Source organism: Nocardia harenae NBRC 108248 (assembly GCF_001612885.1).
Classification (GTDB): Bacteria; Actinomycetota; Actinomycetes; order Mycobacteriales; family Mycobacteriaceae; genus Nocardia; species Nocardia harenae.
On record NZ_BDBH01000005.1, the window covers coordinates 507,588 to 622,930 of the forward strand.

Here is a 115,343-nt window from a genome sequence, read left to right on the forward strand (position 1 = left end):
CCAGGGCCCGCGCGAGATCGCCGGTGAGGATCCGCCAGGAGGCGGGGTCGACCGCGAGCCGGTGCGCGACCAGCAGCAGGACATCGGCGCCGCCGTCGGCGGCGAACCGCACCGCGCGGAGCACGACTCCCGCGGCGGGGTCGAGCGCCGCCACCTCGGTGGCCAGTGCTCGCTCGAGCGCGGCGTCCAGGTCGGCGTCCCGCGCAGCCCCGGTCACGGCGTCCCGCGCGCCCGCTGACACGGCGCCCAGTTCGGCCGCTTGCGCGCCCGCCGACGTGGCATCGAGCCCGGCCGCCCGCATGTCGAGCTCGGTGCGCAGCACAGCGTCGATGCCGATGGCGCCGCGTTCGCGCAGCTCCAGGACCGCGTCGGTGCGCCGCAGCCGCAGCGCCTCGTGCCGGTCGAGCACCGCCGCGAGCGCCGCCCGCAGCTCCCGGTCACCGGTACCGGCGGGCAACCGCAGCGCGACCGCGTCGGCGCCGTCCAGCGCAGCGAGCGCCGGCGGCAGCGCGACCTCGCCGATCCCGCCGCCGGCCAGCTCGGCCAGGCGCTGGCGCCCGGTCACCACGCCGGCGACCGCGGCCAGCCCGGCGACGCTGCGCTGGTCGAAGACGTCGCGCACGGAGAAGACCGCGCCGAGCGTCTTGGCCCTGGAGACCAGCTGGATGGAGAGGATGCTGTTGCCGCCGAGCGCGAAGAAGTCGTCGTCGGCGCCGATCTGCTCGGCTCCGAGCACGTCGGCGAAGACCCGCGCCACCAGCTTCTCGGCCGGGGTGGCGGGGGCGCGGAAGGCGGCCTTCTCGAACTCCGGCTCGGGCAGGGCATTGCGGTCCAGCTTGCCGTTGGCATTCAGCGGCAGCGCGGCCAGCTCGACGAAGGCGCTCGGCACCATGTACGAGGGCAGCTCGCCTGCGAGCGCGTGCGCCAGCTCGTGCTTGTCCAGCTCGGCGGCGGGCACCACGTACGCCACCAGCCGGTCGCCGAGGCCGGGATCGGTCCTGGCCAGCACCGCGGCGGCGGCGATGCCGGGCTGCCGGAGCAGCGCGGCCTCGATCTCGCCGAGCTCGATGCGGAAGCCGCGGATCTTCACCTGGAAGTCGGTGCGGCCCCGGTACTCCAGCTCACCATGCGCGTTCCACGCCACCAGGTCGCCGGTGCGGTACATGCGCGCGCCGGGCTCGAAGGGGCTGGCGACGAAGCGGTCCGCGGTCAGCTCGGGCCGCGCGAAGTAGCCGCGGGCCAGCTGCGCACCGGCGAGGTAGAGCTCGCCGGAGACCCCGACCGGGACCGGCCGCAGCCGGGAATCCAGCACGTAGACCCGGGAGTTCCACTCCGGCACGCCGATCGGCACCGAGACGACGTCGCCCGCGGTGACCTCGTGCGCGGTGATCGACACCGCCGCCTCGGTCGGCCCGTACAGATTGAACAGCCCGGCGGCGTTGCCGCGCCGGAACTTCTGCGCGGTCGCCGCGGGCAGCGCCTCGCCGATGGCGAGCACCCGGCGCAGCGAGCCGGGCAGCGTGCCCTCGGCCTCGGTGAGCAGCGCGTCCAGCATGGACGGCACCACGTGCAGCGTGGTCACCCCGGTCTCGGCCATGAGCGTGCGCAGGTAGGCCGGGTCGCGGTGGCCGTCGGCGGTGGCGATCACCAGCGTGCCGCCGCACGCCGCCGCGGACCAGAACTCCCAGACCGAGAGGTCGAAGGTGGCCGCGGTCTTGAGCAGCACCGCGTCGTCGGCGCCGAGGCCGTACTCGGCGACCTTCCACTGCAGCTGGTTGGCGATGGCGCCGTGCGGCACCGCGACGCCCTTGGGCTGGCCGGTGGAGCCGGAGGTGAAGATGACGTACGCGGTGTTCGCCGGGGTCAGCGCCGCGCGGCGCTCGGCCGGGCGCAGCGGCGCGCCGTCCAGTCCGGCCAGGTCCAGCTCGTCCAGCGCGACCACCTCGGCCGCTGTGGTCTCGAAGGCATCGCCGGTCGTGGTGAGCACGCAGGTCGGGGCCGCGGTGCCGAGGATGTACTCGACCCGCTCGGCCGGCTGGTCCGGGTCGACCGGCACGTAGGCCGCACCGGCCACCGAGACCGCGTACATGGCGATCACCAGGTCGGCGGAGCGCCGGATGGCGAGCGCCACCCGATCCTCCGGGCCGACCCCGCGCTCGATCAGGTACCGCGCCAGCCGGTTCACCCGGTTGCCGAGCTCGGCGTAGCTGAGCTCGCCGTCGGGGGCGATCAGGGCGGTGGCGGCCCGCTGCGCGGCGACGGTCGCCTCCAGCAGGGAGACCAGGGTGGCCCCGGTGTCCACCGGGTGCGCGGTGTCGTTCCAGGTGTCGAGGATGCGGCCGCGCTCGTCGGCGGCGAGCAGCTCGATCTCGCCCACCGGAACCGCCGGGTCGGCGATCACGGCGTCCAGCACCCGGAGGAACCGGTCGGCGAAGCGCTGCACCGTGGCCTCGTCGAAGAGGTCGGTGGCGTAGCCGAATTCGGTGATGATCTCGGCGGGGGTGCCGTCCTCGGCGTACCGGTCGTAGAGCGTGACGTGCAGGTCGGTCTTGGCCAGCTGGGAGTCGAAGTCGACCGCGCTCACCGTCAGCCCGGGCAGGGTGATGGTGGTCTCGGCCAGGTTCTGGAACGAGAGCCCGATCTGGAAGAGCGGGTTGCGGGCGGTGGAGCGCTCCGGGTTGAGCACCTCGACCAGCCGCTCGAACGGCACGTCGGCATTGGCGAAGGCCTCGAGGTCGCGCTCGCGCACCTCGGCGAGCACCTCGGCGAAGCCGGCCTCGGAGCGCACCCTGGTGCGGAACACGAGGGTGTTGACGAACATGCCGATGAGATCGTCCAGTTCGCGCTCGCCGCGGCCGGCGACCGGGGTGCCGACGGCGATGTCGTCGGTGCCGGAGAGCCGGGCCAGCAGCACCGCGAGCGCGGCGTGCACGACCATGAAGAGCGAGGACTGGTTGGCCCGCGCCAGCTCGGCCAGCGCCTGGTGCCGCCCGGGGGCGATCTCGAAGCGGATCGCCTTGCCGTGGAAGGACTGCGCGGGCGGCCGCGGGCGGTCCGCGGGCAGCTCGAGCTGGTCCGGGAGGCCGTCCAGCGCGGCCTTCCAGTAGGCGACCTGGCGGGCGGCGAGCGATTCCGGGTCGTCCTCGGCGCCGAGCACCTCGCGCTGCCAGAGCGCGTAGTCGGCGTACTGCACCGGGAGCGGGGTCCAGGAGGGCGCCTCGCCGCCGACCCTGGCGATGTAGGCGGCCATCAGGTCGCGAGCCAGCGGGCCCATGGAGGCGCCGTCCGCCGCGACGTGGTGCACCACGAACGCGACGACGTGCTCGGGCACGCCGGCGGACGATTCGCCGCCCGCGGGCACGGCGACAGCCCGATCGGCCGCGGCGCCGAGGGCGGCCCGGTCACCGGCCGCCGTTCCGACGGCGGGGTCGCTGATTCGGAAGAGTGCCACCTTCAACGGCACCTCGACGGTGACGTCGAAGGTGGTCATGGCGAAGCGGATCACGGTCGGCACCAGCTCGGCCTCGGTGACGTCGGTGATCGCCAGTGTCGGCGCGGTGCGGCCCGCGGGCAGGATCACCTGCCGCGGCCCGTCGTCGGCGCTCGGGTACGTGGTGCGCAGCACCTCGTGCCTGGCGAGGACGTCGCCGATGGCCTGCTCCAGCGCGCGGACATCGAGCGCGCCGGAGAGCCGCACCGCGAGCGGGATGTTGTCCACGGCGGAGGTGGTGGTGTCGAACTGGTTCAGGAACCAGTACCTGGCCTGCGCCGGGGAGAGCGGAATCAGCTCCGGCCGCTCCCCCGCCACCAGCACCGGGCGGGTGCGCCCCGACCCGGCCGCGCGCTCCACCCTGATGGCGAGCGCGGCCACGGTGGACGCCTCGAAGAGGTCGCGCACCGCGAGCTGGGTGTCCAGCGCGGCGCCGATCCGCGCCGTCACCTGGGTGGCGAGCAGCGAATTGCCGCCCAGCTCGAAGAAGTCGTCGTCCACGCCGACCCGGCCGACGCCGAGCACGTCGGCGAAGGTATTGGCGACGATCTCCTCGATCGGGGTGGCGGGCGCGCGGAAGACCTTGGCCTCGAAGACCGGCGCGGGCAGCGCCCTGCGGTCCAGCTTGCCGGACGGGTTCAGCGGGAACGCGTCGAGCAGCACGAAGGCGCTCGGCACCATGTAGCCGGGCAGTTCGCCGCCGAGCTCGGCGCGCACCGCGTCGATCTCGACCGTGGCGCCCGCCGCCGGGATCACGTAGGCGACCAGCTGGTCGCCGAGGCGGTCGTCGGAGCGGACCACGACCACCGACTGCGCGATGCTCGGCAGCGCGGTGAGCGCCGACTCGATCTCGCCCAGCTCGATCCGCAGGCCGCGCAGCTTGACCTGGAAGTCGGTGCGGCCCAGGTACTCCAGCTCGCCATCGGCCCGCCAGGTGACCAGGTCGCCGGTGCGGTACATGCGGGCGCCCGGCCCGCCGTACGGGCTCGCCACGAAGCGGTCCGCGGTCAGCTCCGGCCGCGCGACGTAGCCGCGGGCCAGCTGGGCGCCGGCCAGGTACAGCTCGCCCGGCACCCCGGCCGGCACCGGCCGCAGCCGCGAATCCAGCACGTAGACCCGGGTATTGAAGACCGGCGCGCCGATCGGCACCGAGACCGTGTCGGCCTCGGTGACCTCGTGGAAGGTCACATCCACGGCGGCCTCGGTCGGGCCGTACAGGTTGTGCAGCCCGGCACCGGTCAGCTCGACCAGCCGCTGCGCGGTCGCCGCGGGCAGCGCTTCGCCGGAGGCGAAGACCGCGCGCAGCGAGGTGCACTCGTCGGCCCGCTCCTCGGCCACGAAGACCGACATCATCGACGGCACGAAGTGCGCGACCGTGACCCGCTCCTCGGTGATGATCCGCACCAGGTACCCGGGGTCGCGGTGGCCGTCCGGCCGCGCGACCACCAGCCGGGCGCCGATCTGCAGCGGCCAGAAGAACTCCCACACCGACACGTCGAAGGTGGCGGGGGTCTTCTGCAGCACGGTGTCGTCGGCGGTGAGGCCGTACTCGGCCTGCATCCACACCAGCCGGTTGACGATCGCGGCGTGGGTGACCGCGACGCCCTTCGGGCGCCCGGTGGAGCCGGAGGTGAAGATGACGTACGCGGTATTCGACGGCCGCAGCGGCGCGCGGCGCTCCGCGTCCGCGATCGGCGCGCCGGAGAGTTCCGCGAGTTCGAGCGCGTCGATCTCGACGGTCCGGAAGCCGGTGGCCTCGAAGGCGTCCCGCTCGGTGGTGAGCACCGCGACCGGGCGCGCCGTCTCCAGCACGTAGGCGATGCGCTCGGCCGGGTGGTCCGGGTCGAGCGGCACGTAGGCGCCGCCCGCCGCGCTCACCGCGTACATGCCGACGACCAGCTCGAACGAGCGGCGCATGCCGAGCGCGACCAGGGAATCCGGCCCGACCCCGAGGTCGATGAGGTGCCTGGCCAGCCGGTGTACGCGGTCGGCGAAGGCGGCGTAGCTCAGCGTCTCGCCGTCGAAGGTGAGCGCCGGCACGTCCGGGGTGCGGGCGGCCTGCGCCTCGAACATCGAGACCAGGGTGGCGGCGGCGTCCACCGGGTGCGCGGTGGCGTTCCAGGTCTCCAGCACCTGGGTGCGCTCGGCGGCGTCGAGCAGCTCGATCTCGCCGACCGGGGTGGCGGGCGCGGCCACGGCCGCGGTCAGCAGCCGGACCAGCCGGAGCGCGAACCCGGTGATGGTGGCCGGGTCGAAGAGGTCGGTGGCGTAGGCGAACTCGGCCGCCATGCCCTCGTGCTCCCCGGCGCTGGTGAGGTTGAGGTGCAGGTCGAACTTGGCGGTCACCACGTCCAGCGGCACCCCGGTGACCTCCAGCCCGGGCAGCGCGAAGGAGGCGTCGCCGGTGTTCTGGAAGGAGAGCATCACCTGGAACAGCGGGTGCCGCGCCTGCGAGCGGGCCGGGTTCAGGATCTCGACCAGCCGCTCGAAGGGCAGGTCGGCGTGGCCGAAGGCGGCCAGGTCGGTCTCCCTGGTCCTGGCGAGCAGCTCGGCGAAGGGCTCGGCCGGGTCGACCGCGCTGCGCAGCACCAGGGTATTGACGAACATGCCGATGGCGTCGTCCAGCGCGGCCTCGCCGCGGCCCGCGACCGCGGTGCCGATGGCGATGTCATCGCTGTTCGAGAGCCGGGCCAGCAGCGCGGCGAGCGCGGTGTGCACCACCATGAAGAGGCTGGCGCCGTGCGCGCGGGCCATCGAGTTCAGCCCGTGCACCAGGTCGGCGTCGAGCCAGAAGGCGTGCACGCCGCCGCGGTTGGAGGCCACCGCGGGGCGCGAGCGGTCGGCGGGCAGGTCGAGCTGGTCCGGCAGCCCGGCCAGGTTCGCCGACCAGTACCGCACCTGCTGGGCGATGAGCGAGTCCGGCTCGTCCTCGGAGCCGAGCGTCTCGCGCTGCCACAGCGCGTAATCGGCGTACTGCACCGGCAGCGGCGCCCAGCCCGGCGCCTCGCCGCGCGAGCGCGCGGCGTAGGCGATCATGACGTCCTTGGCCAGCGGCTGCACCGACCAGCCGTCGCCGGAGATGTGATGCACCACGAAGACCAGCACGTGGGTGTCGGGCTGCGAGCCGTCCATCGAGCCCGCGACGCGCAGCAGCGCGGCGCGCACCGGGACGGCGGTGGTGACGTCGAAGCCGGTCAGCACGAGTTCGCTGATCCGCTCCTCGATCTCGGTCTCGGCGACGGTGACCGGGGTGAGGTCGATGCCGACCTGGCTCGCGGGCAGCACCACCTGCACGCCGTGGCCGTCCGCGGTCTCCGGGTAGACCGTGCGCAGCACCTCGTGCCGCTCGATCACGTCGGTGACCGCGCGGCGCAGCGCATCGGCGTCGAGCGCGCCGGTGAGCCGCACCGCCATCGGGATGTTGTTCACCGCGGTGGCGCTGTCGAAGCGGTTCAGGAACCACATGCGCTGCTGGGCCAGCGAGAGCGGGATGGTCGCCGGGCGTACCCCGGCCACCAGCTCGCGGCCGCGGCCGCTGCCCGCACCGGCCTCGACCCGAGCGGCCAGCGCGGCCACGGTCGGCGCCTCGAAGAGCGTGCGGACTCCGACCCTGGTGTTCAGCGCGGCGCCGAGCCGGGCCACCACCTGGGTCGCGATCAGCGAGTTGCCGCCGAGGTCGAAGAAGTCGTCGTCCTGGCCGATCGGCCGGTCGCCGCCCACCTCGATGCCGAGCACCTGCGCGAAGGTGTCCGCCACCAGCTCCTGCACCGGCGTCGAGGGGGCGCGGAATTCCTTGACCTCGAACTCCGGCTCCGGCAGTGCGCGCCGGTCCAGCTTGCCGTTGGGGTTCAGCGGCAGCTCGTCCAGCACCACCAGCGCGGCCGGGACCATGTACGAGGGCAGCCGCGCCGCGAGGTGCTCGCGCAGCGCCGCGACGTCGATCGGAGCCGAGCCGGGCACCACATAGCCCACCAGGCGATCGCCGAGGCGGTCGTCGGAGCGCACCACCGCGACGGCCTGCGCCACCGCCGGGTGCGCGGCCAGCGCGGTCTCGATCTCACCGAGCTCGATCCGCAGGCCGCGCAGCTTGACCTGGAAGTCGGTGCGGCCCAGGTACTCCAGCTCGCCGCGGTCGGTCCAGGTCACCAGGTCGCCGGTGCGGTACATGCGGGCGCCGCGCGGGCCGAAGGGATCGGCCACGAAGCGGTCGGCGGTCAGGTCCGGCCGCGCGACGTAGCCGCGGGCCAGCTGGACACCGGCCAGATAGAGCTCACCCGGCACCCCGGCCGGCACCGGCCGCAGCCGCGAATCCAGCACGTAGAGCTGGGTATTGAAGACCGGCGCGCCGATCGGAACGGTGACCGTGTCGGACTCGGTGACCTCGTGGTAGGTGACGTCGACCGCGGCCTCGGTCGGGCCGTACAGGTTGTGCAGCCAGGCGCCGGAGGCACTCAGCAGCCGCTGCGCCACCCCGCCGGGCAGCGCCTCGCCGGAGGCGAAGACATTGCGCAGCCCGCTGTAGGCGGCCGGGTCGGCCTCGTCCACGAAGACCGCGAGCATGGACGGCACGAAGTGCACCGTCGTCACCCGCTCGGCCGCGATCACCTCGGCCAGGTAGGCGGGGTCGCGGTGCCCGTCGGGCTTGGCGACCACGAGCCGCGCGCCGGTCTGCAGCGGCCAGAAGAACTCCCACACCGAGACGTCGAAGGTGGCCGGGGTCTTCTGCAGCACCACGTCGAAGCGGTCGAGGCCGTACTCCTCCTGCATCCACACCAGGCGGTTCACGATCGCCGCGTGCGAGACCGCGACACCCTTGGGGCGTCCGGTTGAGCCCGAGGTGAAGATGACGTAGGCGGTGTTCGCGGGGCGCAGCCCGGTGTCGGCCGGCGGCTCCGGCGCGAACGCGGCGAGGTCGAGCGCGTCGATGGCGACGGCGTCGCCCGCGGCGAACCCGTCGCGGGTGGTGGTGAGCGTGAGCACCGGCCGCGCCGTCTCCAGCACGTAGCCGATGCGCTCGGCGGGCTGGTCCGGGTCGAGCGGCACGTAGCCGCCGCCCGCGGCGAGCACCGCGTACATGCCGATCACCAGGTCGAGCGAGCGGCGCATGCCGAGCGCGACCAGGGTGTCCGGGCCGACGCCCGCGGCGGCCAGGTACCCGGCCAGCCGGTGCACCCGCGCCGCGAACTCGGCGTAGCTCAGGGTCTCGCCCTCGAAGGTGAGCGCGGGGGCGTCCGGGGTGGCCGCCGCCTGCTCGATGAACATCGAGACCAGCGTGGCCTCCTGATCCACCCGGTACTCGGTGTTGTTCCAGGTGCGCAGCACCTGCTCGGTCTCGCGGGCGTCGATGAGCGGCAGATCGCCCACCGGGCGCTCCGGCTCGGCGGTGAGCGCCTTCAGCAGCCGGGTGAAGCGGCGGCCGAGCGCGGCGACGGTGCGCCGGTCGAAGAGATCGGTGGCGTAGATCAGCTCGGCGGTGATGCCGGAGAGCGGCTCGGCCTTCTCGGTGAGCACCAGCTGCAGGTCGAACTTGGCGACGTCGAGCGCCATGTCCACGCCGCTGACGGTGAGGCCGGGCAGCTCCAGGCTGCTCTGCCCGACGTTCTGGAACGAGAGCATGACCTGGAAGAGCGGGTGCCGCGCCTGCGAGCGGGCCGGGTCGATGATCTCGACCAGCCGCTCGAAGGGCAGGTCGGCGTGGCCGAAGGCGGCGATATCGGTGCTGCGCACCGTGGCAAGCAGCTCGGTGAACGACGCGCCCGGATCCACCTGCGTGCGTAGCACGAGGGTATTGACGAACATGCCGATCAGGTCGTCGAGCGCGCGTTCGCCGCGGCCCGCGATCGGCGTGCCGATGGCGATGTCCTCCTCGCGGGCCAGCCGCGCGAGCAGCACCGCCAGCGCGGCGTGCGTGACCATGAAGAGCGTCGCGCCCCGGCCGCGGGCCAGCTCGGCCAGCCTGCCGTGGGTCTCGGCGTCGATCTCGAAGGCGTGCACCGCACCGCGGCCGGTCGCCACCGCGGGGCGGGGGCGGTCGGCGGGCAGGTCGAGCTGCTCCGGGAGGCCGCGCAGGGCCTCGGTCCAGTAGCCGATCTGGCCCGCGATCACCGAATCCGGGTCGTCCTCGCGGCCGAGCACGGCGCGCTGCCAGAGCGCGAAGTCGGCGTACTGCACCTCCAGCGGGCGCCAGGCGGGCTCGCCGCCGTCCACCCGGGCGCCGTAGGCGGTCATGACGTCGCGGGTGAGCGGGCCCATGGAGAAGCCGTCGGCGGAGATGTGGTGCACCACCAGCGCGAGCACGTGCTCGGTGGGGCTGACCTCGAAGAGCCGGGCCCGGAACGGCACCTCCACGGTGACGTCGAAGGCGGTGCGGACGAACTCGGCGATCCGCCGGGGCAGCTCGGCCTCGGTGACCTCGGCCGGCGAGAGGTCCGGGATGACCTGGCCGGTCGGGACCACCTGCTGGAAACCGGCGCCGTCCAGCTCCGGGTAGTAGGTGCGCAGCGATTCGTGCCTGGCCAGCACGTCGGCCACGGCGATCTGCAGCGCCTGCCGGTCGAGCAGCCCGGAGAGCCGGACCGCGGCCGGGATGTTGTCGACCGCGGACTCCGGGTCGAAGCGGTTCAGGAACCACATGCGCTGCTGGGCCAGCGAGAGCGGCACCCGCTCCGGCCGCGGCTGCGGCACCAGCGCGGCGCGCGACCCCGCACCCGCCCTGCTCTCGGCACGAGCGGCCAGCGCGGCCACCGTGGACGCCTCGAAGAGTTCGCGCACCCCGAGGTCGGTGTCGAGCGCGGCGGCCAGCCGGGCCGCCACCTGGGTGGCGCTCAGCGAGTTGCCGCCGAGCGCGAAGAAATCGTCGTCCAGCCCGACCCTGGCGACGCCGAGCACGTCGGCGAAGACATCGGCGACGATCTCCTCGACCGGCGTGGTCGGGGCGCGGAAGACCGCGGCCTCGAAGACCGGCGCGGGCAGTGCCCTGCGGTCCAGCTTGCCGGAGGCATTGAGCGGGAACTCGTCCAGCGCGATGAGCAGCGCCGGGACCATGTAGGCGGGCAGCCGCCTGCCCAGCTCCTCGCGCACCGCCTCGGTGTCGAGCCGCTGCTCGGCGGCCGGGATCACGTAGGCCACCAGCTGGTCGCCGGTGTGCTGGTCGCCGCGGACCACGACGACCGCCTGGGCGATCTCGTCCAGCCCGGCCAGCGCCTGCTCGATCTCGCCGAGCTCGATGCGCAGGCCGCGCAGCTTGACCTGGAAGTCGGTGCGGCCCAGGTACTCCAGCTCGCCGTCCGGCGTCCAGGCGACCAGGTCGCCGGTGCGGTACATGCGGGAGCCGTCGGCGCCGAGCGGGTTCGCCACGAAGCGGTCGGCGGTGAGGTCGGGCCGCGCGACGTAGCCGCGGGCCAGCTGGTCGCCTGCCAGGTAGAGCTCACCCGCGACGCCGACCGGGACCGGCCGCAGCCGCGAATCCAGCACGTAGACCTGGGTATTGAAGACGGGCGCGCCGATCGGGACGGTAACCGTGTCGGCCTCCACGACCTCGTGGTACGTCACGTCGACCGCGGCCTCGGTGGGGCCGTACAGGTTGTGCAGCGCGGCGCCGGTGAGTTCGCGCAGCCGGTGCGCGGGCTTCGGGCCGAGCGCCTCGCCGGAGGCGAAGACCAGCCGCAGCGAGGTGCTCGCCGCCGCTGCGGCGTGCGCGTCGGGCCCGGAGGAGGAAGCCCGCGTCACCACGGAGGGCCCCGGGAACGCCGCCATCGAACTCACGAAGACCGCGAGCATGGACGGCACGAAGTGCGCGACGGTGACCCGCTCGGCCTCGATGACCTCGGCCAGGTACTGCGGGTCGCGGTGGCCGTCCGGCCGCGCGACCACCAGCCGGGCGCCGATCTGCAGCGGCCAGAAGAACTCCCACACCGACACGTCGAAGGTGGCCGGGGTCTTCTGCAGCACGGTGTCGTCGGCGGTGAGGCCGTACTCGGCCTGCATCCACACCAGCCGGTTCACGATCGCCGCGTGGCTCACCGCGACGCCCTTCGGCCTGCCGGTCGAGCCGGAGGTGAAGATGACGTACGCGGTATTGCCGGGACGCAGCGGGGAGCGCCGGTCGATATCGGTGAGCGGGGTGTCGTCCAGGCCGTCCAGGTCGAGCAGGTCGATGCGCACCTGGGCGGTGTCGATCTCCAGGTCGTCGCCGGAGGTCAGCACGCAGACCGGGTCGGCGGTGGCCAGGATGTACTCGGTGCGCTCGGCCGGGTGGTCCGGGTCGAGCGGCACGTAGGCGCCGCCCGCGACGGTGACGGCGTACATCCCGACCACCAGGTCCAGCGAGCGCCGCATGCCGAGCGCCACGAAGGACTCCGGGCCGACGCCGCGCTCGACCAGCCAGCGGGCCAGCCGGAAGACCCGGCCCGCGAACTCGTCGTAGGACAGGGCTGTCCCCTCGAAGACCAGCGCGGGCGCGTCCGGTGTGGCCGCGAGCTGCGCCTGGAAGAGCGCGGGCAGGGTGTGTTCTGGTTCGGCGCCGTGATCATCCGACGCGGCGCCGTACTGCGCGGCCAGCGCGGTGGACACGTCGAAGGCGGTGTCGTTCCAGGTGCTGACGACCTCGGCGCGCTCGGCGGCGTCCAGCAGCGCGATATCGCCGACGGCCGAATCCGGCTCCGCGGTCATGGTTTCCAGCACCCGCACCAGCCGGTCGGCGATTCGCCGCACGGTGCCCTCGTCGAAGAGGTCGCGCAGGTACCCGGCCCGGACGCGGAGCTTGGCGTCCAGCTGCGCGATCAGGGTGAGCGGGTAGTGCGTGGCGTCCTCCGCCGCCAGCGCGGTGACCGCCATACCGTCGATATCGGCGGCCTGGGCCTGGATGCCCTCGGCGTCCACCGGGTAGGACTCGAAGACCACCAGGGTGTCGAAGAGCCCGCTCATCCCGGCGGCGGCCTGGATGTCGGCGAGCCCGACGTAGTGGTGGTCGAGCAGGTCGGCCTGCTCGCCCTGGGTGCGGGTGAGCAGCGCGCGCACCGGCTCGGCCGGGTCGAAGCGGACCCGCACCGGGACGGTGTTGATGAACAGCCCGACCATCGACTCCACGCCGGTGAGCTGCGCGGGGCGGCCGGAGACGGTGGTGCCGAAGAGCACGTCCTCGCGGCCGGTCATCCGGCCGACCAGCACCGCCCACGCCACCTGCAGCACGGTGTTCGGGGTGACGCCGAGCGTGGCCGCCAGCCCGGTGAGCCGCGCCGTGGCGGGCTCGTCCAGCTCGAAGAGGTACTCCCCGGCGAGCGCGGTGATCTCGCGCCCGGCGCCCGGCCTGGCCAGCAGCGTCGGCTCGGTGACGCCGCGCAGCGCGTCGGCCCAGACCGCCACCGAGGCGGCCCGGTCCTGCCTGCCGACCCACTCCAGGAAGTGCTTGTACGAGCGCACCGCGGGCAGCACGCCCCGGTCGGCGTGCACCGCGTAGAGCATGAGCAGGTCGCGCATGAGCAGCGGCATGGACCAGCCGTCGAGCAGGATGTGGTGGTTGGAGACCACGAACTGCCAGCGGTCCGCGGCCACCCGGATGAGGGTGAAGCGGATGAGCGGCGGGGCGGTCAGGTCGAAGGGGCGGGCCCGGTCCTCGGCGATGAGATCGGCGGCGTCGCCGACGGCGTCGATCGCGGCGGAACCGCCGACGGCGTCGATCGCGGCGGAACCGCCGACGGCGTCGATCGCGGCGGAACCGCCGACGGTTTCGATCGCGGCGGGGCTCCGGTCGTGCTCCGCCCACGGGACCCGGACGCTGTTCAGCACCACCTGCACCGGGTTGCCATCGGCGTCGGTGACGTAGGCGGTGCGCAGCGTGTCGTAGCGGTCCAGCAGCGCCTGGGCGGCGGCGCGCAGCCGGGTGGAGTCCACCCGGCCGGTCAGGGTGAGCGTGATCTGCGAGGTGTAGACGTCCACCGACCCGGCCGCGAGCCGGGCGTGGAAGAGCAGCCCGGCCTGCAGCGCGGAGAGCGGCCAGACGTCGGCGAGCGCCGGGAAGCGCCGCTCCCAGTTCTCGATGTCGGCCTGGGTGCTGCGCACCAGCCCGAAGTCGGCCGGGGTGTGCCCGCCCGCCTCGGCGGACTGCGCGTGCCGCGCGACGGCCTCCAGCGCGGTGACCCACAGCTCGGCGAACTCGCGCACCTCGGCGGCGTCGAGCAGGGTGCTCGGGTAGCCGATGGTGGTGAGCAGGGTGTCGCCGGTGACGATGGCATTCAGGTCGAGCGGGGCCATGGCGGGCATGTCGGCGTCGTAATCGGCGGCCAGCGCGGCGAGCTCGGGCGCGGGGATCCAGCCGAAGCCGCGCAGCGCCTCCGGCACATCGGTGTCCGAGACCCGGCCCAGGTAGTTGAAGCTGACCTGGCCGGGCAGCTGCTCCGGCAGGTCGGCGGCGGTGCTGCGGTTCAGGTAGCGCAGCATGCCGTAGCCGATGCCCTTGTCCGGCACCGCGAGCAGCCGCTCCTTGACCGCCTTGAGCGCCCTGCCGAGCGCGGGGCCGCCGGTGAGCGCGGCGTCCACGTCGATCCCGGCCAGGTCGAAGCGGACCGGGAAGATGGCGGTGAACCAGCCTGCCGTGCGGGAGAGGTCGGCGCCGGGCACGATCTCCTCCTCGCGGCCGTGGCCCTCCAGCCGGAGCAGCAGCGAATCGGCGCGCTCGGCGGTGCGGCGCGCCCGCCACTTGGCGGTGGCCAGGGTGAGCGCGGTGAGCAGGCCGTCGTTCACGCCGCCGTGGAACAGCGCGGGGACGGTGGTGAGCAGGGTGCGGGTGACCTCGGGCGAGACCCGGACCTGGATCTTCTCGATCACGCCCGACACGTCGACCGCGGGGTCCATGGGCCGGTCGGTGAGCAGCGGGTCGGGGCCGCCGACGACGCCGCGCCAGAAGTCCAGCTCGGCGACGCGTTCGGGGCTGTGCGCCTGCTGCTCCAGCGCGTGCGCCCAGGAGCGCATGGAGGTCGCGGGGGCGACGAGTTCCGGGGTGCCGCCTGCGGAGAGCTGCCCCCAGGCGGTGACCAGGTCCGGCACCAGGATGCGCCAGGTGACGCCGTCCACGACGAGGTGGTGCGCGACGACGACGAGCCTGCCGCCGCGGTTCGCCGCGGCGGGCTCCAGCCAGACGAAGCGGACCACGATGCCGGACTCCGGGTCGAGCCGGTCCAGCGCGCCGTCGACCGCCGTCGCGGCGATCGCCATCAGGTCGGCATCGCTTGCCACGGAGTCGAATTCGACGCGGTCGATGAGCGCGTCGATATCGACCGAGCCGGGGGCGGTGGTCTCCAGCACCCAGTCGGCGCCCTCGGCGCGGAGCCGGGCGCGCAGCATGTCGTGCCGGTCGACGACCGCGCCGACGGTGGCGGCGATCCCGGCCCGGTCGATGCCGACCGGCAGCTCCAGCGCCAGCATCTGGTGGAACCGGCCGAAGCCGCCGGGCCGCTCGGCCATGAACCGCACCACCGGGGTGAGCGGCATCCGGCCGACGCCGCCGCCGGGCAGCTCGTCCAGCGCGGGCTGCTGGGTGTTCTCGGCGTCCGCGGTCTCCGCGACCGCGGCCAGCCCGGCCACGGTGCGCTGCTCGAAGACGTGCCGCGGGCTGAACACCACGCCGCGCGCCTTGGCCCGGGAGACCAGCTGGATGGAGACGATGGAGTCGCCGCCGAGCGCGAAGAAGGAGTCGTCCACGCCGACCCGCTCCACGCCGAGCACCTCGGCGAAGACCTCGGCGATGGTGTGCTCGATCGGGGTGCGCGGCGCGCGGAAGGCGACCTCGGTGGCGAAGACCGGCTCGGGCAGCGCCTTGCGGTCCAGCTTGCCGACCGGGGTGAGTGGGATGTGGTCGAGCACCATGATCGAGGACGGCACCATGTAGGCGGGGAGGCTCTCCTCGACGTGCGCGGTCAGCTCCGCCACATCGATGGACTGCCGCTGCGCCGCGACAACGTACGCCACCAGCGTGGTGGCCCCGTTCTCCGCCTTGTGGCCGACGGTGACCGCGAAGTCGACGGTCGGGTGCGCGGCCAGCGCGGCGTCGATCTCGCCCAGCTCGATCCGGAAACCGCGCACCTTCACCTGGAAATCCGAACGGCCCACATACTCGACCTCACCGGAACGAGTCCACCGCACCACATCACCGGTGCGGTACATCCGCGCCCCGGCCACATACGGATTCGCCACGAAACGCTCGGCAGTCAAACCAGGACGCGCATGGTAACCACGCGCCAACTGGATACCCGACAGATACAGCTCACCCGCGACACCCACCGGGACCGGCCGCAACCGGGAATCCAGGATCAGCGACTGCATGCCCCTGGTCGGCCCACCGATCGTCACCGTCTCACCCGGCACCAGCGCATCACTGATATTCGTCATGATCGTGGTCTCGGTCGGCCCGTAACCATTGTGGAACGCACGAATCGTGCCGTCCGCCAACGGGACCGCCCACTTCGCCACCAACTCCGGCGGGCACGCCTCGCCACCGGCGACCAGCACACGCAGCGTGTCGAGCCCGCTCGGGTCGAAGGTGGCCAGCGCGGCCGGGGTGATGAAGGCATGGGTCACCCGCTTCGACCGGATGAGCTCGGAGAGCTCGTCACCGCCGTAGACACCGGGCGGAACCACGACCAGCGCACCACCGCGAGCCAGCGCGAGCAGCAGCTCCAGGATCGAGGCGTCGAAGGACGGCGAAGCGAAATGCAGGGCGCGGGAATCGGAATCGAGCGCGTACCGCTCGGCCTGCTCCTCCCCGAAGTTGGCGAGCCCGGAGTGCGTGACGACCACACCCTTGGGCACACCGGTCGAGCCCGAGGTGTAGATGACGTAGGCCGGGTGCTCCGGGCGCAGCGGCCGCAGCCGCTCGGCATCGGTGATCGGCGCGCCGTCGAACTCGCTCAGCTCGAGATCGTCGAGCACCAGCCAGCGCGCCGACTCCGGCAACCCCTCGCGCACTTCGCGCACGGTGAGCCCGAGCGGCGAGCCGGAGTCGGTCACCATGTGCGCGATGCGCTCGGCCGGGTAGTTCGGGTCCACCGGCACGAAGGCGGCACCGGTCTTGGCGACCGCCCACGCCGCGAGCACCGAGTCCGCGGAGCGCGGAATGCCGACGGCGACCAGGTCCTCGGTGCCGACACCGGCCGCGATGAGCAGCCGGGCCAGCCGGTTGGAGCGCTCGTCCAGCTCGCCGTAGGTCAGGGTCTCGCCGCGGAACACCACCGCGGGCGCCTCCGGCGCGCCGATGGTGAAGAGCTCCGGCAGCGGACGCGGCGCGACGGCGGGGGCTCCGGTGCGGGACACCAGGTCCGCGCGCTCCTCGGCGTCGAGCACGTCGATTCCGCCGACGGCGATCGACGGGTCGGCGGCGACCGCGGTGAGCACCCGCAGCCAGCGCCGGACGAACGCCGCCGCGGTGGCCTCGTCGAAGAGCTCGGTGGCGTAGGTGAGGCCGAGCGCGAGCCCGCCCGCGCTGTTCTGCGCGAGGGTGAACTGGAGGTCGAAGCGGGCGACGGCCTCGTCCAGGTCGAGCGCGGAGACCGAGAGCCCGGGCAGCTCCAGCGTGCCGCGATCCAGGTTCTGGAAGGCCAGCATGACCTGGAAGAGCGGGTTGCGGGCCTGCGAGCGCTCCGGCGCGAGCAGCTCCACCAGCCGCTCGAACGGCACGTCGGCATTGCCGAAGGCGTCCAGGTCGGTGCGGCGCACCTTGCCGACCAGCTCGGCGAAGGAATCGCCCGGCTCGATGGCGGTGCGCAGCACCAGGGTGTTGACGAACATGCCGACCAGGTCGTCCAGCGCGGCCTCGCCGCGGCCTGCGATCGGGGTGCCGATCGCGATGTCGTCGGTGCCGGAGAGCCGGGCCAGCAGCACCGCGAGCGCGCTGTGCACCACCATGAAGAGCGAGGCGCCCTTGGCGCGGGCGATCTCCTCCAGCGCGGCGACCAGCTCGGCCGGGATCTCGTCGTGCAGGGTGGCCCCGCGGAGGCTCGCCACGGCCGGGCGCGGGCGGTCCGCGGGCAGGGTGATCTCGTCCGGGATGTCCGAGAGCGCGCGCTGCCAGTACGCGACCTGCCGCGCCATCAGCGATTCCGCGTCTTCCTCGGTGCCGAGCACCTCGCGCTGCCAGAGCGCGAAGTCCGCGTACTGCACCGCGAGCGGGGCCCAGCCGGGATCGCCGCCCTGGGTGCGCGCGGTGTAGGCCACCATGACGTCCCTGGTCAGCGGCCCGACCGAGAAGCCGTCGGCGGCGATGTGGTGCACGACGACCACCAGCACGTGCTGGTCGCCGGACACCCGGTAGAGCCGGGTGCGCAGCGGAACCTGCTCGGCCACATCGAAACCGGTGCTCACGAAGGCGGTGACGGCCTCGACCAGCGAGGCCGCTGCGACATCGACCGGGGCGAGGTCGAGCGCGACCTCCTCGACCGGCACGATCACCTGGGTCGGGGTGCCGCCGTGCTCCGGGTACCTGGTGCGCAGCGATTCGTGCCTGCGCACCACGTCGGCCACGGCGAGCCGCAGCGCGTCGACGTCGAGCGCGCCGGTGAGCCGGATGGCGATCGGCAGGTTGTAGGCCGCCGAGGCGGTGTCGTACTTGTTCAGGAACCACATGCGCTGCTGCGCGAACGACAGCGGCACCAGGGCATCGCCGCGCGGGCGCGCGACCAGCGGGGCCCGCTCGGGGCCGCCGGTGTGCGACTCCACGCGGGCGGCGAGCGCCGCCACGGTGGACGCCTCGAACAGCGTGCGCACCGGCACGGTGGTGCCGAGCGCGGCGCCGATCCTGGCCGCCACCCTGGTGGCGATGAGCGAGTTGCCGCCCAGCTCGAAGAAGTCGTCGTCGACGCCGACCCGCTCCAGGTCGAGCACCTCGGCGAAGACCGCCGCGACGGCCTCCTGCACCGGGGTGACCGGTGCGCGGAAGGCACGGGCCTGCGCCGCCGGGGCGGGCAGCGCGCGGCGGTCCAGCTTGCCGTTCACGGTGAGCGGGATCCACTCCAGCCGCACCAGCGCGGCGGGCACCATGTACGCGGGCAGCCGCTCGGCGGCCCCGGCGCGCACGGCATCCAGATCCGGCGTGGCCCCCGGCTCGGCCACAATGTAGGCGACGATCCGCTGATCGCCCGGCTGATCCTCGCGGACGACGACGGCCGCCTGCGCGACGCCGTCCTGCGCCAGCACCGCGGACTCGATCTCGCCGAGCTCGATCCGGAAGCCGCGCACCTTGACCTGATCGTCGGCGCGGCCGAGGTACTCCAGCTCGCCACTGCGGTTCCAGCGCGCGAGGTCACCGGAGCGGTACAGCCTGGTGCCGTCCGGCCCGGCCACGAAGCGGGCCGCGGACAGGTCGGGGCGGCCCAGGTAGCCGCGGGCCAGCTGCTTGCCCGCCACGTACATCTCACCCGAGACCCCGACCGGCACCGGCCGCAGCCGCTCGTCCAGCACGTGGATACTCAGCCCCGGAATGGCCCGGCCCACCACCGAACCCGACGCGGACGCGATGGTCGCCGCGTCCAGCGGCCGGTAGGAGACGTGCACCGTGGTCTCGGTGATGCCGTACATGTTCACCAGCACCGGCGCGGTGTCGCCGTGCCTGGCGACCCAATCGCTCAACCGGCGCAGCTCCAGCGCCTCACCGCCGAACACCACCGCGCGCAGCGCGAGCGCCGCCGCACCCGGATCGGCGTTCCGGTCCGCCTCGGCCAGCTGGTAGAAGGCCGACGGGGTCTGGTTGAGCACGGTCACCCGCTCGTCGCGAAGCAACTCCAGGAACTGCTCGGGCGAGCGCGAGGTGTAGTAGTCGACCACGACCAGCCTGCCGCCGAAGGCCAGCGGACCCCACAGCTCCCAGACCGAGAAATCGAAGGCGAAGGAGTGGAACAGCGTCCACACGTCGTGCGGGCCGAAACCGAAGTCGGCATCGGTATTGGCCAGCAGCCGCACCACATTGCCGTGCTGCACCGGGACGCCCTTGGGGCGGCCGGTCGAACCCGACGTGTAGATGACGTAGGCGATATTGCCCGCGGTCAGCGGGGCGATCCGGTCGGCATCGGTGACCGGGCCGTCGTCGGCGTCCTCGATATCGCCCGCCTCGACGGCGTAACCGTCCAGCACCACCCGCGGCAGCCCGGCGGGCAGCTCCACCTGCACGGTGGAGTCCACGATCACGCTGGTGGGCTCGGCGTCCGCCAGCACGTAGGCGATGCGATCGGCCGGGTAGGCCGGGTCGACCGGCACATACCCCGCGCCCGCCTTGACCACCGCGAGCAGCGCCACCACCAGGTCCAGCGAGCGCGGCAGGATCACCGCGACCAGCCGCTCCGGCCCCGCGCCCTCCTCGATGAGCCGGCGCGCGAGCACGTTCGCGCGGCGGTCCAGCTCGGTGTAGGTGAGGGTGTCGGCGCCGAACGTCACCGCGGTGCGCGGGCCGTGCTCGGCCACGATGCCGTCGAAGAGGTCGACCAGGGTGGCGGATTCATCGGCGAAGCGGCCGGCGTAGGAGTCGGCCCCTGCCCGCACCCAGCGCTCCGAGAGGTCGAGCCGCTCGCGCTCGCCGAGCAGGTCGATATCGCCGACGATCACGTCCGGGTCGTCCGCGACGGTGCGCAGGATCCGGGTCAGCCGCTCCGCGAAGGAGGCGACGGTGGCGGGGTCGAAGAGTTCGGTGGCGTAGTTCCAGCTCAGCGCCAGCGAATCAGCGGGGGCCTCGGCTGATCGTCCAACGGTGAGCTGCAGGTCGAATTTGGCGGTGCCCGCGTCGAACTCGACCGCGCTCAGCTCCAGCCCGGGCAACTGGACGGTGCCCATCTCGGTGGCCGAGGCCGCCTCGAAGGTCAGCGCCACCTGGAAGAGCGGGTGGTGCGCCTGCGAGCGGGCCGGGCTGAGTACGTCGACCAGCCGCTCGAAGGGGACGTCGGCGTGCGCGAAGGCGGCCAGGTCGGTGCGGCGCACCTGCTCCAGCAGCTCGCCGAAGCGGGTGCCTGGCCGCACCTCGGTCCGCAGCACGAGGGTGTTGACGAACATGCCGACCACGTCGTCCAGCGCCCGCTCGCCGCGCCCGGCGATCGGGGTGCCGATGGCGATATCGGTGCCGGTGGAGAGCCGCGCCGCCCAGGTGGCGAGCGCCGCGTGCATGACCATGAAGAGCGTGGTGCCGCGGGCCCTCGCCAGCTCGGTCAGGCTGCGGTGCAGCTCCGGGTCGAGCGAGAAGCTGTGCAGCCCACCGGCGTTCGAGGCGATCTCGGGGCGGGGGCGGTCGGCGGGGAGCTCGATCTGGTCGGGGAGGTCGCGCAGCTGCTCGGTCCAGTAGCCGATCTGCTCGGCCGCCACCGACTGCGGGTCGGTTTCGCTGCCGAGGACGTCGCGCTGCCAGAGCGCGTAGTCGGCGTACTGCACCTCCAGCGGGGACCAGGTGGGCGCCTCGCCGCGGGTGCGCTCGGTGTAGGCGATCACCACGTCGCGCAGCAGCGGGCGCAGCGAGAAGCCGTCGCCGGAGATGTGGTGCATGACCAGCACCAGCACGTGGTTGCGCTCGTTCAGCGCGAGCAGGCTCGCCCGGAACGGCACCTCGGCGGTGACGTCGAAGTGCGTGCTCGCCAGCTCCACGATGCGCGCGGGCAGCGTCCCCGCCCGCACCGGCTCGGCCACCAGGGTGACCGCGACGTCCTCGGCGGGCAGCACCCGCTGGAAGCCGTCGCCGTCCACCTCGGGGTAGATCGTGCGCAGCGTCTCGTGCCTGGCCACCAGGTCGGCGACGGCGGCGTTCAGCGCGCCGACATCGAGGGTGCCGGAGAGCCGGACCGCGATCGGGATGTTGTTCACCGCGGTGCGGCTGTCGAAGCGGTTCAGGAACCACATGCGCTGCTGCGCCGGGGAGAGCGGCACCAGCTCCGGCCGCTCGCGCGCCACCAGCGGCGCCCGGCGCGTCCCATCGGCCGCGGACGCCGCGCCTTCCACCGCCGCGGCCAGCGCGGCCACCGTCGAGGTCTCGAAGAGCGCGCGCACCGGAATCCGCGTGTCGAGCGCCTCGCCGAGCCGGGCCGCCACCTGGGTGGCGACCAGCGAGTTGCCGCCGAGCTGGAAGAAGTCGTCGTCCAGCCCGACCCGCTCGGCGCCGAGCACCTCGGCGAAGACGCTCGCCACGATCTCCTGCACCGGGGTGGCCGGGGCGCGGAACACCCTGGCCTCGAAGACCGGCGCGGGCAGCGCCTTGCGGTCCAGCTTGCCGGAGGGGTTCAGCGGGAAGGCGTCCAGCACCACGTAGGCGGCCGGGACCATGTAGGCCGGGAGCCGGTGCGTCAGCTCGGCCTTCACGCCCTCGGTATCGATCACCCGATCCGGGTTCGCCACCAGGTAGGCGACGAGCTGGTCGCCGGTGTGCTCGTCCGAGCGGACCACCACGACGGCCTGTGACACCGCGTCCTGCGCGGTGAGCGCGCCCTCGATCTCGCCCAGCTCGATGCGCAGGCCGCGCAGCTTGACCTGGAAGTCGGTGCGGCCCAGGTACTCCAGCTCGCCGTCCGGGGTCCAGACCACCAGGTCGCCGGTGCGGTACATGCGGCGCCCGGCGTCGAAGGGGTTGGCCACGAAGCGGTCGCAGGTCAGGTCGGGGCGGCCGACGTAGCCGTAGGCGAGCTGCGCGCCAGCCAGGTGCAGCTCGCCCGGCACCCCGGGCGGCACCGGCCGCAGCCGCGAATCCAGCACGTACACCTGGGTGTTGAAGACCGGGGCGCCGATCGGCACGGTCTGCGTGTCGGCGTCGGTGACCTCGTGGAAGGTCACCTCGACCGCGGCCTCGGTCGGCCCGTAGAGGTTGTGCAGCCTGGCGCCGGTCAGCTGCCGCAGCTTCTGCGCGGCGCCCGCGGGCAGCGCCTCGCCGGAGGCGAAGGCATTGCGGATCACGGTGCAGTCCGCGGCCCGCTCCTCGTTCACGAAGAGCGAGAGCATGGACGGCACGAAGTGCACCGTGGTGATCTGCTCCTCGGTGATCAGCCGGGCCAGGTACACCGGGTCGCGGTGTCCGTCCGGCCGCGCCACCACCAGCCGCGCGCCGACCTGCAGCGGCCAGAAGAACTCCCACACCGACACGTCGAAGGTGGCCGGCGTCTTCTGCAGCACCACGTCGTCGGCGGCGAGGCCGTACTGCGCGTGCGCCCAGACCAGCCGGTTCACGATGGCCGCGTGGCTCACCGCGACCCCCTTGGGGCGGCCGGTGGAGCCCGAGGTGAAGATGACGTACGCGGTATTGCCGGGACGCAGCGGCCGGTGCCGGTCGGCATCGGTGAGCGGGGCGTCGGAGAAGCCGGAGAGGTTCAGCTCGTCGATCCGGACCTGCCTGGCCAGCGCGCTGTCCAGGTCGGAGCCGGAGGTGAGCACGCAGACCGGGCGCGCGGTGTCCAGGATGTGGTCGATCCGCTCGGCCGGGTGGTCCGGGTCGAGCGGCACGTAGGCGCCGCCGGCGGCGCCGATGGCGTACATGCCGATCACCAGGTCGAGCGAGCGGCGCATGCCGAGCGCCACGTAGGACTCCGGGCCGACGCCGTGCTGCTTGAGCCAGCGCGCCAGCCGGTGCACCCGGCTCGCGAACTCGGCGTAGGTGAGACTCGTCCCCTCGAAGGTGAGCGCGTAGGCGTCCGGGGTGCGGGCGGCCTGCGCCTCGAACATGGAGACCAGGGTCGCGGCGGCGGCATCGCCGACCGGCGAGGTGAGCGCGGCGTCCACGCCGAACTCGGTGTCGTTCCAGCGGCGCAGCACGGTGTGCCGCTCGGCGTCGTCCAGCAGGTCGATATCGCCGACCGCGACACCGGGGTCGGCGGCGATGCCGCGCAGCACCCGGACGAAGCGCTGGGCGAAGGCGTCGGCGAAGCCGGCGTCGAAGAGGTCGAGCGCGAAGACCAGTTCGGCGTCCATGGCGCCTGCGCCGCCGCCGCGGATCCCGGCCGGGCCGATGTGCGTGCCGACCGGGGTCTCGCCGAGGGTGAGCTGCAGGTCGAACTTGGCGGTCGGGGCGTCCAGCTCCAGCTCGGCCACGCGCAGCCCGGGCAGCTCCAGCGAGGTGCGGCCCATGTTCTGGAACGAGAGCATGACCTGGAAGAGCGGGTGCCGCGCCTGCGAGCGGGCCGGGTTCAGCACCTCGACCAGCCGCTCGAAGGGCAGGTCGGCGTGCGCGAAGGCCTGCAGGTCGCGCTCGCGCACCTGGCTCAGCAGCTCGGTGAACGGGGTCGCGGTGTCGACCGCGGTGCGCAGCACGAGGGTATTGACGAACATGCCGACCAGGTCGTCCAGCGCGGCCTCGCCGCGCCCGGCGACCGGGATGCCGACCGCGATGTCGTCGGACCCGCTGAGCCGGGAGAGCAGCGCGGCGAAGGCGCTGTGCACCACCATGAAGAGCGTGGTGCCATTGGCATGCGCCAGCTGGTTCAGCTCCTCGATCAGCTCGCCGGGCACGGTGAAGCGGTGCGTGCCCGCGCGGTAGGAGGCGACGGGCGGGCGCTGCCCCGGCGCGAGCCGCAGCTCCTCGGGGAGCCCGGCGAGCGCGGTCTTCCAGTAGTCCAGCTGGGCGGCGACCAGCGAGCCGGGATCGTCCTCGGTGCCGAGGGTTTCGCGCTGCCAGAGCGCGTAGTCCACGTACTGCACCGGCAGCGGCGCCCAGCTCGGCGCGGCTTCGCTGCTGCGTGCCACGTAGGCGGCCATGAGGTCGCGGACCAGCGGGCGCATGGAGACGCCGTCGGCGGCGATGTGGTGCACCACCACCGCCAGCACGTAGTCCTGCGTGGTGTCGCGCCAGCGGCTGTGGTCGATCCGCGGCTCCACCTGGAACACCCGGAGCCGGACCGGTGGCTGGCTGGTGACGTCGAAGCCGGTCAGCACGAATTCGTGCAGCGCGGGGGCGATCTCGGCCTCGTCCAGCGGCACCACGTCGAGCGCCGGGATGGCCTGCGCGGTGGGCAGCACCTGCTGGTAGGCGATGCCGTCGTGCGAGGGGTAGACGGTGCGCAGCGACTCGTGCCTGGTGATCACGTCGGCGACCGCGGCGCGCAGCGCCTCGATGTCGAGCGAGCCGTGCAGCCGCACCGCCGCCGGGATGTTGTAGGCGGCGGAGTCGGACTCGAAGCGGCTGAGGAACCACATCCGCTGCTGGGCCAGCGAGAGCGGCGGGAACTCCGGCCGCGGCCGCGGCGTCAGCACCGGGCGGCCGCCCGCACCGGCGGTGGTCTCCATGCGGGCCGCGAGCGCGGCGACGGTGGGCGCCTCGAAGAGCATCCGCACCGGCACCCTGGTGTCCAGCGCGGCGCCGAGCCGGGCCACCACCTGGGTGGCGACCAGCGAGTTGCCGCCCAGCTCGAAGAAGTCGTCGTCCAGCCCGACCGCGCGCTCGGCGGTGTGCACCCCGAGCACCTCGGCGAAGACGCCCGCGACGATCTCCTCGATCGGCGTCGAGGGCGCGCGGAAGGCGCGCGCCTCGAAGACCGGCACCGGCAGCGCGCGCCGGTCCAGCTTGCCGTTCGGGCTCAGCGGCATGGCGTCGAGCACCACGAAGGCGGCGGGCACCATGTACGAGGGCAGCACCGCGCCGAGGTGGGCGCGGAGCTCGTCCAGGTCCACGGCGGCGCCGGCGGCGGGCACCACGTACCCGACCAGCTGGTCACCGGTCCGGCCGTCGCTGCGCACCAGCGCGACGGCCCGCGCGACCGTCTCGTGCGCGGTGAGCGCGGTCTCGATCTCGCCGAGCTCGATGCGCAGGCCGCGCAGCTTCACCTGGAAGTCGGTGCGGCCCAGGTAGACGATGGCGCCGCTGTGATCGCGGGTCACCAGGTCGCCGGTGCGGTACATGCGCGCGCCCGGCCCGCCGAACGGGTTCGCCACGAAGCGGTCGGCGGTCAGGTCGGCGCGGCCGAAGTAGCCGCGGGCCAGCTGCGCGCCTGCGAGATAGAGCTCACCCGCGATACCGGGGGCGACGGGGTGCAGCCTGCCGTCGAGCACGTACGCCTCGGCGTTCCACACCGGGAGGCCGATCGGCACCGCGCCCGCCACCTCGGCGGGCACCGGGTGGTGCGTGGCGTGCACCGCGAACTCGGTGGGGCCGTACAGGTTGTGCAGCTCGGCGCCGGAGACCCGGCGCAGCGCCTGCACCTCGGCGGCGGTGAACGCCTCGCCCGCGACCAGCAGCGCGCGCAGTGAATCCAGCGCGCCGGAGCCGATTCCGGCGGCCTCGACCGTGCTCGCGAAGACGCTCAGCATGGACGGGACGAAGGAGGTCAGGGTGACCCGCTCGGCCGCGATGACCTCGGCCAGGTAGGCGGGGTCGCGGTGGCCGTCGGGGCTCGCCACCACCATCCGGCCGCCGACGCTGAGCGGACCGAACAGCTCCCACACCGAGACGTCGAAGGTGGCGGGGGTCTTGAACAGCACCACGTCGTCCGGGCCGATGCCGTACTCCGCGGTGATCCAGCGCACCTGGTTGAGGACGGCGGCGTGCGGCAGCGCGACGCCCTTGGGGCGGCCGGTGGAGCCGGAGGTGAAGATGACGTACGCCGGGTTCTCCGGGCGCAGCGGGGCATTCCGGTCGGCGTCGGTGAGCGGGGTGTCGGCGTACCCGGTGAGGTCGAGGTCGTCGAGCACGAGCACCGGGGCGCCGTCCGCGGTGAAGCCGGTATCCGCGCTGGTCAGGATGGCCGCGGGGCGCGCGGTCCGCAGCACGTGCGCGATCCGCTCGGCGGGCTGGTCCAGGTCGAGCGGGACGTAACCCGCACCCGCCGCCTGCACCGCGTACGCGGCGACGACGAGGTCGACCGAGCGGCGCAGCGCCAGCCCGATCAGCCGCTCCGGGCCTGCGCCCGCGGCGACCAGAGCCCTGGCCAGCCGATGCACCCTGGCGCCGAATTCGGCGTAGGTGAGGGCGGTTCCGGTCGCCGGGTCAACGACGGCGACGGCGTCCGGGGTGCGCCGCTGCTGCGCGACGAAGGCGGAGACCAGGGTCTGCGCGGGGTCGAGCGGGTAGGCGGTGTCGTTCCAGCCGCGCAGCGCCAGCTCGGTCTCGGCGGCGTCGAGCAGCGAGATGTCGCCGACCGGGAGGTCGGGGTCGGCGATGACGGCCGCGAGCACCCGGTCCAGCCGGTGCGCGAAGGTCGCGATGGTGGCCTCGTCGAAGAGGTCGGCGGCGTAGGAGAACTCGGCCGCCATGCCCGCGGCCTCGCCGCTGTCGTCCTGGGTCTCCTGCAGGGTGAGCTGCAGGTCGAACTTGGCGAGGTTGGCGTCGTAGTCGATGCCGGTGACCGAGAGCCCGGGCAGCTCGAGCCGCGCCTGCTTGGTGTTCTGGAACGCCAGCATGACCTGGAACAGCGGGTGCCGCGCCTGCGAGCGCGCCGGGTTCAGGATCTCGACCAGCCGCTCGAACGGCAGGTCGGCGTGGGCGAAGGCGTGCAGGTCGGTCTCGCGCGCCTGCGCCAGCAGCTCGGCGAAGGACTGCCCGGCGGCGACGCCGGTGCGCAGCACCAGGGTGTTGACGAACATGCCGACCAGGTCGTCCAGCGCGGCCTCGCCGCGCCCCGCGATCGGGGTGCCGATGGCGATGTCGTCGGTGCCGGAGAGCCGGGCCAGCAGCACCGCGAGCGCGCTGTGCATGACCATGAACGGCGAGGCGTTGTGCTTGCGGCCCAGCTCGACGAGGGCGTGCTGGGTGGCCGCCGAGATCACGAACGAGTAGGTGCCGCCGCGGTAGCTCGCCACCGCGGGGCGCGGGCGGTCGGCGGGCAGCACCAGCTCGTCCGGGAGGTCGGCGAGCTCGCGCGACCAGTAGTCGATCTGCGCCGCGATCAGCGAGTCCGGGTCGTCCTCCGACCCGAGCACCTCGCGCTGCCACAGCGCGTAGTCGGCGTACTGCACCGGCAGCTCGACCCAGGCGGGGGCCTCCCAGGTGGTGCGCGCCGCGTAGGCGACGATCACGTCCCTGGAGAGCGGCGCCATCGACCAGCCGTCGGCCGAGATGTGGTGCACGACCATGCAGAGCACGTACTCGGTCTCGCTGATCTCGAAGAGCCGCGCGTGCAGCGGCACCTCGCTGGTGACGTCGAACGCCATGGTCGCCAGGTCGATCAGGTGGTCGAAGAGGGTGTCCTCGCTGACCCGGTACGGCGTCAGGTCGGGGACGATCTGCGCGGCGTCGAGCACCACCTGGACCGGCCCGCCGACGGTCTCCGGGAAGACGGTGCGCAGCGACTCGTGCCTGTCGATGACGTCGATGACGGCGACCTGCAGCGCCGCGATGTCGAGTTCGCCGGAGAGCCGGATCGCGACCGGGATGTTGTTGACGGCGGAGGCGGTGTCGAAGCGGTTCAGGAACCACATGCGCTGCTGCGCCAGCGAGAGCGGCACCCGCTCCGGCCGCTCCCTGGCGACCAGCGCCTTGCGCGCGCCCTCGCCCGCCTGGGACTCCACCCGCGCGGCGAGCGCGGCGACGGTCGGCGCCTCGAAGACCGTGCGCACCGGCACCCTGGTGTCCAGCGCGATGCCGACCCGCGACGCCACCTGGGTGGCGATGAGCGAGTTGCCGCCCAGCTCGAAGAAATCGTCGTCGACGCCGACCCGCGGCAGGTCGAGCACCTCGGCGAAGACCTCGGCGACGATCTCCTCGATCGGCGTCGACGGCGCCCGGAACTCCTTGACCTCGAAGACCGGTGCGGGCAGCGCCTTGCGGTCCAGCTTGCCGACCGGGGTGAGCGGGACGTGGTCGAGCACCATGATCGAGGACGGCACCATGTAGCCGGGCAGCCTGGCCTCGACGTGCGCGGTCAGCTCCGCCACATCGATCGACTTCGCCTGCGCGGCGACGACATACGACACCAGCGAGGTGCCGCCGGCGGTGCCGCGGTGCCCGATGGTGACCGCGAAATCCACCGTGTCGTGTGCGGCCAGCGCGGCGTCGATCTCGCCCAGCTCGATCCGGAAACCGCGCACCTTCACCTGGAAATCCGAACGGCCCACATACTCGACCTCGCCGGAACGGGTCCACCGCACCACGTCACCGGTGCGGTACATCCGCGCCCCGGCCACATACGGATTCGCCACGAAACGCTCAGCGCTCAGCCCGGGACGGGCATGGTAACCACGCGCCAACTGAATGCCCGACAGGTACAGCTCACCCGCGACACCCACCGGGACCGGCCGCAACCGGGAATCCAGGATCAGCGACTGCATACCCCTGGTCGGCCCACCGATCGTCACCGTCTCACCCGGCACCAGCGCATCACTGATATTCGTCATGATGGTGGTCTCGGTCGGCCCGTAACCATTGTGGAACGCACGAATCGTGCCATCCGCCAACGGGACCGCCCACTTCGCCACCAGCTCCGGCGGGCACGCCTCGCCACCGGCTACCAGCACACGCAACGTGTCCAGCCCGGACGGATCGAACGTCGCCAAAGCCGCAGGCGTCACGAAGGCATGGGTCACCGCCTCATCACGAATGAGCTCGGAGAGCTCGTCACCGCCGTACACCCCGGGGGGGACAGCAACCAGCGCACCACCACGAGCCAGCGCGAGCAGCAACTCCAGAATCGAGGCGTCGAAGGACGGCGAAGCGAAATGCAAAGCCCGGGAATCGGAATCGAGCGCGTACCGCTCGGCCTGCTCCTCCCCGAAGTTGGCGAGCCCGGAGTGCGTGACGACCACACCCTTGGGCACACCGGTCGAACCCGAGGTGTAGATGACATAGGCCGGATGCTCCGGACGCAGCGGCCGCAGCCGCTCGGCATCGGTGATCGGCGAACCATCGAACTCGCTCAGCTCGAGATCGTCGAGCACCAGCCACCGCGCCGACTCCGGCAACCCGGCACGGACCCCGCGCACGGTCAACCCGAGCGGGGAACCCGAATCGGTCACCATGTGCGCGATCCGCTCGGCGGGGTAGGTCGGGTCCACCGGGACGAACGCGGCGCCGGTCTTGGCGACCGCCCACACCGCCAGCACCGAATCCGCGGAGCGCGGGACACCGACGGCGACCAGGTCCTCCGGCCCGATCCCCTCGGCGATGAGCAGCCGCGCCAGGCGGTTCGACTGCTCGTCGAGCTCGCCGTAGGAGGTCGTCACGCCGTCGAAGACCACCGCGGGCGCGGCCGGGTCGACCGCGGCGGCCGCGGCCATCAGCTCGGCGAGCGGGCGCGGCGGCGTCGCGGGGGCGCCATTCCTGGCGATCAGGTCGGCGCGCTCGGCGGCGTCGAGCACCTCCACCGCGCCGACCGGCACGGCCGGGTCGGCGACGACGGCCCGCAGCACCCGCACGAAACGCTCGGCGAACGAGGCCACCGTCGCGGCGTCGAAGAGGTCGGTCGCGAAGTTGACGACGCCCGCGATCCCGCCCGCCTGGCCCTGCGCCCCGCGGTGCTCGGTCAGCGTCCACTGCAGGTCGAACTTGGCGATGGCGACCTCGAGCTCCTCGGCGGAGACCGAGAGGCCGGGCAGCTCGACGGTGCCGTGGGAGAGCTCCTGGAAGGAGAGCATGACCTGGAACAGCGGGTGCCGCGCCTGCGAGCGAGCCGGGTTCAGCACCTCGACCAGCCGCTCGAAGGGAACGTCGGCGTGCGCGAAGGCGGCGAGGTCCGATTCCCGCGCCGCGGCGAGGAATTCGGCGAAGCTCTGCCCCGGCCGCACCTGCGAGCGCAGCACGAGGGTGTTGACGAACATGCCGATCAGGTCGTCCAGCGCCGCTTCGCCGCGGCCCGCGATCGGGGTGCCGACCGCGATGTCGGAGCTGCCGGAGAGCCGGGAGAGCAGCAGCGCCAGCGAGGCGTGCACGACCATGAAGAGGGTGACGCCCTCGGCGCGCGCGAGCGCGGCCAGCTGCGTGTGCAGCTCCGCGTCGATGTCGAAGCCGAGCTGCGCGCCGTGGAAGCTCTGCGCCTGCGGGCGCGGCCGGTCGAACGGCAGGTCCAGCTGGTCCGGCAGGTCGGCCAGGGTCTCCCGCCAGTAGGCGATCTGCCCGGCGGCCATGGACTCCGGGTCGGACTCGGTGCCGAGCAGCTCGCGCTGCCACAGCGTGTAGTCGCGATACTGCACCGGCAGCGGCGCCCAGCTCGGCTCCTGCCCCGCCGCCCGCGCCAGGTAGGCGGCGGCGAAGTCGCGGGCCAGCGGGCCGAAGGAGAAGCCGTCGGCGGCGATGTGGTGCACGACGAAGGCCACCGCGTAGTCGCCGGTGCCGTTGTGCGAACCGGCGAGGTGGAAGACCCGCATCCGGATCGGCAGGTCCTCGGAGACGTCGAACCCGCGGGAGGCGAAGTCGCGCAGCTCGCCGGGGAGCTCAGCGGCCTCGATGGTCTGCAGTGTGATGCCGAGGTCGACCGCCGCCATCGGCAGCACCTTCTGGAAGCCGCCGTCCACGTCCGGGAAGACGGTGCGCAGCGACTCCTGGCGCGCTATGACGTCGGTGAGCGCCAGTTGCAGCGCGGGGACGTCGACGTGGCCGCGCAGCCGCACCACGAAGGGCAGGTTGTAGGTCGGCACGGTGGGGTCGAACTGGTTGAGGAACCACATCCGCTGCTGAGCCAGCGAGAGCGGCACCAGCTCCGGGTGCTGCCGCGCGACCAGCGCGGGCCGGGCGACCTCGGCCGGGGCGCCGTGCTCGGCGCGGGCCGCGATTCCGGCCACGGTCGGCGTCTCGAAGAGCGCGCGCACGCCGAGCCGGATGCCGAAGGCGGCGCTGATCCGCGCCACCACCTGGGTGGCGACCAGCGAGTTGCCGCCCAGCTCGAAGAAGTTGTCGTCCGCGCCGACCCGCTCCTGGCTCAGCACGTCGGCGAAGATGCCCGCGACGATCTCCTCGGCCGCGGTGCGCGGGGCGCGGAAACCGGCGGCGTCGGCGCTGAAGACCGGCTCCGGCAGCGCCTTGCGGTCCAGCTTGCCGCTGGTGTTGAGCGGGAAGGCGTCCAGCACCACGAGCGCGGCGGGGACCATGTAGCTCGGCAGCCGCTCGGCGGCGGCCCTGGTCGCCACCGCGGGGTCGATGGTGGCGCCGGGTGCGGGCACCACGTAGGCCACCAGCTGCTGGCCGGTGGCGGTCTCCATGACCAGCACCGCGGCCTGGCTGATGACCGGGTTGGCGAGCAGCACCGTCTCGATCTCGCCGAGCTCGATGCGCTGGCCGCGGAACTTGACCTGGAAGTCGGTGCGGCCGATGTACTCCAGCACGCCGTCGCTGTTCCAGCGCACCAGGTCACCGGTGCGGTACATGCGCTCGCCCGCGGCGGCGAAGGGGTTGGCGACGAAGCGGTCCGCGGTCAGGTCGGGGCGGCCGCGATAGCCGCGGGCCAGCTGGCGGCCGCCAAGGTACAGCTCGCCCGGTGCGCCGATCGCGGCCGGGCGCAGGCGGGCGTCGAGAACGTAGACCTGCACGTTCCACTCGGGGATACCGATCGGAACGGTGACCGTGTCGGCGGCGGTGGCCTCCCAGTAGGTCACCGAGACCGCCGCCTCGGTGGGGCCGTAGAGGTTGTGCAGCCCGGCCGCGGAGATGGCACGCAGCCCGGCCGCGGTCTCCGGCGGCAGCGCCTCGCCGATCACGAACACCGCGCGCAGCGTCGCGAGCTGCTCGGCGGTGGCGTGCGCGACGAAGACCGTGAGCATCGAGGGGACGAAGTCGGTGACGGTGACCCGGTGCCGGGCGATGGCCTCGGCGACGTAGAGCGGGTCGCGGTGCCCGTCGGGGGCCGCGACGACCAGCTCGCCGCCGGACATCAGCGGCAGGAAGTAGCCCCACAGCGAGACGTCGAAGGTGGTGGCGGTCTTCTGCAGGTAGACGTCGTCTTCGGTGAGCCGGTACTCGTCGAGCATCCACAGCTGCTGGTTGACGATGGCGTGGTGGGTGACGGCCACGCCCTTGGGGCGGCCGGTGGAGCCGGAGGTGTAGATGACGTAGGCGGTGTTCTCCGGCACCAGCGGCGCCCACCGGTCGTCGTCGGTGAGCGGGCCCGCCGGGTAGGCGGAGACGTCGAGGGTGTCCAGCTCGACCCGCTGCACGCCGTCGGGCAGCTCCAGGCCGTCGGTGGCGAGCGTGAGCACCGAGACCGGGTTCGCGCTCTCCAGGATGTAGGCGGTGCGCTCGGCCGGGTGGTCGGGGTCGATCGGCACGTACGCGCCGCCGGCCCGCAGCACCGCGTGCATGCCGATCACCAGCTCCAGCGAGCGCCGCATGCCGAGCGCGACCAGCGACTCCGGGCCGACGCCCTGGTCCACCAGGTAGTGGGCCAGCTGATTCACCCTGGCGCCGAACTCGGCGTAGGACAGACTCGTCCCCTCGAAGTGCAGCGCGGTTCGCCCGGGGGTGCGCGCGATCTGCTCGTCCAGCAGCGCGACCAGCGTGGTGGTCGGCACGTCCTGGTCGGCGTCGTTCCACTCGACCAGCGTCCGGTCCCGCTCCTCGGCGGTGGTCGCGGGCAGGCTCCACACCGTCGTCTCCGCGTCGGCGGCCAGGAAGCGCTGGAAGAATTCCAGGAAGCGGGCGTGGTGCGTGGCGCCCTCGGCGGAGCTGTAGAGGTTGGGGTTGGTCTCGAAGTCGATGTGCGTGTGGCTGCCGGTGGTGGACTGGTAGAAGTTGACGCCCAGATCCTCGATGCTGCCGGTGGAGAGCACGTTCAACCGGCCGGTCATGGTGCCGAGCACGATCTCGCTGTGGAACAGCATGATGTTGACCCACGGCCCGAAGAACTCCGTGGTCACCACGCCGTCGCCGGCCGCGTCGCGGCGGATGTCCTCGTGCCGGTAGCGCTGGTGCCGCAGCGCGCCGGAGACCTCGACCTGCACCCGCTTGAGCAGCTCGGCCACCGTGGTCTCGTACCCGACGGCGAGCCGCAGCGGGACGATGTTCGAGGTCACGCCGCCGGCGCGGCGCATGGCGGCGGTGGTGCGGGCGGTGACCGGGAGGCTGAGGATGACGTCCTGGGCGCCGGTGAGCTGGGCCAGGTAGGCGCCGAAGGCGGCGATGAGCAGCCCGGCCGGGGTGTTGTCGTGCTTGGCGACGGCGGCGGCGAGCAGGTCGTCCTGCTCGTCGGTGAGCGCGGCGCTGGCGACATTGTTGAGCGCCGATGGCGGGGCGGAGCGGCCGGTGAGGCTGGTGCCCTCCTCCAGGCCGGCCACCCGCGCGGCCCAGTACTCGCGGTCGGAGTGGAAGCGGGAGCTGTCCCGGTAGGCGATCTCGGCGTCGTAGAGCGCGCGCAGCGGGGTCGCCTTGGCGGCGGGGGCCTCCTCGCCGCGCACCTCGGCGGTGTAGAGCTCGGCGATCCTGGCGACGTAGTTGGTGGCGGCGAGGCCGTCCAGCGCGATGTGGTGGATCCGGGTGTACCAGTACCAGCGATGCTCGCCGAGCTGCAGCGCGGCGGTCTTGATCAGCCGGTCCGCGACGATGTCGAGCGGGCGCGAGTACTCGGCGCGCATCCACTCGGCGGCGGCCGCCTCGGGGTCGTCGGCGCCGCGCAGGTCGACGTACTCCTGCTCGGAGGAGAGCGAGGGGTCGACGCCCTGCAGCGGCTCGCCGTCGCGCTCGATGATCCGCAGGTAGCCGGAGCCGGTCTCCAGCGAGGCGCGGATGCCGGCCCGCAGGAGCAGCTCGGGGTCGAGGTCGCCGTGCAGATCCACGTACTGCGCGATGGTGACGGGGACCTGCGGGTCCACGTGCTGCGCGTACCAAATGCCCAGCTGAGCAGGCGAAAGCGGGAAGTACTCGACGGCATCTCCCCGAGCGTCACCAGTTTCGTCGTTTCCGCCGAAATCCAGCCGGTCCAACCGTAACCTCGCTTCTGGAACACCGCGTGAGCGCTCCCCGACGACACCCGAAGAGGCGCCCACCCGTCACCGCGGGGCGCCTTCCGTCTCCGGATCCAGTTTCATCTCAATCAGGCAAAAATCTTCGTAGGCAATATCTGTCTGCCCCGGTACGCCCGTTACACGGGCGCGAACGCCTCCACCGCATCGATCTCGCTGCTGACCACCGATCCAATCTACCGTCGCGGCGGGGGCCCGACCAACCAATACCCGAACACCGCAGATAGCAATCACCTATCCGCCCCGGCCGGGCGGGTGCACGGCGTTCAGCCGCCGTCAGCGGCACGTCGCGGGTGTTATCCGGCTCACAGCGGGATCGATTGCCGGGCGGATGCCATCCGGCTCACCGCCGGGTGCGCGCCGGGTCGTAGAGGTGCGATTGCACGCACTCGACCGCCGGTGCCAGCGCCCGCCCGACCAGGATCACCGCCGCCTGCCGCAGCCCGGCCCGCTCGACCCTGGTGGCGATATCGGTCAGGGTGCCGCGCAGGATCAGCTGGTCCGGCTGGCTGGCGCGGTAGACCACCGCGGCCGGACAGTCCGGGCCGTACTCCTTCGCGAGCTCGGCCGCCAGTTCTTCCGTTCTGGTGATCGCGAGGTGCAGTGCCAGCGTCGCGCCGGTCGCGGCGAAGGCGCGCAGTCGCTCGCCCGCGGGCATGGCGGTGGAGCGGGCCTGCGCGCGGGTGAGCACCACCGACTGGGCCAGCTCCGGGACGGTGAGCTCGGCGCCGAGCACCGCCGCGGCGGCCGCGTACGCCGGGACGCCCGGGGTCACGTCCCACGGGATTCCCAGCTGGTCCAGCCTGCGCGCCTGCTCGGTGAGCGCGGAGTACAGCGAGGGGTCGCCCGAGCACAGCCGCGCCACATCCGCGCCTTCGTCGTGTGCCGCGCTGAGTCTCGCCACAATGGCGTCCAGATCGAGGCGCTGGGTGTCGACCAGCTCGGCTCCCGGTGCGCAGTGCGCGAGCACCGCCGGGTCCAGGTAGGTGCCCGGATACAGGCAGACCGGGCTGCTGCGCAGCAGCTCCACCGCCCGCACCGTCAGCAGATCCGCCGCTCCCGGGCCCGCGCCGATGAAGTGGACTGTCATGCGGGCGAGTGTAGAGAGCGAGGGCGCGCGGCTCCGCCCGCTGTCATACCGGCCGGGCCGGTCGTCGTCACACGGCGCTGCAACTGGCGCACCGGCCCAGGGCTACGCGGTGGCGTCGAAATGGGCGATGATCTTGACCGGCCGCACCCGCACGACCAACTCCCCCGGCACCCCGTTCCGCTTCCCGAACTCCTCCGCACGATCCGCCCCCATGTACCGCCCGCCGATCTCGGTGGCGGTGCGGAGCAACTCGGCGGGGTCCTCGGAGAGGGTGACGGTGCCCTGGATCTGGACGGAGGCGTACGGGGGCTCCTCCAGATCGACACAGAGCGCGATGCGGGGGTCGCGGGCGAAGGCCTTGCCCTTGGCGGTGGCCCGGCCGGTATTGAAGACCAGCTCGTCGCCGTCGAGGACGAACCAGATGGGCGAGACCACCGGACGCCCGTCGGCGGCGACGAAGGCGACCTTGCCGGTGCGGGTGCCGTGCGCCAGGAAGTCGCGGACCCGGGGTTCGCTGAGTGAGGTCATGCGGCCAGCCTAGGAAGGCGCCCCGGCATTTCCCAGCAACTCGTCGCGACAGCGCTCCACCCGGGCACGGATGGCGGCGACCACCTCGGCCACCTCCGGCCTGCGCAGCGTCTCGTGCCGCGCGACGAGCCAGTAGGAGAGCCGGACCACCACCTCGGCGGGGAGCACCCGCTCCAGGTCGGGGTGGCGGTCGGCCATGAAGCAGGGCAGCAGCCCGAGCCCGGCACCCGCCCTGGTCGCCTCGACGTGGACGAACACATTGGTGGAACTCACCGACTCACGCATGGAGGGGACGACGGCGGGCGCCAGGTCCAGGTCGTCCACCTGCAGCATGGAGTCGATGAAGTAGACGAGCGGGTAGCGCTCCAGATCGTCGACGGTGCCGGGGCGGCCGAACTCGGCCAGGTACCCGCGCGCGCCGTAGAGCCGCAGGCAGTACTCGCCGAGCCGCAGCGCCTCGGCACGGTGCACCTGCGGCTGCCCGACCACCACCTCCAGGTCGAGCCCGGAGCGCTGCCTGGACTCGCGGCGGGTGGCGGTCACCAGCTCCACCGAGATCCCGGGGTGGCTGCGCCGCACCTCGGCGACGGCGGGGGCGGCGAGGTAGCCGCTGAACCCGTCGGTCGAGGAGATCCGGACGACGCCCTCGAGCACCCGGTCGGCGCCGCCGCGGTTCAGCGTGCGCAGCGCCGCGTCCACCGCCTCGGCGGCGCCGAGCGCCTCCCGGCCCAGGTCGGTGAGTTCCCAGCCGCCCGCGACCCGGGTGAGCACCCGGCCGCCGAGGTCGTGCTCCAGGGCGGCGATCCGGCGCGAGACGGTGGTGTGGTTGAGCCCGAGTTCCTCGGCGGCCGTGACGAAGCGGCCGCTGCGGCCGACGGCGAGCAGCACCAGCAGATCGTCGGCGCTCGGCCGCCCCCGGCCCGGATTCATGTCTGCATTCTCGCAGATGGGAGCTGCGGTTCTGGGCATTGCGGTGCACGGTTTCGCGCACGAATACTCAGGAAACACTCAGTGTGTGCCCGGTCACAAAGCGAGCTGATCCGGGGTGAACGAAGGAGTTTCGATGAGCGTAGGCAGCGCGGCCGGCGATCCCGGCTACGCACCGAGCAACCTCCGGCGAGTGGTGGCGGCATCGATGGCGGGCACCGTCGTCGAGTGGTACGAGTTCTTCCTCTACGGCACCGCCGCGACGCTGGTCTTCAGCAAGGTGTTCTTCCCGGCGGGCACCAGCGACCTGGACGCCATCCTCGCCGCCTTCGTCACCTACGCCGTCGGCTTCGTGGCACGCCCGCTCGGCGGGCTGGTCTTCGGCCACTTCGGCGACAAGTACGGCCGCAAGAAGCTGCTGCAGTTCAGCCTGATCCTGGTCGGCGCGGCCACCTTCCTCATGGGCTGCCTGCCGACCTTCGGCCAGATCGGGTACTGGGCGCCTGCGCTGCTGGTGCTGCTCCGCTTCCTGCAGGGCTTCGCGGTCGGCGGCGAGTGGGGCGGCGCGGTGCTGCTGGTCGCGGAGCACAGCCCGAACAGGGATCGCGGGTTCTGGGCCAGCTGGCCACAGGCCGGTGTGCCCGCGGGCAATCTGCTGGCGACCGTGGTGCTGCTCACCCTGACCAGCACGCTCTCCGACGCCGCCTTCCTCTCCTGGGGCTGGCGCGTCGCCTTCTGGCTCTCCGCGGTGGTGGTGCTGGTCGGGTACTACATCCGCACCAAGGTCACCGACGCGCCGATCTTCCTGGAGGCGCAGCAGGAGGCCGAGGAGCTGAAGGAGAGCTCGTTCAGCGCGGTCGAGGTGCTCAAGCGCTACCCGCGCGGCGTCTTCACCGCCATGGGGCTGCGGTTCGGCGAGAACATCATGTACTACCTGGTTGTCACCTTCACGATCACCTACCTCAAGGTGCAGGTCGGCATGGACACCTCGGACATCCTGTGGTGGCTGCTGATCGCGCACGCGGTGCACTTCGTGGCGATTCCGCTGGTCGGGCGGGCCAGTGACCGGCTCGGCAGGCGGCCGGTGTACCTGGTTGGCGCGATCCTCGGCGGCACCTGGGGCTTCTTCGCCTTCCCCATGATGAACAGCGCGCACCACGTGGTGGTGCTGCTCGCCATCGTGATCGGGCTGGTCTTCCACGCGCTCATGTACTCGGCGCAGCCCGCCATCATGGCGGAGATGTTCCCGACCCGGATGCGGTACTCCGGCGTCTCGCTCGGCTACCAGGTGACCTCGATCGTGGCCGGTTCGCTGGCGCCGATCATCGCGGTGCGGCTGCTGGACACCTTCGACTCCTCGGTGCCGATCGCCTGGTACCTGGCCGGGGCCTGCGCGATCACCGCCATCGCGGTGCTGGTGGCGCGCGAGACCAAGGGCGCCGACCTGGCGCAGATCGACGCCGCCGACGCCGCACAGCTGGCGAGCGAGGCCAAGGCCGCGGTGACCGCCCGATGAGCGCGCTGGAGGGGAAGTCCGCGCTGGTCACCGGCGGGGCGAGCGGGATCGGCGCGGCCTGCGCCCGCGCCCTCGCCGAGCGCGGCGCGCAGGTGACGGTGGCGGACCGGGACGAGACCGGGGCCAAGGAGGTGGCCGCGGAGATCGGCGGCACCGCATGGGCGGTCGACCTGCTCGACGTCACCGCGCTGGAGACGCTGGAGCTGGAGACCGACATCCTGGTCAACAATGCCGGGGTGCAGCACGTCGCGGCCATCCCGGACTTCCCGCCGGAGCGCTTCCGGCAGTTGCTCACGCTCCTGGTGGAGGCGCCGTTCCTGCTGGTCCGGGCGGCGCTGCCGTACATGTACCGGAGCGGGGGCGGGCGGATCGTGAACATCTCCTCGGTGCACGGGCTGCGGGCCTCCGCCTACAAGTCGGCCTACGTCACGGCCAAGCACGCGCTGGAGGGGCTCTCCAAGGTCACGGCGCTGGAGGGCGGGCCGCACGGGGTCACCAGCAACTGCGTGAACCCCGGCTATGTGCGCACGCCGCTGGTGGACCGGCAGATCGCGGACCAGGCGGCGGCGCACGGGATCCCGGAGCGGGAGGTGGTGGAGAAGGTGCTGCTCACCGAGAGCGCCATCAAGCGGTTGGTGGAGCCTGCGGAGGTGGCCGCGCTGGTGTGCTGGCTCACCTCCGCCGACGCGGGCATGGTGACCGGGGCGAGCTACACCATGGACGGCGGCTGGAGCGCCAGGTAGTCCGGGCAGGTCAGCGGGGCCGGGCCGCGGGTGCGGGGCCGGACGCGGGCTCAGCCGCCGAGCGCCACCAGCGCCATCCGGCGGAGTACCGGGCGGGCGCGGGCGGCGGTGGCGCGGCCCGCGCTGTGCGGAGTCGAGTTCAGCAGGCCGAAGGCGGCGTGCGCCTGCATCCGCGCGGTCTCCTCGCCGAGCCCGGGGTGCAGGGCGCAGAGCACGCCGACCCAGACCTCGACGTAGCGCCGCTGGACCCGCCGGATCTCCCGGCGCGGCCCCGGCGGGACGGCATCCAGATCGCGATCCTGGATCCGGATGAGCTCCGGCTCGCCGAGCGCGAAGTCGAGGTGGAAGTCGACCAGCGCGGCCAGCGCGGCGCCGGGCTCGGCGCCACCGCCAGCCACCGCCCGCCCACCGGCGAGCAGCCGCTCGGAGACCTCGGTGAGCAGCTCGATCAGCAGCGCCTCCTTGGAGGCGAAGTGCCGGTACACCGCGGGCCCGCTGATCCCGACGGCCGCGCCGAGATCGTCCAGCCGGACCCCGGCGAAGCCGCGATCCGCGATCAGCCGCGCCCCCGCCCGCAGCAGATCGCTCCTGCGCTGCTGCTTGAGCTGCTCGCGACGGGTCGGCAGGACGGGCTCGACGCGCACCACACACCTCCGGTGGACAAATTCGGTTAATCAAGATTAACCTGAAACACAGTTAACAGCGATTAACCGACACGGAACGGAATGCGGCATGACCAGCACAGTGGAGCTCGACAACCGGGCGGCGCACCGCGCCCTCGTGGCCGAGCTGCGAGAGCGGCTGGCGGCGGCGGCGCGGGGTGGCCCGGAGCAGGCGAGGCAGCGGCACCTGGACCGGGGCAAGCTGCTCCCCCGCGACCGGGTGGACCGGCTGCTCGACCCGGGCAGCCCGTTCCTGGAGATCGGGGCGCTCGCCGCCGACGGCATGTACGGCGGCGCCTGCCCGGCCGCCGGGGTGCTCGCGGGGATCGGCCGGGTGTCGGGGCGGGAGTGCGTGATCGTCGCCAACGACGCGACGGTCAAGGGCGGCACCTACTACCCGATGACGGTGAAGAAGCACCTGCGCGCGCAAGAGATCGCGCTGCAGAACCAGCTGCCCTGCGTCTACCTGGTGGATTCCGGCGGCGCGCACCTGCCGCACCAGGACGACGTCTTCCCCGACCGCGAGCACTTCGGCCGGATCTTCTACAACCAGGCCACCATGAGCGCGGCAGGCATCCCGCAGATCGCCGCGGTGCTCGGCTCCTGCACCGCGGGCGGCGCCTACGTGCCTGCCATGAGCGACGAGGCGGTGATCGTCCGCGACCAGGGCACCATCTTCCTGGGCGGGCCGCCGCTGGTGAAGGCGGCCACCGGCGAGGTGGTCACCGCCGAGGAGCTGGGCGGCGGCGAGCTGCACGCCCGGGTTTCCGGCGTCACCGACCACCTGGCCGAGGACGACGAGGACGCGCTGCGCATCGTGCGCCGGATCGTCGGCACGCTCGGCCCTGCCCCCGCATCGCCCTGGCAGATCACCCGATCGGTGGCCCCCGCGGCGCCGGCGGACGAGCTCTACGACGTGGTGCCGGTGGAGCTGCGCACCCCCTACGACGTGCGCGAGGTGATCACCCGGCTGGTCGACGCCGAGCCGGACGACCACGGGCGCAGCAGCTTCCACGAGTTCAAGGCCGAGTACGGCAAGACCCTGGTCACCGGCTTCGCGCGGCTGCACGGCCACCCCGTCGGGATCGTGGCGAACAACGGCGTGCTCTTCGGCGAATCCGCCATGAAGGGCGCGCACTTCATCGAGCTCTGCGACAAGCGCACGATCCCGCTGCTCTTCCTGCAGAACATCACCGGCTTCATGGTCGGCCGCGACTACGAGGCGGGCGGCATCGCCAAGCACGGCGCCAAGATGGTCACCGCGGTTGCCTGTGCCAGGGTGCCCAAGCTGACCGTGGTGATCGGCGGCTCCTACGGCGCGGGCAATTACTCCATGTGCGGACGCGCCTACTCGCCGCGCTTCCTCTGGATGTGGCCGAACGCGCGAATCTCGGTGATGGGCGGCGAGCAGGCCGCCTCGGTGCTCGCCACGGTGCGCGGCGACCAGCTCGACGGCTCGGGCAACCCCTGGTCCGAGGCGGATCGGGAGGCGTTCAAGGCCCCGATCCGGGAACAGTACGAAACCCAGGGCAACCCCTACTACTCGACGGCCCGGCTCTGGGACGACGGGGTGATCGACCCGGCCGACACCCGCACGGTGCTCGGCCTGGCGCTCGCGGCCTGCGCGCAGGCGCCCCTCGCCCCGGTCTCCTACGGCGTCTTCCGGATGTGACGGCCATGACCTCGCTCTTCGATACCGCCGCCATCACGGCGTTCGACACCGTCCTCGTCGCGAACCGGGGCGAGATCGCGGTCCGGGTGATCCGCACGCTGCGCGCGCTCGGGCTGCGCTCGGTGGCGGTGTACAGCGATGCCGACGCGGACGCGGCGCACGTGCACGCGGCCGACGTCGCGGTCCGGCTCGGGCCCGCGCCCGCCCGCGAGAGCTACCTGGCGGTCGACCTGGTGGTCGCCGCGGCGGAGCGCACCGGGGCAGGCGCGGTGCACCCGGGGTACGGCTTTCTCTCGGAGAACGCGGCCTTCGCGGCGGCGCTGGACGCGGCGGGGATCGTCTTCCTCGGGCCACCGGCGCCTGCCATCGAGGTGATGGGCGACAAGATCACCGCCAAGAAGACGGTGACGGCGTTCGGCGTACCGGTGGTGCCCGGCATCGCCGAGCCGGGGCTCACCGACGCGCAACTGCTCGACGCCGCGCCGGGGATCGGGTTCCCGGTGCTGGTCAAGCCGTCCGCCGGGGGCGGCGGCAAGGGGATGCGGCGGGTGGCCGACCCGGCCGAGCTGCCTGCGGCGCTGGTGAGCGCGCGGCGCGAGGCCGCGGCGGCGTTCGGCGACGACACGCTCTTCCTGGAGCGCTTCGTCGGCAATCCGCGACACATCGAGGTGCAGGTGCTCGCCGACGCGCACGGCACCGTGCTGCACCTGGGCGAGCGCGAGTGCTCGCTGCAGCGCAGGCACCAGAAGGTGCTCGAGGAGGCGCCATCGCCGCTGCTCGACGCGGCGACCAGGGAGCGGATCGGCGCCGCCGCCTGCGCCACCGCGCGCAGCGTGGACTACCGGGGCGTGGGCACGGTGGAGTTCATCGTGTCGGCGGATCGGCCGGACGAGTTCTTCTTCATGGAGATGAACACCAGGCTGCAGGTGGAGCATCCGGTGACCGAGCTGGTGACCGGGGTGGATCTGGTGGAGTGCCAGGTGCGGGTCGCCGCCGGGCAGGAGCTCGTGGTGGCGCAGGGCGATATCGCGCTCACCGGGCACGCCGTCGAGGCGCGGGTGTACGCCGAGGATCCGGGGCGCGGCTTCCTGCCCACCGGCGGGCGGGTGCTCGCCGTGGCCGAGCCCGCCGGGGTGCGGGTGGATTCCGGGCTGCGCGCCGGGACCACGGTCGGCAGCGACTACGACCCCCTGCTCGCCAAGGTGATCGCCTTCGCCGACGACCGGCAGGCCGCGCTGGCCGGGCTGGATCGGGCGCTCGGCGAGACGGTCGTGCTCGGGCTGGGGACCAATGTGGAGTTCCTGCGATTCCTGCTCGCCGACCCGGAGGTGGTGGCCGGGCGGCTCGACACCGGGCTGCTCGACCGGCGGGTCGGGGATTTCGTGCCGGCGCGGGCGACGGACGACGAGTTCGTCGCCGCGGCGGTCGCGAACTGGTTGCGGTTGCAGCCGGAGCCGGGGGCCGGGTTGTGGGCGCAGCCCTCCGGGTGGCGGTTGGGCGCTCCCGCGCCGGTCCCGGGGCGACTCACCGCCGACGGGGTCACCCGCGAGGTGCGGATCACCGGGACGCCGGACGCTGCCGTGATCCGCGTGGACCATGGCCCCGAACTGGCGCTCACCGCGGCTGCGGCGCCGCTCGCGGGCACGCCCGGCGTCCGCGCCCTCACCCTGACCCTCGACGGCATCCGCCACGAGTACCTGGTCGCCGAGGACGGCGGGCAGTACTGGCTCGCCGGACCCGCGGGCACCAGAACCCTGCGCCGCGCGACCCCCGCGGCCCTGCGCGGGGCGGGCGCGCACCAGGGCGACGCCGAGATCCGCAGCCCCATGCCGGGTTCGGTGATCGCCGTCGGCACCGCGGCCGGTGCCGAGGTGGCCGCGGGCGACCCGGTGGTCGTGGTGGAGGCCATGAAGATGGAGCACACGCTCACGGCGCCGGTCGCAGGCACCGTCGAGCTCCTGGTGACGCCGGGCAGCCAGGTCCGGCTGGACCAGGTGCTCGCCCGCATCACCGCGTCGACGATCGAAGGACTACCCGCATGACCGACTTCCTCGCCACCGGTGCCCTACCGGACGACTACCGCGACCTGGCCATGTCGGTGCGCGAATTCGCCCGCGCGGTGGTCGCCCCGGTCTCCGCCGAGCACGATGCCACGTGCAGCTTCCCGTACGAGGTGGTGGCGGGGATGGCCGAGATGGGGCTGTTCGGGCTGCCCTTCCCGGAGGAGTACGGCGGCATGGGCGGCGACTACTTCGCGCTCTGCCTGGCCCTGGAGGAGCTGGCCAAGGTGGACCAGAGCGTGGCCATCACGCTGGAGGCCGGGGTCTCGCTCGGCGCCATGCCGATCTACCGCTTCGGCACCGAGGCGCAGAAGCGGCGGTGGCTGCCGCAGCTCACCGCGGGCCACGCGCTCGCCGCCTTCGGCCTCACCGAGCCCGGCGCGGGCAGCGACGCGGGCGGGACCAGGACCACCGCAACCCTGGACGGCGGCGAGTGGCTGATCAACGGAAGCAAGCAGTTCATCACCAACTCCGGCACCGACATCACCCGGCTGGTCACCGTCACCGCCGTCACCGGGACGACCGGCGGCAAGAAGGAGATCTCCACCATCCTGGTGCCGACCGACACCCCCGGCTTCGTCGCCGAACCCGCCTACTCCAAGGTCGGCTGGAACGCCTCGGACACGCACCCGCTGAGCTTCACCGACGTCCGGGTGCCCGCGGAGAACCTGCTCGGCGAGCGCGGCCGCGGCTACGCCAACTTCCTGCGCATCCTGGACGAGGGGCGGATCGCCATCGCCGCGCTCGCGGTCGGGGCGGCCCAGGGCTGCGTGGACGAGAGCGTGCGGTACGCGGGCGAGCGCGATGCCTTCGGCAAGCCGATCGGGCGCAACCAGGCCATTGCCTTCAAGATCGCCAGGATGGAGGCGCGGGCGCACACCGCGCGCACCGCCTACTACGACGCCGCCGCGCTCATGCTGGCCGGAAAGCCGTTCAAGAAGCAGGCGTCGATCGCGAAGATGGTGGCCGGCGAGGCCGCCATGGACAATGCCAGGGACGCCACCCAGATCTTCGGCGGCTACGGTTTCATGAACGAGTACACGGTGGCTCGGCATTACCGGGACAGCAAGATCCTGGAGGTCGGCGAGGGTACGACGGAGGTTCAGTTGCTGCTGATCGCCAGGGAGCTGGGGCTGTGAGCGCGCCGCGCCGAATCACCCAGCGCGGGCTCTGGTTCGAGGAGTTCGAGACCGGCGTGATCTACGAGCACCGGCCGGGCCGCACCGTCACCGAGGCGGACAATGTCCTGTTCACCACGCTCACCATGAACACCCAGGCGCTGCACCTGGACGCCGCCTTCGCCGAGCGGCAGCCGCCGTTCAACCAGCGGCTGGTGAACTCCATGTTCACCCTCTCCACGCTGATCGGGCTCTCGATCGCGCAGCTCACCCAGGGCACCCTGGTGGCCAACCTGGGCTTCTCCGAGATCGCCTTCCCGAAGCCGCTCTTCCACGGCGACACGCTCTACGCGGAGACCGTGGTGACCGACAAGCGGCTCTCGAAGAGCAGGCCGGGCGAGGGCATCGTGACCCTCGCGCACACCGGCTACAACCAGCACGGCGACGTGGTCGTCACGGCCGTGCGCAAGACCCTCGTGCGCACCCGGGACGCACGGTGAGCCACACTCGCGCACCGCTGACCGGGCTGCCCGGGTGCGGGTGCCCCGCACGAGCACAGGAGACGTTGTCATGAGCGATGTGACCGGCCCGGGGTGGCTCTTCTGCCCGGCCGACCGCCCCGACCGCTACGCCAAGGCGGCGGCCGCCGCGGACGTGGTGATCCTCGACCTGGAGGACGCCGTCGCCGCCGCGGACAAGGACGCCGCCAGGGAATCCGTGCTGAACACCCAGCTCGACCCGGCCACCACGGTGATCCGGATCAACGGCGCCGACACCGAGCAATACGTCACCGATATCGGCGCGCTGCACCGCACCGAGTACCGCACCGTCATGCTGCCGAAGGCCGAGACGGCCGAGCAGCTGCGCGCGCTCGACGGCTTCTCGGTGATCGCGCTCATCGAGTCGCCGCGCGGCGCACTCGCCTGCGAGCGGATCATGGCCGAGCCGAACGCCGTCGGCATCATGTGGGGCGCCGAGGATCTGGTGGCCGCGCTGGGCGGGCAGTCCACCCGGCGGCCGGACGGCAGCTACCGCGACCTGCCGAGGCACCTGCGCTCCAGCACGCTGCTCGCGGGCAAGGCGGCGGGCAAGTTCGCGCTGGACGGGGTGTACCTGAACATCCCCGACCTGGACGGGCTGCGCGAGGAGGCGCTGGACGCGGCGGCCGTCGGCTTCGACGCCAAGGTGGCCATCCACCCCAGCCAGATCCCGGTGATCAGGGGCGCCTACGCCCCCTCCGACGAGGAGCTGGACTGGGCGCGCCGGGTGCTGGCCGAGGTGCCGAACCACCGCGGCGTCTTCCAGTTCGAGGGGCGGATGGTGGACGGGCCGGTGCTCAGGCACGCCGAGCAGATCGTGCGCCGCGGCGCCGCGAGCGACTGAGGAGACAGCAGTGGAACCACAGTGGGTGCCGACCGAGCGCGATATCGCCACCGCGCGGATCACCGATTTCGCCCGGTTCGCCGGGGCGAGGGCCGGGCGCGAGTTCGACGGCTACCCGGCGCTCTGGCAGTGGTCGGTGGACGACCTGCCCGGTTTCTGGCACGCGCTGTGGGACTACTTCCGGCTCGGTGAGATCGGCGGCGAGGTGCTGGCGAGCCGGGAGATGCCGGGGGCGGAGTGGTTCCCCGGCACCGGGATCAACTACGTCGACCAGGTGGTGCGCGCGCTGAACCCGGAGCGCCCTGCCATCGTGGCGATCGCCGAGGAGCGCGAGCCGCGCGAGGTCTCCTGGGCCGAGCTCGTCGACGAGACCGCCGCCTTCGCGCGCACCCTGCGCGGGCTCGGCGTCGGCCCCGGCGACCGGGTGGCCGGGTACCTGCCGAACATTCCCGAGGCCATCGTCGCCTTCCTCGCCACCGCAAGCATCGGCGCGGTGTGGAGCGCGTGCGGCCAGGACTACTCGCCCAAGGCCGCGCTGGACCGGCTCGGCCAGCTGGAGCCGGTGCTGCTGGTGGCCGCCGACGGCTACGCCTACGGCGGCAGGACGCACGACAAGCGCGACGATCTGGCCGCGGTGCGCGCCGGGCTGCCGACGCTGCGCGGCACCGTGGTGGTGCCCCGGCTCGGGTTGCCGGTCGAGGACGTCATCCCGTGGGCCGAGGCCGTCGCCGTCACCGAGGCGCAGCCGCCGGTGATCACCACCGAGCCGGTCGATTTCGACCACCCGCTCTGGATCGTCTTCTCCTCCGGCACCACCGGGCTGCCGAAGGGCATCGTGCACGGCCATGGCGGCGTGCTGCTGGAGCACCTGAAAGCCGTTGCGCTGCACGCCGATATCGGCCCGGACGACACCTTCTTCTGGTACACCAGCCCGAGCTGGATGATGTGGAACTTCCAGGTCGCCGGATTGCTCACCGGCGCCACCGTGGTCACCTACGACGGCAGCCCCACGCACCCGGACCCGGGCGCGCTCTGGCGGATCTCCGCCGAGACCCGGACCACGGTGCTCGGCACCAGCCCCGGCTACGTGCTGGCCTGCATCAAGGACGGGCTGGTGCCGCGCACCGCCTTCGATCTCTCGGCGCTGCGCACGGTGGGCATCACCGGCTCCTCGCTGCCGCCCGCCTCCTCGGAGTGGATCGGCGCGAACGCCGGTGACCGCGTGCAGGTCTCGTCGATCAGCGGCGGCACCGACGTGGTGAGCGCCTTCGCCGGCGGCACCCGCACGGTTCCGGTGTGGCCGGGCGAGCTCTCCGCGCCGTACCTCGGGGTCGCGCTCGACGCCTTCGACCCGGACGGGAAATCGGTGCGCGACGAGGTCGGCGAGCTGGTGGTGACGGCGCCCATGCCGTCCATGCCGGTGCGGTTCTGGAACGACCCCGACGGCCGGCGCTACCACGACGCCTACTTCGACACCTTCCCCGGCGTCTGGCGGCACGGCGACTGGATCACGCTGACCGGGCGCGGCAGCGTGGTGGTGCACGGCCGCTCGGACTCCACGCTGAACCGGCACGGCATCCGGATGGGCAGCGCCGACATCTACCAATCGGTGGAGCGGCTGCCGGAGATCACCGAGGCGCTGGTGATCGGGGTCGAGCAACCGGACGGCGGCTACTGGATGCCGCTCTTCGTCACCTTGGCCCCCGGTGCCGACCTCACCGACGAGCTGCGCGCCAGGATCGCGAGCACCATCCGCACCGAGGTGTCGCCGCGGCACGTGCCGGACGAGGTGATCGTGGCGCCGGGCATCCCGCACACCCGCACCGGCAAGAAGCTGGAGGTGCCGATCAAGAAGCTGTTCCAGGGCGCGGAGGCGGGGCGGGTGGTCGAGCGCAGCGCGGTCGACGATCCCGAGCTGCTCGACTGGTACGCGGCGCAGCGGCCTGCCGCGACGTAGTGCGCGCGGCGGATCCGGTCGGCACATCGGCGGGGAACGGCGAGCCGTACCGATACCATGTCGGCATGAGCGTCGACAATCGCCGCAGCACGCGCAAGGCGGTCACCGGCGACCCGGCCCCTCGGGAGATCCGGCGGCGGCCGAAGAATCGGCGCGCCCAGATCGCGGCGACCTCCGCGGCCGCCTTCGGCTCGCTCGGCTACCACGGCGTCAGCATGGAGGACATCGCCACCGCGCTCGGCATCAGCTCCGCCGCGCTGTACCGGCACTACCCCAGCAAATACGCGCTCTTCCAGGAGGAGCTGCTGCGGGTGGGCAGCGCCATGACCGAGGCGGTGCGGCTGCCGGCGGATCTCGCCGACGCCCCGCCCCGGGCCCGGCTGGAGCACGTGCTCGAGGCGCTGATCAGCACCACCATCGAGAACCGCCCGACCGTCACCCTGGTGCGCTGGGAGGGCCGCTACCTGGCGCCGGACGACCTGGCGCTGCTGAACGGGCAGCAGATGACCGTGCTGCGCGCGCTCGGCACCCAGGTGGCCGCGCTGCGCCCGGAACTCGCCGAGACCGACGTCCGGGTGCTCTGCGTCGCCATCCTGAGCGCCGTCACCAGCATCGCCGATCACCACGCCGCGCTGCCGGTGAAGACCATCCAGAGGCTGCTGACCAGCGCGGCCACCGCGATCGCGGCCGTCGAGCTGCCCCCCGCGGTCGCCGCCGAGCTGCCCGCGCCGGTGGAGATCCCGGACTCGTTCAAGCACGAGCTGCTGCTGCGCAAGGCGGTCGAGCTCTTCCACGCGCGCGGCTACCCGAATGTCAGCGTCGAGGAGATCGCCACCGCGGCCGGGCTCTCCGCCGCCTCCGCGGTCTACCGCTTCTACCGGGGCAAGAGCGACCTGCTCGCCGCCGCCTTCCGGCGCGCGGCGGACCGGGTCTCCGGCGCCGTCGGCCCCGCGGTGGCGGCGAGCACCGACAGCGCGGACGCGCTGGAGACGCTGATCCGGCAGTACGTGGCGGGTTCGTTCGCCGAGCGCGCCCTCACCTTCGTCTACTACACCGAGTTCCAGCACGTGCCCGCCGAGGAGCGCACGGTGCTGCGCAATATCCAGCGGCTCAGCGTCGAGGAGTGGGCCCGGCTGGTGCGCGATGTGCGCCCCGAGCTCAGCTCGGCCGAGACCCGCTTCCTGGTGCACGCGGCCTTCGCCCAGGTGGTGGATCTGGGCCGGGCCTTCGACACCGACCCGGCGGGCTCGCCGGAGCGGGTCTGCCTGCTCATGCGGGCCATCCTCTTCGGCTCCTGACTCAGCTCTCCTGCGGGAACGAGTGGTGCTCGTGCGCGATCAGCCAGCGGCCGTTCTCGGCGCGTAGCCCGAGCGTGATGCGGAGCCTGCGGTCCGGATGCGCGCGCAGCTCGTCCGGCGTGGCGCAGTACAGCAGGGCGTGCGCGAAGGCGACCTCGGCGCCCGCGGTGACCTGGAGTTCCACGATCTCGAAGCGGGCGCCGCTCGCGATGAACTCGAAGAACGGCGGCCAGGTCGCGCGGTACTCGGCGGCGCCGCGGACGCCGTTCTGCGGCGGCGGGACGTCGAACATGACGATGTCGCCGGTGTGGTTCGCCAGGGTGGCCTCGAGATCGCGGGCCTGGATGGCGGCCACCCAGTCCTCGATCACGGTGCGGATCTCATTCTCGGACATGGTTCTCCCTTCCTCCCCCGTTCCGACCGGTCGGGCGGCGCGGATTCATCGCTCGCGGGCCGGGAACATCCGGAGCGCTCCCCCGGTTGCGCACCCGAGGGGTATCGATGACGAGAGGATCTGTGATGAGCACCGATGTGGAGTCCCGCCCTGCCGATGCGTCCGGCACCTTCGCGCTCGGCGGCGACCTGCCGGTCAACCGGCTCGGCTACGGCGCCATGCGGCTGACCGGCGCGGGCGTCTGGGGTGATCCGCGCGATCCCGACGAGGCGGTGCGGGTGCTGCGCCGCGCCGTCGAGCTCGGCGTGACCTTCATCGACACCGCCGATTCGTACGGCCCCTTCGTCAGCGAGCAGCTCATCCGCACGGCGCTGCACCCGTACGCCGACGACCTGGTGATCGCCACCAAGGGCGGGCTCACCCGCTCCGGGCCGGGCGAGTGGCGGCCGCTCGGCCGCCCCGAGTACCTGCGCCAGCAGACCGAGCTGAGCCTGCGCCATCTCGGCGTCGACCGGATCGACCTCTACCAGCTGCACCGGATCGACCCGCAGGTGCCGCTCACCGACCAGCTCGGCGAGCTGGCGCTGCTGCGCGAGGAGGGCAAGATCCGGCACATCGGGGTCTCCCAGGTGAGTGTGGCGCAGCTGAAGGAGGCGCGGGAGCTCGCGCCGATCGTCTCCGTGCAGAACCTGTACAACCTGGCGAACCGGGCCGACGAGGAGCTACTGGAGTACGCCGAGGCGGAGAACATCGCCTTCATCCCGTGGTTCCCGATCGCCACCGGGGAGCTGGCTCGCCCCGGCGGGCCGCTGGACGCCATCGCCGCCGAGCACGGGGCGACGCCCGCCCAGCTGGCGCTGGCCTGGCTGCTGCGGCGCTCGCCGGTGCTGCTGCCGATTCCGGGCACGTCGACGGTGGCGCACGTGGAGGAGAACATCGCGGCGGCGGGGATCACGCTCTCCGACAGCGAGTTCGAGACGCTCAGCGGGGCGGCGTAGGCGCGGAGGTGTCGTGCCGGGCGGGCGCCGCGCGTTCCGCGCGGTGTCGCGCTCCGGCGGTGCCGGGCCCGCACCCGGCGCCGCCCCTCATGCGGCGCCGGGTCTGCGCCGGGCGGGCGCGACATTGCGCCGGTCAGGCGCGGGCGGTGTCCCGGTAGGCACCGTAGGAGAAGGCGGCGGCGGCCAGGAACTGCCTGCATGCGGCCCCGTGCCCGGCGTGCACCGCCAGCACGAACCTGGCGCGGGCGGCATCCAACGGCGGCGGCTCGGCGGCACAGTCGCGGCTCTGCATCAACCACAGTTCGCGGGTATCCGGCGCGAGTACGTCCATGGTCCACCTCCGATGTTGCTCGATGTGTGCACCCGGCGCCGTGGTGGCGCGGAGGGAGCCGGGGGCGGCTGGATCGGACCGCGCGCGGGCTCCGGTCGAAAAGGGCGACCACCGTGAGGGTTCGGGCACAACCCCCGGCACCGGGTGCGACTTCAAGGGTGCACGCGGCGAGTACGCGCAAACCAGTCCCGAATACGGTAATAGCGAGTACTTTTCGCTTGTAAGGACCGGTTGGGGACGAGGCGGCACCTATGCTCGAAGTCGACTGGAGGGGTGAACACGTCCGAGCGCTGCGCGCGGCGATGCGACGCAGCCGATACGAGTTCGCCCGTCTGGTGGGAGTGACACCACGCACCGTGGGGTTGTGGGAGAACGGCCGCACCACGCGGATGCACGATGCGAGCAGGCGCTTGCTGGATCGAGTGCTGGCCGAGGCGGATGCCGAGGCGAGGACCCGGTTCACGCAGGCAATCGCCGAACCGGAACCCAAGCTCGAAAGCGGGCTCGACAAGGAAGTCGAGGACGACGTGAGAAGGCGTGAACTACTGACCTACGCCGGCATCGGAATCGCCGGCCAGGCCGCGGCGCTCGTCGCCGCGGAGCCCGAACGCATGCTCGCGGCGCTGGACGCGGGCTCGATCAGCGAGCGCAGGCTGCTCGTGCTCGAGGAGACCGCGACCCACCTCGGCACCCGCGCGGTGCAGGTGCCGCCGCGCGAGCTCCTGCCGGGCGCGCTGGAGCAGTTCCGCGCCGTGCGCGGCTGCCTCGCCGAGCGGCAGACCACGGCGGCGCAGGCCAGGCTGGTGCGCACCGCGGGCAGGCTGGCGACCGTCGTCGGCGAGATCCTCTTCAACGACGGGCATTTCGGCCAGGCCAAGATGTGGTACACCACCGCCGCGCACGCCGCGCAGGACATCGGTGACCGCTACACCGAGGACATCGCGCTGGCCGGCGCCGGCTACCTGCCCACCTACAGCGACCGCCCGCGCGACGTGCTCTCGCTGCTCGCGCCGCGGCTGGCGCAGAACCCCGACCGCGGGCCCGCCACCGCCTGGCTCTGGAGCCTGGCCGCCAGGGCGCACGCCGAGCTGGGCGAGGCGAACGACTTCGCCCGCTGTATCGACCGGGCCGCCGCCGCGCTCGCGGTGGCGAAGCCGGAGGAGATGCCGCTCGGCATCTTCTCGTTCCGGCCGGAGAAGCTCGCCTTCTACCGGGCCATCGGCTCGGCCCGGCTCGGGCTGGTCGACCAGACCGAGGAGGCCGCCTCCGAGGCGCTCGCCGCCTACGACCCCTCCGAGACCATGGAGCCCGCGCTGGTGCGCTTCGAGCACGCCACCGCACTGCTCGCCGGCGGCGAGGTGGACGAGGCGTGTGCCGTCGCGACCGCCGCCATCACCGGCCCGAACACCTACGTCGGGCTCACCGTCGCCAAGCGCGCCCGCCGCTTCGATGCCACCCTCGGCACCCGGCGCGGTGGGGCCGTCACCGAGTGGCGCGATCGTATGACCACCGCCACCGGCGATACCCGCGCGTAACTGTCTCCACCGGGTCGACCTCGGCGACGCGAAGCGGGGTCATGAGCAACGCGGCCGTCGGCTCGGCGTCCTGGTCAGCCCGTCGGACTCGGCAACCTCACGCGCGACCGCATGGCCGACCTCGACGATGCCCTGAGCCGCTACCTCGGAGTCGGTTAGCCCGGGTCGGGGCGCGCGGGCGGAAGGGGGATGTGGCCCGCGCGCCCCGCATTCGGGTGGATCAGGGGTTCGGCCCTCCTGCCGGGGGAACGGGGTGCCGGGTCCAGAGGTCGGCGAGGACATAGCCGATGCGGGAGAGCGCCGGTTCGGTGGTCATGTGCCAGTGCGTCGCGGGGACGGCGTGGTTGTGCACGGTGCCGTCGACGGTGCCCGCCCAGCCTGCTGCTCCGGTGGCGCCGGTGGGGTCGTCGAGGGCGGCGGTGAAGTAGACGAGATCGCCCTTGTAGGTGCGCGGGCGGTAGCCGGCGACCAGGTCGAGGGAGCGCACGCCCGCCGCCAGGACGCGGTGCAGGCGGTCGGCGCCGAAGGAGGCGAAGGGTTCGGGGAGGTCGCCGAGGCGGGTGGCGAGGTCGCCGAGGGTTCCGGCGGCCGGTTCGGCGGCGGGCAGGGCGAGGTCGGCGGCGGCCGAACCGCCGAGCAGCCCGCCGAGCAGATCACCGACGACCACGGAGTCGTCTCGCTCGGCGGGCACCTCGAGCGAGCTGTCCATCATGCCGAGCAGCTCGACCTGCTGGCCACGATCCTGCAGCTCGACGGCGACCGCGTGCGCGAGCACCCCGCCCAGCGACCAGCCGAGCAGATGGTACGGCCCCTCCGGCTGCACCGCGCGGATCTCCGCGACGCAGCGGACGGCCCACTCCGGCAGCGAGCCGGGCAGCTCCGGTTCGCCGGCGAGCACCGGCGACTGCAGGCCGTAGAGCGGCCGCTCCCGGTCGACGTGCGCGGCCAGCCCGGCGAACGACCAGGCGATGCCGCCCGCGGGGGCGAAGCAGAAGAGCGGCGCGGCGCTTCCGCCCGCGCGCAGCGGGAGCAGCACCTCGTAGGCGACCTCGCGATCCACCCGCCCGCGCCCGGCCCGGTGCGCGGCGATCCGCTCGGCCAGCCCGGCGGGGGTGGGCGCGGCGAAGAGCCAGACCACGGAGACGGCCTCGCCGAGCGCGGCTTCGAGCCGCCCGGCCAGGGTGGTGGCGAGCAGCGAGTTGCCGCCGCGCTCGAAGAAATTGTCGGTGGCGCCGATCCGCTCGGCACCGAGGATCTCGGCGAAGGCGGCGCACACGGTGTGCTCCAGCGCGGTGGCGGGGGCGGTGAATTCGGCGGCGCCGAGTTCGGGGGCGGGCAGCGCGGCCCGGTCCAGCTTGCCGTTGACGGTGAGCGGGAGCCGGTCCAGCGCGACGAGCACCGCGGGCACCATGTAGCCGGGCAGCCGCTCGGCCAGCGCGGCGCGCAGCGCGCCGGGGTCGACCGCGTCGGCGGCGTAGTACCCCACGAGCAGGGTGTGCTCGCCGGAGCCGTGCGCGAGCACCGCCGCCGCGCGCACCCCCGGCCGGGCGAGCAGCGCGTGCTCGATATCGGCGAGCTCGATGCGGTAACCGCGCACCTTGACCTGGAAGTCGCGGCGCTCCACGTACTCCAGGTGCCCGTCGGCATTCCAGCGCACCAGGTCGCCGGTGCGGTAGAGCCGCTCCCCCGGCCCGCCGAAGGGGTCGGCGACGAACCGCTCGGCGGTGAGGTCGGGGCGGGCGTGGTAGCCGCGGGCCAGCTGGGCGCCTGCCAGATACAGCTCGCCGGTGACGCCGATCGGCACCGGGTGCATACGGTCGTCCAGCACGTGCACCCGCGACCCCGCCTCCGGCGTGCCGATCGGCGTGACCGGGCCGGGCAGCCCGGACCCGGTGCGGTAGCGGGTGATCGAGACGGCGGCCTCGGTGGGGCCGTAGAGGTTGTCGATCCCGGCGGTCGTGCGCGCGGCGACCCTGCGCACGGTGGCGGCGGGGAGCGCCTCGCCGATCACCAGCAGGCGGCGCAGCGCGGCGGGGAGCGGTGTGGCGCCCGCGGTCTCGGCGAGCATGGCCAGCAGCGACGGCACCAGGGTGACGGTGGTGACGCCGGTGCGCTCGATCAGGTCGAGCAGGGCGCGCGGATCGCGCTCGGCGCCCCGCGGAGCGAGGACGAGGCGGGCGCCGGTGCGCGGGGCCAGCCAGAACTCCCAGACCGAGAGGTCGAAGGCGGCGGAGGTGGTGAGCAGGGCGGCGTCCGCGGCGCCGAGGCGGTACTCGGACTGCATCCACTCCAGCTGGTGCGCCACGGCGGCGTGCGGGAGCGCGACACCCTTGGGGGTGCCGGTGGAGCCGGAGGTGAAGATGACGTACGCCGGGTGCTCGGGGCGGAGCGGGGCGGTGCGCTCGTCGTCGCGCAGGGGTGCGCTGGACAGGGCCGCGGCGTCGGCGACCGCCACATTCAGCACCTCCCGCTCCCCGGAGCGGGGATGCGGCCACGCGGCGGAGCTCAGCACGAGCTGCGGATCGGCGGCCGCCAGGACGGCGGCGGTGCGCTCGGCGGGGTGCGCCGGGTCCAGCGGGACGTAGGCGGCGCCCGCGGTGACCACCGCGTACATGCCGACCACCAGATCGACCCCGCGTGGAAGGGCCAGCGCCACCAGCCTTTCCGGCCCGAGCCCACGCCCGGCGAGCAGCCGGGCCAGGCGATTGACCCGCGCCGCGAACTCCGCGTAGGTGACCGTGACCGCACCGTCGACCAGTGCGATCGCGTCGGGGGTTCGCCGAACCTGCGCCTCGAAGCCGCCGACCAGCGTGGCCGGGCCGGGCAGCGACCGATCCGGCCGGTTCCAGGTGTGCAGCAACCGCTCCCGCTCGGCGGCATCCAGCAGCGGGATATCGCCGACGGCGACCCGCGGCTCCGCGCAGACGGCGGCGAGCAGCCGGTGCAGCCGCCCGGCGAACCCGGCGACGGTGGCTTCGTCGAAGAGCGCCGTCGCGTAGGTGAGCGAGGCCGCGAGCCCGGCGGGCGAGCCGTCCGGGTGGTACCGGTCGGTGATCACGAGGTGCAGGTCGAACTGCGACACCTCGGAGGCGACATCCAGCGTCCCCACCCGCAGCCCGGGCAGCTCCAGCTCGGCCTCGGCCTGGTTGTGGAAGGAGAACCCGACCTGGAAGAGCGGGTGCCGCGCGGTGGAGCGCTCCGGGTTCAGCACCTCGACCAGCCGCTCGAACGGCACGTCGGCGTGCGCGAAGGCGGCGACATCGGCCTCCCGCACCCGGGTGAGCAGGTCGAGGAACGGATCGGCGCCGCGCACCTCGGCGCGCAGCACCAGGGTGTTCACGAACATGCCGACCACGGCGTCCAGCTCGGCGGCGCCGCGCCCGGCCACCGGCGTGCCGACGGCGATGTCGGCGGTGCCGGAGAGCCGGGCGAGCAGGGTGGCCCAGGCGGCGTGCAGCACCATGAAAAGCGTGGCCCCGCGCTCCCGGCCGAGCTCGGCGAGGCGGCCGTGCAGCCCGGCGTCGACGGCGAAGTCCAGGTGCCTGCCCCTGGTGGAGGCCACGGCGGGCCGCGGCCGGTCGGTGGGCAGGGTGAGCTGGGCGGGCAGCTCGGCCAGGGTCTCCCGCCAGAAGGTGAGCTGGCGAGTGACGAGCGAGCCGGGGTCGTCCTCGGCGCCGAGGGTTTCGCGCTGCCAGCGGCTGAAGTCGGCGTACTGCACCGGGAGCGGGGTCCACGCGGGTGCGGCGCCGGTGCGGCGGGCCGCGTAGGCGAGCACGAGGTCGCGGGCGAGCGGCGCCAGCGACGAGCCGTCGGCGGCGATGTGGTGCACGACCACGACGAGCACATGCTCGGGAGTGCCGCGTTCGGCCTCGGACGCCGCGATCTCCCCGGCGGCCACCGGCAGTGCTCCCGACGGTGGAACGGCTGCGGCGGCCACCGACGGCGCTCCCGGCGGCGGAACGGGTGCTGCGGTTACCGGCAGCGCGGCTCCCGTCGAATCCCCGCCGGTGACGGCGAAGAGGCGGGCGCGCACCGGCACCGCGGCGGTGACGTCGAACCCGGCGCCGATGAAATCGCGCGCGGCGGCGAGCAGGTCGTCGGCGGCGACCGGGATCGGGGTCAGCACCGGCCGCCCGGAATCGGCGGCGGGCAGCACCAGCTGCACCGGCCCGGCCTCGGTCTTCGGGTACACCGTGCGCAGCGTCTCGTGCCGCTCGACCACGTCGGCGACGGCGGCGTCCAGCGCGGCGATATCGAGCTCGCCGCCGAGCCGCACCGCGAGCGGGATGTTGTAGGCGATGGACTCCGGGTCGAGCCGGTTCAGCAGCCACATGCGCTGCTGCGCCAGCGAGAGCGGGATCGGCCCGGTGCGCTCCCGCCGGACCAGCGCGGGCGCGGCATCGACCTCGGCCCCGCCGAGTTCGGCGGCGAGCGCGGCGACCGTCGGGTGCTCGAACACCAGGCGCACCCCCACCGCGGCGCCGAGCCGGGCGCCGAGCCGCGCGGCCAGCTGGGTTGCGGTGAGCGAGTTGCCGCCGAGCGCGAAGAAGTCGTCGTCCAGCCCGGCCCGCTCCACCTCGAGCAGCTCGGCGAAGACCTCGGCCACCGCGATCTCGGCGGCGCTGCGCGGAGCCCGGAACTCGGCGCCGCGGAACTCGGGCTCGGGCAGCGCCTTCCGGTCCAGCTTGCCGACCGGGGTGAGCGGCAGCGCGTCGAGCACGGTGATCGAAGCGGGCACCATGTAGCCGGCCAGCGACCGCCCGGCGTGCGCGGTGAGCTCGGCGATATCCACGGTGTGGCCGGGCGCGGGCACCACGTAGGCGACCAGCGCGGTATTCCCGGACGGGTCGGGGTGCCCGACGGTGACCGCCGTGCCGACCGACCCGTGCGCGGCCAGCACCGCGTCGATCTCGCCCAGCTCGATGCGCAGCCCGCGCACCTTGACCTGCTGGTCGGCACGGGCGGCGTAGCGCAGCCCGCCCGCCGCGGTCCTGGCCACCAGGTCGCCGGTGCGGTAGAGCCGCCCGCCCGCGGCGCCGTAGGGGTCGGCGACGAAGCGGCAGGCCGAGAGCCCCGGCCGCCGGTGGTAGCCGCGCGCGAGCCCCGGCCCGCGCAGGTAGAGCTCGCCGACCACGCCGACCGGCACCGGCCGCAGCCTGGCATCGAGGACCAGCGCGGACATGCCTGCGATCGGCGCGCCCATGTCGAAGGGCTCGCCCGCGCGCAGCGGCGCGCTGATGCTGGTGATGATGGTGGTCTCGGTGGGGCCGTAGGTGTTGTGCATGGCCCGGCCCGGCGCCCAGCGATCGACCAGGTCGCGGCCGTACGCCTCGCCGCCGACGGTGAGGTGCGCGAGCCCGGGCAGCTGCTCCGGGTCCAGGGTGCGCAGCACCGCGGGGGTGAGGAAGGCGTGCGTGACCCCGGCGCGCCGGATGAGCGCGGTGAGCTCGGCCCCGCCGTACACCCCGGCGGGCGCGATCACCAGCCTGGCGCCCGCGGCCAGCGCGACGAGTAGCTCCAGCATCGAGGCGTCGAAGCTCGGCGAGGCCACGTGCAGCACGCGGGAGGCCGCGGTGGTCCGGTAGGCGGCGAGCTGGGCCGCCGCCACCCCGGCGAGCCCGCCGTGCGTGGCGACCACGCCCTTCGGCACCCCGGTGGAGCCGGAGGTGTAGATGATCCAGGCGGGGTGCTCGGGCCGGATGGGGCGCAGCGGCCGGACCGCGCCGGGCGGCAGGTTGCGCAGCCGGGCCGCGGTCTCGGCGGCGTCCACGGCGATCCACGCGATATCGCCGGGCAGCCCGGCGCGGACCGCGCCGACGGTGAGCCCGAGCGCCGCACCGGAATCGGTGAGCATGTGGCTGATCCGCTCGGCCGGGTAGGTGGGATCGACCGGGACGAAGGTGGCGCCGGTGCGGGCCACCGCCCAGAGCGCGAGCAGCGACTCCGCGGAGCGCGGCACCGCGACGGCCACCGTGTCCTCGGCGCCGACGCCGTGCTCGATCAGCAGCCGGGCCAGCCGGGCCGAGCGCTCGTCGAGGGCGCGGTAGTGCAGCTCGCGCACGCCGTCGACGAGCGCGGTGGCGTCCGGGTTCAGCGCGACGGCGGCGGCCATGAGCTCGGGCAGGGTGCGCGCAGGCACGGTGCCCGCCGGGGCCGTGAGCAGCGCGGCGCGCTCGGCCGGGGCGAGCAGCTCGGCATCGCCCGCGGGGCGGGCCGGGTCGGCGGTGAGCGCGCCGAGCAGCCTGCCGAAGCGGCGCAGCAGCCCGGCGGCGGTGCCCTCGTCGAAGAGGTCGGTGGCGTAGTCGAGCTCGACGCTCAGGTGGCCGTCGGTATCGGGGTCGCCCGCCACGGTGAACTGCAGGTCGAAGCGGGCCACCGCCTCGGTGAACTCCACCGGGCTCGGGTCGAGCCCCGGCACCGCGGTCGCGGCGGCGGCCGGTGAGCCGCCGGCCAGGTAGCTGAGCGCGACGGTGAAGAGCGGGTGCCTGGCGGGCGACGGCTCGGTGCCGAGCTCGTCCACCACCCGCTCGAAGGGGACGGTGGCATGGCCGAAGGCGGCCAGGTCGGCGCCGCGGACGGCGCCGAGCAGCTCGGCGAAGGGCGCCGCGGTGTCGATCTCGGTGCGCAGCACCAGGGTGTTCACGAACATGCCGACCAGGTCGTCCAGCGCGGCCGCGCCGCGCCCGGCCACCGGGGTGCCGACGACCACGTCGGAGCTGCCGGAGAGCCGGGCCAGCAGCACCGCGAGCGCGGTGTGCACGACCATGAACGGGGTCGCCCGGTGCGCGGCGGCCAGCGCCCGCACCCGGTCGCCCACCTCGGCGCCGATCCTGGCCCGCACGGTGCCGCCGCGATGGCTCGCCACGGCGGGGCGCGGGCGGTCGGTGGGGAGCGCGGGGTCGGGCAGGTCGCGCAGGGTTTCCCGCCAGAAGGCCAGCTCGGCATCGGCGCTCGCCGCGACGGCGGCGGCCTGCCAGAGCGCGTAGTCCGCGTACTGGGCGGTGAGCGGCGGCCAGGCCGGCTCGGTGCCGAGCACCCTGGCCAGGTAGGCGGCCATGAGGTCGCGCAGCAGCGGGGCCATGGAGTAGCCGTCGGCGGCCACGTGGTGCAGCACCGCGACCAGCACCTGGCTGGTCGGGTCCGCGCGCAGCAGCACCGCGCGCACCGGCACCTCGGCGGTGACGTCGAAGCCGCCCGCCAGCACCGCGCCGATCCGCTCGGCCAGCGGGGCGCCATCCGGTTCGCGCACCTCGAGCCGCAGCGGCGGCGGGTCGGCGGGCAGGATCACCTGGTGGCCGATGCCGTCCGGCCCGGCCGGGTAGACGGTGCGCAGCACCTCGTGCCTGGCCACCACATCGGCGAAGGCGGCGGTGAGCGCGGCGGTGTCGAGCCCGCCGTGCAGCCGGACGGCGACCGGGATGTTGTGCACCGCGGAGCCGGGGTCGAGCCGGTTCGCCAGCCACATACCGCGCTGCACCGGGGCCAGCGGCAGCCGCTCCGGGCGCGGCCCGGCCGGCAGCGGCACCACCGCGCCGTCGGTGGAATCGGCCGTGATCCGCTCGGCCAGCGCCGCCACCCCCGGCGCCTCGAAGAGCAGCCGCACCGGCACCCGCCGGTCCAGCGCCGCGCCGAGCCGGGCGAGCACCCTGGTCGCGCTGAGCGAATTGCCGCCGAGCGCGAAGAAGTCGTCGTCCAGCCCGATCGGGGTGGCGCCGAGCACCGCCTCGAAGGCCGCCGCGACCTGCCGCTGCGCCGGGGTCACCGGCGGGCGGTAGGCGGTGCGGGCGAACTCGGGGGCGGGCAGCGCCGCGCGGTCCAGCTTGCCGGAGGCATTGAGCGGGAAGGCATCGAGCAGCACGAGCACGCCGGGGACCATGTACGCGGGCAGCGCGGCCGCCGCGGCGGCGAGCACCTCGGTGTCGTTCAGGACGGCGCCGGGCGCGGGGGTCAGGTACCCGGCCAGGTGCTCGCCGACCACGAGAACGGCGGCCTGCGCCACACCGGGCACCCCGGCCAGCACCGCCTCGATCTCGCCGAGCTCGATCCGCTGGCCGCGGAATTTCACCTGGAAGTCGGTGCGGCCCAGGTAGATCAGCTCGGGGGCGTGGCCGGAGGTGTCCCAGCGCACCAGGTCGCCGGTGCGGTACATGCGCTGCCCCGGCCCGCCGAAGGGGTCGGCGACGAAGCGATCCGCGGTGAGGTCGGGGCGGGCCTGGTAGCCGCGGGCCAGCTGCACGCCCGCCAGGTAGAGCTCGCCCGCGACGCCGGGCAGCGCGGGCCGAAGCCGGCCGTCGAGGACGTAGACGCGGCTGTTCCACTCCGGGACGCCGATCGGCAGCACGGCGCGGCCGGTCTCGCCGGTGACGTCGCGGTGCGTGATGCTGACCGCGGCCTCGGTGGGGCCGTACAGGTTGTGCAGCGCCGCCGGGCTCACCGCGCCGAAGGCGCGGACCGTCTCGGCGGGCAGCGCCTCGCCGATCACGAAGACCTGCCGCAGCGTGGCGAGCGCCGCGCCCCGGTCCGCCGCCGCCACGTGCGCGGCGAAGACGCTGAGCATGGATGGCACGAAATCGGTGGCGGTGACGCCGTATCCGGCGATCACCTCGGTGAGGTAGCCGGGGTCGCGGTGGCCGTCCGGGGCGGCGAGTACCACGGTGGCGCCGACCCGCAGCGGCAGGAAGTAGCCCCACAGCGAGACGTCGAAGGTGGTCGCGGTCTTCTGCAGGTACACCTCGCCCGCCGCCGGCCGGTACCGGGACTGCATCCAGTTGACCTGGTTGACGATGGCGGCGTGCGAGACGCTCACGCCCTTCGGCGTGCCGGTGGAGCCGGAGGTGAAGATGACGTACGCCGGGTGCGCGGGACGCAGCGGCAGCGGCCGCTCGTCCGCGCCGATCGGGTCGTCCCGATAGCCGTCCAGCCGCAGCTCGTCCAGCCGGACCAGGGCGCCGGCGCAGGCGATGTCGGTCCCGGTGGCGGTGAGCACCGCCGCCGGGCGCGCGGTCGCCAGGATGTGCGCGATGCGCTGCTCCGGGTGGTCCGGGTCGATCGGCACGTACGCGCCGCCCGCCTCCAGCACCGCGTACATGGCGACCACCAGGTCGATCGAGCGGCGCAGGGCGAGCGCGACCAGCGCCTCCGGCCCGACGCCGAGTTCGATGAGGTGCCTGGCCAGCTGGTTCACCCGGGACGCGAGATCGCCGTAGGTGATGGTGGTGACGGCGCCGCCGTCGTCGGGGACGAAGACCAGCGCCGGGTGCAACGGGGTGGCGGTGGCCTGCGCGGCGAACTCGTCCAGCAGCAGCTCGGAGCCGAACGAGACGTGCGCGGAGTCGTTCCACTCGGTGAGCACCCGGTGCCGCTCGCCCGGCTCGAAGAGCTCGATATCGCCGACCGGGAGCTCCGGGTGCGCGGTGACCGCGGCCAGCAGCCGGAGCAGCCGCTCGCCGAACCCGCGCACCGTCGGCTCGTCGAAGAGGTCGGCGGCGTAGGTGAGCCGCAGCGCGTCGGCGGTGACGGTGAGCTGCAGGTCGAAGCGGGTGCCGACCTCGGGGACGCGGTGCTCGGCCATGGCGAGCCCGGCCAGCTCGAGCGCGACCGGCTCCAGGTTCTGGAAGAAGAGCGCGACCTGGAAGAGCGGGTGCCGCGCCTGTGAGCGCGGCGGGTCGAGCACCTCGACCAGCCGCTCGAAGGGGATGTCGGCGTGCGCGAAGGCATCCAGGTCGGCTTCCCTGACCCGGCGCAGCACGGCGCCGAAGGGGGCGGCGGCGTCCACCTCGGTGCGCAGCACCAGGGTGTTCACGAACATGCCGATGACGTCGTCCAGCTCGGCGGCGCCGCGCCCGGCCACCGGGGTGCCGACGGCGATGTCGGTGGTGCCGGAGAGCCGGGCCAGCAGGGTGGCGAGCGCGGCGTGCACCACCATGAACGGGGTGGCGTCGTGCCCGGCGGCCAGCGTGGAGATGGCGGTGACCAGCGCGGGGCCGAGCGGGAGCGCGGTCTCCCCCGCCCGGTGCGAGGCGACGGCGGGGCGCGGGCGGTCGGTGGGCAGGTCGAGCTGGGCGGGGGCGCCGCGCAGCGCCGCGCGCCAGTAGGCCAGCTGGGCGGCGGCGGTGGAGCCGGGGTCGTCCTCGGCGCCGAGCCGTTCGCGCTGCCAGAGCGCGTAGTCGGCGTACTGCACCGGGAGCGGGGTCCAGGCCGGGGCGGCGCCCGCGGCCCGCGCGGCGTAGGCGGCGGCGAGGTCGCGGGCGAGCGGGCCGAGGGAGAAGCCGTCGGCGGCGATGTGGTGCAGGACCAGGGCGAGCACGTGCGCGGCCGGGCTCTGCCGCAGCAGCGCGATCCGCACCGGGATCTCGGCGGTGACGTCGAAGGGCGTGGCGACCAGCTCGGCCACCGCGCGGGCGGGGTCCGGCTCGTCGGTGACGGTGAGCGCGGGCGCCTGATCGGCGGGGAGCACCCGCTGCCAGCCGGTGCCGTCCAGGTCGGGGTAGCGGGTGCGCAGGGTTTCATGCCTGGCGACCACGTCGGCCAGCGCGGCGGTGAGCGCGGCGACGTCGAGCGGGCCGGTGAGGCGGATGACGGCGGGGATATTGTTCACCGTCTCGGCCGGGTCGAAGCGGTTCAGGAACCACATGCGCTGCTGGGCCGGGGAGAGCGGCACCAGCTCGGTGCGCGGGCGGCGGGTGAGCGCGGGGCGGCCGCCGGTGCCCGCGCGGCGTTGCGCCGCGGCGGCGAGCGCCGCGACGGTCGGGGCCTCGAAGACCAGACGCACCGGGAGCTCGGCGGCGAGTTCGGCGCCGAGCCGGGCGACCAGGCGGGTGGCGAGCAGGGAGTTGCCGCCGAGGGCGAAGAAGTCGTCGTCGGCGCCGATCTCCGCGGTGCCGATGAGCTCGCCGAGGAGGCGGGCGACCAGGCGTTCGGTCTCGGTGGCCGGGGCGCGGAAGGGGACGGTCTCGAACTCGGGGGCCGGGAGGGCGTTGCGGTCGAGTTTGCCGGAGGGGTTGAGCGGCAGGGATTCCAGCGGGACGAAGGCGGTGGGGATCATGTACGCGGGCAGGAGCTCGGCGAGCGCGCGGCGCGCGGTATCGGCGTCGAACGGGGCACCGGGTCCGGCGGCCGCCGCCGCGGGCTCCGGCACCGCACCGGCGGTCGACGCGGCCAGAGCACGGCCCGCGCCGGCGGTCGGCGCGACCGAGGCACTGCCGGGGTCGCCGGTCGCCACATCCCGGACGAGGTAGGCGACGAGCTGGTCGCCGCGGTGCTGGTCGGTGCGGACCGCGGCGACCGCGCGGCGGACACCGGGGAGGGCGGTGAGCGCCGCCTCGACCTCGCCGAGCTCGATGCGCAGCCCGCGCAGCTTGACCTGGAAGTCGGTGCGCCCCAAATACTCCAGCTCACCGTCGGCGCGGCGCCGGACCAGGTCGCCGGTGCGGTACATGCGCTCCCCGGCCGGGCCGAAGGGGGCGGCGACGAAGCGGTCGGCGGTGAGGTCGGGGCGGGCCAGGTAGCCGTGGGCGAGCTGGGCGCCTGCCAGGTACAGCTCGCCGGGAACCCCGACCGGCACCGGCCGCAGCCGGGAATCCAGCACGTAGAGCCGGGTATTGAAGACCGGCGCGCCGATCGGCACCGACTCGGCGTCGGCATCGGTCACGGTGTGATGCGTGACGTCGACCGCGGCCTCGGTGGGGCCGTACAGGTTGTGCACGGCGGCGCCGGTCAGCGCCCGCGCCCGCTGCGCGATCCCGGCGGGCAGCGCCTCGCCGGAGGCGAAGAGGTGCCGCAGCCGGGCGGGCTCCGCGGCCCGCGGCTGCTCCAGGTACACCGCGAGCACCGACGGCACGAAGTGCGCCGCCGTCACCCCGGCGTCGGCGATCAGCGCCGCCAGCTGCGCCGGATCCCGGTGCCCGTCCGGCCCGGCCAGCACCAGCGCGGCGCCCACCTGCAGCGGCCAGAAGAACTCCCACACCGAGACGTCGAAGGTGGCCGGGGTCTTCTGCAGCACCACGTCGTCGGCGGTGAGCCGGTACCGCTCCTGCATCCACACCAGCCGGTTCACGATGGCCGCGTGCGCGACCACCACCCCCTTGGGGCGGCCGGTCGAGCCGGAGGTGAAGAGCACGTAGGCGGCGTGCCCGGCCTGCGGGATGCCGAGCAGATCCAGCTGGGTGAGCGGGGTGGCTGCGAAGCCGGAGAGCTCCAGCCGGTCGATCCGCACCTGCCTGACCCCGCCGGACTCCGGGTCGAAGCCGGAGGTCAGCATGAGCAGCGGGCGCGCCGTGGCGAGCACGTACTCCACCCGCTCGGCCGGGTGGTCCGGGTCGACCGGCAGGTAGGCGCCGCCCGCGGCGAGCACCGCGTACAGGCCGACCACCTGGTCCACGCAGCGCCGCATGCCGAGCGCCACGATGGAGTCGGGGCCGACGCCCTGGCCGGTGAGCCAGCGCGCCAGCCGGTGCACCCGGGCGGCGAACTCGGCGTAGCTGAGGGTGGTGTCGCCGCAGCGCAGGGCCGTGGCGTCCGGGGTGCGGGCGGCCTGGCGCTCGAAGAGCGTGGTCAGGGTCGCGCCGGGGGCGCCGGGGTGCTCGGTGGCGTTCCAGGTGGTGAGTACCAGGTGCCGCTCGGCGGGGTCGAGCAGGTCGATGCCGCCGAGGCGGAGCTGCGGGTCGGCGACCGCGAGCTCGAGTACCAGGACGAAGCGGGCGGCGAGCGCGGAGACCGTGGCCGGGTCGAAGAGGTCGGTGGCGTAGCGGAAGAGCGCGCGCAGCCCGGTGTCGTGCTCGGTCAGCTCCAGCGCCAGGTCGAACTGGGCGGTGTCGTGCTGCAGCGGGTAGGCGGCGACCTCGAGGCCGGGGAGCCGGAGCACGGTGTCGTCGCGGTGCTCGAAGGTGAGCAGGGTCTGCACGATCGGGGCGTGCGCGCGGGAGCGGACCGGGTCCAGCTCCTCGACCAGCCGCTCGAAGGGCAGGTCGGCGTGGCCGAAGGCGCGGACGTCGCGCTCGCGCACGGTGCGCAGCAGTTCGGCGAAGGTGGCGCCGGGGTGCACCGGGGTGCGCAGCACCAGGGTGTTCACGAACATGCCGACGAGGTCGTCCAGCGCCTGCTCGCCGCGGCCTGCCACCGGGGTGCCGAGCGCGATATCGGTGCTGCCGGAGAGCAGGCCGAGCAGGGTGGCGTAGGCGGCGTGCAGCACCATGAAGGTGGAGACGCCGTTCGCCCTGGCCAGGTCGGCTACCGCCCGGGTCAGTTCGGGGCCGATGGCGAAGCCGACGGCGGCGCCGCGGCCGGTGGCGATCGGGGGGCGGGGGCGGTCGGTGGGGAGTTCCAGGACCGGGGCGAGGCCGTCGAGTTCGGTGCGCCAGAAGCGGATCTGGTCGGCGAGGACCGAGTCCGGGTCCGCGGCGGAGCCGAGCGTCTCGTGCTGCCACAGCGTGAAATCGGCGTACTGGACCGGAAGCGGAGCCCACTGGGGTGCGGAGCCGACGTGGTCGGCGTGCGGCGGGTCGGCCGGGTCGACGGTCACGGGGCCGCCGCGATCGGCGGTGGCGGGTGCCGGGCCTGCCCGATCGGGGGCGTCAGCGGGATCGGCGGCCTTCGCGGCGCGGGCGGTGTAGGCCGTCATGAGGTCGCGGGCCAGGGGCGCGGTGGAGACGCCGTCGGCCGCGATGTGATGCACGACCACGGCCAGCACGTGGTCGTCCGGGGCGAGGCGGTAGAGGGCGGCGCGCAGCGGGAGGTCGGTGCGCAGGTCGAAGCCGGTGCCGGTGAGGGTGCGGATCATTGCCCGCACCGCGTTCTCGGTGGTGTCGGTGACGGGGAGGGCGAGCGCCGGGTAGTCGGCGAGGACGTGCTGCCGCGGGCCAGCGGCGTCGTCCGGGAAGACGGTGCGCAGCGCCTCGTGCCGCTCCACCACATCGCGCAGGGCGGCGCGCAGCGCGGGCTGGTCGAGCGCGCCGCGCAGCCGGATGGTGATCGGGATGTGGTAGACCGCCGACTCCGGGTCCAGGCGGTTGAGCAGCCACATCCGGGTCTGCGCCAGTGCGAGCGGCACCCGCTCCGGGCGCGGCCGCGCGGTGAGCGGGGGGCGCGCCGTCCCGGTGGTCACCAGGGCGGCGAGCAGCGCGGGCGTCGGGGCGGCGAAGACCTCGCGGACCGTGAGCGCAGCGCCGAGCGCGGCATTCGCCCGTGCCACCAGCCGCATGGCGAGCAGCGAGTTGCCACCGCGGGCGAAGAAGTCGTCGTCGGCGCCGATCGGCGCCGACGCCCCGAGCAGCTCGGCGACGAGCGCCGCCAGCACCGACTCCGCCCCCTCGCGCGGTGCCCGGAAGTGCGGTGCGGCATCCTCGTCCGCGAAAGGCGGCAGCGCGGCGCGGTCCAGCTTGCCGACGGTGGTGCGCGGCAGGTCCGCGAGCACCCGCAGCCGGGCCGGGACCATGGCGGCGGGCAGCCGATCGCGCACCGCGGCCAGCACCGCCTCGGCGCGCAGCCCGGCCCCGCTGACGTACCCGACCAGCACGTCCTGCCCGGCGGCGTCCCGCGCCACCAGCACCGCGGCATTGGCGACGCCGGGCACGGCGGCCAGCGCGCTCTCGATCTCGCCGAGCTCGATCCGCTGCCCGCGCAGCTTGAGCTGAGAGTCGTTGCGGCCCAGATACACCAGGTCGCCCTCGCGATTCCAGCGCACCAGGTCGCCGGTGCGGTACATGACCTCGCCCCGCGCCCCGAAGGGGTCGGCCACGAAACGCTCGGCCGTGAGCCCGGAGCGGCCGTGGTAGCCGCGGGCCAGCTGCGCCCCGGCCAGGTACAGCTCGCCGGTCACCCCGGCGGGCACCGGCCGCAGCCTGGCGTCCAGCACGTAGCCGCGGGTGTTCCAGCACGGCCTGCCGATGGCGACATCCCGCCCCGACTCCACGTCGGCCGCGGTGAACTCGTGGTAGACCGCCGAGATGGCGGCCTCGGTCGGGCCGTACGCATTGTGCAGCGCACCCCCGACCACGCCCCGCAGCGCGATCAGCAGGTCCGGCGTGAGCGCCTCGCCGCCGCAGTGCAGGTGCCGGAAGGAGGCGAGCGCGTCGCCCATGCCCTCGGCGAGCAGCGCGGCCAGCACCGACGGCACGTACTCGGCAATGGTGATCCGGTGCGTGCGCAGCAGGTCGGCGAAGTAGGCCAGGTCCAGGTGGCCGCCGGGTTTCGCGATCACCAGCGGGGCGCCGACCGCCACCGGGAGGAAGACCTCCCAGACCGAGACGTCGAAGGTCAGCGGCGCGCGCTGCAGGATGCGGTCGGCGGCGGTGACGCCGTAGCGGAATTCCAGCCAGCGCAGCTGGTTCACGATGGCGCGGTGGCTCACCGTCACGCCCTTCGGCCTGCCGGTGGAGCCGGAGGTGAAGAGGATGTAGGCGGTGTTGGCCGCGCGCAGCGGGCGGAGCCGCTCGGCGTCGCGCCAGGGGCCGGAGTCCGGCTGCGCCGCTTCGAGTTCGGCGATGTCGAGTACCGGGGCGCCGTCCAGCTCCGGCAGCCCGGAGCCGGTCGGGGCGAGGACCAGGAGCGGTTCGGCGTCGGCGAGCAGCCGGTTCAGCCGCTCGGCCGGGTGCTCCGGGTCCAGCGGCAGGTAGGCGCCGCCCGCCCTGACCACCGCGTACAGCGCGACCAGCAGGTCGAGCCCGCGGTGCGCCGCGACCCCGACCACCGTCTCCGGGCCGACGCCGCGCGCGACGAGCGCGCGGGCCAGCCCGCGCACCCTGGTCTCCAGCTCGGCGTAGGTGAGCGCGGTGCCGTCGAAGAGCGCGGCGATACCGCCGGGGTCGGCGGCGGCGCGGGCCGGGAGCAGGTCGTCCAGGGTCTGCGCGGGCAGCGGCTGCGCGGTGGCATTGCGCTGGACCAGCAGCAGGTCGTGCTCGGCGGCCGAGAGCAGCTCGACCGCCTCGACCTGCGTGCCCGGCTCGCGGACCAGGGTGCGCAGCACCCGCTCGAAGGCGGCGACGAAGCCGTGCGCGGTCTCGGGGTCGAAGAGCTCGGCGGCGTAGTGCAGGTAGATGTCGATGCCTGCCGGTGCGCCGTCCTCGGTGCGCTCGGTGAGCGTCCAGTCCTGGTCCACCTGGATGGGGGCGGGGCCGACCTCGAGCGCGGCGATGGCGAGGCGGTGCAGCCGGAACTCCGGCTTGGCGTGGTTCTGCAGGGTGAGCGCCACCTGGTAGAGCGGCGCGTGCGCCTGCGAGCGCACCGGGCTCAGCACCTCGACCAGCTGCTCGAAGGGGACGGCGGCGTGGTCGAAGGCGGCCAGGTCGGTGCCGCGCACCGCGGCGAGCAGCTCGGCCAGCGGCTGCTCCGGGCGCACCTCGGTGCGCAGCACCAGGGTATTGACGAACATGCCGACCAGCTCGTCCAGCGCGGCATCGCCGCGGCCGGCCACCGGGGCGCCGATCACCACGTCGGCGGTGCCGGAGAGCCGGGCGAGCAGCACCGCGAGCGCGGTGTGCAACACCATGAACGGGGTCGCGCGGTGCGCGGCGGCGATCTCCCGGACGGCACGGTGCAGCGCGGCGTCCAGGGTGGCGGTGACGGCGCCGCCACGGTTGCCCGCCACGGCGGGGCGGGCGCGGTCGGTGGGCAGCGGCAGCAGCTCCGGTACCCCGGCCAGCTGCCCGGACCAGTAGCCGAGCTGGCGGCCGAGCACCGAGCCCGGGTCGTCGGCGGCGCCGAGCACATCGCGCTGCCAGAGCGCGACGTCGGCGTACTGCACCTCCAGCGGGCGCCAGTTCGGGGCGACGCCCGCGCGGCGGGCCACGTAGGCGGCGGTGAGGTCGCGGGTCAGCGGGGCGAAGGACCAGCCGTCGGCGGCGATGTGGTGCACCACGAAGAGCAGGACGTGCTCCTGGCGGCCGGGCGCGACCTCGGCGTCCGGGTCGTCGGTGACGCGGAGCAGCCGGGCCCGCAGCGGCACCTCGGCGGTGACGTCGAAGCCGGTGCCGGTCACCGCGGCGACCAGCGCCGGGAGCTCGGCCGGGCGCACGGTGCGGACCACCAGGTCGACCAGCTCGGTGCCCGCGGGGAGCACCAGCTGGGTGGCGGCGCCGTCGTGCTCGGGGTAGACGGTGCGCAGCGTCTCGTGCCTGGCGAGGACGTCGTCGACGGCGGCGCGCAGGGCGTCCACGTCGAGTGCGCCGGTGAGCCGGAGCGCGAAGGGGATGTTGTAGCCGCCGCTGCCGCCGTCGAAGCGGTTCAGGAACCACATGCGCTGCTGGGCGATGGAGAGCGGCACGGCGCCCGCGCGCGGGCGGGCGGTGATGGCCGGCAGGGCGTCGGCGGCCCGGCGCTGTTCGCGCAGGGCGGGTTCGACGAGGGTGCCGAGGTCGCGGACGGTCGCGGCGTCGAAAATCGCGCGGACCGGGATCGTCGCGCCGGTCTCCGCGCTCAGGCGGGCGGCCAGCTGGGTGGCGATGAGGGAGTTGCCGCCGAGGGCGAAGAAATCGTCGTCGCGGCCGACGCTCTCCGCTCCGAGCAGGGCGGCGAAGGTCCCGGCGACCAGGGTCTCCGCCTCGCCTGCGGGGACGCGGAAGGCGGTGGTGGGATGTTCCGGGGCGGGGAGGGCAGCCCGGTCCAGCTTGCCCGACGCGGTGCGCGGGAACTCCGGCAGGACCACACAGGTGGTGGGGATCATGTACGCCGGGAGCACGCCGGTCAGTGCCTCGCGCACCCGGTGCGTGTCGATGGCGGCGGCCGGGTGCGCGCTCGCGGCCGGGTCGCCGACCAGGTACGCGACCAGTACCGGACCCGTGCCGGGGTCGCGGACCAGGACGACCGCCTGGGCGATGCCGGGGAGGGCGAGGAGCGCGGTTTCGATCTCGCCGAGCTCGATGCGCAGGCCGCGCACCTTGACCTGGAAGTCGGTGCGGCCGAGGAACTCCAGCTCCCCGTCGGCGCGGCGGACCACCAGGTCACCGCTGCGGTAGAGCCTGCTGCCCGGGGCGCCGAAGGGGTCGGCGACGAAGCGGTCGGCGGTGAGCCCGGCCCGGCCCAGGTAGCCGCGGGCCAGCTGGACCCCGGCCAGGTACAGCTCGCCGGGGGTGCCGACCGGCACCGGGTGCAGCCGCGCGTCCAGGACGTAGGCGGCGGTGTTCCAGATCGGGTGCCCGATGGGCACGATCCCGGTGTCGGCGTCGTGCACCTCGTGCACCGTGAGCTCGACCGCGGTCTCGGTGGGGCCGTACATGTTGTGCACCCGCACCCCGAGCGCCCGCATGCGCTGCGCCGACGCCGCGGGCAGCGCCTCACCGGAGCAGAGCACGTGCCGCAGCGCGGGCACCTCCCGCTCCCCCGCCAGGAAGACCGCGAGCATGGACGGCACGAAGTGCGCCACCGTGACGCCCTCGCGGCGCATCAGCCCGGCCAGGTACTCCGGGTCCTGGTGCCCGTCCGGCCGGGCCAGCACCAGCCGCGCCCCCACCTGCAGCGGCCAGAAGAACTCCGGCACCGAGACGTCGAAGGTCACCGGGGTCTTCTGCAGCAGTACGTCGGTGTGGTCGAGCGGCAGGTGCGCGCCCTGCATCCAGCGCAGCCGGTTGGCGACGCCGGCGTGCGTCATGGCGACGCCCTTGGGCCGCCCGGTGGAGCCGGAGGTGAAGAGCACGTACGCCAGGTGTTCCTGGCGCAGCGGCGCGCGCCGCTCGGCGTCGGTGATCGGCCCCGCCGGGTACCCGGTCAGGTCGAGGTGGTCGATGCGCAGCCGCGGCACCGGGATCTCGCGCGGCAGGTCGGCGCCGGAGGTGAGCGCGAGCAGCGGGACGGCGGCGCCGACGATGTGCGCGGTGCGCTCGACCGGGTGGTCCGGGTCCAGCGGCAGGTACGCGCCGCCCGCGAGGATCACCGCGTACACGCCGGTGACCAGGTCGATCGAGCGGCGCATGCCGAGCGCGACCAGGGTGTCGGGCCCGACCCCGCGGCCGATCAGCAGCCGCGCCAGCCGCTGCGCCCGCTCGGCGAACTCGGCGTAACGCAGGTGGGTCTCGTCGGCGGTGAGCGCGACGGCGTCCGGGGTGCGGGCGACCTGCGCGGTGAAGAGCCCGGCCAGGGTGGCGGCGGGCAGCGCGCGGCCGGTGTCGTTCCAGTGCCGCAGCACGCGGTACCGCTCGGTGGCGTCCAGCAGCGCGACATCCCCGACCGGGGCCTCCGGCAGCGCGGTCACCGCGGCGAGCACCCGGAGCAGCCGCTCGGCGAAGGCGGCGACGGTGGCCTCGTCGTACAGCTCGGTGGCGTAGCGCAGGCTGCCGTCCAGCCCGCTGTCGCCGAGCCGCTCGGTGAGCACCAGGTGCAGGTCGACCTTGACCGTCGAGTCATCGACCTCGACCGGCCGCACCGCGATGCCGGGCACCCGCAGCGCCGGGTGGTCGGCGAAGGCGGGCTGCGGCTCGGCGTAGCTGAACAGCACCTGGAACAGCGGCGGCGCGCCGCTGCTCCGGTCGACGGCGAGCGCGTCGACCACGTCCTCGAAGGGCAGGTCGGCGGCGCCGAAGGCGGCGAGATCGGCATCCCGGACCGTCCGCAGGAAAGCCCCGAACCCGGCATCCGGCTCGAACCGGGTGCGCAGCACGAGGGTGTTCACGAACATGCCGACCAGCGGGTCGAGCGCGCGATCACCGCGCCCGCCGATCGGGGTGCCGAGCAGCACGTCGGTGCTGCCCGCCGCACGGCCGAGGGTGAGTGCGAGCGCGCCGTGCAGCACCATGAACGGCGTCGCCCCGGCCCGCTTGGCCAGCGCGCGCACGGCGGCGCCGGTACCCGCGTCGATCGAGAGCGGAACGGCGGCACCGCGATGGGCAGGCCGTGCGGGCCGCGGCCGGTCCGCGGGCAGGGTGCAGAGGGCGGGCGCGCCCGCCAGGGTGCCGCGCCAGAAGGCGAGCTGGCGGTGCGCGAGCGAGCGCGGGTCGGCGGCGTCGCCGAGCACCTCGTGCTGCCACAGCGCGTAATCGGCGTACTGCACGGCCGGCTCGCCGAATTCCGGCGCGGCGCCATCCGCCCTCGCCCGGTAGGCGCGCACCAGGTCGGTGACGAGCGGCGGCATGGAGAGCGCGTCGGCGGCGATGTGGTGCACCGCGAGGACGAGCACGTGGTCGTCGGGCTCGATGCCGAGCAGCACCACCCGCACCGGCAGCTCGGTGGCCACGTCGAAGACCCCGGCGACCACCGCGGTGATCGCCGCGGTGACGCCGTCCGCCGGGACCGGCACCGGGGCCAGGCCGAGCCCGATCTCGTCGGTGGGCACGACGAGCTGGTGCGGCCCCGCGCCGTCGTCCGGGAAGACGGTGCGCAGCGATTCGTGCCGGACCAGCACGTCGAGCACCGCCTGATCCAGGGCGTCCACCGCGAGCGGCCCGCGCAACCGGAGTACGACGGGCAGGTTGTAGACGCTCTCCGCGCCGTCCTGCACCTCGATCCGGTTCAGGAACCAGAGCCGGCGCTGCGCCGGGGAGAGCGGAATCGTCGGCGGGCGCTCCCTTCGCGCCGGACGGGCGGGAACGGTCTCGGCGCCGAGCAGCCGGTCCAGCGCGGCGGCGAGCCCGGCCACCCCTGAGCTCTCGAAGAGGAGGCGCACCGGCACCCGCAGCTCCAGCGCCTCGCCGAGCCGTGCGGTCACCCGGGTGGCGTCGAGCGAGCTGCCGCCGAGCGCGAAGAAATCGTCGTCCAGCCCGGCCCGGTCCAGCCGCAGCACCTCGGCGAAGATCTGGGCGACCAGGGTCTGAGTGCCGGTCTCCGGCGCGCGGAACTCGACGGCGCCGAATTCCGGCGCAGGCAGCGCCTTGCGGTCCAGCTTGCCCGAGGGGTTCAGCGGGAACTCCGCGAGCGCGGTGACCACGGACGGGACCATGTACGCGGGCAGCGCCGAGGTGACCGCCTCGCGCACCGCGGGGCCGTCGACCGCGCCGGTCACATACCCCGCCAGGTGCTGGCCATCGATCACCAGCACCACGGCCTGGGTCACGCCGGGCACCGCGAGCAGCGCGGTCTCGATCTCGCCGAGCTCGACGCGCTGCCCGCGGAACTTCACCTGGAAATCCACGCGCCCGGCATAGACCAGGACCCCGTCCCTGCGCCACGACACCACGTCGCCGGTGCGGTACAACCGGGTGCCCGCACCGAACGGGTTGGCCACGAAGCGTTCCGCGCTCAGATCCGGGCGGCCCACATAGCCGCGCGCCAGCTGCACCCCACCCAGGTACAGCTCGCCGCGCACCCCGACCGGCACCGGCCGCAACCGCGAATCCAGCACGTAGACCTGGCAATTCCACTCCGGACGCCCGATCGCGGTGTCCTCGGGGGTCGCCTCCTGCGCGGTGACCGAGACCGCGGCCTCGGTGGGGCCGTAGATATTGTGCACCCGCGCCCAGCCCACCCCGGCCACCGTCTCCGCGGGCAGCGCCTCGCCGATCACGAAGACATCGCGCAGCGTCGCCATCTCGGCCGGGCGCGCGTGCTGGGCGAAGACCGCCAGCATGGACGGCACGAAATCGGTGCGCGTGACGCCGTGCCTGCGCACCAGCTCGGCGATGTAGCGGGCATCGCGCTGCCCGCCCTCGGCGGCCAGCACGATCCGGCCCCCGGTGGCCAGCGGCACGAAATAACCCCAGATCGAGACGTCGAAGGTCGAGGCCGTCTTCTGCAGGTACACATCGTCGGCGGTGAACCCGTACTCCGCCGCCATCCAGGCGATCTGGTTCGCCACCGCGCCGTGCGGCACCACCACGCCCTTGGGGCGGCCGGTGGAGCCGGAGGTGAACATCACGTAGGCGGCGTGCTCCGGGCACAGCGGTGCCGCGGGCAGCGGGCCGGGCGCGAGCGCGGCCCAGCGCACCCGGTCCAGCAGCAGGACCCGCACCGACGGATCCACCGGGACAGCGAAATCGGTCGCGGCGACCAGGACCGCCGGGCGCGCGGTGTCCAGGATGTGGCCGATGCGCTCGACCGGGTGCGCCGGGTCCACCGGGACGAAGGCGGCGCCGGTGCGCAGCACCGCGAGCATCCCCGCCACCAGGTCCACGCCGCGCGGGAGGGCGAGCACGACCAGCTGCTCCGGGCCCGCGCCCGCCTCCGCGAACAGCCGGGCCAAGCGGTTCACCCGGTCGTCGAGCTGCCGGTAGGTGAGCGTGCCCGTCTCCTCGACCAGGGCGATGGCGTCCGGGGTCGTGCCCGCGTACCGGGCGAATCCCGCGTGCAGGAGGTGGTCGGGCACCGGGTGCGCGGTCTCGTTCCAGGCACCGGTCACCAGGGCCAGCTCGGCGGGGTCGGTGACCGGGATGTCGCCGACCACAACGCCGGGGTCGGCGATCACGGCGCGCAGCACGCGGCGGAACTGCACCGCGAACTCCGCCACCGTCGCCTCGTCGAACAGGTCGGTGGCGTAGGTGAACTCGGCGCGGTAGCCCTGCTCGGCATCGGAGAGCGTGAGCTGCAGGTCGAACTTGGCGAAGCCGGGGTCGAAGTCGACCAGCTCGGTCGCCAGGTCCGGCATGGCGGGCGAGATCGGGCCCAGGTTCTGCATGAAGAGCGCGACCTGGAAGAGCGGGTGCCGCGCCTGCGAGCGGGCCGGGTTGAGCACCTCGACCAGCCGCTCGAAGGGGATGTCGGCGTGCGCGAAGGCGCGCAGGTCGCGGTCCCTCGCGTGCGCGAGCAGCGCGGTGAAGGGCGCGGCCGGGTCGACCGCGGTGCGCAGCACCAGGGTGTTCACGAACATGCCGACCAGGTCGTCCAGCACCCGCTCGCCGCGGCCCGCGACCGGGGTGCCAACGGCGATGTCGGCGCTGCCGGAGAGCCGGGCCAGCAGGGTGGCGAGCGCCGCGTGCACCACCATGAACGGGGTCGCGCGGTGCGCCGCGGCCACCGCCTCGATCCCGGCCCGCAGCTCGGCGTCGACGGCGAATTCGTGGGTGGCGCCGCGGTAGGAGGCGAGCGCGGGGCGCCTGCGGTCCGCGGGCAGGGTGAGCTCAGCGGGGAGCTCGTCCAGCTCGGCGCGCCAGAAGCCGATCTGGCGGGCCGCGGCGGAGTCCGGGTCGGTTTCGTCGCCGAGCAGCCGCTGCTGCCAGAGCGCGTAGTCGGCGTACTGCACCGCGAGCGGCGCGCACTGCGGGGCGAGGCCGTTGCGGCGATCCCGGTAGGCGCTCACCAGGTCCCGCATGAGCGGGCCGAGGGAGACGCCGTCCGCCGCGATGTGGTGCACCACGAGCACGAGGGTGTGGTCGGCGGGGCCGCTGCGCAGCAGCCGCACCCGCACCGGGATCTCCTCGGCCACGTCGAAGCCCTGCCCGGCCATGGCCGCGACCGCCTCCACCAGGTCGTCCGCGGGCACCTCGGCCGGGGTCAGGTCGAAGGCCGGATGCACCGGGCGCACCACCTGCACCGGCCCCGCCTCGGTCTGCGGGTAGACGGTGCGCAGCACCTCGTGCCTGGCCACCAGGTCGGTGATGGCGGCGGCCAGCGCGGGCACGTCCAGCCTGCCGCGCATGCGCAGCGCCACCGGGATGTTGTCCACGGCGGCGGTGTCGATGTCGTCCGGGCCGGTGCGCTCGACGCCGAGGCGGTTCAGGAACCACATGCGCCGCTGTGCCGGGGAGAGCGGCACCCGGTGCGGGCGGGCGCCCGCGGTGAGCGCCGGGCGCGGGGCGCCCTGGGTGCCCGCGAGCGCGGCGAGCGCGGCCGGGGTGGGGCGCTCGAAGAAGTCGCGCATGTCGAGGGTGCGGCCCCGGTGCGCGCCGATCCGGGCGATGGCCCTGGTCGCGATGAGCGAATTGCCGCCGAGCGCGAAGAAGTCGTCGTCCGCGCCGACCTGGTCGCGGCCGAGCAGCTCGGCGAAGATCTGCGCCACCGCGGCCTCGGCCTCGTTCTCCGGGGCGCGGTACTCCGTGCCGGTGCTGTCGAATTCGGGTTCGGGCAGGGCGCGCCGGTCCAGCTTGCCACTGGCGTTCACCGGCATGGCGGCCAGCGCGATCAGCAGGCTCGGCACCATGTACTCGGGCAGCCGGTCGCGGGCGCCTGCCAGCACCGCGGCGGTGTCCAGGGTGCGGCCCCGGTGCGGGACCGCGTAGCCGACCAGGTGGTCGCCGGTGCCGCCGCGGTGCAGCAGCACCGCGGCCTGCGCCACCGCCTCGTGCGCCAGCAGCGCGGCCTCCACCTCGCCCGGCTCGATCCGCAGGCCACGCAGCTTGACCTGGAAGTCGGTGCGGCCCAGGTACTCCAGCTCGGCCTTGGCGCCGGGCAGCGCGGGCAGCCTGCGCACCAGGTCGCCGGTGCGGTACATGCGCTCGCCCGCCGGGCCCTCCGGCGCGGCGACGAAACGCTCCGCGGTGAGCGCCGGACGCCCGACGTAGCCGCGGGCCAGCTGCACCCCGGCCAGGTACAGCTCGCCGAGCACGCCGTCCGGGACCGGGCGCATGGCGTCGTCGAGGACGAGGAGTTCGGTGTCGTCGGCCGGGCCGCCGATCGGGACGCTCGCGGTGTCGTCGGCGGTCACCTCGTGCGCGGTGACGTCGACCGCCGCCTCGGTGGGGCCGTACAGGTTGTGCAGGGTGGCGCCGCTGATCCTGCGGAAGGCGGCGGCGGTCGCGGCGGGGAGGGCCTCGCCCGAGGCGAAGACCAGGCGCAGGCTCTCGGCGGCGCGCTCGATAGCGGGCTCGGCCACGAAGACCGCGAGCATGGACGGAACGAAGTGGGCGATGGTGATGCCGGCCGCGCTGATGAGGTTCGCCAGGTAGGCGGGGTCGCGATGGCCGTCGGGGCTCGCGATGACGAGGCGGGCGCCGACCTGGAGCGGCCAGAAGAGTTCCCAGACCGAGACGTCGAAGGTGCAGGGGGTCTTCTGGATGACGGCGTCGTCGGGTTCCATGCGGTACAGGCGCTGGCGCCAGCGGAGGTTGGCCAGGATGGCGCGGTGGGTGACGGCGACGCCCTTGGGGCGGCCGGTCGAGCCGGAGGTGAAGATCACGTAGGCCGTGTTGTCGCCGGACGCGCTGCCGCCCGAGGCGGGGCTGTCGGGGCTTTGGCTGCTCGCGGCGAGGGGGGCCGACGTGCGTTCCCATTCGTCGATGGCGAGGAGCGGGACGGGGGTGTCCAGGTGCGGGCGGTCGGGGGTGGTGGTGAGGATCAGGAGGGGGGCGGCGGTTCGCAGGATGTGGGCGATGCGGTCGGCGGGGTGGTCGGGGTCGATGGGGACGTAGGCGCCGCCCGCGCGCAGGATGGCGTACACGCCGACCAGCAGCTCGATCGAGCGCCGGGCCGCCAGCCCGACCAGCGTCTCCGGGCCGACCCCGAGTTCGACCAGGTGCCCGGCCAGCCGCCGCACCCTGGCATCGAACTCGGCGTAGGTGAGCACCTCGGCGCCGAACTCGACCGCCACCGCGTCCGGGGTGCGCTCGACCTGCGCGGCGAACTCGGTGACCAGCGTCTCCACCGGCGCACCGGCGGCGGGCAGCGCCGCCACCAGCACGGCGTCCGCCAGCAGCGTGGTGAGCACCGTGCCGAGCGCACCGTCACCCTCGAGTAGCTCCGGCAACCGGCCCGAGACCACCACCGAGATGAGCGTGTCCGGCCCCAGCCCGGCACCCATGACCGCACCCAGCTCCGCCAGCTCGGCGGCGAGCTCGGCGTAGCTGACGGTACCGTCGCCGTGCCGCAGCGCGGCGCGCTCCGGCTGCGCCGCGGCGACCGCGTCGATCAGCCAGGGCAGGTCGTCGATGCCGTACCCGCGCTCCCCCGCCGTGCGCGCTGTGGCCGGGACCGAATCGACGTGGGTCATCGGCGAGTTCCTTCCGAATCGGAAACCTGGGCGGCGGCATCGGCCAGCAGGGTCTGCAGTGCGGTGGGGAGGTTCGGGCCGAGCGCCGCGAGCAGGCCGGGGACCAGCCCGGCCAGGGCGACGTGCACCAGCGCCTCCGGTTTGGCGACGGGGCCCATGGCCTTGGCGACCGTGGTCAGCTTGGCGTGCAGCCCGGCGTAGGTCACGGTGTGCTCGCCGTGCGCGAAAGCGGTTGCCTCCGGCGCTTTCTCCGCCGCCGCGGCGACGAGCGCCGGGAGGTCGGCGAGGCCGAGCGCCGCCGGGATCGGTCCGATACTCGGTTCCGGCCGCGCGGCGGGGCGGGGCGTGCGTTCGGCGGCGGTGCGGATGTCGACGGCGCGCAGGGTGGTGTCCGCGTCGGCGGCGATGGCCGCGCAGACCAGGGCGAAGCGCTCGGCCATGGCGCGGACGGTGTGCTCCTCGAACAGGTCGGTGGCGTAGCCGAAGCGCAGTTCGAGGCCGCCGCCGGGCTGCTCGAGCACGGTGAGGTGCAGGTCGGCCTTGGCGTCGCCGAGGTCGAGGTCGAGCGGCTCGACGGTGAGGCCGGGGAGCGGCATCGGGCCGGGCGGGTTGTCCTGCACGGTGAGCATGACCTGGAAGAGCGGGCCGTACGAGGCCGAGCGGGCGCGGCCGAGCCCGTCGACCACCCGGTCGAACGGGAGGTCGGCGTGCGCGAAGGCGGCCAGCTCGCGGCGGCGGACCTCGGTGAGCAGCTCACCCACGGTGCCGCGCGGGTCGAGCTCGGTGCGCAGCACCACCGTGTTGACGAACATGCCGACCAGTTCGTCCAGCTCGGCGCCGCCCCGGCCCGCCACCGGCGTGCCGATGGTGAGATCCGCGGTGCCGCTGAGCTTGCCGAGCAGCACCGCGAGCGCGGTGTGCAGCACGGTGAACAGGGTGCCGCGGTGCTCGACGGCGGTGCGGCGCAGCTCCGCGGTGCGGTGCGGGTCGAGTTCGGTGGTGACGGTGGCGCCGCGGCCGTCCCGGCGGGCCGGGCGCGGGTGGTCGGCGGGCAGCGCGAGTACCTCGGGGGCGCCCGCGAGTTCGGCGCTCCACCAGCTGAGCTGGTCGGCGGCGACGGTGTCGAGCAGGGTGTGCTGCCAGGCGGTGTAATCGGCGAAGGTGATCGCGGGGGCGGGGAGCTCGGGGGCACGCCCGGCCGCGGCGGCGGTGTAGGCGCGGACCAGGTCGGTGGCGAGCGGGACCGCCGAGTAGCCGTCGGCGGCGATGTGGTGCAGCACCACCGCGAGGACCCAGTCCCGTTCGCCCGCGCGGAGCAGGGTGGCGCGGATCGGAGGGGCGGTCGTCACGTCGAAGCCCCCGCGCGCGAAATCCGCGATGGCGCTCACGTAGTCGGTGACGGGGCGGATGGGCAGGGGTTCCGGGGCAGGGGCGGGCAGGATCTCCTGGATCGGGCCGTCGGGGCTGTCCGGGTAACGGGTGCGCAGGGGTTCGTGGCGGCGCGCGACGGCGGCGAGGGCGCTGCTCAGGGCGGTGACGTCGAGGTCGCCGGTGAGGCGGAGGGCGAGCGGGATGTTGTAGGCGTCGGAGGTGGTGCTCAGCTGGTTCAGCACCCACATGCGGTGCTGGGCCGGGGCCAGGGGGACGGGGGTGCTGGTCGCGCGCGGGGTCAGCGGCGGGCGCGGGGTGCCGAACTCCGGGAGTCGCGCGGCGAGGGCCTGCACCGTCGGCGCCTCGAAAACCGCCGCCACCGGTACCTGGGCGCGCAGCGCGGCGCCGAGGCGGGCGGCGAGGCGGGTGGCCAGCAGGGAGGTGCCGCCGAGGGCGAAGAAGTCGGTCTCGGCGGTGCTGCCGGGGGCGCCGACGACCTCGGCGAAGGCGGTGGCGACGAGGGTTTCGGCGAGGCCGGAGGGGGGTCGGCCGGAAGGGTCGGTGAACTCCGGCTCCGGGAGGTCGGCGCGGTCGACCTTGCCGTTGGGGGTGAGGGGCAGGGTGGGGAGGACGACGATCGTGGCGGGGACCAGGTAGGCCGGGAGTTCCGCGCGCAGGGCGGTGCGGAGTTCGGTCGCGCGGGTGGTGTGGGGCGCCGCGACGTAGGCGACGAGCCGTGGGCCGCCCGCGCTCTCGCGGGCGACGGCGACGGCCGCGGTGACCGCGGGCCGGCGGAGCAGGGCGCTCTCGACCTCGCCGAGCTCGATGCGGAAGCCGCCGATCTGCACCTGGAAATCGGCGCGTTCCAGGTATTCGAGGGCGCCGTCGGGGCGGCGGCGGACTATGTCGCCGGTGCGGTACATGCGGGTGCCGGTGGCGTACGGGTCGGCGACGAAGCGGTCGGCGGTGCGGGCGGGGTCGCTCCGGTAGCCGCGGGCGAGCTGGGCGCCGGTGAGGTACAGCTCGCCGGGGACGCCGGTCGGGACCGGGTGCAGGCGGGCGTCCAGTACTCGGACGCCGCTGTTCCAGCAGGGCGTTCCGATCGGGACCGTGTGGATCGGGGGGTCGGTGACCTCGTGGGCGGTGATCGACACCGCGGCTTCGGTGGGGCCGTAGAGGTTCCACAGGGCCACGTCGGGGGCGTCGCGGCGGAGGGTTGCCGCCGTCGCGGCGGGGAGGGCCTCGCCGATGGCGAGTACCCGGCGCAGCGTGGCCGGGATGCCGGTGACCAGGAGCATGCCGAGCAGGGAGGGGACCGCGTACAGGGTGGTGATGCCGTGGTCCTCGGCGAGCGTGCGCAGTCTCTCCGGGTCGCGTTCGGTGCCCGGTTCGGTGATCACCAGGGTGCCGCCGGTGGTGAGCTGGGCCCAGAATTCCCAGACCGAGAGGTCGAAGGTCGCCGGTGTTTTGAGCAGGGTTGCGTCTGTCGGGCCGAGGGCGAAACGGTCCGCGAGCCAGCGGAGTTGGTTGACCACGGCGGCGTGGGAGATCGTGACGCCCTTCGGGGTGCCGGTGGAGCCGGAGGTGAAGATGACGTACGCCGGGTGCTCCGGGCGCAGGGGTTCCCTTCGCTCCGGGTCGGTGATCGGGTCGGTGCCGGTTCCGGCGGAGGGCTCGTCGGCCGCTACCGCGGCGGGGTTCGGCGCGGTGCCGGACGCATCGTCGGCTTCGCCGGTCTCGAACGCGGCGGGGTGCTGCGGGGTGGCGAACGCATTCGCCTCCTCGACTCGCAGGATCGGGCGGTCGGTGCGAAGGTGGGGGGTGTCGGGGGTGGTGAGGATGCAGGTGGGGGCGGCTGTGGCGAGGATGTGGGCGATGCGGTCGGCGGGGTGGTCGGGGTCGATGGGGAGGTAGGCGCCGCCCGCACGGGTGACCGCGTACATGGCGATGACCAGGTCGAGGGAGCGGCGCATGGCGAGGGCGACGGTGCGCTCGGGGCCGACGCCGTGGGTCAGGAGGGTGCGGGCCAGGCGGGTGACGCGGGCGTCGAGGTCGCGGTAGCGGAGGGTGCTGCCGGTGGCGGCGTCGACCAGGGCGGGGGCGTCGGGGGTGCGGGCGACCTGGGCGGTGAAGAGGTCGTCCAGGGTGGCGGGGGCGAGGGGGGTCGCCGGGGGCGGGGCGAGGAGGGCGGTGCGCTCGGGGGGGCCGAGCAGGTCGAGGTCGCCGATCGGGCGGGCGGGGTCGGCGGTGACGTGGCGCAGCAGGCGCACCAGGCGGGTGGCGATGGCGTCGGCGGTGGCGGGCTCGAAGAGGTCGGTGGCGTAGCCGAGCGTCAGGTCGAGGCCGGCGGGGGTGCCGTCGGAGGTGTAGCGGTCCCGCACGAAGAGGTGCAGGTCGAATTGCGCGACGCCGTCCTCGAACTCGACGGGCTCGACCGCGAGGCCGGGCAGCTCGAATTCCCCGTGCTCGTGGTTCTGGAAGGAGTACCCGACCTGGAAGAGCGGGTGCCGCGCCGTCGAGCGCGCGGGGTTCAGCACCTCGACCAGCCGCTCGAACGGCACGTCGGCGTGGCTCAGCGCCGCCACATCGGCCCGCCTGGCGCGGTCGAGCAGCGCGGTGAAGCTCTCCGCACCGCGCACCTCGGTGCGCAGGACCAGCGTGTTCACGAACATGCCGATGACGTCGTCGAGCTCAGCGGCGCCGCGGCCCGCGATCGGCGTGCCGACCGCGATATCGCCGGTGCCGGAGAGCCGGGCCAGCAGCGCGGCGAAGGCGGCGTGCACCACCATGAACAGGGTGGCGCCGCGGCCGCGGCCGAGCGCGGTCAGTGCGGCGTGCGCCGCCGCGTCCAGCTCGACGGCGATGCGGGCGCCGCGCAGGCTCTGGTGCGGCGGGCGCGGGTGGTCGGTGGGCAGGGCGAGCTGGTCCGGGAGCCCGGCGAGGGTGCCGGTCCAGAAGGAGAGCTGTTCGGCGGCGAGCGATTCCGGGTCGGTGTCGGCGCCGAGCAGCGCGTGCTGCCACAGGGCGTAGTCCGCGTACTGCACCGGGAGCGGCGGGAAGGACGGTGTGGCGCCCGCGGTTCTGGCGGCGTAGGCGGTCATGAGGTCGCGGGCGAAAGGGACCAGCGAGGAGCCGTCGGCGGCGATGTGGTGCAGGACCGCGGCGAGCACGTGCTCGCGCTCGCCGAGCCGGAGCAGGCGGAGGCGGAGCGGGACCTCGGCGGTGACGTCGAAGGTGGTGGCGGCCAGGGTGGCGATCCGGTCGGGTACCGCATCCGGAGAAGTCCGCACCGGGTGCAGAGATTTCTCGGCGATATCACCCACCGGGCAGATCTCCTGCACCGGTTCGCCGTCGAGCATCGGGTAGCGGGTGCGCAGCGACTCGTGCCTGGTGAGCACGTCGGTGATGGCGGCGGTGAGCGCCTCGGTGTCGAGGTCGCCGGTGAGCCGGAGCGCGAACGGAATGTTGTAGGCGGTCGCGGCGGCGCCGAAGCGGTTCAGGAACCACATGCGCTGCTGGGCGGGCGAGAGCGGGATCCGCTCCGGGCGCGGGCCCGCGGTGAGCGCCGGGCGGCGGTCCGCGGCACCGGCTCGCACCGCTCGGGCGAGGTCGGCCACGCGCGGCGCCTCGAACAGCGTCCGCACCCCGACCGCCCGATCCAGCGCGGCCCCGATCCTGGCCGCCGCCTTCGCGGCCAGCAGTGAGCTGCCGCCGAGCGCGAAGAAGTCGTCGTCCGCGCCGGCCAGCTCCAGCCCGAGCACGTCGGCATACACCGCGGCCACGAGCTGCTCCGCGTGCCCGCGCGGGGCCCGATACCCGGCCGCCTCGAACACCGGCGCAGGCAGCGCAGCCCGATCCAGCTTCCCGTTGACCGTCAACGGAATCCGCTCGACCGCGACCAGCGCCGCCGGAACCATGTGCTCCGGCAGCACCGCCGCCAGCCCCTGCCGCACCGCGACCAGATCCAGCGCCTGCCCCGGCACCGCCGAGTGCGCACCGGGCGCGACCTCCGCCGCGGCATCCCGCGCGGCCCCGGCCGCGGCATCCGACGCGACCTCGCACGCTTTCTCCGGCACCACGTAGCCGACAACGGCGGCTTCGTCGGCCAGATCGTGCCGCACGATCACCGCCGCCTCGCGCACCCCGGCGACGCGCACCAGCCGCGCCTCGATCTCCCCGAGCTCGATCCGGAATCCGCGCAGGTTGACCTGCTGATCCGCACGCCCGAGATACTCCAGCTCACCGGTGGCGGTCCAGCGCGCCAGATCGCCGGAGCGGTACGCGCGGGTGCCATCGCCCGCGTACGGGTCGGCGACGAAGCGGCTCGCGGTAAGGCCGGGGCGGTTCAGGTAGCCGCGGGAGAGTTGCGGGCCGGAGACGTAGATCTCGCCCGGTACCCCGGCCGGTACGGGGCGCAGTCGCTCGTCGAGCAGGCGCACGGTGAGGCCGGGCACGGCGCGGCCGATCGCGCCGGTGGCGCCCGGTTCCAGGACGCGGTGCGTGACGTGCACCGTCGTCTCGGTGATGCCGTACATGTTCACCAGCGCGGGCCGCCGCGGGTAGCGCTGCTGCCACTCGCGCAGGCGGGACGGCTCCAGTGCCTCGCCGCCGAAGATCACCGTGCGCAGGGCGTTCGGGGCGGGCGGTGCCGCCAGGTCGGCGGCGATCAGCTGGTAGAAGGCGGAGGGGGTCTGGTTCAGGACCGTGACGCCCTCGGTGCGCAGCAGTTCACGGAACTGCTGCGGGGAGCGGGCCACGAAGTGGTCGACGACCACGACTCGGCCGCCGTGCAGCAGGGCGCCCCAGATCTCCCAGACGGAGAAGTCGAAGGCGTAGGAGTGGAACAGGGTCCAGACGTCGGCCGGGCCGAAATCGAACAGGTCCCTCGTGTTGTCGAGCAGGCGCAGCACCGCACTGTGCGGTACCACCACGCCCTTGGGCCGCCCGGTCGACCCCGACGTGTAGATCACGTAAGCCGGGTGCTCCGGGCGCAGCGGTGCCCTGCGCTCGGCATCGGTGATCGGCCCGGTGCCGGTCCCGGCGAACGCCGAGGTCACCGGGGTCGGGACAGTACCGGACAGCAGGGTGCCGGTGATGTCGAGGACGGGGCCGGAGAACGAATCGGCGGGGAGCCCCGCGTCCGGCGCGGTGATGGCGCAGATCGGGGCGGCGTCGTCGAGCACGGAGGCAATGCGCTCAGCGGGGTACCCGGGATCGACCGGGAGATAGGCGGCCCCCGCTTCGAGCACGGCGAGCAGCGCGACGACCAGCTCCGCGGAGCGGGGAAGCGCGACCGCGACGAGCATCTCCGGCCTCGCCCCGGCAGCGATCAAACACCGGGCGAGCCGCCGCGCCCGGGCAGCCAGCTCACCGAAGCTCACACTCGACGAACCGTGCCGCACGGCGACGGCGTCGGAGAACGAAGCGGCCGTGGCGAAGCGGGAGACGAGCGTATCGGCGCAGGCCTCCGCGACCGGCGCGGAGACAGCCCACGCCCGCAGTGCGAGCTCCTGCTCCTCCGCGCTGAGCAACTGGATATCCCCGACCACAACGGTCGGATCCGCCGCCACCGCGGCCAGCACCTGCGCGAACCGCCGCCCGAGCACCCGCACCGTGCCCGCGGAGAAGAGATCCGTGGCGTAGCAGATCTCGATATCCATCCCGCCGGCGCGGCCATCCGCGTCGTACGCCTCGACCACGGTGAACTGCAGATCGAACTTCGCCGCGACGGGTTCCACCGGGTACGGCGCCACGGTGAGCCCGGGCAGCTCCAGCACCGGCGGCGTGAAGTTCTGGAAGCTCAGCGCCACCTGGAAGAGCGGGTGCCGGTCCGCGGCCCGCACCGGAGCCAACCGCTCGACCAGCTCCTCGAAGGCGGCATCGGGCCGGGAGAGATCGTCCAGATCCCCGGTGCGCACGGCATCGAGCACCACCTCGAACCGATCGCGCACATCGACCGTGCTCCGCAGCACCAGCGTGTTCACGAACATCCCGACCATCGGGTCGAGCGCGGCATCCCCGCGCCCGGCCACCGGCGTGCCGATGGCGATGTCCGCACTCCCGGAGAGCCGCGCGAGCAGCACCGCCAGCGCCGCGTGCACGGTTCCGAAGAGCGTGCTCTCCCGCTTCCTCGCCAGCTCACCGAGCTCGCCGTGCAGGTCGGAGTCGATGTGCAGGTGGTGCACCGCCCCCCGGTGCGAGGCGGCGGCCGGGCGCGGCCGGTCGGCGGGCAGCTCGAGCTGCTCGGGCAGCGCGGCCAGCCGCCGCTCCCAGTACGCGAGCTGCCGCTCGGCCTCCGGATGCGCCCGCTGCGCCTCCTGCCACAGCGCGTAGTCGGCGTACTGCACCGGCAGCGGCGCCGGTTCCGGCTCCCGCCCGGCCGCCCTGGCCGCGTAGGCCGCCGTCAGATCGGCGGCGAGCGGCGCCAGCGAGAACCCGTCGCAGGCAATGTGGTGCACGATCACCAGCAGGATGTGCTCCGCCGGCCCGGCACCGATCAGCACCGCCCGCAGCGGCAACTCGCTCCTGAGATCGAACGCCGCCGCCGCCACCAGCGCCGCGACCGCGGCGGCGGCACCATCGTCGCCCGCGAACTCCGCGGCACCGCTATCACCCGCGACCTCCGCGGCACCGCCATCACCCGCGACCTCCGCGGCACCGCTATCACCCGCGAACTCTGCGACACCGCTATCACCCGCGAACTCCGCGGCACCGCCATCACCCGCGACCTCCGGCACGCCACCGCCACCGGCGACAACCCGCAGCGCGACCCGCCCCTCGGCCAAGACCACCTGCTCCGGTCCATCCGGCCCATCCGGATAAACCGTCCGCAGAACCTCGTGCCGCCGCACCACATCACCGAGCGCCGCCTCCAGCGCGCCCCGGTCGAGCGCACCGCGCAGCCGCAGCGCCAACGGCACCGCATTGAGCGTGTCCGCCCCATCCAGATACCGATTCACGAACCACATCCGCCGCTGCGCCGCGGTCAGCGGAATCCGCTCCGGCCGCCCCACCCGGACGACCGGCGGCCGCGCCCCCTCCCCGCGCTGCCGCGCGGCCCTGGCGGCCAGCCCCGCCACGGTGGGCGCCTCGAAGAGCATCCGCACCGGCAGCGTCGCGTCCAGCGCCGCCCCGACCCGGGCAACCACCCGGGTGGCGCTCAGCGAGTTCCCGCCGAGCGCGAAGAAATCGTCGTCCGCCCCGACCGACGCCACCCCGAGCACCTCGGCGAAGGCGGCCGCCGCCACCTCCTCGGCGAACCCGCGCGGCGCCCGGTACCCGGCCACCCCGGTGAACTCCGGATCCGGCAGCGCCCGCCGATCCAGCTTCCCGGAAGCATTGAGCGGCAGCTCATCCAGCACCACGACGGCCGAAGGCACCAGCGCCGACGGTAGTCGCTCGGCGAGCTCGGACCGCACCGCCACCGGATCGAGGTGCCCGGCCCGCCCCGGCACCGCGTACGCCACCAGGTGCTCCCCGCGCAGCAGCACAGCCGCCTGCGCCACCGCGGCGTCCGCCCGCAGCACCGCCTCGATCTCACCCAGCTCGATCCGCTGCCCACGCAGCTTGACCTGGAAGTCCGCGCGCCCCAGGTACTCCAGCGCGCCGTCGCCCCGCCACGCGGCCAGATCGCCGGTGCGGTACATGCGCGCCCCGGGCCCGCCGAACGGGTCGGCGACGAACCGCTCCGCCGTCAGCTCCCCCCGCCCCGCGTACCCGCGCGCGAGCTGCGCCCCCGCCAGGTACAGCTCCCCCCGCACCCCGGCAGGAACCGGCCGCAGCCGCGAATCCAGCACGTAGAGCTGGGTATTGAAGACCGGCCTGCCGATCGGGACGGTAGCCTGGTCCGCCTCGGTGACCTCGTGGTACGTCACGTCGACGGCGGCCTCGGTCGGCCCGTACAGGTTGTGCAGCCACGCACTCGTCGAGTCGAGCAGCCGCCGCGCCACCGGTGCGGGCAGCTCCTCGCCCGAGGAGAACACATTGCGCAGGTCGGAGAAGTCCCCGAGCCGATCCTCGGCCACGAAGACCGCGAGCATGGACGGCACGAAGTGCACCGTCGTCACCCGCTCGGCCGCGATCACCTCGGCCAGGTAGGCGGGGTCGCGGTGCCCGTCGGGCTTCGCGACCACCAGCCGCGCGCCGGTCTGCAGCGGCCAGAAGAACTCCCACACCGACACGTCGAAGGTCGCGGGCGTCTTCTGCAGCACCACGTCGAAGCGGTCGAGGCCGTACTCCTCCTGCATCCACACCAGGCGGTTCACGATCGCCGCATGCGACACCACGACCCCCTTGGGGCGCCCGGTGGAGCCGGAGGTGAACAGCACGTACGCCGGGTTCTCCGGCCGCAGCCCGACCCCGCCGAGCGGCGCGTCCGAGTATCCGTCGAGGTCGAGCGCGTCCAGATCGAGCGCCCCCGGCAGCCGACCACCCAGGGTGAGCACGCACCGCGCCCGCGCCGTCCCCAGCACATCGGCGATCCGCTCCGCCGGGTGCTCCGGATCCACCGGCAGGTACGCCCCGCCCGCCGCGAGCACCGCGTACAGCGCGACCACCAGCTCGACCCCGCGCGGCAGCGCGACCCCGACCACCTCCTCCGGCCCGACCCCGTGCGCCACCAGCGCCCGCGCCAGCCGGTGCACGCGCCCGGCGAACTCCGCGTACGTCAGCGTCGCGCCATCGAAGGTGACCGCGGGCGCCTGCGGGGTTGCCGCCACCTGCGCCTCGAACAGGGAGACCAGCGTGGCCCCAGGTTCCACCGGGAAATCCGTGTCGTTCCAGGTGCGCAGCACCCGCTCGGCCTCCCCGGCGCCGAGCAGCGGCAGATCCCCGACCGCCCGCTCCGGCTCGGCCACCAGGGCGCGGAGCAGCAGGGTGAACCGCGCCGCGAGCGCCGCGACCGTCCCCTCCTCGAACAGGTCGGTGGCGTACTCCAGCACCGCGGGCAGCGGGCCGTCCGCGCGCTCGGTGACCGTCAGCTGCAGGTCGAATTTCGCTGTCGCCGTGTCGATATCGAGCGGCTCGACCGCGAGCCCGGGCAGCGCGGGCACCGCGGGCGGCTGCTGCCGCAGGTCGAGCATGACCTGGAAGAGCGGGTGCCGCGCCGCGGAGCGCTCCGGGCTCAGCGCCTCGACCACCCGCTCGAACGGAATGTCGGAGTGCGCGAAGGCCCGCAGATCCCCGTCCCGCACCGCCGCGAGCAGCGCGGTGAATCCCGCCGCCGGCCGCACCGCGGTACGCAGCACCAGCGTGTTCACGAACATGCCGACCACATCGTCGAGCGCCGCGTCGGCCCGCCCCGCCACCGGGGTGCCGAGCGCGATATCGGTACCCCCGGTGAGCCGCGCCAGCAGCGCCGCGAAACCCGCGTGCAGCGCCATGAAGAGCGTGGCCCCGGTGGCCGCGGCCAGTTCGCGCAGCGCGGCCGCGGTCTCCGCGTCCACGCTGAAGGCGTGTCTGGCGCCGCGCCCGCCCGCGACCGCGGGACGCGGCCGATCGGTGCGCAGCCCGAGCTCGTCCGGCAGCCCCGCGAGCTCCCCGCGCCAGAACCGGAGCTGCTCCGCGAGCGGCGATTCCGGGTCGTCGGCGCTGCCGAGCACGGTGTGCTGCCACACCGTGAAGTCCGCGTACTGCAGCGGCAGCGGGGTGAACCCCGGTTCGCCGCCGCCGATCCGAGCGGCGTATGCCCGCAACAGATCCCGGGTGAGCGGCACGATGGACCAGCCGTCCGCCGCGATGTGGTGCAGCGCCACCACCAGCACCGACCGCTCGGCGGCGATGCGCAGCACGGTGAACCGCACCGGCGCCGCCAGGTCGAGCGCGAACGGCTCGGCGGCCAGCGCACGCACCCGCCGCCGCACGGCGCCGCTCTCCACCTGCTCGACCGTCACCGGCACCCCCGCCGGGTCCGGCGGCAGGATCTGCTGGCAGCCCACCCCGTCCACCGCCGGGTAGCGGGTGCGCAGCGCCTCGTGCCTGGCCAGCACATCGCCGACCGCGGCACGCAGCGCGGCCTCGTCCAGCTCCCCCGTCAGCCGAAAGGCCGCGACCAGCGTATTCGCCGCCGACTCGCGGTCGAACCGGTCCAGGAACCACAGCCGCTGCTGGGCGTAGGAGAGCGGAAGCGGCTCCGGCCGCGGCCCGGCGACGGGGGCGGGCAGCCGCCGCACCGCACCGCGCTCGACCAGGCCGCGGGCCAGCGCGCCGACGGTGGGCAGGTCGAAGAGGGCGCGCACCGGGACGTCGAGTTCCAGCCGCTCCGCCAGCCGGGCCGCGATCCTGGTGGCGACCAGCGAGTTCCCGCCGAGCGCGAAGAGGTCGTCGTCCAGCCCGACCCGCTCCAGCCCGAGCACCTCGCCGAAGACCGCGGCGACGGCGCGCTCCACCGCGGACTCCGGGGCGCGGAAGGCGGCGACGGTGAGCTCCGGCTCGGGCAGCGCGCGCCGGTCCAGCTTGCCCGCCGCCGAGAGCGGGAGCGCGTCGAGCAGCACGAAGGCGCCGGGCACCATGTACGAGGGCAGCAACTCGCGCAGCCGCTGCTCCAGCGCCGCGGCCGGGTCGGGGACGGCGGGCACCACCCAGGCCACCAGCAGCTCACCGGCGGCGTGCGCGTACACGCCCACCGCGGCCGCGCGCACCTCCGGCTGCGCGGCCAGCGCGGCCTCCACCTCGCCCAGCTCCAGCCGCTGCCCGCGCAGCTTCACCTGGAAGTCGGCGCGGCCCAGGTACTCCAGCTCGCCGGAGCGGTTGCGGCGCACCAGGTCACCGGTGCGGTAGAGCCGCGCCCCCGCGGGCCCGGCGACGAAGCGCTCGGCGGTGAGCGCCGCCCTGCCGTGGTAGCCGCGGGCCAGCTGCGCGCCGGCCAGGTACAGCTCGCCGACCACATTGTCCGGCACCGGCCGCAGCCGCCGGTCCAGCACCAGCGCGGTGCTGCCCGGCACCGGGCGCCCGATCGGCACCGGGCCGGTGGTGGCGGCGGGCACCGGTGCGTGGGTGGCGTGCACGGTGAACTCGGTGGGGCCGTAGAGGTTGTGCAGCGCGGCGGTGCTCACCGCGCCGAAGGCGGCGGCCGCGGCGCCGGTCATGGCCTCGCCCGCGACCAGCACCAGCCGCAAGGTGCCGAGCGTCCCGGCCGGGGCCGCCTCGGCGAAGGCGGTGAGCATGGATGGCACGAAGGAGGTCGCGGTGATGCCGTGCTCGGCGATGGTCGCGGCCAGGTAACCGGCGTCCCGGTGCCCGTCGTGCGCCGCCACCACCACGCGCGCACCCCTGGTGAGCGGCGCGAACAGCTCCCACACCGAGACGTCGAAGGTGGCGGGGGTCTTGAACAGCACCGCGTCGGCGGCGTCCAGCGCGTACTCCGCGCCGAGCCAGGCGATCTGGGCGGCCAGCCCCGCGTGCGTCACGGTGACGCCCTTCGGCCGCCCGGTGGAGCCGGAGGTGAAGATCAGGTACGCGGCGTGCTCCGGCCGCAGCGGCCGCAGCCGGTCGGCATCCGTCACCGGGGTGTCGCTGTAAGCGGCGTGCCCGGGGTCGTCAACGGTCAGCACAGGCAGCTCGCACCCCCAGCCGTCTTCCGCCCTGGTCAGCGCACAGATCGGTGCCGCTTCGGCGAGCACGGTGGCCAGCCGCGCGGCGGGCTGATCCGGATCCACCGGCACATACGCGCCGCCGGCCAGCAGCACCGCGTGCGCGCCGAGCACGAACTCCAGCGAGCGGCGCATCCCGAGCACCACCCTGGTCTCCGGCCCGACCCCGGCCGCGATCAGCGCACGGGCCAGCCGAGCCGTCCCGGCCGCGAAATCCGCGTAACTCAGGGTGCGCGCGCCGTCGGTGACGGCGGGGGCAGCGGGACTGAGCAGCGTCTGCGCGGCGAGCGGCGCCAGCACGGTGGCAGGCGCGGCGAGCGCGGGAGCGGCGCCGAGCGCGACGATCCGGGCCTGCTCGGCGCTATCGAGCACCGGCAGATCGCCCACCGGGGTGCCCGGATCGGCGAGCACGGCGCGCAGCAGCAGCACCAGCGCCCCGCCGAGCCCCTCGATCGTGGCGCGGTCGAAAAGCTCCGTCGCGTACGAGAATTCGGCCGCTACCTCGGCCGGTGCCGAACCTTCCCCGAGCTCGGCACCGACCGGGCGCTCCCTCCGGCTCTCCGAGATCGTGAGCTGGAGGTCGAATTTGGTGACTCCGGTGTCCAGCGTACTGGCGCACACCTGCGCGCCGGGCAGTTCCAGTGTGATTGCCGTCGCGTTGTCGAAGGCGAGCAGCACCTGGAACAGCGGGTGCCGCGCCTGCGACCGCGGCGGGTCGAGCACCTCGACGAGCTGCTCGAACGGCACGTCGGCGTGGCCGAAGGCGGCCAGGTCGGTTTCGCGCACGTCGCGGAGCAACTCGGCGAAGGAGACGGCCGGGTCGACGGCGGTGCGCAGCACCAGGGTGTTGACGAACATGCCGACCAGGTCGTCCAGCGCCCGGTGGCCGCGCCCGGCCACCGGGGTGCCGATGGCGATGTCGTCGGCGCCCGCGAACCGCGCGAGCAGCACGGCGAGCGCCGCGTGCCACACCATGAAACTGGATACCCCGTGCGCCGCGGCGAATTCGCCGATGGCGGCGGCCAGCCCGGACGGCACCGGCAGCCGGTGCGTGCCGCCGCGGCCGGAGGCGACGGCGGGGCGCGGGCGGTCGGTGGGCAGCGCGAGCGAGTCGGGCAGCCCGGCGAGCCGATCGGTCCAGTAGGCGAGCTGCCCGCCGCGGTCGAGTTCGTGCTGCCAGAGGCTGTAGTCGGCGTACTGCACCGGGAGCGGCGCGGCCGGGGCGGCGCCGGTGAGCCTGGCCTGGTAGGCGTGCGCGAGGTCGCGGGCGAGCACCCGCAGCGAGAGGCCGTCGGCGGCGATGTGGTGCAGGACAACGAGCAGCGCGAGCGAGCCGTCGTCGACCGCGAAGAGCGCGGCGCGGAAGGGGGTCTCGCGGGTCAGGTCGAAGCCGGTGGCGGCCGCGGCGGCGAGCCTGCCGTCCAGCTCGGCCGCGGGCACCGGCACCGGCGCGCCGAGCACCGGCTCCGGGTCGAGCACCAGCTGATGGGCGGGCGAGGGCCGCTCGGCGGGCGGGAAGACGGTGCGCAGCACCTCGTGCCTGGTGACCAGGTCGGACACCGCGGCGCGCAGCGCGTCCGGCTCGACCGCGCCGGTGAGCCGCAGCACGAAGGGCATGTTGTACCCCGCGCCGCCGCGCTCGAACCGGTTCAGGAACCAGATCCGCCGCTGCGCGGGGGACAACGGAACCAGCGGCGGCCGTTGCCGCGCCCGCAGCTGCGCGACACCGGACGCGCCGCCGGATCCGCCCGCCCGCTCGACGAGCTCCGCGAGGCCCCGCACCGTTGTGGCGGTGAACAGGTCGCGGACGCCGAGCGGGCAGTCCAGGTCGGCGGAGAGCCGGGCGGCCACCTGGGTGGCCGCGAGGCTGTTCCCGCCGAGGGTGAAGAAGTCGTCGTCGCGGCCGACCCGCGCGCAGCCGAGCACCTCCGCGAACACCCCGGCCACGATCTCCTCGATCGGACCGACGGGCGCGGTGTGCACCGCCGCGGTGCGGACCGGCGCGGGCAGCGCCGACCGATCCAGTTTGCCCGACGCGTTCACCGGAAGCGCGGGGAGGACCACGAAAGCCGCCGGGACCATGTACGACGGCAGCGCCGCGAGCGCCGCCGCGCGCAGTTGCCCGAGCTCGACGGTGGCCGCCCCGGCAGGCACCGCGTAGGCGACGAGCTGTCTGCCCGCCCCCGCGTCGTCGCGGACGAGCACCACCGCACGGGCCACGCCCGGCACCGCCGCCAGCACCGCCTCGATCTCGCCGAGCTCGATCCGCAGCCCGCGCAGCTTCACCTGGAAATCGGTGCGGCCCACATACTCCAGCTCGCCGGTCGCGGTCCAGCGCACCAGGTCGCCGGTGCGGTAGAGCCGCGCGCCCGGGGCGCCCCCCTGCCCGCCGAACGGGTCGGCCACGAAGCGGGCCGCGGTCAGCCCCGGCCTGGCGATGTACCCGCGGGCGAGCTGTACCCCCGACAGATACAGCTCGCCCTGAGCCCCGACCGGTACCGGCCGCAGCCGTGAATCGAGCACGTGCAACCGGGTATTGAACACCGGCGCACCGATCGGTACCGAGCGGGAGTCGTTGTCGGTCACCTCGTGGAAGGTGACGTCGACCGCCGCCTCCGTAGGACCGTAGAGGTTGTGCAGCCGGGCCCCGGTGCGCTGCCGGAGCCGCTGCGCGGTGGCGGCGGGCAGCGCCTCGCCGGAGGCGAAGACCTGCCGCAGGGGGGTGCGCGCCGGGAATTCGGGGGACGCGAGGAAGGCGTCGAGCATGGCGGGCACGAAGTGCGCGACCGTCACGCCGTGCTCGGCGATCACCGCGTGCAGGTGCGCCGGGTCGCGGTGCCCCTCCGGATCGGCCAGTACCAGGACCGCGCCGACCTGCAGCGGCCAGAAGAACTCCCACACCGAGACGTCGAAGGTGGCCGGGGTCTTCTGCAGCACCACGTCGTCGGCGGTGAGCCGGTACCGCTCCTGCATCCACACCAGCCGGTTCACGATGGCCGCGTGCGTCACCGTGACGCCCTTCGGGAGCCCGGTGGAGCCGGACGTGAACAGCACGTAAGCCGGATTCCCCGGCCGCACCGCGGGCAGCGTTACGCCGCCGGGGGCGGTAGCGATGGTCTCGGTGATATCCAGCGCGGGAATCGCCCCCGCGCCGGGCGCGCCGCTTGCCTCGGATACCCCGCCCGTCGGCAGCGTCCCACCGGAACCCGGGGCCGCCGCGCGCGGCACACCGCCGTCCGCGGGCAGCACGTCCGCTGGCAGGGCGTCCGCTGGCAGGGCATCCGCAGGCAGCACATCCGCGGGCAGCACATCCGCGGGCAACGCGTCCGCGGGCAGCGGGGTGTCCCCGGTGACCAGTACGCACGCGGGCGCGGCGGTGCGCAGGATGTGCGACGTCCGCTCGGCCGGATGCTCCGGGTCGAGCGGCAGATACGCCGCCCCGGCGGCGTGGATCCCGTACAGCGCGACCACCAGATCGAGCGAGCGCCGCAGGTGCACCGCGACCACCGTCTCCGGCCCGGCCCCCCGCGCGACCAGCGCCCGAGCCAGCCGCGCACTCCGCTCGGCCAGCTCGCGGTAGCTCAGCCCGGCGCCGTCGGCCGCACGCACCGCCACGGCATCGGGGCTCCGCCGCGCCTGCGCCAGGAAAAGCTCGGGCAGGGTGACGGCGGGCACCGCCCACTCCGTCTTGTTCCAGATCCGCGTGCTCACCTCGCGCTCCAGCTCGGTGGCGACCGGAACACCGTGCAGCGGCTCCTCCGCCCGCACCGAGGCCAGCCGCTGCAGGAACCCGGCGAACCGCGCGTGGTGCCGGGAAACCTCCTCCGGGGTATAGAGATTGGGGTTCGCCTCGAAATCGACGTGCACCAGGTCGCGATCGCCGTAGTACACGTTCAGGCTCAGGTCCTCCACCGCCCCGGTGGAGATCACGTGGTTGCGCCCGATGGTCGAGCCGAGCGTCAGATCGGTGCCGAAGAGCATGATGTTGGCGAGCGGCCCCAAGAGCGCGCGCCGCGCGGGCGCCCCCTCCCGCTCGGCGGCGCCGCGAATGTCCTCGTGCCGGTAGCGCTGGTGCCTGAGCGCCCCCGTCACCTCCACCCTGGTGTCGCGCAGCAGCTCGCCCCAGGTGCCGCCGACCCCGACCCGGAGCGGGACCACATTGGAGAGCATGCCGCCCGAGCGCCGCATCACAGCGGTGGTCCGCGCGGTCACCGGCAGGCTCAGCACCACCTCGTCCCGATCGGTGAGCCGGCCCAGGTAGCAGGCGAACCCGGCGAGCAGCACCACCGCGAGCGTGCCGTCGTGCGCGGCGGCGACCGCGGTCAGCCGCTCGGTGAGCCGCTCCGGCAGCACCGCCCCCGCGACGTGGTTGCTCGCGGATCGCGGAGCCGTGCGCCCGGCCAGGCTGGTCGCCTCGTCGAGCCCGGCCACCCGCGCGGCCCAGTGCTCCCGGTCGGCGGCGAAGCGGCTGCTCTCCCGGTAGCGCAGCTCGGCGTCGACGAGGTCGGTGAGCGCACCGGGGCGCACCGGCGCCGCCTCGGTGCCGGCGATCCGCGCGGTGTACAGCTCGGCGATCCGGGTCGCGCAGGCGAGCGCGCCGAATCCGTCGAGCACGATGTGATGCGCCCGCATGTACCAGAACCAGCGCCGCTCGCCGACGCGCAGCGCGGCGCCGGCGAAGAGCCGGTCGGCGAGCAGGTCCACCGGACGCCCCGCGTCGGCCCGCATCCAGGCGTGCCCGGCCGCCACCGGATCGCCGTGCCCGCGCAGGTCGAGCACGGAGACGCGCACATCGAGGGAGGGGTCGACGAGCTGGAAGGGGATCCCGTCGCGCGCACCGAGCCGCACCAGCGCCGATTCGTACTCGGCCGCGGCGACCCGCGTGACCTCCTGCAGCAACTCGGTGTCGAGCTCGCCCTCGACGTCGACGTACTGGGCGACATTGATCGGGACCTCGGGCTCCAGCTGCTGGGCGTACCAGACACCCAGCTGCGCCGGGGCCAGCGCGAACGGTTCGGTGCCCTGGGTTCCGCCGTCGTTCCGCGCGCCGGCCCCACCCGTCTCCGTACCCTGCACCAGAGCCTCCAAGCTATCCGATTCCGTTGTCACCGAACGGTTTTCGGGCAGCACAAAGAGACCTGCGCTGCCGCGGGGTATTGCTTGCGCGAAATGCCGCTGAGGCTCGCGCGGATCCTCGAATGTGAACGAATCGGTGGCCGCCGCCCCCGGTGGCCACCGCGCCTCGACGGTGTCCGCCCGCCGGGGCCGGTTCAGCTGTCCTGACTCCTCACCATCGCGTCGCGGGAGTCGTCACCGCGACCTGTTGCCTACCTCACACGGATTTCGTCCGCGCATTGCGACACTATGTCCTGCTTTAAAAAAACGGAACTTTTTCATCCAAAAAACCTGGGCGATTGTCCAGAAGTTGGCTGATGCCCTGGCTACCCGGGCGCGCAGGCGTTCCACCCCACGTTCGACGGGCGAATGTGACCTGTGGCACCACCGGGGGCCGAGACTATGGGGCGAAACGTTGCATCCGCGTTGCATCGGCGCCGAGCCTGCGATCGAGAACCCGGATCTTGGCCTCGATCTGCGCGTACAGCGGAGACTCGCGATCGACGGTGGCGCGATATGCCATCCAGGCGTCGGCGTCGTCGCGGCCGTCGGGGCCCGCGGTCCACCGGCGCAGTACGGCGGAGTCGCCGGAGTTCAGCACCGCCGCACGCAGCCGCACCCGGAGCTCGTCGCGGATGTCGAGGATGCCCGGCGCGTTCGAGCGCGGCAGCACCGGCCCGGCGTAGAGCCGCAGCGCGGCCTCGACGTCGCCGGAGTCGAGCGCGGCGCGCAGCGCCTCCACGTCGGTTGCCACGTGGGTGCGCAGCCGGTACGGCCGGGAGCCGAAGACGGCGGGGCCGACCACCGCGCGCAGCCGCGACATGGCGGCCCTGATGGTGCCGTTGTCCAGGTCGGTGTCGTCGAGCAACAGCGCCAGGTGGTCGGCGCCGAGCCCCTCGAGGTGCTCGGTGAGCAGCAGCAGGATCTCGGCGTGACGCTGGGAGAGCAGCACCCGGCCGGTCGGCGTGGAGAGCTGCGGCTGACCGAGGCCGAGCACGTCGAGCCCGAGCCTGCCGATCGGCGCGGCCGCGCCCGGCTCGTCCGGGGAGCCGTGCCGCTCGGCCCGCATGGCGCGCAGCACCAGGTCCATCTCCGCGGCGGTCGCCGCCGCCTTGACCAGCGCGAGGATCTCCGGCCGCGCCACGCGGACGCCGCCTGCGATCATCAGCACCCCGACCAGCCTGCCGTCCGGCGCGTGTACCGGGGCGGCGGCGCCGGTGATCTGGTGCATGCGGTGCAGGAAATGCTCGGGGCCGTGGATCCAGGCGGCCCGTCCGGTGCGCACCACCAGCCCCACCGCGCTGGTGCCGATCCGGCGCTCGCTCAGGTCGTCGCCTGCCCGCAGCCCGATCTCGGCGACCGCGCTCACCAGGTCTTCGTTGCCGTGCACGGTGAGCACCCGGCCGAACTGATCGGCGACAACCACGATGAGCCCGCTGCGCGCGGCATCCTGCACGAGGAGCTTGTCGATGAGCGGCATCAGGCCGGCGACCGGGTGCGCGTCCCGGTAGCGCTGCAGGTCGGCGCCGCGCAGCCCGCGGCCGTCCACCGGGTCGAGCGGATCGATCCCCCCGCGTACGCTCCGCAACCACGACTCCAGAACGAGCGGGCGCAGCAGACCGGCGAGCTGTGACAGCTGCTCGCCACCCGTGCCGAGGTACCCGTGGGCCTGCGCGGCATAGGTCTCCAGCGCGCCCAGCTCGGAGCCGTGCTCCGCGTGCGCCGACAAACCTTCGCGCGGTCGGGGAGCGGCACCGTCGTGTTGCCCTCGAGGTCGCCCACCCGCAAGATTGCTGACCATTAGCCTTTCTTTCCCCCCCAAACTGTACCGGCGCGTAGGTTCTGGACGGGGCGGATGACCCCTTTGTCCTTCACCTCACAACAGGGACGGCGGTGCAGAAATTGTGACCCATCAGTCGTTCACATTATCCGCGCATGCCGGAAGCGATGCGCTCGGCGAGCGTGACGACCATCGCCTGCGGCCCGCGGGACAGCGGGACCGGGACGATCGACAGGTCCGCGATCCACAGGTCGTCCAGGCCGTACAGCCGTCCCATCCGGTCCACCACCGCACCGTTGTCACCCGGCCGCCCCATGCGACAGGACCCGGCCAGATGTTGCGAAGTGGTGAGAATGCCGGGCAGCCCGGCCGCCGCGGGCGGGTGCACGGCGGCCGCCACCCCCGCCATCCGGGACAGTAGCTCGGCCGCGGTCCCGAGGCCGTCGGCCAGCTGCCGCCGATCGGCAGCGGCGGCCAGGTGGTTGTGTTCGATCACAGGGGGAATCCGCGGGTCGGCGGCGCGCACCCGGAGCGTCCCGGTGGTAGCCGGGCGCATGAGCGCTACCCCGATCCGGCGCACCCCGCGCGCGAACTCCAGCGCGTACGGCCGCACCTCGACACCGTCCAGCTCCAGCACGGTCTCCAGCGCCACCGCGCCTGCCCGGCCCGCCGAGGTGCGGTAGTCGAGCCCGATCTCCGGGTGGTCGGCGCAGTGCCGCCCCACCGGCGCCGCCAGCACCGGCTCGATCCCGGCCGCGCGCAGCTCGTCCGGCGGGCCGATGCCGGAGCGCAGCAGCAGCGCCGCCGATTCGATGGCGCCCGCGCAGAGCACCACCCGGCCCGCCCGGATGACCCCGGTCTCCGTGCGCACCCCGGCGACCCGTCCGCGCTCGACCACCAGCCGGGTGACCGCGGTGCCCCCACGCAGCGTGAGGTTGGGCCGGCCGAGCGCGGGCAGCAGGTAGCGGGAGCCGGTGTCGGCGCGCAGCGAGCCGTCGAGCGAGCAGGGCACCGGGCCGACGCCGGTGGCGGGGGCATCCGGGGCGTTCCAGTCCGGCACCGCGGGAAGGCCGGCGGCCACCGCGGCGGTGGTGAAGGGGTCGTCCGGCGTGGCGGGGCGGCGCACCGGGATGGGGCCTGCGGTGCCGTGGTACGGCGCGGCGCCGAAGTCCAGGTCGTGCTCGATCGCCGCGAAGGTGGGCGCGAGGGCGGCGGCGCCCCAGCCGTCGTCGCCGAGCCGCGCGCACCACGCGGCGAGGTCGGAGGCGGGCGGGCGGATGAAGTAGGCCCCATTCACGGCGCCGGAGCCGCCGAGCACCGCGCCGCGCACCAGGGTAGCCGCCACCGGGGCGCCGTCGGCGTGGCCGAGCACCGCCTGGTAGTGCCGCAGCCACGGCGCGCCGGGGTCCAGCGGCAGGGTGGCGGCGTCGAGCAGCCCGGGCGGCGCCTGCGCGGGGGTGGCCCAGACCGGGCCCGCCTCCAGGACCAGCACGGCGTGCGCGGGATCCGCGCTCAGCCGGGCGGCGACCACGCAGCCCGCGGTGCCCGCGCCGACGACCAGCGTGTCCGGCTCCGGCCGCACGGCTCAGCCCATCCGGAAGCGCAGCACCGGGGTGAGCGCGGCGGCGCTGCGGGCCCGGTACGCCCCGAGCCAGAGCCCGGAGCCGTACGCGATGTCGTCCAGCCGCTTGAACCCCAGATACCGCACCGGATCGAGGCCGTCGCGCTGGTAGTGCGTGTACCAGTCCACCAGCCCCTCGCCGACCGCGAGCAGCAGCGCCACCCGCCGGATCCGGCGCGAGGCGAGCACCGCGAGCAGCGTGACCGGCCAGTAGTGCCTGCACACCGCGGAGGCGAGCCGCCAGAGCCCGGCGACGAAGCCCCTGCTCACGTAGATCGCCGCGATCCGGTTCGGGTTGTCCAGCCCGGCGAGCACCTTCCGCAGCCGCAGCCCGGCCGCGAGCAGCGTCGCGAAGCCGCCCGCCGCGCCGAGCCGGGTCCCGGTGCCGAAGAGCACCGCGGCCAGCACGGTCCAGGCGGGCAGCGTGAGCGGCGAGACCAGCTCGGCGTGGCGCTCGGCCAGCGGGGCCGCGCCGGTGCCGTAGTACCGCCTGCGCGCGAACCAGGAGCGGAAGGTCACCCGGTGGTCGTGCGCCACCCGGGCGGCAGGCTCGTACCGCAGCCGCCAGCCCGCGCGCTCCAGCCGCCAGCACAGGTCGACGTCCTCCGCGACCCGCATGTCCTCGTCGAAGCCGCCCGCGTCGAGCAGCGCCTGCCTGCGCACCAGCAGCGCCGCGCTCGGCACGTAGCTCACCACCGTATTCGAGCGCACCGCGGCCTCGCGCCGCCCCAGATCGAGCGAGGACCGCGCGTGCTCGTAGCGGGCGAGCGCATTGGCGCGCGGGTCCAGCGCGACGATGCGCGGCGCCACCAGCGCCACCTCGGGGTCGCTGAAGTGCCCGAGCATGACCTCAAGCCACCCGGTGCGCGGCACCACGTCGCTGTCGAGGAAGGCCACGTAGTCGGTGGTCGCGGCGCGCAGCCCGGCATTGCGCGCCGCCGAGGGGCCGAGCGCCGCCTCGTGCCGCAGCACCGTGACCGCCGCCCGGCGCTCCGGATCGCGCACCGGCTCGGCCGAGCCGTCGTCCACCACGATCACCCGGTGGTGCTCGGAGATCCCGGCCAGCAACCGGTCGAGTCCGGCGGCGTTGTCCCGCAGCGGCACCACCACGGTCACCTGGTCCGGCGAGGGCAGCAGCCGGGGCCGCGGATTGCCGACCCCCGAGTCGAGCAGCCGCCGCGCCACCCCGGCCGAGCGCTGATCGGTGACCTCCAGGTAGCCGTCGCCGATCATGGCCGCGGCCTCCGGCGCGAGCCGGAGCAGCCGGGCGGGCGACCCGCCGATCAGGACCCGGCCCCCCGAGAACGCGCGCACCCGCGGATCGATCCGCACCCCGAAACCGTCGGGCAGGCGATCGTGGCGCATTCCTGCGATGCTAGGCCGAATCGGCGGCGCGGGCATCATCGGCCGCCGCCACCTGCGGCGTTGCGGTGCGCGGCGGCGCGTCGCCGGGCACACCGGGGGCAACCGAGGCCGCCGCCGGAAAACTGCAACACGTTACAGTAGGTCGGCGCCCCGGCCGCGCGGTGAACGGCGCATCGCACCCCGCGCACGGTTGACCGAGCACGCCGCGCGCGGAACCGGCCCGCCCGCGCGGGTTCTAGACTTCGATGGGGAACACAGGTGAACGGCGAGTGACGGGTGACACACATCCGCGGCGGTAGAGGTGGCATGGGAGTCGGACGCACACAGGCCAGCGGAGCGGGCAGCTCGCTGTCGGAGGCCGAGATCGTCGAGGCCGCGCTGCGGGTGGTCCGCGAGGACGGGGTGGAGAAGCTCTCCATGCGGCGACTCTCCCGCGAACTCGGCGTCTCGCCGATGGCGCCCTACTACTACGTGGCCGACAAGCGCGAGCTGCTCGACCTGGTCGCCACCGCCGCGCTCACCGGACTCCGCACGCCACCGCGGGATTCCGCGCCGTGGCAGGTGCGGCTGCGCGACCTGATCGACCAGATCGACGAGAAGCTGCGCAAACACCCCGGGCTCGGCGACATCCTGCTGGAGCAGATGCTCGGCAAACAACTGGACCTGATCACCGCCGTCATGGAGATCCTGGTCGACGCCGGCTTCGACGACCGCAATGTGCTCGCCGCCTACGCCACCATCCACACCTACCTCTTCGGCCGCAGCCGGGTGAACCCGCGCGACCGCTACTCTCCCCCGGACGTCACGCTGCCGGAGCCGGTGGCGCGGGCCAGCCGGTACATCGCGGATCTGCGCGGCCGCTACTCCTACGACTTCGGCATGGACGTGCTCGTGGCCGGGCTGGAGGCCCAGCTTGTCCGGCGCCCGCGCGCCGACGTAGGATAAAACTGAAACACGTTCTAGTTTGCGCTTCGCTCCCGGCGCCGCCGGGTCCGGAAAGGACGACATGACCACCGTCGAGGTTCCCCATGGTTCCCGCTCGGCCGTGCTGCGCGTCGCCGCGGTCGTCGCGGAGACGGCCGACGCCTGCTCGCTCGTCTTCGACGTGCCCGCGGAGCTGCGCGAGAAGTTCTCCTACAAACCGGGGCAGTTCCTGACCCTGCGCATTCCCAGCGACCGCACCGGCTCGGTGGCGCGCTGCTACTCGCTGGCCAGCTCGCCGCATACCGACGACGCGCCCAAGGTGACGGTCAAGCGCACCGACGGCGGCTACGGCTCCAACTGGGTCTGCGACAACGTCAAGGCGGGAGACGAGCTGGAGGTGCTCCCGCCCTCCGGCGTCTTCACCCCCAGGGATCTCGGCGCCGACCTGCTGCTCTTCGGGGCGGGGAGCGGCATCACACCGGTCATGTCCATCCTCAAGTCCGCGCTCGACCAGGGCTCCGGCCGGATCGTGCTGGTCTACGCGAACCGCGATGCCGCCTCGGTGATCTTCGCCGATGAGCTGCGCGAGCTGGCTCAGCGCCACCCGGGCAGGCTCACGGTGCTGCACTGGCTGGAGAGCCTGCAGGGGCTGCCGAGCACCGAGCAGCTGGCCGGGCTGGTGGCGCCCTACACCGAGCACCACGCCTTCATGTGCGGGCCGAAGGCGTTCATGGACCGGGTGCACGACGCGCTCGGCACGCTCGGCGTCCCGCGCGACCGCACGCACGCCGAGGTCTTCAACTCGCTGGCGGGCGACCCGTTCGCCGAGCACACCGTCGCCGAGGTGAGCGCGGAGGACGCCGCCGACGCCGCCACCGTCGAGGTGGAGCTGGACGGCGAGACGCACGAGCTGCGCTGGCCGCGCAAGCAGACGCTGGTCGACATCATGCTGGACAAGGGCATCGACGTGCCCTACTCCTGCCAGGAGGGCGAGTGCGGCTCCTGCGCCTGCACCGTGCTCGAGGGCAAGGTCGAGATGGACAACGCCGAGATCCTGGACCCGGAGGACATCGAGAACGGGTACATCCTCGGCTGCCAGGCGCGGCCGATCACCGATCGGCTGCGCATCCAGTTCTAGCGCAGCGCGCGGTAGTGCGCGCGCTCGGCCGGGTCGAGGTGCTCGGTGGCGTAGCTGAGCGCGGTGCGGCCCATCGTCGCCGCGTGCCTGTCCAGGAACGCGGTGAGCACCGCGCGATCCACCCGCTTGCCGATCTCGCGGAGCATCCAGCCGGAGGCTTTCTGCAGCAGGTCACGGCGGTCCGGGAGCAGCCGTTCGACCAGCTCGAGGGTGGTGCTCGGGTCACCGGCCTTGATGAAGGCGAAGGTGCTGAGCAGGGCGACCCGGCGCTCCCAGAGCGAGTCGGCGGCGGCCAGTTCGACCAGCAGGTCGCGCGGGCGGTCGAGCAGCCAGCGGCCGGTGATGTACTCGGCGGAGGCGTCGACCAGGTCCCAGTTGTTCACCCGGCCGCCGCGCACCGCCGCCAGGTACAGCTCGACGACGGCGCGCTGGGTCGCCTCGTCGCGGGTGCGCGGGCGGGCCGCGAGTTCCGAGCGCCGGTTCAGGATGAACAGGGCGGCCAGCCGCTCCTCGTGCACCGGGCTCGCCAGCAGCTCCCCGACCTGCTCCAGCGGCAGCTCGGCGAACTCCTTGGCCACCCTCCTGGTCGCGGGCACCCGGACCCCGATGAAGACGTCGCCCTCGCCGTACTCCCCCGGGCCGGTCTTGAAGAAGCGCCGCAGCCCCTCGGCGTCCGCCGGGTCGGCGTGCGTCTGCAGCGCCGCCCGCACCGCGTCGGCCGACGCCGGGCCCGCCGCGTCCCGACCCGAGACCGCGCCGACGCCGCCGGCTCGGCCCGCGCTCCGCCCGGCACCGGCGCCCGGCATCACGGCATTCCGGCGCCGAGCAACCGCCCGGACTCGAAGGCCCCCGCGCTCGGCGGCAGCGGGCCGGGGCGTCCGCTGGTGCGCACCAGGATGGTGCCGGTGCCGGTGCTCGGCCGCCCCAGCTCGTCCATCCGCCGGACCGTCTGCGCGGCCACCGCGGGCGCGCTGTCGAAGAGCCGCACCCCGGCGGGCAGCGCGGCCAGGATCTCGTCCGCCATGAGCGGGTAGTGCGTGCAGCCGAGCACGACGCCCTCGACCCCGGCGGGCGTGCGCTCGGCGGCCGAGGCGATGGCCCGGCGCGCGACCGCCAGCTCCCCGCGGTCGATGGCGTCGGCGAGCCCGTGGCAGGCGATCCCGACCACCTCGGCCTCGCCGCCGAACCGGGCGATGAGATCGGCCTGGTACCGGCTGGCGGTGGTGGCCGCGGTGGCCCAGACCGCTACCGAGCGGCACTCCGCGGCGGCGGGCTTGATGGCGGGCACCGTGCCGATCACCGGCACCTCCGGCCCCACCATGGCCCGCAGCTGCTCGAGCGCGGTCACGCTGGCGGTATTGCACGGCAGCACGATCACCTCGGCGCCGAGCGCCAGCGAGTCCGCGGCGGTGTCGAGCACCCGCTGCACCGTCCACGCCTCCGGCTTCGGCCCCCAGGGCGCGCCGTCCGGGTCGAGCTGGAGCAGCAGGTCCACGTCCGGGCGCAGTTTGCGCAACCACGCCGCCGTCGGCAGCAGGCCGAGCCCCGAATCGATGAGCGCCACTATCACATCGATCACCGTATTACAGGCACCGGACACCCTCGTCCCTGGCCGAGAGCACCCCGCCGGGCCGGACGGGCGCGACCACCGGCCGCCGGCCGCGCCACGCGGCACCGCGGCCATGCCCGTCCGGAGGAAACCGGCGCCGCCCCCAGCCGAAGGCAGCCATCCGCACTCAGGCGGGCGCGAGCACGTCCGCGACCCGGGCGCCGGCGGCGATCTTGCCCCGCGCCTTCATCACCTTCCCGGCCATCCCGGCGCCGACCACGGCGGTGAGAATCCCGTCCCGCGAGTAGTACGCGATGAAGGCGTGCCCGTTCCCCGGCTCGACGTGCAGATCGTCGGCCGGGCTCGGCCGCCCCAGCGCCTGCAGCTTGAGCTCGTACTGATCACTCCAGAAGTACGGCACCTGCGCGGGCACCTCGGGCACCTCGGTGCCGGGCACCAGCTCGGCGAGGATGTGCAGCGCCACCACCCGCGCCTGCTCGCCCGCGCTGGTCCAGTGCTCCATCCGCCGGTGCGTACCGGTCGCGGTGCGCCAGGCCGCCACGTCACCGGCGGCCCAGACCCCGGGCGCCGAGGTGCGCCCGCTCGCATCGGCGAGCACCCCGCCCCCGGCCCCCGCGGGCGCCAGCTCCACCCCCGACTCGGCCAGCCACTCCACCTCCGGCCGCGAGCCGACGCCGAACACCACCAGATCGGCCGCCACCTCGCTGCCATCGCTGAGCTCGGCCCCGCGCACCGCCCCGTTCTCGTCGGCGTGCAGCAGCGCGACGCCGAGCCCGCAGCGCACGTCGACGCCCTTGGCCCGGTGCATCTCGGCCACCCGCTCGCCGACCTGCTCGCCGAGCACCCCGGCCAGCGGCGCGGGCTGTGGCTCGACCAGCACCACGTCCAGCCCCTCGGCCCGGAACGACGCCGCCACCTCGCAGCCGATGAACCCGGCCCCGATCACCAGCGCACTGCGCGCCGACCCGATTGCGGCGCGCAGTGCGGCGGCGTCATCGTGCGAGCGCAGCACGTGGATCCCGGCCAGCTCGGGCAGCCCGGTGAGCCGGCGCGGCCGCAGCCCGGTGGCGATCACCAGGTGCGAGTACTCCAGCTCGCTTCCGTCGGCGAGCAGCAGCCTGCGGTGCGCGGTGTCGATCCCGGTCGCGGCCACCCCGAGCCGCAGCTCGATCCGCTTCTCCGCGAAGAACTCGGGCGGCCGCAGCGCCGTGTCCTCGACCTCGCCGCGCACGAACTGCTTGGACAGCGGCGGGCGGTCGTAGGGCGGCCGGTCCTCGTCGCCGACCAGGACGAGGCCGCCCTCGTATCCGGCCCGCCGCAGCTCCTCTGCGGTCCGCAGCCCGGCAAGGCCTGCGCCGACGATCACGATCGGTGCGGTCATCGCGTTCTCCATTCTCGAGAATGCCGTTATCATACCTGGAACGAGGTGGCTATCACCCTAGCAAGTGCTTGGTTGGTCGTCAGCACCGTCGAATCGCCCGACAAACGCCGAACGGCGCCGCCCCGCAGGGACGACGCCGCTCGAACCGCGATGTCAGGACATCACTTGACGATCTTGGTGACGCGACCGGCACCGACGGTGCGGCCACCCTCACGGATCGCGAAGCGCAGCCCCTCCTCCATGGCGACCGGCTGGATGAGCTTGACGCTCATCTCGGTGTTGTCGCCCGGCATGACCATCTCGGTGCCCTCGGGGAGGGTAACGACGCCGGTCACGTCGGTGGTGCGGAAGTAGAACTGCGGGCGGTAGTTGTTGAAGAACGGGGTGTGGCGGCCGCCCTCGTCCTTCGACAGGATGTACGCCTGGCCCTCGAACTCGGTGTGCGGGGTGGTGGTGCCCGGCTTGATGACGACCTGGCCGCGCTCCACGTCCTCGCGCTTGATGCCGCGGACCAGCAGGCCGACGTTGTCGCCCGCCTGGCCCTGGTCGAGCAGCTTGCGGAACATCTCGATGCCGGTGATCGTGGTCTTGGTCGTCTTCTCCTTGATGCCGACGATCTCGACCTCTTCGTTCACGTTCACGATGCCGCGCTCGACGCGACCGGTGACGACGGTGCCACGACCGGTGATGGTGAAGACATCCTCGATCGGCATCAGGAACGGCTTCTCGGTCTCACGCACCGGGTCCGGGATGGACTCGTCGACCGCGTCCATGAGCTCCTCGACGGACTTGACCCACTTCTCGTCGCCCTCCAGCGCCTTCAGGCCGGAGACGCGAACGACGGGGGCCTCCTCGTCGAACTCCTGCGCGGCCAGCAGCTCGCGGACCTCCATCTCGACGAGCTCGAGGATCTCCTCGTCGTCGACCATGTCCGACTTGTTCAGCGCGACCAGGATGTAGGGCACGCCGACCTGGCGGGCGAGCAGCACGTGCTCGCGGGTCTGCGGCATCGGGCCGTCGGTGGCCGCCACGACCAGGATGGCGCCGTCCATCTGCGCCGCACCGGTGATCATGTTCTTGATGTAGTCGGCGTGGCCCGGGGCGTCGACGTGGGCGTAGTGCCGCTTCTCCGTCTGGTACTCGACGTGGGAGATGTTGATCGTGATACCACGAGCCTTCTCCTCCGGCGCCTTGTCGATCTGGTCGAACGCGAAGGCCGCGTTCAGATCCGGGTACTTGTCGGCCAGCACCTTGGTGATCGCCGCGGTCAGCGTGGTCTTGCCGTGGTCGACGTGACCGATGGTGCCGATGTTGACGTGCGGCTTCGTCCGCTCGAACTTCGCCTTCGCCACTTTGTGTCCTCCTGGACTGTCTTGGTGCGTGCAGTTGCAGCAGTGCGGTGGTCTCCCCCGCACTTACACGGGGGAAGGGTATTGCGTACGCCCGGGAGCGCTTTACTCGCCGGTCGCCTTCGCGATGATCTCCTTCGACACGTTGGCCGGAACCTCCGCGTACGAATCGAACACCATGGAGTAGTTCGCCCGGCCCTGGGTCTTCGACCGCAGGTCACCGATGTAGCCGAACATCTCCGAGAGCGGAACCAGCGCCTTGACGACACGGGCACCACTGCGTTCCTCCATGGCCTGGATCTGGCCACGGCGGGAGTTCAGGTCGCCGATCACATCGCCCATGTAGTCCTCGGGCGTGATCACCTCGACCGCCATCAGCGGCTCGAGGATGACCGGACCGGCCTTGCGGGCCGCTTCCTTCAGGGCCTGCGCGCCGGCGATCTTGAACGCCATCTCCGAGGAGTCGACGTCGTGGTAGGCGCCGTCGAGCAGCGTGGCCTTGATGTTGACCAGCGGGTACCCGGCCAGCACGCCGTACTGCATGGCGTCCTGGATACCGGCGTCCACCGAGGGGATGTACTCGCGCGGGACGCGGCCACCGGTGACCTTGTTCTCGAACTCGTAGGTCGCACCGTCCTCGCCGACGAACGGCGCGAGCGCGATGATGACCTTCGCGAACTGGCCGGAGCCACCGGTCTGCTTCTTGTGCGTGTACTCGAGCTTCTCGACGGTCTTGGTGAGCGTCTCGCGGTAGGCCACCTGCGGCTTGCCGACGTTCGCCTCGACCTTGAACTCGCGGCGCATCCGGTCGACCAGGATGTCCAGGTGCAGCTCGCCCATGCCGCCGATGACGGTCTGGCCGGTCTCCTGGTCCAGCTTGACCGAGAAGGTCGGATCCTCCTCGGAGAGCCGCTGGATCGCGGTGCCGAGCTTCTCCTGGTCGGACTTGGTCTTGGGCTCGATCGAGACCTCGATGACCGGGTCCGGGAAGGTCATGGACTCCAGCACGATCTGGTTCTGCGGATCGCTCAGGGTGTCACCGGTGGTGGTGTCCTTGAGGCCGATGACCGCGTAGATGTGCCCCGCGGAGGCCGCGCCGACCGGGTTCTCCTTGTTGGAGTGCATCTGGAACAGCTTGCCGAGCCGCTCCTTCTTGCCCTTGGTGGAGTTGATCACCTGGGCGCCGGAGTCGACCTTGCCCGAGTACACCCGGACGTAGGTCAGCTTGCCGAAGAAGGGGTGCACCGCGATCTTGAACGCCAGTGCCGCGAACGGCTCGGTGGCATCCGGCTTGCGGGTCAGCAGCTCCTCTTCCTTGCCCGGGACGTGGCCCGTGGTGTTCTCCACGTCCAGCGGCGAGGGGAGGTAGTCGATGACCGCGTCCAGCATGGGCTGCACGCCCTTGTTCTTGAACGCGGAGCCGCAGAGCACCGGGTAGAGCTCGGAGGCCACCGTCATCTTGCGGATGGCGCCCTTGATCTCCTCGATGGAGAGCTCCTCGCCGCCGAAGAACTTCTCCAGCAGCGCCTCGTCGGACTCGGCGACGGTCTCCAGCAGCGCGGTGCGGTACTCCTCGGCGCGCTCCTTCAGCTCGTCCGGGATCTCGACGACCTCGTACTGCTCGCCCAGCTTGGTCTCGCCGCGCCAGATCTTGGCGTTGTTCTCGACCAGGTCGACGATGCCCTCGAAGGTGTCCTCCGCGCCGATCGGCAGCTGCAGCACCAGCGGCTTGGCGCCGAGGCGCTCCTCGATGGTGCGCACGGTGAAGTAGAAGTCCGCGCCGAGCTTGTCCATCTTGTTGACGAAGCAGATCCGCGGCACGTCGTACTTGTCGGCCTGACGCCACACCTGCTCGGACTGGGGCTCGACGCCCTCCTTGCCGTCGAACACGGCCACGGCACCGTCGAGCACCCGCAGCGACCGCTCCACCTCGACGGTGAAGTCGACGTGCCCGGGGGTGTCGATGATGTTGATCTGGTTGTCTTTCCAGAAGCACGTGGTCGCGGCGGAGGTGATGGTGATACCACGCTCCTGCTCCTGCTCCATCCAGTCCATCGTGGCCGCGCCGTCGTGGACCTCACCGATCTTGTAGGTGATGCCGGTGTAGAAGAGGATGCGTTCGGTTGTGGTGGTCTTACCGGCATCGATGTGCGCCATGATGCCGATGTTGCGGACCTTGTTCAGGTCGGTGAGCACGTCCTGTGCCACGGAAATCTTCCCCGCTCTGCTCTCTGGGTTGAGTCTTCGGTTGTCAACGCCGGAAGGGGCATCGGAACGCCCCGTTCACGACCGTGATCAGCTCGGCACGACAGCGATGACGGGCCGGACAGTGATCACCAGCGGTAGTGCGCGAAGGCCCGGTTGGACTCGGCCATCTTGTGCGTGTCCTCGCGGCGCTTCACCGAGGCGCCGAGGCCGTTGCTCGCGTCGAGCAGCTCGTTGGCCAGCCGCTCGATCATGGTCTTCTCCCGGCGCGCCCGCGAGTAGTTGACCAGCCAGCGCAGCGCCAGGGTGTTGGAGCGACCGGGGCGGACCTCGATCGGCACCTGGTAGGTGGCGCCACCGACGCGGCGCGGCTTCACCTCGAGGGCGGGCTTGACGTTGTCCAGCGCGCGCTTGAGGGTGACGACCGGGTCGGTGCCGGTCTTCTCGCGCGCCTGCTCCAGCGCGCCGTAGACGATGCGCTCGGCGGTGGACTTCTTACCGTCCAGCAGGATCTTGTTGACCAGCTGGGTGACCAGCGGCGACCCGTAGACCGGGTCGTTGATCAACGGACGCTTGGGAGCGGGACCCTTGCGCGGCATATCAGCTCTTCTCCTTCTTGGCGCCGTAGCGGCTGCGGGCCTGCTTGCGGTTCTTCACGCCCTGGGTGTCGAGCGAGCCGCGGATGATCTTGTAGCGCACACCGGGCAGGTCCTTCACCCGGCCGCCGCGGACGAGCACCATCGAGTGCTCCTGCAGGTTGTGGCCTTCACCGGGGATGTACGCCGTGACCTCGATCGCGCTGGTCAGGCGAACACGCGCAACCTTGCGGAGCGCGGAGTTCGGCTTCTTGGGGGTCGTGGTGTACACGCGGGTGCACACGCCACGGCGCTGGGGGCTGCCCTTGAGCGCCGCGGTCTTGGTCTTGGCGACCTTGTCACGGCGACCCTTGCGGACCAGCTGGTTGATGGTTGGCATAGACCGGCTTTCCTCAGTTGTTAACGCGGTACGGGAACTTCATGGCTCAGCTGCACGTCCGACCCCATTTCTCGCGTCCCGGGGTCGGGCGTGTCGCGCGCGGTACGGAACCCCGGTTTCCAGGCACACCTGAGGGGTCGGCCGCTCTCGCTGGCCTACGTCTGCACACGAACCTGCCCGCTACGTTCCGGGCACAGCCGTCCACAATACCCGTGACCTCGAGAAAGGTCGAAACGGGGTGGTCGGCGGGCGGTGGGGCCGGAACTTCACCGCGCCAGGTTCAGCGTGAGCGCCATGAGTTTCCGCACCGCCTCGCACGGGTCGGGGTGGCTGGAGCCGGCGCGGTAGTTGAGCCACCAGCCGATGACGCCGTTGTCCGGCGCGCTCGCCACCATGCCGCAGGAGTCCGGGTCGTTCGGCCGCCGGATCTGCAGCACCAGCGCGCTGTCGACGGTGACGTTCTCGGTCTGGTACCCGAGCTTGTTGTTGGTCTGCTTCTCGTTGCCGAGCGAGCCGTTCTCGTACCAGTTCAGGGTGGCCATGCCGTCGCCGCCCGGCGCGCCGATGAGATCCCACATGCAGACCGCGCCGAAGAAGGAGTCCTCGGCGATGACGCCATCGCCGACCGCCTCGCCGATCTGCTCGTGGCTCAGGATGTCGCACTCCCGGAGCAGCTTGTCCAGCCTGGTGTCGACCGGCTGACTCTCGCCGACGCCCATCGGGGTTCCGGTGATCTCCCGGCCGCAGCCGCTCAGCGCGGCGGTCAGGGCGAGCGCGGCCGCGAGCGCGGCGCCGCCCCGGCGCAGTCCGTTCCGCATGGTGCTCCTCACCGGATCCGCTGCAGCGTCAGCTCGGCCAGCGCGCGGCTCCGGTCGCAGGGGTTGCCGGTGCCGAACGGCCCGAGGTTGGTCGACCACTCGAAGAAGTCGTCACCGAGCTGGATGGCGAGGTCGCAGATCGAGCCGTCGGGATCGAGCGCGGCGAAGCCGGGTTTGCCCGCCACCTCGATCTGCTCGGGGGCGCGGCCGTGCACCGTCACCCAGGCCCGCTCGCGCTCGATCGGGCTGCCCCGGTAGGAGGCGAAGGTAATGCTGGCCGAGCCGAATCCGCCCGCCTGCCAGTTGCAGCCGACCGCGTTCCGGAACACCCGGGTGACCTGGCCGATGCCGCCGACATCGCGGATCTCGGTATCGGTGACGCTGCCGCACTCGCCGACGAACGGCCCCAGCGCGACGACCTTCGGCGCGGGCCGGGAGGGGCCGGACTGCTCGGAGTCGCCGCCGGAGCCGCAGCCGGAGAGCCCGAGCGCCACGGCGGCGACCGCGACCGCCGCCCACTTGATCCGCATGCCTCGAACTGTACCGAGTGCCGGACGACGCGCCGGCGCTACAGATTGCCCCGCGCCTCCTGCTCCCGCTCGATCGCCTCGAAGAGCGCCCGGAAGTTGCCCTTGCCGAAGCCGAGCGAGCCGTGCCGCTCGATGAGTTCGAAGAAGACGGTGGGGCGGTCGCCGAGCGGGCGGGTGAAGATCTGCAGCAGGTAGCCGTCCTCGTCCCGGTCGACCAGGATGCCGCGGCGCTCCAGCTCCGCGACCGGCGCCCGGACGTGCCCGATCCGCGCCCGCAGCTCGGGGTCGCGGTAGTAGGCCGCCGGGGTGTCGAGGAACTCGATGCCCCGCGCGCGCAGGGCATCGACGGCGCCGAGGATGTCGGCGGTGGCCAGCGCGACGTGCTGCACGCCCGGCCCGCGGTAGAACTCCAGGAACTCGTCGATCTGCGAGCGCTTGCGCCCGGGCGCGGGCTCGTTCAGCGGGAACTTCACCCGGTGGTTGCCGTTCGCCACCACCTTGCTCATCAGCGCCGAGTACTCGGTGGCGATGTCGTCGCCGATGAACTCGGCCAGATCGGTGAATCCCATGACATCGCGGTAGAACCCGGCCCAGCGGTCCATCCGGCCCAGCTCCACGTTGCCGACCACGTGGTCGACGGCGAGGAAGACCGGCGCGCCGGAGGGGGCCGCGGTGCGCGCGACGAAGCCGGGGCGGTACGGCCCGTCGTAGCGGGAGCGGTCGACGAGGGTGTGCCTGGTGTCGCCGTAGGCGGCGAGCGCCGCGACCCGGACGGTGCCGAACTCGTCGGTCTCGTCGTGCGGTTCGATGAGCACGGTGGCGCCGCGGGCGCGCGCGGTGCGCACGCAGCGGTCGACGTCGGGCACCTCGAGGGCGATATCGGCGACGCCGTCGCCGTGCTCGCGGTGGTGCGCGGCCAGCGGGCTGGCCGGATCGACCGCGCCGGTCACCACGAACCGCGCCGCCCCCGCGCGCAGCACGAAGGCCTTGTGGTCGCGGTTGCCGGTCTCCGGGCCGGAGTAGGCCACCAGCCGCATGCCGAAGGCGCTGCGCAGGAAGTGCGCGGCCTGCGTGGCATTGCCGACCACCCAGACCAGGGCGTCCCAGCCGATCACCGGGAAGGGGTCGGCGCCCGGGTCGTGATCGACCAGCCCGACGAGGGTGCGCAGGTCCTGATCGCTCGGAATCGGTTCCACGGTCATCGCCCTACCAGACCCCGCGCTGCCACGGCCGGGCAAGCTCGCGAGGAAATCGTGGACATGCCGGTACATCCGGCCAGCGGAACCCCGGTTTTGCTTGGCAGAATGAATAGCATGACCAAGAGCCAGGCTCGGCTGGACGAACTCGATCTGGCCATCCTCGCCGCCATGCACGAGTACCAGAAGGCGGGCATCCTCGAGCTCTCCCGGCGTACCAGGGTGGCCCGCGCGACGGTGCAGGCGCGGATCGGCCGGATGGAGCAGGCCGGGGTGATCGCCTCCTACGACCCGCACATCGATGTCACCGCCGCCGGTTTCGACGTGCAGGCCTTCGTCACGCTGGAGATCGCGCAGGGCGCGCTGGAGAGCGTGGCCGAGGAGCTGGCCGCCATCCCCGGCGTGCTGGAGGCCTACGCCACCACCGGCTCCGGCGACGTGCTCTGCCGGATCGGCGCCGATTCGCACGCCGGGCTGCAGGCGGTGCTGCTCAGCATCGACCGGACCGGGTGGGTGGTGCGCTCGCACAGCGTCATCGTGCTCTCCACCGTGGTGCCCCGCCGCACCCTGCCGCTGCTCCGCACGCTCGCCCCCGCGGGGACGAGCAAGGCGCCCGCGTACCGCGATACCAGGTAGCGGCGGCTCCCGGCCCCGCCACCGTGCTCGCGCACGGGCCGCGGTCCGCGCACGGCACAGCGCGCCGCGCACGGCCGCCGCCTGCGCGGCGCCGGATGCGGATGGCGCGGGTCAGCCCCTGATATCCGCGTCCGGGTCCAGGATCAGCACCTCGGGCTCGCGCTCCGGCTCCAGGAAGCCGAGCAGGGCATGCGCCTCCGCCTCGACCTCCGCGCGCTCGGCCGCGCTCCACGTCCGGGCGGGCACGATCCGCGCGGTGCCGCCGGTGACCCTGTAGTGCCCGGCGACGAAGCCGTCCACCAGCACCGGCGAGACCATGACGGGGAAGGTGCGCTGTGCGGATCGCGGCAGGATGCGGCCGCGGTCACGGTGCGAGAGGGTGGCGTTGTCGTACCAGCCGAGCAGCCGCACCGGGGCGGGCACCCCGGGGTCGGTGAGCTCGGCATCGGCGAGGTCGTAGAGCACCTTGCCGCGCTCGTCGGTGTAGGTGCGCACCCGGTCGCCGAGCGCGTCGATCGCCCGCTTGGCACCGGGCAGCTTGGACCAGGTCTGCATATCCGCGGTGCTCGCCGGGCCGAAGGCGGCGAGGTAGCGGGCGAGCAGCTCGGCGAGCGGGTAATCGGGGTCGAGCGGGGCACCGAGCCAGCGCTCGATCCGCGCCCAGACCGGTTTGCTGTTGTCCCGCCAGCGCCCGCGCGGCGGCACCTGCAGCACCGGCAGCTGGTAGAGCCAGGCCTGCACCAGGGGCCCCGGCTGCCGGTCCGGGTAGTGCGCGAGCGCCGCGGCGCGCAGCTCGGCCGCGGAGATGGGAGCGTCACCCACCGTCGCCTCGCCGCGGGCCCGCACCTCCTCCGGGTCCAGCCCGACCATGGCGCCGAAATTGAACCCCCTGCGGAACGGCACCTTCTCCAGCTCCGGCTGGATGTGCGGCGCGATGCGCAGCGCGTCGGCCGCGGTGACCAGGTGGATGGTGCCGCGCATGAGGGTGATCCGGACCAGCGAGCGCTGCTCGAGCCCGCGGTCCACCGTCTCCCGGTCGAAATCGGCGATCCGGCTCCACGCCCCGACGAAGGGCGGCGGCACGTCCTGCGCCTGCAACCCGATCAGGTGCTCGCAGAGCGCGCCGATGCTCAGCCGCTCGCGCGCGAGCAGGTGCTGGCGGGCGAGCAGCGTGCGATTCAGGGTGCGATCCGAGAGCCTGTCCCCCGCGGCGGTCATGGCGAGCACCGTACCGGCGCCCGCCGACACCGATCAGCGGATGGTGACGACCACCTTGCCGGTGGCGCTGCGCTGCTCCAGTGAGGCCACCGCCTCGGCGGTGCGCTCCAGCGGGTACGGCACCACCCGCGGCGGCGCGATGGTGCCGTCGGCGAGCAGCGGCTCCACCTCGGCCCACTGCTCGGCCAGGTAGCCCGGGTGCGCCAGCGCCCAGGCACCCCAGCCCGCACCGATCACCTCGACATTGTTGAGCAGCAGCCGATTCACCTTGACC

The 115,343-nt window shown here is 73.5% G+C and carries 38 protein-coding genes (2 of these 38 cut by a window edge); 14 read left to right on the plus strand and 24 right to left on the minus strand.

Annotated features, from left to right (window positions below; translation table 11 throughout):
- The 4 genes from NH2_RS13945 to NH2_RS13960 all read right to left on the minus strand — a co-directional run.
- Positions 1 to 34,261 carry the 5' portion of a non-ribosomal peptide synthetase gene (locus NH2_RS13945; RefSeq protein WP_067653375.1) on the minus strand. It extends 2,981 nt beyond the left edge of the window, so 34,261 of the gene's 37,242 nt are visible here — the first part of the coding sequence; it begins with the start codon at positions 34,259 to 34,261; its stop codon lies off the left edge, out of view.
- A 382-nt stretch (positions 34,262 to 34,643) separates the two neighbouring features.
- A complete protein-coding gene (gene cobM, locus NH2_RS13950; protein WP_067653377.1) occupies positions 34,644 to 35,390 on the minus strand; it encodes a precorrin-4 C(11)-methyltransferase in 747 nt (248 codons plus the stop codon).
- Between the two features lie 102 nt (positions 35,391 to 35,492).
- Positions 35,493 to 35,918, minus strand: a complete 426-nt coding sequence (locus NH2_RS13955) for a PPOX class F420-dependent oxidoreductase (protein WP_067653379.1) — start codon at positions 35,916 to 35,918, stop codon at positions 35,493 to 35,495.
- Between the two features lie 9 nt (positions 35,919 to 35,927).
- The gene (locus tag NH2_RS13960) at positions 35,928 to 36,848 is read right to left on the minus strand and encodes a LysR family transcriptional regulator (protein ID WP_157103764.1); all 921 of its coding nucleotides are present in this window, start codon (positions 36,846 to 36,848) and stop codon (positions 35,928 to 35,930) included.
- Between the two features lie 133 nt (positions 36,849 to 36,981).
- On the opposite strand from NH2_RS13960, the gene NH2_RS13965 reads away from it, so the two are divergent.
- Positions 36,982 to 38,361: an MFS transporter gene (locus NH2_RS13965; protein ID WP_067653383.1), complete on the plus strand. Its 1,380-nt coding sequence runs from the start codon at positions 36,982 to 36,984 to the stop codon at positions 38,359 to 38,361.
- Entirely contained in the window at positions 38,358 to 39,104 is a 747-nt protein-coding gene (locus tag NH2_RS13970) for a 3-hydroxybutyrate dehydrogenase (protein WP_067653385.1), read from the plus strand. Before NH2_RS13965 ends, NH2_RS13970 begins: the two co-directional genes overlap by 4 nt.
- Positions 39,105 to 39,154: 50 nt before the next feature.
- On the opposite strand, the gene NH2_RS13975 is transcribed toward NH2_RS13970, so the two are convergent.
- The gene (locus NH2_RS13975; protein ID WP_067653387.1) at positions 39,155 to 39,751 is read right to left on the minus strand and encodes an SACE_7040 family transcriptional regulator; all 597 of its coding nucleotides are present in this window, start codon (positions 39,749 to 39,751) and stop codon (positions 39,155 to 39,157) included.
- A gap of 85 nt (positions 39,752 to 39,836) precedes the next feature.
- On the opposite strand from NH2_RS13975, the gene NH2_RS13980 reads away from it, so the two are divergent.
- The 7 genes from NH2_RS13980 to NH2_RS14010 all read left to right on the plus strand — a co-directional run bounded on the left by NH2_RS13980 (position 39,837) and on the right by NH2_RS14010 (position 49,254).
- Complete coding sequence (locus tag NH2_RS13980; RefSeq protein WP_067653389.1) at positions 39,837 to 41,438, plus strand: carboxyl transferase domain-containing protein; 1,602 nt, start codon at positions 39,837 to 39,839, stop codon at positions 41,436 to 41,438.
- A gap of 5 nt (positions 41,439 to 41,443) precedes the next feature.
- Positions 41,444 to 43,480 carry an ATP-binding protein gene (locus tag NH2_RS13985; protein ID WP_067653391.1) on the plus strand — a complete coding sequence of 679 codons (2,037 nt, stop codon included), beginning with the start codon at positions 41,444 to 41,446 and terminating at the stop codon, positions 43,478 to 43,480.
- A complete protein-coding gene (locus NH2_RS13990) occupies positions 43,477 to 44,637 on the plus strand; it encodes an acyl-CoA dehydrogenase family protein (protein WP_067653393.1) in 1,161 nt (386 codons plus the stop codon). Before NH2_RS13985 ends, NH2_RS13990 begins: the two co-directional genes overlap by 4 nt.
- The gene (locus NH2_RS13995) at positions 44,634 to 45,116 is read left to right on the plus strand and encodes a MaoC family dehydratase (RefSeq protein WP_067653395.1); all 483 of its coding nucleotides are present in this window, start codon (positions 44,634 to 44,636) and stop codon (positions 45,114 to 45,116) included. Before NH2_RS13990 ends, NH2_RS13995 begins: the two co-directional genes overlap by 4 nt.
- Before the next feature lie 70 nt (positions 45,117 to 45,186).
- Positions 45,187 to 45,999 carry an HpcH/HpaI aldolase/citrate lyase family protein gene (locus tag NH2_RS14000; protein WP_067653397.1) on the plus strand — a complete coding sequence of 271 codons (813 nt, stop codon included), beginning with the start codon at positions 45,187 to 45,189 and terminating at the stop codon, positions 45,997 to 45,999.
- A 10-nt stretch (positions 46,000 to 46,009) separates the two neighbouring features.
- Entirely contained in the window at positions 46,010 to 47,956 is a 1,947-nt protein-coding gene (locus tag NH2_RS14005) for an acetoacetate--CoA ligase (protein WP_067653399.1), read from the plus strand.
- A gap of 65 nt (positions 47,957 to 48,021) precedes the next feature.
- Complete coding sequence (locus NH2_RS14010) at positions 48,022 to 49,254, plus strand: TetR/AcrR family transcriptional regulator (protein ID WP_067653638.1); 1,233 nt, start codon at positions 48,022 to 48,024, stop codon at positions 49,252 to 49,254.
- A gap of 1 nt (position 49,255) precedes the next feature.
- On the opposite strand, the gene NH2_RS14015 is transcribed toward NH2_RS14010, so the two are convergent.
- A complete protein-coding gene (locus NH2_RS14015) occupies positions 49,256 to 49,648 on the minus strand; it encodes a YybH family protein (RefSeq protein ID WP_067653401.1) in 393 nt (130 codons plus the stop codon).
- A 125-nt stretch (positions 49,649 to 49,773) separates the two neighbouring features.
- Between NH2_RS14015 and NH2_RS14020 the strand changes: the two genes are divergently transcribed.
- Positions 49,774 to 50,646, plus strand: coding sequence for an aldo/keto reductase (locus tag NH2_RS14020; RefSeq protein ID WP_067653403.1), 873 nt, complete (start codon positions 49,774 to 49,776; stop codon positions 50,644 to 50,646).
- Between the two features lie 133 nt (positions 50,647 to 50,779).
- Here NH2_RS14020 and NH2_RS14025 read toward each other — a convergent pair whose 3' ends face one another.
- Entirely contained in the window at positions 50,780 to 50,977 is a 198-nt protein-coding gene (locus tag NH2_RS14025) for a hypothetical protein (RefSeq protein ID WP_067653405.1), read from the minus strand.
- A 251-nt stretch (positions 50,978 to 51,228) separates the two neighbouring features.
- On the opposite strand from NH2_RS14025, the gene NH2_RS14030 reads away from it, so the two are divergent.
- Entirely contained in the window at positions 51,229 to 52,512 is a 1,284-nt protein-coding gene (locus NH2_RS14030; protein WP_501193506.1) for a helix-turn-helix domain-containing protein, read from the plus strand.
- A gap of 220 nt (positions 52,513 to 52,732) precedes the next feature.
- Here the strand turns inward: NH2_RS14030 and NH2_RS14035 are convergent, their stop codons facing one another.
- The 5 genes from NH2_RS14035 to mftF form a co-directional block, all read right to left on the minus strand.
- Positions 52,733 to 78,289, minus strand: a complete 25,557-nt coding sequence (locus NH2_RS14035; RefSeq protein WP_067653409.1) for a non-ribosomal peptide synthetase — start codon at positions 78,287 to 78,289, stop codon at positions 52,733 to 52,735.
- Positions 78,286 to 96,324: a non-ribosomal peptide synthetase gene (locus tag NH2_RS14040; protein ID WP_169811475.1), complete on the minus strand. Its 18,039-nt coding sequence runs from the start codon at positions 96,322 to 96,324 to the stop codon at positions 78,286 to 78,288. Before NH2_RS14040 ends, NH2_RS14035 begins: the two co-directional genes overlap by 4 nt.
- A 439-nt stretch (positions 96,325 to 96,763) precedes the next feature.
- The gene (locus NH2_RS14045; protein WP_245650559.1) at positions 96,764 to 98,092 is read right to left on the minus strand and encodes a GAF domain-containing protein; all 1,329 of its coding nucleotides are present in this window, start codon (positions 98,090 to 98,092) and stop codon (positions 96,764 to 96,766) included.
- A 196-nt stretch (positions 98,093 to 98,288) separates the two neighbouring features.
- Positions 98,289 to 99,725 (minus strand): mycofactocin dehydrogenase MftG, encoded by a 1,437-nt coding sequence (gene mftG, locus NH2_RS14050; RefSeq protein ID WP_067653416.1) that lies wholly within the window; start codon positions 99,723 to 99,725, stop codon positions 98,289 to 98,291.
- A gap of 3 nt (positions 99,726 to 99,728) precedes the next feature.
- Positions 99,729 to 101,129 (minus strand): mycofactocin biosynthesis glycosyltransferase MftF, encoded by a 1,401-nt coding sequence (mftF, locus tag NH2_RS14055; RefSeq protein ID WP_067653418.1) that lies wholly within the window; start codon positions 101,127 to 101,129, stop codon positions 99,729 to 99,731.
- Positions 101,130 to 101,435: 306 nt separating this feature from the next.
- Between mftF and mftR2 the strand changes: the two genes are divergently transcribed.
- Both mftR2 and NH2_RS14065 read left to right on the plus strand, forming a co-directional pair.
- Positions 101,436 to 102,074, plus strand: coding sequence for a mycofactocin system transcriptional regulator MftR2 (mftR2, locus tag NH2_RS14060; protein ID WP_067653420.1), 639 nt, complete (start codon positions 101,436 to 101,438; stop codon positions 102,072 to 102,074).
- A gap of 61 nt (positions 102,075 to 102,135) precedes the next feature.
- On the plus strand, positions 102,136 to 103,191 hold the full coding sequence (locus NH2_RS14065; RefSeq protein ID WP_067653422.1) for a ferredoxin--NADP reductase: 1,056 nt from the start codon (positions 102,136 to 102,138) through the stop codon (positions 103,189 to 103,191).
- Here the strand turns inward: NH2_RS14065 and NH2_RS14070 are convergent.
- The 10 genes from NH2_RS14070 to hppD all read right to left on the minus strand — a co-directional run bounded on the left by NH2_RS14070 (position 103,188) and on the right by hppD (position 113,221).
- Positions 103,188 to 103,997, minus strand: coding sequence for a DNA alkylation repair protein (locus NH2_RS14070; protein WP_084505526.1), 810 nt, complete (start codon positions 103,995 to 103,997; stop codon positions 103,188 to 103,190). The two genes, NH2_RS14065 and NH2_RS14070, sit on opposite strands and share 4 nt — an antisense overlap.
- Positions 103,997 to 104,761, minus strand: a complete 765-nt coding sequence (locus tag NH2_RS14075; protein WP_067653643.1) for a glutamate racemase — start codon at positions 104,759 to 104,761, stop codon at positions 103,997 to 103,999. The genes NH2_RS14070 and NH2_RS14075 overlap by 1 nt, the downstream gene beginning before the upstream one ends.
- A 166-nt stretch (positions 104,762 to 104,927) precedes the next feature.
- Positions 104,928 to 106,142, minus strand: a complete 1,215-nt coding sequence (locus NH2_RS14080; protein ID WP_067653645.1) for an NAD(P)/FAD-dependent oxidoreductase — start codon at positions 106,140 to 106,142, stop codon at positions 104,928 to 104,930.
- 161 nt (positions 106,143 to 106,303) lie between these two features.
- Positions 106,304 to 107,494, minus strand: a complete 1,191-nt coding sequence (gene tuf, locus NH2_RS14085) for an elongation factor Tu (RefSeq protein ID WP_067653424.1) — start codon at positions 107,492 to 107,494, stop codon at positions 106,304 to 106,306.
- 102 nt (positions 107,495 to 107,596) lie between these two features.
- Positions 107,597 to 109,699 carry an elongation factor G gene (gene fusA, locus NH2_RS14090; protein ID WP_067653426.1) on the minus strand — a complete coding sequence of 701 codons (2,103 nt, stop codon included), beginning with the start codon at positions 109,697 to 109,699 and terminating at the stop codon, positions 107,597 to 107,599.
- 125 nt (positions 109,700 to 109,824) lie between these two features.
- On the minus strand, positions 109,825 to 110,295 hold the full coding sequence (rpsG, locus tag NH2_RS14095; RefSeq protein ID WP_067653428.1) for a 30S ribosomal protein S7: 471 nt from the start codon (positions 110,293 to 110,295) through the stop codon (positions 109,825 to 109,827).
- 1 nt (position 110,296) lies between these two features.
- Positions 110,297 to 110,671, minus strand: a complete 375-nt coding sequence (gene rpsL, locus NH2_RS14100) for a 30S ribosomal protein S12 (protein WP_067653430.1) — start codon at positions 110,669 to 110,671, stop codon at positions 110,297 to 110,299.
- Between the two features lie 266 nt (positions 110,672 to 110,937).
- The gene (locus NH2_RS14105) at positions 110,938 to 111,489 is read right to left on the minus strand and encodes a DUF3558 domain-containing protein (RefSeq protein ID WP_067653647.1); all 552 of its coding nucleotides are present in this window, start codon (positions 111,487 to 111,489) and stop codon (positions 110,938 to 110,940) included.
- 8 nt (positions 111,490 to 111,497) lie between these two features.
- Positions 111,498 to 112,019 carry a DUF3558 domain-containing protein gene (locus NH2_RS14110; protein ID WP_067653432.1) on the minus strand — a complete coding sequence of 174 codons (522 nt, stop codon included), beginning with the start codon at positions 112,017 to 112,019 and terminating at the stop codon, positions 111,498 to 111,500.
- A 38-nt stretch (positions 112,020 to 112,057) separates the two neighbouring features.
- Positions 112,058 to 113,221: a 4-hydroxyphenylpyruvate dioxygenase gene (gene hppD, locus NH2_RS14115; protein WP_067653433.1), complete on the minus strand. Its 1,164-nt coding sequence runs from the start codon at positions 113,219 to 113,221 to the stop codon at positions 112,058 to 112,060.
- 111 nt (positions 113,222 to 113,332) lie between these two features.
- On the opposite strand from hppD, the gene NH2_RS14120 reads away from it, so the two are divergent.
- Positions 113,333 to 113,851: an Lrp/AsnC family transcriptional regulator gene (locus tag NH2_RS14120; RefSeq protein ID WP_067653435.1), complete on the plus strand. Its 519-nt coding sequence runs from the start codon at positions 113,333 to 113,335 to the stop codon at positions 113,849 to 113,851.
- A 111-nt stretch (positions 113,852 to 113,962) separates the two neighbouring features.
- On the opposite strand, the gene NH2_RS14125 is transcribed toward NH2_RS14120, so the two are convergent.
- Positions 113,963 to 115,069: a winged helix DNA-binding domain-containing protein gene (locus tag NH2_RS14125; protein WP_067653649.1), complete on the minus strand. Its 1,107-nt coding sequence runs from the start codon at positions 115,067 to 115,069 to the stop codon at positions 113,963 to 113,965.
- Positions 115,070 to 115,102: 33 nt separating this feature from the next.
- Positions 115,103 to 115,343, minus strand: the end of a protein-coding gene (locus tag NH2_RS14130; RefSeq protein WP_067653437.1) for an NADPH:quinone oxidoreductase family protein. Its footprint extends 734 nt past the window's final position; 241 of the gene's 975 nt are visible here — the last part of the coding sequence; its start codon lies beyond the right edge, outside the window; its stop codon occupies positions 115,103 to 115,105.

Excerpts from the sequence above, each read along its gene's own strand:
- cobM (WP_067653377.1), bottom strand. The coding sequence starts at position 35,390 with ATGACAGTCCACTTCATCGGCGCGGGCCCGGGAGCGGCGGATCTGCTG.
- NH2_RS13955 (WP_067653379.1), bottom strand. The coding sequence starts at position 35,918 with ATGACCTCACTCAGCGAACCCCGGGTCCGCGACTTCCTGGCGCACGGC.
- NH2_RS13960 (WP_157103764.1), bottom strand. The coding sequence starts at position 36,848 with ATGAATCCGGGCCGGGGGCGGCCGAGCGCCGACGATCTGCTGGTGCTG.
- NH2_RS13965 (WP_067653383.1), top strand. The coding sequence starts at position 36,982 with ATGAGCGTAGGCAGCGCGGCCGGCGATCCCGGCTACGCACCGAGCAAC.
- NH2_RS13970 (WP_067653385.1), top strand. The coding sequence starts at position 38,358 with ATGAGCGCGCTGGAGGGGAAGTCCGCGCTGGTCACCGGCGGGGCGAGC.
- NH2_RS13980 (WP_067653389.1), top strand. The coding sequence starts at position 39,837 with ATGACCAGCACAGTGGAGCTCGACAACCGGGCGGCGCACCGCGCCCTC.
- NH2_RS13985 (WP_067653391.1), top strand. The coding sequence starts at position 41,444 with ATGACCTCGCTCTTCGATACCGCCGCCATCACGGCGTTCGACACCGTC.
- NH2_RS13990 (WP_067653393.1), top strand. The coding sequence starts at position 43,477 with ATGACCGACTTCCTCGCCACCGGTGCCCTACCGGACGACTACCGCGAC.
- NH2_RS14000 (WP_067653397.1), top strand. The coding sequence starts at position 45,187 with ATGAGCGATGTGACCGGCCCGGGGTGGCTCTTCTGCCCGGCCGACCGC.
- NH2_RS14010 (WP_067653638.1), top strand. The coding sequence starts at position 48,022 with ATGAGCGTCGACAATCGCCGCAGCACGCGCAAGGCGGTCACCGGCGAC.
- NH2_RS14015 (WP_067653401.1), bottom strand. The coding sequence starts at position 49,648 with ATGTCCGAGAATGAGATCCGCACCGTGATCGAGGACTGGGTGGCCGCC.
- NH2_RS14020 (WP_067653403.1), top strand. The coding sequence starts at position 49,774 with ATGAGCACCGATGTGGAGTCCCGCCCTGCCGATGCGTCCGGCACCTTC.
- NH2_RS14025 (WP_067653405.1), bottom strand. The coding sequence starts at position 50,977 with ATGGACGTACTCGCGCCGGATACCCGCGAACTGTGGTTGATGCAGAGC.
- NH2_RS14030 (WP_501193506.1), top strand. The coding sequence starts at position 51,229 with ATGCTCGAAGTCGACTGGAGGGGTGAACACGTCCGAGCGCTGCGCGCG.
- NH2_RS14035 (WP_067653409.1), bottom strand. The coding sequence starts at position 78,289 with ATGACCCACGTCGATTCGGTCCCGGCCACAGCGCGCACGGCGGGGGAG.
- mftF (WP_067653418.1), bottom strand. The coding sequence starts at position 101,129 with ATGCGCCACGATCGCCTGCCCGACGGTTTCGGGGTGCGGATCGATCCG.
- mftR2 (WP_067653420.1), top strand. The coding sequence starts at position 101,436 with ATGGGAGTCGGACGCACACAGGCCAGCGGAGCGGGCAGCTCGCTGTCG.
- NH2_RS14065 (WP_067653422.1), top strand. The coding sequence starts at position 102,136 with ATGACCACCGTCGAGGTTCCCCATGGTTCCCGCTCGGCCGTGCTGCGC.
- NH2_RS14070 (WP_084505526.1), bottom strand. The coding sequence starts at position 103,997 with ATGCCGGGCGCCGGTGCCGGGCGGAGCGCGGGCCGAGCCGGCGGCGTC.
- NH2_RS14080 (WP_067653645.1), bottom strand. The coding sequence starts at position 106,142 with ATGACCGCACCGATCGTGATCGTCGGCGCAGGCCTTGCCGGGCTGCGG.
- rpsG (WP_067653428.1), bottom strand. The coding sequence starts at position 110,295 with ATGCCGCGCAAGGGTCCCGCTCCCAAGCGTCCGTTGATCAACGACCCG.
- rpsL (WP_067653430.1), bottom strand. The coding sequence starts at position 110,671 with ATGCCAACCATCAACCAGCTGGTCCGCAAGGGTCGCCGTGACAAGGTC.
- NH2_RS14105 (WP_067653647.1), bottom strand. The coding sequence starts at position 111,489 with ATGCGGAACGGACTGCGCCGGGGCGGCGCCGCGCTCGCGGCCGCGCTC.
- NH2_RS14110 (WP_067653432.1), bottom strand. The coding sequence starts at position 112,019 with ATGCGGATCAAGTGGGCGGCGGTCGCGGTCGCCGCCGTGGCGCTCGGG.
- hppD (WP_067653433.1), bottom strand. The coding sequence starts at position 113,221 with ATGACCGTGGAACCGATTCCGAGCGATCAGGACCTGCGCACCCTCGTC.
- NH2_RS14120 (WP_067653435.1), top strand. The coding sequence starts at position 113,333 with ATGACCAAGAGCCAGGCTCGGCTGGACGAACTCGATCTGGCCATCCTC.
- NH2_RS14125 (WP_067653649.1), bottom strand. The coding sequence starts at position 115,069 with ATGACCGCCGCGGGGGACAGGCTCTCGGATCGCACCCTGAATCGCACG.